Origin of the sequence: Rheinheimera faecalis, assembly GCF_021290965.1 — a bacterium.
GTDB classification, from domain to species: Bacteria; Pseudomonadota; Gammaproteobacteria; order Enterobacterales; family Alteromonadaceae; genus Pararheinheimera; species Pararheinheimera faecalis.
Genome location: NZ_JAJOYT010000006.1, coordinates 57,672 through 173,014, shown reverse-complemented (window position 1 = coordinate 173,014; position 115,343 = coordinate 57,672). Strand labels below are relative to the sequence as shown.

General features: G+C 45.9%; 110 protein-coding genes and 4 tRNA genes (1 of these 114 only partly in view). 47 read left to right on the top strand and 67 right to left on the bottom strand.

Going from position 1 to position 115,343, the window contains the following annotated elements:
- From tolR to LSG34_RS12770, 9 genes are all read right to left on the bottom strand, one after another.
- On the bottom strand, positions 1–344 hold the 5' portion of the coding sequence (gene tolR / locus LSG34_RS12810) for a protein TolR (RefSeq protein WP_233009495.1). 88 nt of this gene lie to the left of the window's left edge; only the first 344 of its 432 coding nucleotides appear in the window; the start codon lies at positions 342–344; the stop codon falls past the left edge of the window.
- Positions 344–964 carry a protein TolQ gene (tolQ, locus tag LSG34_RS12805; RefSeq protein WP_269822887.1) on the bottom strand — a complete coding sequence of 207 codons (621 nt, stop codon included), beginning with the start codon at positions 962–964 and terminating at the stop codon, positions 344–346. The genes tolR and tolQ overlap by 1 nt, the downstream gene beginning before the upstream one ends.
- A 37-nt stretch (positions 965–1,001) precedes the next feature.
- Positions 1,002–1,427 carry a tol-pal system-associated acyl-CoA thioesterase gene (ybgC, locus tag LSG34_RS12800; protein ID WP_324078994.1) on the bottom strand — a complete coding sequence of 142 codons (426 nt, stop codon included), beginning with the start codon at positions 1,425–1,427 and terminating at the stop codon, positions 1,002–1,004.
- A 715-nt stretch (positions 1,428–2,142) separates the two neighbouring features.
- Entirely contained in the window at positions 2,143–3,153 is a 1,011-nt protein-coding gene (ruvB, locus tag LSG34_RS12795) for a Holliday junction branch migration DNA helicase RuvB (protein WP_233009493.1), read from the bottom strand.
- 23 nt (positions 3,154–3,176) lie between these two features.
- Positions 3,177–3,800, bottom strand: coding sequence for a Holliday junction branch migration protein RuvA (ruvA, locus tag LSG34_RS12790; protein ID WP_127024496.1), 624 nt, complete (start codon positions 3,798–3,800; stop codon positions 3,177–3,179).
- A 27-nt stretch (positions 3,801–3,827) separates the two neighbouring features.
- Positions 3,828–4,349, bottom strand: coding sequence for a crossover junction endodeoxyribonuclease RuvC (ruvC, locus tag LSG34_RS12785; RefSeq protein WP_046520634.1), 522 nt, complete (start codon positions 4,347–4,349; stop codon positions 3,828–3,830).
- Positions 4,349–5,089 (bottom strand): YebC/PmpR family DNA-binding transcriptional regulator, encoded by a 741-nt coding sequence (locus LSG34_RS12780; RefSeq protein ID WP_233009492.1) that lies wholly within the window; start codon positions 5,087–5,089, stop codon positions 4,349–4,351. Before LSG34_RS12780 ends, ruvC begins: the two co-directional genes overlap by 1 nt.
- A 103-nt stretch (positions 5,090–5,192) precedes the next feature.
- Entirely contained in the window at positions 5,193–6,968 is a 1,776-nt protein-coding gene (gene aspS, locus LSG34_RS12775) for an aspartate--tRNA ligase (protein ID WP_233009491.1), read from the bottom strand.
- A 152-nt stretch (positions 6,969–7,120) separates the two neighbouring features.
- Entirely contained in the window at positions 7,121–9,940 is a 2,820-nt protein-coding gene (locus LSG34_RS12770; protein WP_233009490.1) for a transporter substrate-binding domain-containing protein, read from the bottom strand.
- Positions 9,941–10,036: 96 nt separating this feature from the next.
- On the opposite strand from LSG34_RS12770, the gene LSG34_RS12765 reads away from it, so the two are divergent.
- From LSG34_RS12765 to LSG34_RS12730, 8 genes are all read left to right on the top strand, one after another.
- Positions 10,037–10,876, top strand: coding sequence for a DUF72 domain-containing protein (locus LSG34_RS12765; RefSeq protein ID WP_233009489.1), 840 nt, complete (start codon positions 10,037–10,039; stop codon positions 10,874–10,876).
- Positions 10,877–10,940: 64 nt separating this feature from the next.
- Positions 10,941–11,681: a carboxy-S-adenosyl-L-methionine synthase CmoA gene (gene cmoA, locus LSG34_RS12760; protein WP_233009488.1), complete on the top strand. Its 741-nt coding sequence runs from the start codon at positions 10,941–10,943 to the stop codon at positions 11,679–11,681.
- Entirely contained in the window at positions 11,678–12,643 is a 966-nt protein-coding gene (cmoB, locus tag LSG34_RS12755) for a tRNA 5-methoxyuridine(34)/uridine 5-oxyacetic acid(34) synthase CmoB (protein ID WP_233009487.1), read from the top strand. The genes cmoA and cmoB overlap by 4 nt, the downstream gene beginning before the upstream one ends.
- A gap of 15 nt (positions 12,644–12,658) precedes the next feature.
- Positions 12,659–13,549 carry a LysR family transcriptional regulator gene (locus tag LSG34_RS12750; RefSeq protein WP_233009486.1) on the top strand — a complete coding sequence of 297 codons (891 nt, stop codon included), beginning with the start codon at positions 12,659–12,661 and terminating at the stop codon, positions 13,547–13,549.
- 15 nt (positions 13,550–13,564) lie between these two features.
- Entirely contained in the window at positions 13,565–13,972 is a 408-nt protein-coding gene (locus LSG34_RS12745) for a hypothetical protein (RefSeq protein WP_233009485.1), read from the top strand.
- Positions 13,973–14,103: 131 nt separating this feature from the next.
- The gene (gene purM / locus LSG34_RS12740) at positions 14,104–15,147 is read left to right on the top strand and encodes a phosphoribosylformylglycinamidine cyclo-ligase (RefSeq protein WP_233009484.1); all 1,044 of its coding nucleotides are present in this window, start codon (positions 14,104–14,106) and stop codon (positions 15,145–15,147) included.
- 8 nt (positions 15,148–15,155) lie between these two features.
- Positions 15,156–15,806: a phosphoribosylglycinamide formyltransferase gene (gene purN / locus LSG34_RS12735; protein WP_233009483.1), complete on the top strand. Its 651-nt coding sequence runs from the start codon at positions 15,156–15,158 to the stop codon at positions 15,804–15,806.
- The gene (locus LSG34_RS12730) at positions 15,787–16,524 is read left to right on the top strand and encodes a DUF3108 domain-containing protein (protein WP_233009482.1); all 738 of its coding nucleotides are present in this window, start codon (positions 15,787–15,789) and stop codon (positions 16,522–16,524) included. The genes purN and LSG34_RS12730 overlap by 20 nt, the downstream gene beginning before the upstream one ends.
- Positions 16,525–16,552: 28 nt before the next feature.
- Here LSG34_RS12730 and LSG34_RS12725 read toward each other — a convergent pair whose 3' ends face one another.
- Positions 16,553–17,317 (bottom strand): class II glutamine amidotransferase, encoded by a 765-nt coding sequence (locus LSG34_RS12725; RefSeq protein ID WP_233009481.1) that lies wholly within the window; start codon positions 17,315–17,317, stop codon positions 16,553–16,555.
- A 160-nt stretch (positions 17,318–17,477) separates the two neighbouring features.
- Between LSG34_RS12725 and fadE the strand changes: the two genes are divergently transcribed.
- Positions 17,478–19,940 (top strand): acyl-CoA dehydrogenase FadE, encoded by a 2,463-nt coding sequence (gene fadE, locus LSG34_RS12720; protein ID WP_233009480.1) that lies wholly within the window; start codon positions 17,478–17,480, stop codon positions 19,938–19,940.
- 223 nt (positions 19,941–20,163) lie between these two features.
- On the opposite strand, the gene LSG34_RS12715 is transcribed toward fadE, so the two are convergent.
- From LSG34_RS12715 to LSG34_RS12700, 4 genes are all read right to left on the bottom strand, one after another.
- Positions 20,164–20,240 (bottom strand) — tRNA-Pro (locus LSG34_RS12715).
- A gap of 20 nt (positions 20,241–20,260) precedes the next feature.
- Positions 20,261–20,336: transfer RNA gene (locus LSG34_RS12710), tRNA-His, on the bottom strand.
- 27 nt (positions 20,337–20,363) lie between these two features.
- Positions 20,364–20,440: transfer RNA gene (locus tag LSG34_RS12705), tRNA-Arg, on the bottom strand.
- Positions 20,441–20,469: 29 nt separating this feature from the next.
- Positions 20,470–20,546: transfer RNA gene (locus LSG34_RS12700), tRNA-Pro, on the bottom strand.
- Positions 20,547–20,789: 243 nt separating this feature from the next.
- Here LSG34_RS12700 and folD point away from each other — a divergent pair.
- Positions 20,790–21,647 (top strand): bifunctional methylenetetrahydrofolate dehydrogenase/methenyltetrahydrofolate cyclohydrolase FolD, encoded by an 858-nt coding sequence (folD, locus tag LSG34_RS12695; protein WP_233009479.1) that lies wholly within the window; start codon positions 20,790–20,792, stop codon positions 21,645–21,647.
- A 109-nt stretch (positions 21,648–21,756) separates the two neighbouring features.
- On the opposite strand, the gene cysS is transcribed toward folD, so the two are convergent.
- Positions 21,757–23,136, bottom strand: a complete 1,380-nt coding sequence (cysS, locus tag LSG34_RS12690; RefSeq protein WP_233009478.1) for a cysteine--tRNA ligase — start codon at positions 23,134–23,136, stop codon at positions 21,757–21,759.
- A 139-nt stretch (positions 23,137–23,275) separates the two neighbouring features.
- On the opposite strand from cysS, the gene LSG34_RS12685 reads away from it, so the two are divergent.
- The 4 genes from LSG34_RS12685 to LSG34_RS12670 all read left to right on the top strand — a co-directional run bounded on the left by LSG34_RS12685 (position 23,276) and on the right by LSG34_RS12670 (position 26,063).
- Positions 23,276–23,770, top strand: a complete 495-nt coding sequence (locus LSG34_RS12685; RefSeq protein ID WP_233009477.1) for a peptidylprolyl isomerase — start codon at positions 23,276–23,278, stop codon at positions 23,768–23,770.
- Entirely contained in the window at positions 23,763–24,506 is a 744-nt protein-coding gene (gene lpxH / locus LSG34_RS12680) for a UDP-2,3-diacylglucosamine diphosphatase (RefSeq protein WP_233009476.1), read from the top strand. Before LSG34_RS12685 ends, lpxH begins: the two co-directional genes overlap by 8 nt.
- 13 nt (positions 24,507–24,519) lie before the next feature.
- A complete protein-coding gene (miaE, locus tag LSG34_RS12675) occupies positions 24,520–25,287 on the top strand; it encodes a tRNA isopentenyl-2-thiomethyl-A-37 hydroxylase MiaE (RefSeq protein WP_233009475.1) in 768 nt (255 codons plus the stop codon).
- Positions 25,288–25,463: 176 nt separating this feature from the next.
- Positions 25,464–26,063 (top strand): Yip1 family protein, encoded by a 600-nt coding sequence (locus LSG34_RS12670; RefSeq protein WP_233009474.1) that lies wholly within the window; start codon positions 25,464–25,466, stop codon positions 26,061–26,063.
- Positions 26,064–26,151: 88 nt separating this feature from the next.
- Here the strand turns inward: LSG34_RS12670 and purF are convergent, their stop codons facing one another.
- The 10 genes from purF to fabB all read right to left on the bottom strand — a co-directional run bounded on the left by purF (position 26,152) and on the right by fabB (position 38,863).
- Entirely contained in the window at positions 26,152–27,666 is a 1,515-nt protein-coding gene (gene purF / locus LSG34_RS12665) for an amidophosphoribosyltransferase (RefSeq protein WP_233009473.1), read from the bottom strand.
- 20 nt (positions 27,667–27,686) lie between these two features.
- Entirely contained in the window at positions 27,687–28,175 is a 489-nt protein-coding gene (locus tag LSG34_RS12660) for a CvpA family protein (RefSeq protein ID WP_233009472.1), read from the bottom strand.
- 59 nt (positions 28,176–28,234) lie between these two features.
- Positions 28,235–28,966 carry an SPOR domain-containing protein gene (locus tag LSG34_RS12655; protein ID WP_233009471.1) on the bottom strand — a complete coding sequence of 244 codons (732 nt, stop codon included), beginning with the start codon at positions 28,964–28,966 and terminating at the stop codon, positions 28,235–28,237.
- Complete coding sequence (folC, locus tag LSG34_RS12650; RefSeq protein ID WP_233009470.1) at positions 28,963–30,243, bottom strand: bifunctional tetrahydrofolate synthase/dihydrofolate synthase; 1,281 nt, start codon at positions 30,241–30,243, stop codon at positions 28,963–28,965. The genes LSG34_RS12655 and folC overlap by 4 nt, the downstream gene beginning before the upstream one ends.
- A 9-nt stretch (positions 30,244–30,252) precedes the next feature.
- Positions 30,253–31,125 carry an acetyl-CoA carboxylase, carboxyltransferase subunit beta gene (gene accD / locus LSG34_RS12645; RefSeq protein WP_233009469.1) on the bottom strand — a complete coding sequence of 291 codons (873 nt, stop codon included), beginning with the start codon at positions 31,123–31,125 and terminating at the stop codon, positions 30,253–30,255.
- A gap of 135 nt (positions 31,126–31,260) precedes the next feature.
- Entirely contained in the window at positions 31,261–32,055 is a 795-nt protein-coding gene (gene truA, locus LSG34_RS12640; RefSeq protein WP_233009468.1) for a tRNA pseudouridine(38-40) synthase TruA, read from the bottom strand.
- A gap of 180 nt (positions 32,056–32,235) precedes the next feature.
- Complete coding sequence (locus LSG34_RS12635) at positions 32,236–35,133, bottom strand: FimV/HubP family polar landmark protein (protein ID WP_233009467.1); 2,898 nt, start codon at positions 35,131–35,133, stop codon at positions 32,236–32,238.
- 204 nt (positions 35,134–35,337) lie between these two features.
- Complete coding sequence (locus LSG34_RS12630; protein WP_233009466.1) at positions 35,338–36,357, bottom strand: aspartate-semialdehyde dehydrogenase; 1,020 nt, start codon at positions 36,355–36,357, stop codon at positions 35,338–35,340.
- 20 nt (positions 36,358–36,377) lie between these two features.
- A complete protein-coding gene (locus LSG34_RS12625) occupies positions 36,378–37,520 on the bottom strand; it encodes a 4-phosphoerythronate dehydrogenase (protein ID WP_233009465.1) in 1,143 nt (380 codons plus the stop codon).
- Positions 37,521–37,648: 128 nt separating this feature from the next.
- Complete coding sequence (gene fabB / locus LSG34_RS12620) at positions 37,649–38,863, bottom strand: beta-ketoacyl-ACP synthase I (protein WP_233009464.1); 1,215 nt, start codon at positions 38,861–38,863, stop codon at positions 37,649–37,651.
- A gap of 164 nt (positions 38,864–39,027) precedes the next feature.
- Between fabB and mnmC the strand changes: the two genes are divergently transcribed.
- From mnmC to LSG34_RS12605, 3 genes are read left to right on the top strand one after another with little or no spacing between them, the layout of a single operon-like run.
- The gene (mnmC, locus tag LSG34_RS12615; RefSeq protein WP_233009463.1) at positions 39,028–40,881 is read left to right on the top strand and encodes a bifunctional tRNA (5-methylaminomethyl-2-thiouridine)(34)-methyltransferase MnmD/FAD-dependent 5-carboxymethylaminomethyl-2-thiouridine(34) oxidoreductase MnmC; all 1,854 of its coding nucleotides are present in this window, start codon (positions 39,028–39,030) and stop codon (positions 40,879–40,881) included.
- Positions 40,878–41,492 (top strand): Hpt domain-containing response regulator, encoded by a 615-nt coding sequence (locus LSG34_RS12610; RefSeq protein WP_233009462.1) that lies wholly within the window; start codon positions 40,878–40,880, stop codon positions 41,490–41,492. Before mnmC ends, LSG34_RS12610 begins: the two co-directional genes overlap by 4 nt.
- On the top strand, positions 41,477–41,914 hold the full coding sequence (locus tag LSG34_RS12605) for a response regulator (protein WP_233009461.1): 438 nt from the start codon (positions 41,477–41,479) through the stop codon (positions 41,912–41,914). Before LSG34_RS12610 ends, LSG34_RS12605 begins: the two co-directional genes overlap by 16 nt.
- A gap of 26 nt (positions 41,915–41,940) precedes the next feature.
- On the opposite strand, the gene LSG34_RS12600 is transcribed toward LSG34_RS12605, so the two are convergent.
- A complete protein-coding gene (locus tag LSG34_RS12600; protein ID WP_233009460.1) occupies positions 41,941–42,807 on the bottom strand; it encodes an OmpA family protein in 867 nt (288 codons plus the stop codon).
- Between the two features lie 129 nt (positions 42,808–42,936).
- Here LSG34_RS12600 and rnt point away from each other — a divergent pair, with 129 nt between their 5' ends.
- Positions 42,937–43,614: a ribonuclease T gene (rnt, locus tag LSG34_RS12595; RefSeq protein WP_233009459.1), complete on the top strand. Its 678-nt coding sequence runs from the start codon at positions 42,937–42,939 to the stop codon at positions 43,612–43,614.
- A 75-nt stretch (positions 43,615–43,689) separates the two neighbouring features.
- Here the strand turns inward: rnt and LSG34_RS12590 are convergent, their stop codons facing one another.
- A complete protein-coding gene (locus LSG34_RS12590) occupies positions 43,690–44,028 on the bottom strand; it encodes a Grx4 family monothiol glutaredoxin (RefSeq protein WP_233009458.1) in 339 nt (112 codons plus the stop codon).
- A gap of 225 nt (positions 44,029–44,253) precedes the next feature.
- Between LSG34_RS12590 and LSG34_RS12585 the strand changes: the two genes are divergently transcribed.
- From LSG34_RS12585 to LSG34_RS12570, 4 genes are all read left to right on the top strand, one after another.
- Positions 44,254–44,838 (top strand): Fe-Mn family superoxide dismutase, encoded by a 585-nt coding sequence (locus LSG34_RS12585; protein WP_233009457.1) that lies wholly within the window; start codon positions 44,254–44,256, stop codon positions 44,836–44,838.
- Between the two features lie 231 nt (positions 44,839–45,069).
- Positions 45,070–46,992 carry a PrkA family serine protein kinase gene (locus LSG34_RS12580; RefSeq protein ID WP_233009456.1) on the top strand — a complete coding sequence of 641 codons (1,923 nt, stop codon included), beginning with the start codon at positions 45,070–45,072 and terminating at the stop codon, positions 46,990–46,992.
- Between the two features lie 21 nt (positions 46,993–47,013).
- Positions 47,014–48,282, top strand: a complete 1,269-nt coding sequence (locus LSG34_RS12575) for a YeaH/YhbH family protein (protein WP_233009455.1) — start codon at positions 47,014–47,016, stop codon at positions 48,280–48,282.
- Between the two features lie 23 nt (positions 48,283–48,305).
- Entirely contained in the window at positions 48,306–49,808 is a 1,503-nt protein-coding gene (locus LSG34_RS12570; RefSeq protein ID WP_233009454.1) for a SpoVR family protein, read from the top strand.
- Between the two features lie 16 nt (positions 49,809–49,824).
- Here the strand turns inward: LSG34_RS12570 and LSG34_RS12565 are convergent, their stop codons facing one another.
- On the bottom strand, positions 49,825–50,787 hold the full coding sequence (locus tag LSG34_RS12565) for a sensor domain-containing diguanylate cyclase (protein ID WP_233009453.1): 963 nt from the start codon (positions 50,785–50,787) through the stop codon (positions 49,825–49,827).
- Positions 50,788–51,819 carry a response regulator gene (locus LSG34_RS12560; RefSeq protein ID WP_233009452.1) on the bottom strand — a complete coding sequence of 344 codons (1,032 nt, stop codon included), beginning with the start codon at positions 51,817–51,819 and terminating at the stop codon, positions 50,788–50,790.
- A gap of 145 nt (positions 51,820–51,964) precedes the next feature.
- Here LSG34_RS12560 and tpx point away from each other — a divergent pair, with 145 nt between their 5' ends.
- Complete coding sequence (gene tpx / locus LSG34_RS12555; RefSeq protein ID WP_233009451.1) at positions 51,965–52,573, top strand: thiol peroxidase; 609 nt, start codon at positions 51,965–51,967, stop codon at positions 52,571–52,573.
- Positions 52,574–52,705: 132 nt separating this feature from the next.
- Positions 52,706–53,188, top strand: a complete 483-nt coding sequence (locus tag LSG34_RS12550) for an Hsp20 family protein (RefSeq protein WP_233009450.1) — start codon at positions 52,706–52,708, stop codon at positions 53,186–53,188.
- 2 nt (positions 53,189–53,190) lie between these two features.
- Here LSG34_RS12550 and LSG34_RS12545 read toward each other — a convergent pair whose 3' ends face one another.
- The 14 genes from LSG34_RS12545 to LSG34_RS12480 form a co-directional block, all read right to left on the bottom strand.
- Complete coding sequence (locus LSG34_RS12545) at positions 53,191–53,958, bottom strand: alpha/beta fold hydrolase (protein ID WP_233009449.1); 768 nt, start codon at positions 53,956–53,958, stop codon at positions 53,191–53,193.
- Between the two features lie 3 nt (positions 53,959–53,961).
- Positions 53,962–54,342 carry an MAPEG family protein gene (locus LSG34_RS12540; protein WP_233009448.1) on the bottom strand — a complete coding sequence of 127 codons (381 nt, stop codon included), beginning with the start codon at positions 54,340–54,342 and terminating at the stop codon, positions 53,962–53,964.
- 148 nt (positions 54,343–54,490) lie between these two features.
- Positions 54,491–55,135 carry an adenylate kinase gene (gene adk / locus LSG34_RS12535; protein WP_233009447.1) on the bottom strand — a complete coding sequence of 215 codons (645 nt, stop codon included), beginning with the start codon at positions 55,133–55,135 and terminating at the stop codon, positions 54,491–54,493.
- Between the two features lie 465 nt (positions 55,136–55,600).
- Positions 55,601–56,311: a DUF3379 family protein gene (locus LSG34_RS12530; RefSeq protein WP_233009446.1), complete on the bottom strand. Its 711-nt coding sequence runs from the start codon at positions 56,309–56,311 to the stop codon at positions 55,601–55,603.
- On the bottom strand, positions 56,304–56,864 hold the full coding sequence (locus LSG34_RS12525) for a sigma-70 family RNA polymerase sigma factor (protein WP_233009445.1): 561 nt from the start codon (positions 56,862–56,864) through the stop codon (positions 56,304–56,306). The genes LSG34_RS12530 and LSG34_RS12525 overlap by 8 nt, the downstream gene beginning before the upstream one ends.
- Before the next feature lie 89 nt (positions 56,865–56,953).
- Positions 56,954–57,595, bottom strand: a complete 642-nt coding sequence (locus LSG34_RS12520) for an HvfX family Cu-binding RiPP maturation protein (protein ID WP_233009444.1) — start codon at positions 57,593–57,595, stop codon at positions 56,954–56,956.
- 195 nt (positions 57,596–57,790) lie between these two features.
- On the bottom strand, positions 57,791–59,722 hold the full coding sequence (gene htpG, locus LSG34_RS12515; RefSeq protein ID WP_233009443.1) for a molecular chaperone HtpG: 1,932 nt from the start codon (positions 59,720–59,722) through the stop codon (positions 57,791–57,793).
- Positions 59,723–60,154: 432 nt separating this feature from the next.
- On the bottom strand, positions 60,155–60,757 hold the full coding sequence (recR, locus tag LSG34_RS12510) for a recombination mediator RecR (protein WP_233009442.1): 603 nt from the start codon (positions 60,755–60,757) through the stop codon (positions 60,155–60,157).
- Positions 60,758–60,775: 18 nt separating this feature from the next.
- Positions 60,776–61,111 (bottom strand): YbaB/EbfC family nucleoid-associated protein, encoded by a 336-nt coding sequence (locus tag LSG34_RS12505; RefSeq protein ID WP_233009441.1) that lies wholly within the window; start codon positions 61,109–61,111, stop codon positions 60,776–60,778.
- Positions 61,112–61,187: 76 nt separating this feature from the next.
- Entirely contained in the window at positions 61,188–63,389 is a 2,202-nt protein-coding gene (gene dnaX, locus LSG34_RS12500; protein ID WP_233009440.1) for a DNA polymerase III subunit gamma/tau, read from the bottom strand.
- Positions 63,390–63,410: 21 nt separating this feature from the next.
- Positions 63,411–63,959 (bottom strand): adenine phosphoribosyltransferase, encoded by a 549-nt coding sequence (apt, locus tag LSG34_RS12495; RefSeq protein WP_233009439.1) that lies wholly within the window; start codon positions 63,957–63,959, stop codon positions 63,411–63,413.
- 272 nt (positions 63,960–64,231) lie between these two features.
- Entirely contained in the window at positions 64,232–64,969 is a 738-nt protein-coding gene (locus LSG34_RS12490) for an HvfC family RiPP maturation protein (RefSeq protein ID WP_233009438.1), read from the bottom strand.
- 1 nt (position 64,970) lies between these two features.
- Entirely contained in the window at positions 64,971–65,813 is an 843-nt protein-coding gene (locus tag LSG34_RS12485; RefSeq protein ID WP_233009437.1) for an HvfB family MNIO-type RiPP peptide maturase, read from the bottom strand.
- A gap of 53 nt (positions 65,814–65,866) precedes the next feature.
- On the bottom strand, positions 65,867–66,184 hold the full coding sequence (locus LSG34_RS12480; RefSeq protein ID WP_233009436.1) for an HvfA family oxazolone/thioamide-modified RiPP metallophore: 318 nt from the start codon (positions 66,182–66,184) through the stop codon (positions 65,867–65,869).
- A 147-nt stretch (positions 66,185–66,331) separates the two neighbouring features.
- Here LSG34_RS12480 and LSG34_RS12475 point away from each other — a divergent pair, with 147 nt between their 5' ends.
- A complete protein-coding gene (locus LSG34_RS12475; protein ID WP_233009435.1) occupies positions 66,332–66,703 on the top strand; it encodes a hypothetical protein in 372 nt (123 codons plus the stop codon).
- Here LSG34_RS12475 and LSG34_RS12470 read toward each other — a convergent pair.
- Complete coding sequence (locus tag LSG34_RS12470) at positions 66,700–67,662, bottom strand: class I SAM-dependent methyltransferase (protein WP_233009434.1); 963 nt, start codon at positions 67,660–67,662, stop codon at positions 66,700–66,702. The genes LSG34_RS12475 and LSG34_RS12470 overlap by 4 nt on opposite strands.
- 84 nt (positions 67,663–67,746) lie before the next feature.
- Entirely contained in the window at positions 67,747–70,347 is a 2,601-nt protein-coding gene (locus tag LSG34_RS12465) for a TonB-dependent receptor plug domain-containing protein (RefSeq protein ID WP_233009433.1), read from the bottom strand.
- A 486-nt stretch (positions 70,348–70,833) separates the two neighbouring features.
- On the opposite strand from LSG34_RS12465, the gene dinG reads away from it, so the two are divergent.
- Genes dinG through LSG34_RS12445 form a run of 4 tightly spaced genes read left to right on the top strand, consistent with a single transcriptional unit; the run spans position 70,834 to position 75,186 of the window.
- Positions 70,834–72,885, top strand: coding sequence for an ATP-dependent DNA helicase DinG (gene dinG / locus LSG34_RS12460; protein ID WP_233009432.1), 2,052 nt, complete (start codon positions 70,834–70,836; stop codon positions 72,883–72,885).
- Between the two features lie 2 nt (positions 72,886–72,887).
- On the top strand, positions 72,888–73,667 hold the full coding sequence (locus LSG34_RS12455; protein ID WP_233009431.1) for a sulfite exporter TauE/SafE family protein: 780 nt from the start codon (positions 72,888–72,890) through the stop codon (positions 73,665–73,667).
- A complete protein-coding gene (priC, locus tag LSG34_RS12450; RefSeq protein WP_233009430.1) occupies positions 73,664–74,254 on the top strand; it encodes a primosomal replication protein PriC in 591 nt (196 codons plus the stop codon). Before LSG34_RS12455 ends, priC begins: the two co-directional genes overlap by 4 nt.
- Positions 74,227–75,186 carry a histone deacetylase family protein gene (locus LSG34_RS12445; protein ID WP_233009429.1) on the top strand — a complete coding sequence of 320 codons (960 nt, stop codon included), beginning with the start codon at positions 74,227–74,229 and terminating at the stop codon, positions 75,184–75,186. Before priC ends, LSG34_RS12445 begins: the two co-directional genes overlap by 28 nt.
- Before the next feature lie 101 nt (positions 75,187–75,287).
- Here LSG34_RS12445 and LSG34_RS12440 read toward each other — a convergent pair whose 3' ends face one another.
- The gene (locus LSG34_RS12440) at positions 75,288–76,391 is read right to left on the bottom strand and encodes a tryptophan 2,3-dioxygenase family protein (RefSeq protein WP_233009428.1); all 1,104 of its coding nucleotides are present in this window, start codon (positions 76,389–76,391) and stop codon (positions 75,288–75,290) included.
- A 172-nt stretch (positions 76,392–76,563) separates the two neighbouring features.
- Here LSG34_RS12440 and LSG34_RS12435 point away from each other — a divergent pair, with 172 nt between their 5' ends.
- From LSG34_RS12435 to LSG34_RS12420, 4 genes are all read left to right on the top strand, one after another.
- Positions 76,564–76,833: a late competence development ComFB family protein gene (locus LSG34_RS12435; RefSeq protein ID WP_233009427.1), complete on the top strand. Its 270-nt coding sequence runs from the start codon at positions 76,564–76,566 to the stop codon at positions 76,831–76,833.
- On the top strand, positions 76,820–76,999 hold the full coding sequence (locus tag LSG34_RS12430) for a DUF2496 domain-containing protein (protein ID WP_233009426.1): 180 nt from the start codon (positions 76,820–76,822) through the stop codon (positions 76,997–76,999). Before LSG34_RS12435 ends, LSG34_RS12430 begins: the two co-directional genes overlap by 14 nt.
- A 23-nt stretch (positions 77,000–77,022) precedes the next feature.
- Positions 77,023–77,928, top strand: coding sequence for a DMT family transporter (locus LSG34_RS12425; protein WP_233009425.1), 906 nt, complete (start codon positions 77,023–77,025; stop codon positions 77,926–77,928).
- 82 nt (positions 77,929–78,010) lie between these two features.
- Positions 78,011–78,796, top strand: a complete 786-nt coding sequence (locus tag LSG34_RS12420) for a substrate-binding periplasmic protein (RefSeq protein ID WP_233009424.1) — start codon at positions 78,011–78,013, stop codon at positions 78,794–78,796.
- 153 nt (positions 78,797–78,949) lie between these two features.
- Here LSG34_RS12420 and LSG34_RS12415 read toward each other — a convergent pair whose 3' ends face one another.
- The 3 genes from LSG34_RS12415 to LSG34_RS12405 form a co-directional block, all read right to left on the bottom strand.
- Positions 78,950–79,459 (bottom strand): DUF1993 domain-containing protein, encoded by a 510-nt coding sequence (locus tag LSG34_RS12415; RefSeq protein ID WP_233009423.1) that lies wholly within the window; start codon positions 79,457–79,459, stop codon positions 78,950–78,952.
- Positions 79,460–79,531: 72 nt separating this feature from the next.
- On the bottom strand, positions 79,532–79,975 hold the full coding sequence (locus LSG34_RS12410; protein ID WP_233009422.1) for a MarR family winged helix-turn-helix transcriptional regulator: 444 nt from the start codon (positions 79,973–79,975) through the stop codon (positions 79,532–79,534).
- Between the two features lie 69 nt (positions 79,976–80,044).
- Entirely contained in the window at positions 80,045–80,434 is a 390-nt protein-coding gene (locus tag LSG34_RS12405) for a cytochrome b562 (protein WP_233009421.1), read from the bottom strand.
- 109 nt (positions 80,435–80,543) lie between these two features.
- On the opposite strand from LSG34_RS12405, the gene LSG34_RS12400 reads away from it, so the two are divergent.
- Positions 80,544–81,332: a PhzF family phenazine biosynthesis protein gene (locus LSG34_RS12400; RefSeq protein ID WP_233009420.1), complete on the top strand. Its 789-nt coding sequence runs from the start codon at positions 80,544–80,546 to the stop codon at positions 81,330–81,332.
- 59 nt (positions 81,333–81,391) lie between these two features.
- Here the strand turns inward: LSG34_RS12400 and LSG34_RS12395 are convergent, their stop codons facing one another.
- A complete protein-coding gene (locus tag LSG34_RS12395; protein ID WP_233009419.1) occupies positions 81,392–82,105 on the bottom strand; it encodes a DUF445 domain-containing protein in 714 nt (237 codons plus the stop codon).
- Between the two features lie 339 nt (positions 82,106–82,444).
- Positions 82,445–83,890, bottom strand: coding sequence for a MocR-like pyridoxine biosynthesis transcription factor PdxR (gene pdxR, locus LSG34_RS12390; protein WP_233009418.1), 1,446 nt, complete (start codon positions 83,888–83,890; stop codon positions 82,445–82,447).
- 90 nt (positions 83,891–83,980) lie between these two features.
- On the opposite strand from pdxR, the gene LSG34_RS12385 reads away from it, so the two are divergent.
- From LSG34_RS12385 to LSG34_RS12375, 3 genes are all read left to right on the top strand, one after another.
- The gene (locus LSG34_RS12385) at positions 83,981–84,376 is read left to right on the top strand and encodes a GNAT family N-acetyltransferase (protein WP_233009417.1); all 396 of its coding nucleotides are present in this window, start codon (positions 83,981–83,983) and stop codon (positions 84,374–84,376) included.
- 6 nt (positions 84,377–84,382) lie between these two features.
- Positions 84,383–84,979: an FMN-binding negative transcriptional regulator gene (locus LSG34_RS12380; RefSeq protein WP_233009416.1), complete on the top strand. Its 597-nt coding sequence runs from the start codon at positions 84,383–84,385 to the stop codon at positions 84,977–84,979.
- 114 nt (positions 84,980–85,093) lie between these two features.
- Entirely contained in the window at positions 85,094–86,359 is a 1,266-nt protein-coding gene (locus LSG34_RS12375) for an MDR family MFS transporter (protein WP_233009415.1), read from the top strand.
- A 54-nt stretch (positions 86,360–86,413) separates the two neighbouring features.
- Here LSG34_RS12375 and LSG34_RS12370 read toward each other — a convergent pair whose 3' ends face one another.
- On the bottom strand, positions 86,414–86,602 hold the full coding sequence (locus tag LSG34_RS12370; protein ID WP_233009414.1) for a hypothetical protein: 189 nt from the start codon (positions 86,600–86,602) through the stop codon (positions 86,414–86,416).
- A gap of 263 nt (positions 86,603–86,865) precedes the next feature.
- On the opposite strand from LSG34_RS12370, the gene LSG34_RS12365 reads away from it, so the two are divergent.
- Positions 86,866–87,294, top strand: coding sequence for a hypothetical protein (locus LSG34_RS12365; RefSeq protein ID WP_233009413.1), 429 nt, complete (start codon positions 86,866–86,868; stop codon positions 87,292–87,294).
- A gap of 65 nt (positions 87,295–87,359) precedes the next feature.
- Here the strand turns inward: LSG34_RS12365 and LSG34_RS12360 are convergent, their stop codons facing one another.
- From LSG34_RS12360 to LSG34_RS12340, 5 genes are all read right to left on the bottom strand, one after another.
- Complete coding sequence (locus LSG34_RS12360; RefSeq protein ID WP_233009412.1) at positions 87,360–88,232, bottom strand: 3-keto-disaccharide hydrolase; 873 nt, start codon at positions 88,230–88,232, stop codon at positions 87,360–87,362.
- Positions 88,233–88,430: 198 nt separating this feature from the next.
- A complete protein-coding gene (locus tag LSG34_RS12355) occupies positions 88,431–91,670 on the bottom strand; it encodes a S41 family peptidase (RefSeq protein ID WP_233009411.1) in 3,240 nt (1,079 codons plus the stop codon).
- A gap of 110 nt (positions 91,671–91,780) precedes the next feature.
- Positions 91,781–92,857 (bottom strand): low-specificity L-threonine aldolase, encoded by a 1,077-nt coding sequence (gene ltaE / locus LSG34_RS12350; protein WP_233009410.1) that lies wholly within the window; start codon positions 92,855–92,857, stop codon positions 91,781–91,783.
- Between the two features lie 180 nt (positions 92,858–93,037).
- The gene (locus LSG34_RS12345; RefSeq protein WP_233009409.1) at positions 93,038–93,385 is read right to left on the bottom strand and encodes a membrane lipoprotein lipid attachment site-containing protein; all 348 of its coding nucleotides are present in this window, start codon (positions 93,383–93,385) and stop codon (positions 93,038–93,040) included.
- Positions 93,386–93,498: 113 nt separating this feature from the next.
- Complete coding sequence (locus LSG34_RS12340) at positions 93,499–94,095, bottom strand: LysE/ArgO family amino acid transporter (protein WP_233009408.1); 597 nt, start codon at positions 94,093–94,095, stop codon at positions 93,499–93,501.
- Positions 94,096–94,186: 91 nt separating this feature from the next.
- Between LSG34_RS12340 and LSG34_RS12335 the strand changes: the two genes are divergently transcribed.
- Positions 94,187–95,071, top strand: a complete 885-nt coding sequence (locus LSG34_RS12335) for a LysR family transcriptional regulator ArgP (protein WP_233009407.1) — start codon at positions 94,187–94,189, stop codon at positions 95,069–95,071.
- A 108-nt stretch (positions 95,072–95,179) separates the two neighbouring features.
- Here the strand turns inward: LSG34_RS12335 and LSG34_RS12330 are convergent, their stop codons facing one another.
- The gene (locus LSG34_RS12330) at positions 95,180–97,345 is read right to left on the bottom strand and encodes a prolyl oligopeptidase family serine peptidase (protein ID WP_233009406.1); all 2,166 of its coding nucleotides are present in this window, start codon (positions 97,343–97,345) and stop codon (positions 95,180–95,182) included.
- A 250-nt stretch (positions 97,346–97,595) separates the two neighbouring features.
- Here LSG34_RS12330 and LSG34_RS12325 point away from each other — a divergent pair, with 250 nt between their 5' ends.
- Positions 97,596–98,723 carry a dienelactone hydrolase family protein gene (locus tag LSG34_RS12325; protein WP_233009405.1) on the top strand — a complete coding sequence of 376 codons (1,128 nt, stop codon included), beginning with the start codon at positions 97,596–97,598 and terminating at the stop codon, positions 98,721–98,723.
- On the opposite strand, the gene LSG34_RS12320 is transcribed toward LSG34_RS12325, so the two are convergent.
- Positions 98,720–100,360, bottom strand: a complete 1,641-nt coding sequence (locus LSG34_RS12320) for a methyl-accepting chemotaxis protein (RefSeq protein ID WP_233009404.1) — start codon at positions 100,358–100,360, stop codon at positions 98,720–98,722. The genes LSG34_RS12325 and LSG34_RS12320 overlap by 4 nt on opposite strands.
- Positions 100,361–100,756: 396 nt before the next feature.
- Here LSG34_RS12320 and LSG34_RS12315 point away from each other — a divergent pair, with 396 nt between their 5' ends.
- On the top strand, positions 100,757–102,154 hold the full coding sequence (locus tag LSG34_RS12315; protein ID WP_233009403.1) for an alpha-amylase family protein: 1,398 nt from the start codon (positions 100,757–100,759) through the stop codon (positions 102,152–102,154).
- A 33-nt stretch (positions 102,155–102,187) separates the two neighbouring features.
- Here LSG34_RS12315 and LSG34_RS12310 read toward each other — a convergent pair whose 3' ends face one another.
- Entirely contained in the window at positions 102,188–103,090 is a 903-nt protein-coding gene (locus LSG34_RS12310; RefSeq protein WP_233009402.1) for an AraC family transcriptional regulator, read from the bottom strand.
- 230 nt (positions 103,091–103,320) lie between these two features.
- Between LSG34_RS12310 and LSG34_RS12305 the strand changes: the two genes are divergently transcribed.
- Complete coding sequence (locus LSG34_RS12305) at positions 103,321–104,859, top strand: S10 family peptidase (protein ID WP_233009401.1); 1,539 nt, start codon at positions 103,321–103,323, stop codon at positions 104,857–104,859.
- 84 nt (positions 104,860–104,943) lie between these two features.
- Here LSG34_RS12305 and LSG34_RS12300 read toward each other — a convergent pair whose 3' ends face one another.
- The 4 genes from LSG34_RS12300 to LSG34_RS12285 all read right to left on the bottom strand — a co-directional run bounded on the left by LSG34_RS12300 (position 104,944) and on the right by LSG34_RS12285 (position 107,124).
- The gene (locus tag LSG34_RS12300) at positions 104,944–105,360 is read right to left on the bottom strand and encodes a DUF4174 domain-containing protein (RefSeq protein WP_269822886.1); all 417 of its coding nucleotides are present in this window, start codon (positions 105,358–105,360) and stop codon (positions 104,944–104,946) included.
- Between the two features lie 45 nt (positions 105,361–105,405).
- Positions 105,406–105,822: a DUF1801 domain-containing protein gene (locus LSG34_RS12295; RefSeq protein WP_233009399.1), complete on the bottom strand. Its 417-nt coding sequence runs from the start codon at positions 105,820–105,822 to the stop codon at positions 105,406–105,408.
- 134 nt (positions 105,823–105,956) lie between these two features.
- Positions 105,957–106,361 (bottom strand): hypothetical protein, encoded by a 405-nt coding sequence (locus LSG34_RS12290; protein ID WP_233009398.1) that lies wholly within the window; start codon positions 106,359–106,361, stop codon positions 105,957–105,959.
- A gap of 34 nt (positions 106,362–106,395) precedes the next feature.
- Positions 106,396–107,124: a substrate-binding periplasmic protein gene (locus LSG34_RS12285; RefSeq protein ID WP_233009397.1), complete on the bottom strand. Its 729-nt coding sequence runs from the start codon at positions 107,122–107,124 to the stop codon at positions 106,396–106,398.
- Between the two features lie 215 nt (positions 107,125–107,339).
- On the opposite strand from LSG34_RS12285, the gene LSG34_RS12280 reads away from it, so the two are divergent.
- From LSG34_RS12280 to LSG34_RS12265, 4 genes are all read left to right on the top strand, one after another.
- Positions 107,340–109,679 carry a TonB-dependent receptor gene (locus LSG34_RS12280; RefSeq protein WP_233009396.1) on the top strand — a complete coding sequence of 780 codons (2,340 nt, stop codon included), beginning with the start codon at positions 107,340–107,342 and terminating at the stop codon, positions 109,677–109,679.
- Positions 109,680–109,940: 261 nt separating this feature from the next.
- On the top strand, positions 109,941–110,264 hold the full coding sequence (locus LSG34_RS12275) for a DUF883 C-terminal domain-containing protein (RefSeq protein ID WP_233009395.1): 324 nt from the start codon (positions 109,941–109,943) through the stop codon (positions 110,262–110,264).
- A 37-nt stretch (positions 110,265–110,301) separates the two neighbouring features.
- Positions 110,302–110,790: a hypothetical protein gene (locus LSG34_RS12270; protein WP_233009394.1), complete on the top strand. Its 489-nt coding sequence runs from the start codon at positions 110,302–110,304 to the stop codon at positions 110,788–110,790.
- Positions 110,768–111,022: a hypothetical protein gene (locus LSG34_RS12265; RefSeq protein ID WP_233009393.1), complete on the top strand. Its 255-nt coding sequence runs from the start codon at positions 110,768–110,770 to the stop codon at positions 111,020–111,022. The genes LSG34_RS12270 and LSG34_RS12265 overlap by 23 nt, the downstream gene beginning before the upstream one ends.
- A 22-nt stretch (positions 111,023–111,044) precedes the next feature.
- Here the strand turns inward: LSG34_RS12265 and LSG34_RS12260 are convergent, their stop codons facing one another.
- Positions 111,045–112,262: a glycerophosphodiester phosphodiesterase family protein gene (locus LSG34_RS12260; protein WP_233009392.1), complete on the bottom strand. Its 1,218-nt coding sequence runs from the start codon at positions 112,260–112,262 to the stop codon at positions 111,045–111,047.
- Between the two features lie 75 nt (positions 112,263–112,337).
- On the bottom strand, positions 112,338–113,216 hold the full coding sequence (locus LSG34_RS12255; RefSeq protein WP_269822885.1) for a DMT family transporter: 879 nt from the start codon (positions 113,214–113,216) through the stop codon (positions 112,338–112,340).
- Positions 113,217–113,494: 278 nt separating this feature from the next.
- On the opposite strand from LSG34_RS12255, the gene LSG34_RS12250 reads away from it, so the two are divergent.
- Complete coding sequence (locus LSG34_RS12250) at positions 113,495–114,457, top strand: glycosyltransferase family 2 protein (RefSeq protein WP_233009390.1); 963 nt, start codon at positions 113,495–113,497, stop codon at positions 114,455–114,457.
- 274 nt (positions 114,458–114,731) lie between these two features.
- Here the strand turns inward: LSG34_RS12250 and LSG34_RS12245 are convergent, their stop codons facing one another.
- Positions 114,732–115,223, bottom strand: coding sequence for a glutathione peroxidase (locus LSG34_RS12245; protein WP_233009389.1), 492 nt, complete (start codon positions 115,221–115,223; stop codon positions 114,732–114,734).
- Between the last annotated feature and the right edge of the window lie 120 nt (positions 115,224–115,343).

The following is a 115,343-nucleotide window of genomic DNA, read 5'->3' as shown; positions in this document are numbered from 1 at the left end:
TAGTTAACACGGCCATCACCTTTAATAATCACTTGAGTACCAGGCTCTAACTGCAGAGTACCCGCCACTTCCATTTGCATTTCCTGAGCATTAAAAGGGCCTTTATTCGAACCATCTTTCTCAAAATAATACAAACCACCTTCATCCACAGTTGCCACAAGCGGAGTTTTACCGTCTTTCATCTGCTCTATAGGTTCGGCATCTGATTTAGGTAATTCCACTTTAACGCCTTGCGTAATGATCGGCGTCGTGACCATAAAGATAATTAGCAGCACCAACATCACGTCGATATAAGGAACGACGTTGATCTCAGCCACCATACGGCGTTTTTTACGGACGTACATTAGTTGTTTTCTCCGCTGGCCATCGCCTGACGGTGCAGAATGTTAGCAAACTCTTCGACAAAGTTAGCGTACGCACTTTCCAGCATCTCTACTTTATGAGAAAACTTGTTGTACGCAATAACGGCCGGAATAGCAGCGAACAAACCTATAGCGGTCGCAATCAAAGCTTCTGCGATACCTGGCGCTACCATAGCTAAAGTCGCCTGTTGTACAGCACCTAAAGCGATAAAAGAATTCATGATCCCCCAGACTGTACCAAACAAACCGATATACGGGCTGATTGAGCCTACAGTGGCCAGAAATGGTAGATGAGTTTCCAGACGCTCCACTTCACGGGATAATCCAACACGCATAGCACGTTGAGTTCCTTCCATCACAGCACCTGACTGGCGACTACTTTTATGCAAGCGGGCAAATTCTTTGAACCCCGCCTTAAATAAAGCTTCCACACCTGTCACTGTCACTTTGGCGCTGACTTCGTTGTAAAGTTTTGACAGGTCAATGCCTGACCAAAACTTATCTTCAAACTGTTTGGTTTCTTCTACCGCTGTACTCAGCGCTTTATTGCGCTGAATGATCATGGCCCACGACATCACAGACATGCTCAGTAAAATCAGCATAACCAGCTGCACTACTACACTAGCGTGAAGAATTAAATCAAGAACTGATAGTCCGCCTGTCACCTGATAACACCCCTAAAACATCGCGAGGTATTGCACTCGCTTTCATTAATGATAGTTTTACGCAAGCAATACTAACCTGCGCTGAACAAAGCAATTGTGCATCTGCGTTGTAGATTTCCTGCCAAAATACCAGACTGGCCTTTTTTAGCTGCTTAATCTCACTTTTTACCAACAAAAGCTGGTTAAACCGTCCAGGCTTGTGGTTGTCCATCTGAACACTTTTCACCACAAAACCAATATCCTGACTTAACAATAGATCCTGCTCTATCCCTAAGCTTCGAAGCCATTCAGTCCTGGCTCTTTCAAAGAATTTCAGATAGTTAGCATAATATACTACGCCACCGGCATCAGTGTCTTCGTAATATACTCTGATTGGAAAATCAAATACCTGCGACATCATCTTATTTTGTCACCTAAATTGGCCGCTATGATATTGGAGGCCACAGCCGAACTCAACAGGGCGAACCTCGTCAGAGTTAAAAATATTTTGATTTCATGACATTCTGACGACTGCAAAAACCTATGGGTCAGATATTTATCAAAAGTTTCCTGTTCACGATAGAAGGGGAAAAATTAGCGATTAATGACCATTTTAACCAATCAGATAAATTTTGCTCAAAAAATAGTAATTCGGAGCAAATTTTAGCCCTGTTCAGCTACCCTTAATTTTCAAGGGTTAGCGATATATCAGTCACAAAACAAGATTAAAATTCACACAAAACCACTAATTATTCAGATTAAAAAAATTAATCTGAAATCTCAATTTTTCTAGTTTGAAGTAAATACACTAACTCCCTAAAATGCCCCCGTGTTCTGAGCTAGCGCAAAAGTTCCGGCCCTTGTGCCCTAACTTTAGTGATGAATACTGGTGATGTGATTATCTGTTCGAAGATGGTCATGTTGCTTCTCAACATGTTCCCTGGATTTTGAAGATTTACTTCAACTTGTTGCATTCGCCCGCTAATTTAGCGGGCTTTTTTTTATTCGCCACCATCCATGGCGCTCACCCTACGGGCCATCGTCGTTGCACTCCGATGTTCAAAAACGCTCCCAGCGTTTTTGTTAATCAGACCGTGGCATTTCTCGGGAAATGACTCAGCGCATCACACGGAACCTCAATTAGATTCAGGCAAATCAAAACCAAAGTGTTTGTAGGCTGCAGGGGAAACTATTCGGCCTCGTGGTGTGCGTTGGATAAAACCTTGCTGAATTAAAAAAGGCTCTATCACATCTTCGATAGTTTCTTTTTCTTCGCCTATAGCTGCAGCCAGGTTATCCAGCCCTACAGGACCACCTCCGAATTTCTCAATGATGCTCAGCATTAACTTGCGATCCATATAGTCAAAACCACTGGCGTCCACGTCGACCATATGCAAAGCGGCTGAGGCTATTTCCACAGGCACCAGACCACTGGATTTTACCTGGGCATAATCACGCACCCGTCTTAAAAGACGGTTAGCGATACGTGGCGTGCCACGGGAGCGGCGTGCGATCTCAGTCGCTGCAGGCAGCTCAAGCTCTAAATTCAGATAATGGGCAGAGCGTAAAATGATTTGCGCCAGCTCATCCACTTTATAAAACTCCAGACGCTGCACTATGCCAAAGCGATCACGCAGTGGTGAAGTTAAAGCACCCGCTCTGGTGGTGGCGCCTATTAAGGTAAAAGGCGGTAATTCAAGTTTGATAGAACGGGCGGCAGGCCCCTCACCTATCATGATATCCAGCTGATAGTCTTCCATAGCGGGATACAAAATCTCTTCCACTACTGGGCTTAAGCGGTGGATTTCATCGATAAAAAGCACATCATTGGGTTCGAGATTAGTAAGAAGCGCCGCTAAATCACCAGCTTTCTCCAGCACAGGGCCTGAGGTGTTTTTAATATTCACCCCCATTTCATTGGCGACCACCATAGCTAGCGTGGTTTTACCTAAACCCGGCGGGCCGAATATCAGTAAATGATCCAAAGGCTCGCCACGACCGCGGGCTGCTTCGATAAAAATCGCCATTTGCTCTTTGACATGAGACTGACCTGTGTAATCCGCCAGAGACTTAGGCCGGATGGCACGGTCAATCAGCTCGTCTTCACGACTGGCTTTGGTATCGATCAGACGATCGGCTTCTATCATGAGTATTCCTGCATAAATCTGGTTTAAATCATACTGCGCAGCGCGAGTTTGATCAGCTGCTCGCTGCTCATATCGGCTTGTTTAATTTTTTGCACTGCTTTGCTGGCTTGTAACTGACTATACCCCAAAGCCACTAACGCACTGATCGCATCCTGTTCGGCACTTTCTACCAATTCAAACGAATCCACTTCATCGCCGGCAAGCACTAAATGATCGGTGACAGGAGTGCTGATATTCAGCCCCCAGTCTTTTAAGCGGTCACGCATTTCAATCAGTAAACGCTCAGCCGTTTTTTTACCTACACCAGGCAATTTCACTAGCGTGCTAATATCGTCGTGTTGTACACAACGAACAAACTGCTGGGCTGACAGACCGGATAAGATAGTAAGAGCTAACTTAGGCCCTATGCCATTGGCTTTAATCAGTTGGCGAAACAAAGCCCGCTCTGTGCTGGTGTGAAAACCATATAAAAGCTGTGCATCTTCACGCACCACAAAGTGGGTATAGATCACAGCTTCTTTGCCAACCTCAGGCAATTTATAAAAACTGGTTAAAGGCAGCTGTACTTCGTACCCCACACCAGCCACATCAATGAGTAAATCCGGCGCCTGCTTTTCTAAAATAACACCACGTAATAATCCAATCATTGTATCGATGTCCGGAATAGAGAAAAATCAGCGCAGTCGACCACGCACTGTTTTGGTGGCCTGCCCTGCCATATGCAATAAACTTTGGTGAGTATGCCCGTGACACATAGCCACGGCAAGGGCATCGGCAGCATCGGCTTGCGGATTGCCAGGCAATTTCAGTAAGGTGCGGATCATATGCTGCACCTGAGTTTTGTCAGCAGCGCCTGTACCCACCACAGCCTGTTTAACCTGACGGGCTGAGTATTCAAACACTTCAAGACCCGCATTTTTTGCAGCCACTATAGCAGCGCCACGGGCTTGCCCGAGTTTTAAAGCAGAGTCTGGGTTTCGTGCCATAAACACCTGCTCTATTGCAAAGACATCGGGCTGGGTTTGCTGAATGATTTCGCTGACCCCATCAAAAATTTGTTTTAACCGATCAGGTATATCATTTAGCGTTAAGCGGATACAGCCACTGGCGATGTATTCGAATTTCTGCCCTGTCTGGCGTACCACCCCGTAACCCGTTAAACGGCTGCCGGGGTCAATACCAAGGATAATAGCCATTAAGGCACTAACGCCATCACGTCATCCGCAATGTCAGCATTGTGGTAGACGTTTTGCACATCGTCGAAATCTTCCAGCATGTCAATGAGTTTAAAAAACTTCACCACATGCTCTGCGTCCACCTCAGCTTTGACAGAAGGCACCATGGTAATTTCAGCGTCGTCCGCCACTAACTTTGCGGCCTCTAAGGCTTCACGTACATCGTTAAAACTATCTGGGCTGGTGATGACTTCAATGCTGCCATCCTCATGACTAACCACATCTTCAGCACCAGCTTCAAGGGCTATGTCCAGCACCTGATCTTCAGATAAACCAGGTGCAAAAGAGATGATGCCTTTTTTGCTGAATAAATAGCTGACAGAACCTGCAGTGCCCATATTGCCATATTTGGTGAAAGCGCTACGAACATCCGCCACTGTACGTTTATGGTTGTCGGTCAGGGTTTCTACCACTATAGCGACACCACAAGGGCCGTAGCCTTCATACACCAGCTCTTCATAATTGCTGCCATCCTGCTCACCGGCACCCCGTTTAATAGCACGGTCTATCGCATCCCGGGTCATATTATTCAGAAGTGCTTTGGCTACTGCTGTACGTAAACGTGGGTTGGCATCGACGTCAGGGCTGATACGGGCTGACACTGTCAGCTCACGAATAAGTTTGGTAAAAATCTTGACCCGCTTGGCATCCTGACGAGCCTTGCGGTGCTTCATGTTAGCCCATTTACTATGACCAGCCATGTGCATACTCCATGAAAAAAGAAGCGGCTAAAGCCGCTTCCTGATAGTTAAATATCATTAAAACACCAGAACACCGTTGCTTCGACAGTTCGAAACAGAGTTCTTACTGTTTTTTCACGACCTGAATACCCAGCTCGGCCAGTTGAGCCGGATTGGCTTCGCCTGGTGCATCAGTCAGAGGACAAGCTGCAGTGGCTGTTTTTGGGAATGCCATCACATCACGAATAGAAGTAGCCCCTGTCATCAACATCACCAGACGGTCTAAACCAAAAGCTAAACCTGCATGTGGCGGCGCGCCATAACGTAAGGCTTCCAGTAAGAAACCAAATTTCTCAGCGGCTTCTTCGTCACTGATCCCCAGTAACTGAAATACTTTGGCCTGCACATCCGGGGTGTGGATACGTACTGAACCACCACCTAACTCAGTACCATTGAGTACCATGTCGTAGGCGTTGGATAACAGCGCTCTGTGATCCAGTTTATCCATTTCGGTGGCCAAAAACTCAGCCGTGTCCAAAGGTGAGGTAAACGGATGGTGTACAGCAGAGAAACTGCCATCATCGTTTTCTTCAAACATTGGGAAGTCCACAACCCACAATGGTTTCCAGCCCTGCACTGTTAAGCCTAAATCTTCACCTAACTTCAGACGCAACGCGCCCATAGCTTCACAGACCACTTTGTAGCTGTCAGCACCAAAGAAAATTAAATCGCCTGTAGTGGCCTGAGTGCGGCTTAAAATTTCGCTGATAATTTCAGGTGTTAAAAACTTGGCAACAGGAGACTGAATGCCCTCAGCGCCGGCATTAATATCATTTACTTTTAACCAGGCCAGACCTTTAGCGCCGTAAATGCCAACAAAAGCTGTGTAATTGTCGATGTCTTTACGCGACACTTTTTCAGCAGCACCTGGTACTTTTAACGCAACAACACGGCCTTTGTTGTCGTTGGCAGGACCTGAGAATACTTTAAATTCTACGTCTTTTACTAAGTCAGCGACATCAACAAACTGCATTGGGTTACGCAGGTCTGGTTTGTCTGAGCCATATAAACGCATGGCTTCGTTATAAGTCATACGTGGCATTTTACCCAAATCGACATTCAAAAGCTCAAGGAACATCTGATGCACCATCTGCTCTGTGACTTCCATCACTTGCTCTGAGGTCATGAACGACGTTTCGATATCAATCTGAGTAAATTCCGGCTGGCGGTCAGCACGTAAATCTTCGTCACGGAAACATTTAACGATTTGGTAATAGCGGTCCAGGCCAGCCATCATCAGCAATTGTTTAAACAGCTGAGGTGATTGTGGCAAAGCGAAAAACTGACCTTTGTGTGTGCGGCTTGGCACTAAATAGTCACGGGCACCTTCTGGAGTGGCTTTGGTCAGAATCGGCGTTTCAACGTCTAAAAAGCCTTGACTGTCCATAAAGTTACGTACAAAGCTGGTCACTTTAGCGCGGAACTTTAAACGGTCGCTCATCAAAGGACGGCGTAAATCAATATAACGGTATTTTAAGCGTTGCTCTTCACTGTTGTTCTGGTTTGGATCCAGTGGAATAGGCGCTGATTTATTCAGGATCGTCAGGCTGGAGGCATAAACTTCCACTTCACCTGTAGCCATCTCGCTATTAATTTGAGATTCAGGACGGGCACGCACAGTACCAGTTAATTGCACACAATATTCATTGCGTAAATCGGCAGCCTGAGTGAATAAGTCAGTGAGTTCAGGATCAAAAAATACCTGAACCAGGCCTTCGCGGTCGCGCAGGTCAATAAAAATCAAACCACCTAAATCACGACGGCGGTTAACCCAACCACATAATGAAACCTGTTGACCAATGTTTTCTGCCTTTAATGAACCGCAATAATGGCTACGCATTAACTTATCCTTTCAGTCGAACTGTAATCTGCCTGCGAAAATGAGCGCTAATTATATAGAAAAGACGATTAATGTCACTGCCCTTAGAGCCTGTTGATGTTCCGATGTCGAATTTTATTTGCCGGAGCAGTGCGTTACTTGCCAAATGAGGACTAGCGACTGAACCTATATTGGCTTTTGCCTTGCTGTTTCACCTGATACATCAACTTGTCGGCAGACTTTAATAAAGTTGCCGCATCTGTACCATCATGCGGGTATATGGCAATACCTATACTGGCTCCAACTGTAGCCTGACAGGCAGACAACATCAGCGGTTCTTGCAGATAAAGTAAAATCTTTTCAGCCACTATGGCTGCATCATCTCTGTCGACCAACCCTGTTAATAAAATAACAAACTCGTCACCGCCAAAACGGGCCACAGTATCGGTTTTTCTGACACAATGACTTAACAAAGCCGACAACTTCACCAGCATTTCATCGCCCAGATCATGGCCATGTTGGTCATTCACCTGCTTAAAACCGTCTAAATCAATAAACATCAAGGCTAACATTTCGTTATGACGGGCGTGCTGATGCAATGCCGTTTGCAGACGTTCAATCAGCAAGCTGCGGTTTGGTAGCTGAGTTAAATCATCGTGCCCCGCCATAAATCGCATCTTTTCTTCCACTTTACGGCGCAGATTGACTTCACGACGCAACGAAAAGTTCCAGATCAAAAAGCCAATGATCACAACCAGAGACAAACCTGCGATTTGTAGCACCAGGGTAAAAACTCTATTCTGATCAAGCCCTTGTTTAATCTCCAGATTCAACCACTTATCCTGCAGGTTTTTCCTGTCAGTATCGTTAATGGTTTTGATGCCTTTATTGAGGATCACTAATAATTCCGGCAAATCTTTATGCACGCCAAAATAAGAGGGATACACAGGTAAATCTGTTGGTAAATAAGCACGCAAATTGACATAACGTGGGTCACGCATTGCTATACCTGAGGCCACCACAGTATCCAACACAAAGTCCGCCCTGCCAGCCACCACCATTTCCAGACCCTGGTTTAAGCTGTCGACTTCTATCACCTGGTGCTGCGGAAAATCTTTTTTTAACTGTTTTACAAACTGATATTCACGCATGATGGCAATACGCTGAGCTGGCATCAGAGCCACTTTGGCGGCAAATTCAGCATCATGTTTGCCTATCATAATCCACTGTAAAGTCCAGTAATCCAGACTAAAAAAACTGAAACTGCGTCGCTCTGGTAAGTCAGAAATATTTGCCACCATCTGCAACTTCCCGCTTTTATAATCTTGCAGCAGCAGATCCCAGTCGTTGTAAGGTGTCGGAACAAACTGTACATCTAATCGTTGATTCAACAATTTCAGTACGTCCGCGGTAATACCCTGAGCTTCACCTTTGTCATCCACAAACTCCACAGGACGCCAATCGCTCATGACGCCAACACGGATCTGCTGATGCTGATTTAACCACTGCCGCTCAGCTGTAGTTAATGGCACTTTGTCACGGAAGGTCTGAAAATAAGCCCCGGCCTCTTTACTTAGCCAACGGTTTTCAATCCTGACCATTTCATCCAGACTGATTTGAGAAAATCCTTGTTGGATATTTTGATACAAATCATCTTCGCCGGTGCGGATCAATGAATACACCGCCGATTCATAACGAATGCCGGGAAATAATTTAAAACTACCCTGACTACTGCTTTGCACCAAACGCTCCCGTGTGATGACATCGGAAGCTAAAAAACCAGTCAGCTGCTTTTTTAATACAGCTTCAATCATCTGGTCCACAGTAGCAAAAACTTTGATTTTTGCGTCCGGAAACTGCTGCTGTAACTGCGGACGGAAGCTGGCTGTGTGCAACAAGCCCAAAGTGGCATTTTTCAGTTGAGCTGGGTCTGTCAGGTCTGACGCGCTGTCATAGAACAGCGAGGAATAAATGTTATATAAATGATAAGCAGGCTTTAAACCTGCAAACTTTTCGGCGTTTTCGACCTGCGCCATTTGTACGTCAATACGGCCTTTGCGTAAATAAGCTAAGGAGTCTTCAGACTGATTAGGCACGAAGCTCACTGCTATGCCGGTTTTCTTCGACCATAAACGCCATAAATCAACAAAAATTCCCTGCACATCCCCAATAGAACTGACATGCATATAAGGCTGATTTCCGATCGAAACCCCAATTAATAAGGTATCAGGATCGGTATCTACACTAAGCCACTGCCGTTCCAACTGATCTCTGAAAGCCAGCTCAACCTCAGCTGTAGCTTTTACTAAGGCCTGTAACAGCAGCGGTTGATCCTTCCTGACAGCAAAAGTCAGTTCAATTTTCCGTACCGGCACTTTTTTATAGACCGGGTACATAGCCATCAGTTGTGAGTAGTCAGCGTAACGGGGAGGTAATCTGTCCAGTCCGGTAAAGGCCTTAATTTCGCCCCTTAATGCCGAGTCGTACATCTGCGAGACTGACGAATAGCGTTTTAGCACCAGGTCGGCTTGTTGCTGTGTCAGGCTATCAATATGGGTTGATCGCTCAACCACTCCCACCAGATGAGGCTTTAAGTCAGATAAATTATGTACTCCGGTTAAATCACGATGCACAAACACATTGCTGAAGATATCCAGATAGCTCTGGCCTAACAGATACTGCTGTTCACGATCAGCGGTACGGCCAAGGCCACCATGTAAATCGATGGCACCGGAATCCAGCATGCTTAACGTATCTGCCCAGTCTGCCGCAATAAATTCGACCTCCACACCTGCTTTTCTGGCAACTTCCCGCCAATAGTCCACGACCAGGCCGGAGGACTGTCCCTGCTCGTCAATGAACATATAAGGATAGGTATCGCTGGAGATGCCTATTTTAAGCGATGCAGGAAGGGGACTGACGGCTACAGAGTTTTGAGCCTGAGCAGTACAGCCTATAAGTAATACAAACAACAGAATCAGCTTTTTAATCATGTTCAGGACAGTGATCTTTACCTTGGGTTAAGATGTCGAATACAGCGATAATACGCAACTCATTTATAACAGTACTTTTGACAACGGAAATCGCAGATGCTTTATCTTGGCTGCCCGGTCTGGGCTAATCCTCAGTGGAAAAACCTGATATTTAACAGCAAACTGGAGCCTTCCGAGTTTCTTGCTAACTATAGTCGGTATTTCAACTCTGTAGAGGGTAATACCAGTTTTTATGCCGACCCATCGGCGCAAACTGTGGCACGTTGGGCGGAGCAAAGCAGCGAAAACTTTCGTTTTACCTTAAAAGTACCTAAGCGTTTAAGTCATCAATTCCAGCAGTTTCAAACGCAAGAACTTCAGCTTTGGCTTGATTTGATAGCACCACTTGCTGACAAACTCGCCCTGGTGCATTTGCAGTTGCCTGCCTTTTTTTCACCAGAGCATTTAAGCTGGCTGAAACAGATGCTTAACACTTTATGCTCATCCTTTGCTGTGGCTGTTGAAGTACGTCATCCGGTGTTTTTTGACAAAGCAGAGCATGAAATCACCTTAAACCGTTTATTACGTGACTTTGATGCAGAACGGGTGATATTTGACAGTAGGGCGTTATTTTCTGTGCCTGCCACTACTGCGGCTTTGCTGGATGCACAACGCAAGAAACCTTATTTACCTGTGCACGCCGTGGCTTTAACCAAGCAGCCTATGTTGCGTTTTGTCGGTACCGACGATATGGCCGTGAATCAGCATTATTATCAGCCCTGGTTGGGTAAAGTGAGGCAGTGGCTGGATGAAGGCAAAACCCCTTTTTGTTTTTTCCACAGCCCGGATAATTTAACTGCGCCCCAATTGGCCCGACAATTTGTGATGGATTTGGGTATTGAACACCCTATCCTTGCACCATGGCCACAAGATCAGACGCAACTGAGCTTGCTTTGATTTCGTCTTAAAGTTGAAATACGTTAAACTATCCGCCAATTACAGGTATGAAGTTGTTCCGCTGATGCAAAAAGATCATATTTACGCCGACCCTCTGGGCCATATTCAGGATTTTTGTTTTGACTCTGCCGTGGTGGATGTCTTTCCGGACATGATCCAACGCTCTGTGCCTGGCTATCAAACTATCATTCAAACCATAGGTAAACTGACCAGCCGTTTTCAGCAGGCCAACAGCAATTATTACGATTTGGGCTGCTCTTTGGGCGCCGCCAGTTTAGCCATGCGCCGCCAGATCACAGGACCAGGTTGTCAGTTGATTGGCGTCGACAACAGTGCCGCTATGGTGGAACGATGCACCAGCCACTTGCAGGCGTTTCGCTCTGATGTGCCAGCCACAGTATTACTGGCAGATATCCGTGATATTCCTATGGAAAACGCCGCTGTGGTGGTCAGTAATTTCACGTTGCAGTTTTTGGCTAAAGAAGACAGAGCCCGCCTGATTGAACGTATTTATAAAGCACTCAAGCCTGGTGGTATTTTTGTATTGTCAGAAAAAATTATCGAAACAGATGCCACAACCCATGAATTGCTGATTGATTTACACCATGACTTCAAACGCGCTAATGGCTATAGCGAGCTGGAGATCAGTCAAAAACGCACGGCTCTTGAAAATGTGATGCGCCCTGACAGCCTGGCCGAACATAAAGCCCGACTGTCCGCCGCAGGTTTTGAACATATCAGTTTATGGTTTCAGTGCTTTAACTTCTGCTCTATGGTGGCCATTAAAGCAGAGGCGCAGCGATGAGCCGTTTTCAGAATTTTTATCAGCAAATAGCAGGCAATAAACTAATGCACTGGCTGGAAACCCTACCCGCTCAATTAAAAAGCTGGGAGCAGGACGCTTTGCATGGTGACTTTAAGCAGTGGCAAAAAGTACTGGATCACTTACCTGTTGCAGCCAAAAGCTGTGTCGAATTAAAAACTAAAGTCGAATTTGGCCAGCCTGAAGACTTAAACCATGGTCAAAAACAACGGCTTGAAGTCTTGTTACGCCAGTTAATGCCATGGCGCAAAGGCCCTTTTACGTTACATGGGTTAAACATAGATACCGAATGGCGCTCAGACTGGAAATGGGACAGAGTTCTGCCTCATATCAGCCCGCTTAAACACAGAACAGTGCTGGATGTCGGCTGTGGCAGCGGTTATCACTTATGGCGCATGAAAGGCGAAGGCGCAGAATTTGTTGTAGGCATAGACCCTTCACAGCTGTTTTATTGCCAGTTTGAAGCTATTAAACATTTTAATCCTGATCCGACAGTGCATTTATTGCCGATCGGCATAGACGATATGCCGGAGCTAAAAGCTTTTGATACAGTGTTTTCTATGGGCGTGTTGTATCACCGTCGCTCCCCCATCGACTTTTTAGCTCAATTAAAACAACAACTGCGCCCTGGCGGCGAGCTGGTGTTGGAAACTTTGGTGATTGAAGGCGATGAGCAAACCGTATTAGTGCCTACTGATCGCTATGCAAAAATGCGTAATGTCTGGTTTATCCCAAGCACAGCAGCTTTGTTACTCTGGTTACAGCGGGTTGGCTTTAAAGACGCCAAAGTAGTGGATTTATCGGTGACCAGTCTGGATGAACAACGTAAAACCAGCTGGATGGAAAACGAAAGTCTGATTGATTTTCTTGACCCAACTGATCATAGTAAAACCATTGAAGGCTATCCGGCACCACTGCGTGCAGTGATAGTAGCTCAGGCTTAACATAAAGGAATCTTGATGCCGTACCGCCCTAAATCAACCATGGAACAATGGCGCATACTGCAAGCTGTGGTTGATGCGGGGGGCTATGCGCAGGCAGCCGACTTACTGAATAAAAGTCAGTCATCATTAAATCATGCGGTGGCAAAACTGCAATATCAGTTGGGTGTGGAGCTGCTGGAGGTCAAAGGCCGCAAAGCATTTTTAACCTCAGCAGGCGAAGTGATGTTACGCCGCTCCCGCTTATTAACCCAACAAATTGAGGATCTGGAACTACTAGCCTCTAATATTAATGTAGGCTGGGAGCCGGAAATTCGCATCGCGGTAGAGCTGGTCTATCCAAAGCAAATACTTTACCGCGCTTTGGCAAAATTTCATCCTATCTCCCGTGGCAGCCGCATTCAGATTATTGATACAGTGATCACCGGCTCTACCGAGATGATACTGGAACATAAAGCAGATTTAGTGATTGCGGCCTCTCCGAGTGTACCTAAGGGTTATATTGGTGAACCTTTGGCCGTGATTCAAATGATACCAGTCGTAGGAAAAGATCATCTGTTAGCACAGCAGCCACAGCTGGATTTAAATGAGCTCAGCCAGCATTTGCAAATTGTGATCCGTGATACCGCCAGCAAACCTAAAGATGTAGGCTGGTTGCGCGCCGAACAACGCTGGACTGTGAATAACTTTTTTGAAGCCGTAGATATTCTGAAAAACGGTATTGGTTTTTGCTGGCTGCCTGAGTTTTTGATCTGCGATCTGATCAAGAGCGGCACCTTGGCGCAACTTCAGATTGCACAAAGTTCAGCGCGGGCCGTACCTTTGGCCTTAGTGACACCAAAAGAAGAAACATTAGGACCTGGCAGCCGTCAATTACGTGAGTTGCTGCTAGCCGAACATAAAGTTTAATAGCCGGGGAATAATATGAATAACCAAGAATTAACCGAATTAATGAAAGTCACTGCACAGGATGCTGTTGTGTATTCAGCTGAAGAGCATCAGGTTCTGCTGGATTTTAGTCTGGACAGTTTGACGAAAGTGGATGAAATACTCAGCGAGCTGTTTTTACGCCAGCAGGAACAACGTCATGCCGATGAGGTGTTGTTTACTTTGTCCAATGTCTTTGGCGCTTACACAGGTGAGGTTTTTATTCACCATGTAGGTGGTCAGTGGTATCACGATGAGTCCACACCAGACGCGCCTTACATTTGCGTGCGTTACAACGGCAAGGAGTTTCCTTTTGCTTCTTTGGTTTATCATCAGATTGCCAAAACACCAAGTGCCAGCTTACGTAATTATGTGGCTCAGGCCATGAATAATGCGATGCAATAATACTGTTTTGTAACAAGGCGCAAGCAAGCATTCATAAATGCGAAGCAGTAAATCCTTTTGTCTGGCGGCGTTACAAGGTAAAATGCCGCCAATTTTTTTGGACCTTCACTTTTTAGTCATTGGGGATTGCCGTGAGCGAGCAAAAAACGTCGTTAAGTTACAAAGACGCTGGTGTTGATATTGATGCCGGTGAGGCCTTGGTTGACCGTATTAAAGGTGCGGTAAAACGTACAACCCGCAAAGAAGTGATGGGCGGTTTAGGCGGCTTTGGTGCTTTGTGTCAAATCCCTGCTGGCTATAAAGAGCCGGTACTCGTATCAGGCACTGACGGTGTAGGTACCAAACTGCGTCTGGCTATGGATTTAAAACGCCATGACAGCGTAGGTATCGACTTAGTGGCTATGTGTGTCAATGACATTGTCGTATCAGGTGCAGAGCCTCTGTTTTTCCTTGATTACTACGCCACAGGCAAGTTGGACGTTAATACTGCAGCTACTGTAGTTGAAGGCATTGCTAAAGGCTGTGAGCTGGCAGGTTGCGCTCTGGTGGGTGGTGAAACCGCTGAAATGCCAGGTATGTACCACGGCGAAGACTACGATATCGCAGGTTTTAGCGTCGGTGTGGTTGAGAAGTCTGAAATTATTGATGGCAGCAAAGTGAAAGCTGGCGATCAACTCATTGCATTAGCGGCCTCAGGTCCTCATTCCAACGGCTTTTCGCTCATTCGTAAAGTACTGGAAGTTAGCGGTCAGGATCCTCAGACTATGCTGGAAGGCAAAACTATTGCCGATCATCTGTTAGAGCCAACCCGTATTTATGTAAAAAACCTGCTGGCTTTAATTAAATCCATGCCGGTCCATGCCTTATGTCATATCACTGGCGGCGGTTTTTGGGAAAATATTCCTCGGGTACTGCCGGAAAATACTCAGGCAAATATCATAGAAAGCAGCTGGCAGTGGCCTGCTATTTTCAGCTGGTTACAACAGCAAGGTAATGTAGAGCGCCACGAAATGTACCGCACCTTCAACTGTGGTGTTGGCATGATTGTGGTAGTTCCTGCAACTCACCTCGATGCTGCTTTAGCCCAGTTAAAAGCAGCTGGCGAAAATGCCTGGCATTTAGGTGAAATCAATCAGGTTGCGGCAAACGAACCTCAAGTTGTGATCCAAGGCTAAACCCATAGATGAAATCTATTGTTGTATTGATTTCAGGCAGTGGTTCCAATCTGCAGGCGATTTTAGATGCCTGCAGTGCTGGTTTTATTGCTGGTAAAGTCACAGCTGTCCTGTCGAATAAAGCCAAAGCTTATGGTTTGGAGCGGGCTAAAAAAGCCGGCGCACACGCTATAGTGCTGGATCACAAAGCCTATGCCGACCGTGCGGCTTATGATCAGGATTTGATTGCAACTATCGATCAGCATCAACCTGATTTGGTGGTGCTGGCTGGTTTTATGCGTATTTTAACGCCTGAATTTGTGCAGCATTATCAAGGCCGTTTACTGAATATCCATCCTTCGTTATTGCCAAAATATCAGGGGCTGAATACCCATCAACGCGCTATTGATGCTGGTGATACAGAACACGGCTGTTCAGTGCATTTTGTGACAGCGGAACTGGACGGCGGGCCTGTGATTTTGCAAGCCAAAGTGCCGGTTTTTCCTGGTGATGACGCGGACACTGTCGCAGAGCGTGTACACGAACAGGAACACCGTATTTATCCATTGGTTGTACGCTGGTTTTGTCAGAACCGTTTACAACAGCAGTCAGATAAGGCATTGTTAGATGGCCTTTTATTGTCTGACCATGGATATGCAAATGACCAGGATGATGAATAAATGGCGCCTTAGTGCGTCATTTTTTTTACTCTTTTCAAGCCTCTTATCAGCTGAAGAACCTACAGCTGCCCCTTCTGTTCAATTCTCAGCTTTTGAAGCCAGCTACAATGTGCTGCGCTCAGGCAAAAAACACGGTGAAGCCAAACGTTATCTGAAAACGACAGAACAGGGTTATGAACTGGGTTACAGCAGCGATATCAGCTGGCTGATTTTTGAAGATAAACGCTCAGAACAATCCTTTTTTACTATTAAAGAAGGCCGTATTCAGCCCAACCGTTATGTGATGCAGCGCACAGGTTCAGGCCCAAACCGTTATTACGAGCTGAATCTGAACTGGGACAGCAAAGAATTACGGGTCGAAAAATCAAAGAAAATTAAAGCAATTCAATGGAATGAACAATGGTTGGATCCCCTGAGTTATCACAACCAGCTGGCTTTGGATTTAAAAGCTGGTAAAACTGAATTTGTGTATCAGGTGCTGAATCGCCATGGTGATGAGCGTAAGTACAGTTACAAAGTGGCCGGCGAAGAATGGTTATCCCTGCCCTACGGTAAAGTAAAAACCATACGGATTGAACGCACTGGCACTGGTGCAGATAAAGAAGTTCTGGCCTGGGTAGCACCAGAGCTGGATTATTTATTGGTGCGGTTATGGCAGGCTGAAGATAAAGTAGAACAATTCGATATTCAGCTGGCGACTTTCAAACCTTCCAATTAAAGCTTTAAAACATCCATGAAAGAGCCGCTTATTGCGGCTCTCCTGCTTTAAATAACTGCGCCTGACCACTTTCCATGACCTGCCATTGCTCGTTACAAGTCAGCGGCAAAGTAGCAATAATAGTCACCACATCCTTCTCAGTGGTTTCTTTTGAAAAATCAATGTCTACATCCATATCCGACAGCAAAGCCACACCAAAAGGTGCTCTTCTGGTGATCCAATGCAATTTGGTGCTGCAATACGCCAGCAGATAATCACCGTCAGACAGCAGCAGGTTAAACACTCCAAGCTGCTGCAAAGCAGGACACAAGGTTGCCAGGTAATCAAAGGCCAGTTTCATATTCGAAGGAGCAACAGGAAACTGTTGTTCGAGCGCATTCAACAAATAACAAAACGCATGTTCGCTGTCAGTTTGGCCCACTACATGATGTTGCCCGACCGGTAAAGTTTCGAAACCCTGTAACTGACCATTGTGGGCATAAGTCCAGTAGCGCCCCCATAAAGTGCGGGTAAAGGGATGAGTGTTTTCAAGCCCTACTCCACCACTGTTGGCCTGACGGATATGCGCCACCACAGCTGTACTTTTAATGGGGTAATCACTGATAAGCCGGGCGATTTCAGATTGATAACTCGGATCAGCATCTTTAAAGGTGCTCACTCCTTTGCCCTGATAAAAAGCCACACCCCAGCCATCTTTATGCGGACCAGTTTTGCCACCACGTTCTCTTAAGCCTTTAAAACTAAAGCAGATGTCGGTAGGCACATTGGCGGACATCCCTAATAACTCACACATAAATCAGATAGCTTCCTATACTTGATGACCTGACGCACTGAAGCTGCAACAAAAGTTGACAGTAAACCAGAGTGCAAAGTAAGGAATTACTTGCATCTTTGCAACAGGCACACTACTCTAAGCCCACAGTGGTCTGACCTCTAGTTCTCAGGAGTAAATTATGGATGTGTTGATTTTTTGGGTAGCCTTGCTTGGCACAGTCGCCGTGCTCGCCTACCACAGAGCAAGTTTAACTATGTTTACAGCGTTGATTGCTGCTTTATTAGCAGTTGCAACTTTTACCGATACAGTGGGTGTGATTAGCTGGATCCTGTTTTTGGTTGTGGCTGTACCTCTGAATGTAGCCAGCATACGTCAACAGTATTTAACCAAACCTTTGTTAAAACTGTACCGCAAAATCATGCCGGAAATGTCGACCACAGAAAAAGAAGCCATTGATGCAGGCACCACCTGGTGGGAAGGCGATTTATTCCGTGGCACTCCGGATTGGCATAAGCTGCACAATTATCCAAAACCACGTTTAAGTGCTGAAGAGCAGGCGTTTTTAGATGGCCCTTGTGAAGAGTTATTGGCCATAGTAGACGACTGGCACACCACACACGAACGTGCTGACTTATCACCAGAAGTGTACCAGTACTTAAAAGACCACGGCTTCTTTGCGATGATCATCAAAAAGCAATACGGTGGTCTGGAATTCTCTGCTTATGCCCAGTCTTGTGTACTGCAAAAATTAACCAGCAAAAGTATGGTGTTATCCAGCGTCGTTGGTGTACCTAACTCGTTAGGCCCAGGCGAGCTGTTACAACATTATGGTACCAAAGAGCAGCAGGACCACTACCTGCCCCGTTTGGCCAAAGGTTTAGAAATTCCTTGTTTTGCCTTAACCAGCCCTGAAGCTGGTTCTGATGCCGGCGCTATCCCGGACGTGGGTATAGTCTGTAAAGGCGAATGGGAAGGCCAGGAAATTATCGGTATGCGCCTGACCTGGAACAAGCGTTATATCACGCTGGCTCCTATCGCTACTGTATTGGGTTTAGCATTTAAGATGCAGGATCCGGACGGTTTATTAGGCGATAAAAAAGATTTAGGCATCACTTGTGCTTTAATCCCTGTCTCTACACCAGGCGTAAAAATTGGTCGTCGTCACTTCCCGCTGAACGTACCATTCCAGAATGGTCCTACTCAGGGTGAAGAGGTATTTGTGCCGCTGGATTACATTATTGGTGGTCCGAAGATGGCTGGTCAGGGCTGGCGTATGCTGGTGGAATGTTTGTCTGTAGGCCGTGCTATCACTCTGCCTTCAAACAGCACTGGTGGTATCAAAGCTGCTGCGTTGTTAACTGGTGCTTATGCCCGTATCCGTCGCCAGTTCAAACTGCCTATAGGTAAAATGGAAGGTATTGAAGAAGCCTTAGCCCGTATTGGCGGTTATGCCTATATGGCTGAAGCCTCGACTACTATGTCGGTAGGTTCTATCGACTTAGGCGAAAAGCCATCTGTTATTTCGGCTATCACTAAATACCATATGACAGAGCGTATGCGTCAGGTCACTATTGATGCGATGGATATTCACGGTGGTAAAGGCATCTGTATGGGTCCGAACAACTATTTGGCCCGTGGTTATCAGGGTGCTCCGGTTGCTATCACAGTAGAAGGTGCAAACATACTGACCCGTAATATGATTATTTATGGTCAGGGTGCAATTCGTTGCCATCCATTTGTATTGGCTGAATTACAGGCTGCAGGTTTAGAAGACGAACGCGCTGCTGTGACTGCCTTTGACCGTGCTTTATTTGGCCATATAGGTTTTAGCATCAGCAACTTCTTCCGTGCTTTATGGTTAGGCTTAAGCAATTCAGCCTTCTCTGCCAGCCCGTATGCAGATGCAACAGCTAAGTACTATAAACAAATGAACAGATACAGCGCTGCGTTGGCGTTAATGTCTGATGTTGCTATGGGTACCATGGGCGGTGACTTAAAACGCCGTGAACGTATCTCTGCCCGTTTAGGCGATATGTTATCCATGTTGTATCTGACCTCTTCTGTACTGAAGCGTTTTAACGACGACGGTCGTCCGGCGCAGGATTTACCTTTAGTGCAATGGGCTTGTGAAGACAATATGTACAAAGCTCAGGTGGCTTTGGATGAAATGTTAGATAACTTCCCGAATCGTATCGTAGGTTCAGTCTTAGGTAAGCTGTTGTTCCCTTGGGGTCGTACTTTACGTAAGCCTTCGGATCAGCTGGATCATCAGGTGTCGCGCATTATGCAAACACCTTGTGAAGCCCGCAGCCGCTTAGCAACGAACGTCTATCTGACGCTGGAACCAAACAACCAGATCGGTTTAATTGAAAAAGCCCTGACGGATATTCTGGCCGCTGAACCCATCTTCGACAAAGTGGTGCATGCAGCGAATAAACGCCTGCCATTCTTCCGCTTACACGAAGTGGCTGCTTTAGGCTTAGAGCTGGGTGTGATCACCGAAGCTGAAGCAGAGAAGCTGCGAGTGGCTGAACAAGGCCGTCTGCACACCATTAACGTGGATGATTTTGACCCACTGGAGCTGGCTGCAGATAAGTCACTGTTTGATAAAAAGCCAAAAGCTAAGTCTGTTGCCGCTTAAGCTGCAATAGATCATTAAGAAGCCTGCCCTGTGCAGGCTTTTTTATTGCCTGCAAAAATTCATAGATAAGAGCGTTGAATAAGGGAAAGCGTAACAGACCAGAAGGATTATTTAACCGGAAGCAGAGGTGCGGATTTTGTGTGTTGTTTTTGGTGTCGCAGCTTTTCAGAACGCCAGAAAGCAAAAAACAGCATTGCTGCTGTTATTGTTTTGACCGGGAGAATGGTCGGTGATGCAAGATTCGAACTTGCGACCCCTTGGACCCAAACCAAGTGCGCTACCAAGCTGCGCTAATCACCGACATATAAACCAGTCTAAAATGGGGTGGCTGATGGGGCTCGAACCCACGACAACCGGAATCACAATCCGGGACTCTACCAACTGAGCTACAGCCACCACGGTAGAACTTTACTAATGTTGCAATGGCGCGCCCGATAGGACTCGAACCTATGACCCACGGCTTAGAAGGCCGTTGCTCTATCCAGCTGAGCTACGGGCGCCAAATTCGAGGCCCTTAGGCTCTCTTAAATGGTCGGTGATGCAAGATTCGAACTTGCGACCCCTTGGACCCAAACCAAGTGCGCTACCAAGCTGCGCTAATCACCGACTTCGCTACACTACTGCAACGGGGCGGAATATTACAGCCCAAGCCCTGGAGCGTCAAACCTTTTTTGCAGCTAAAAAACTGATTGCTTAATATTTGAACCCATTTGTCATAAAAGCGACCAATACGGTGAAAATATGCTGATTTTTTAACTTTTTACGCTACTTAAACTGATCTGCTTGGCCTCTTTGGCGTAGCTGTGCGAAAATACAAATCCTCAGATTTCAGGTCAACAGAGCAGTTTTATGGCAGCACAAATCATAGATGGCAAAGCGGTAGCTCAATCTACCCGTCAACAGGTCGCATTAAGGGTTCAGCAACGCCTTGCAGCAGGAAAAAGAGCCCCGGGCCTTGCGGTAGTACTGGTAGGTATGGATGCTGCGTCTCAGGTCTATGTAGGCAGTAAACGTAAAGCTTGTGAAGAAGTAGGCTTTGAATCCTTCTCTTACGATTTGCCATCAGGCACGACTCAACAAGAGTTATTTGATTTAATCGATACTTTAAATGCGGATAGCAAAGTAGACGGTATTCTGGTGCAATTGCCTTTGCCCGCAGGTTTAGACGCTTCGGCCATTCTGGAGCGTATCAATCCACTGAAAGATGTAGATGGTTTCCACCCTTACAATATTGGCCGTTTAGCTCAGCGTATGCCCGCCCTTCGCCCTTGCACACCAAAAGGCATCATTAAACTGTTGCAAAGCACTGGTATTCAAATCCGTGGCATGGATGCAGTAGTTGTCGGCGCTTCCAACATTGTAGGCCGCCCTATGGCGCTGGAGCTGTTGTTAGCAGGTTGCACTACCACTGTCTGTCATAAGTTCACCAAACAGCTTGAGCAGCATGTACGCCGCGCTGATTTAGTGGTGGTGGCCGTAGGTAAGCCAGAATTTATTCCAGGCGACTGGATTAAGCCTGGTGCGCTGGTGATTGATGTGGGTATTAACCGTTTGGAGTCCGGCAAACTGGTCGGTGACGTTGAATTTGATAAAGCCAAAGAGCATGCGCGCTTTATTACGCCAGTGCCTGGTGGTGTAGGCCCAATGACAGTAGCCTGCCTGATTGAAAATACCTTAGAAGCGTGCGAGCAATTCCACGATCAGTAATTTTATTTCGGGTCAGAGCCTTGGCTCTGACCCATATATCGAATTTATCTTAGAAGCAGATTAAATTAAGTTTCGAACTGAAGTGTCAGAGCCTAAGCTCTGACACTGTTTAACCCCGACGCCAGGTGGTAACACCTGCTTTATCTTCCAGAATAATACCCTTAGCCACCAAAGCGTCACGGGCAGCATCAGCCGCAGCCCAGTCTTTGTTAGCACGCGCAGTATTACGCTGTGTAATTAAAGCTTCAATTTCAGCCACATCATCTGAATCTGTACCCGACTGTAAAAAGCTCTCTGCATCGCCCTGCAAAATACCCATCACACTACCAAGTTTAATCAGCAAGCCTGCCAGTTGTGAAGCTTTAGCTGGATCTGTAGCTTTTTCTTTGTTGATATCACGCGCCAGTTCAAATAACACAGGCAAAGCCAGGGCTGTATTGAAGTCGTCATCCATAGCAGCACGGAAGGTTTTGACGTAATCGTTATTCATATCGACGTCTGTCGCAGCTTTTACTTCACGCAAAGCTGTATACAAACGGCCTAAAGCTGAATGCGCCTGCAGTAAGTTTTCAGCCGAGTAGTTCAGCTGGCTGCGGTAATGGCTGGAAATCAGGAAATAACGCACAGCTTCAGCGTTGTAATCTGCCAGCACATCTTTCACAGTAAAGAAGTTGCCTAAGGATTTAGACATCTTTTCTTTATCCACCTGCACCATACCTGTATGGATCCAGGTATTGACGTACGGAGTGTCATGAGCGCAGCAGGACTGAGCAATTTCGTTTTCATGGTGCGGGAACTGTAAATCTGAACCACCACCGTGAATATCAAAATGCTTGCCTAAATGTTTTGCACTCATGGCCGAACATTCGATATGCCAGCCTGGACGGCCTTCGCCCCATGGCGATGACCAGCTTGGCTCATTTGGCTTGGCCATTTTCCACAATACAAAATCCAGTGGATCGTCTTTGGCCTGATCAATCTCTACACGGGCGCCAGATTGCAACATGTCCAGATTCTGCTGACTAAGCTGTCCATAAGCTTCATATTTACTGACATCAAAGAGTACGTCACCGTCAGAGGCTATATAGGCATAACCTTTCGCCACTAAAGTTTCAATCAGCTCAATGATTTCGGCCATATGAGTCGTGACGCGAGGTTCAATATCGGCAGGCATTAACCCCAGCGCGTTAAAGTCATCATGCATAGCAACAGTATAACGGGCCGTTAAAGCGTCACAGCTTTCGCCGTTTTCATTGGCACGTTTGATAATTTTGTCGTCTACATCTGTGATGTTACGCACATAAGTGACGTCATAACCGCTGAAACGTAAGTAACGGTTCATTACATCAAAAGCCACATAAGTACGGGCGTGGCCAACATGACAGAAATCATAAATAGTGATGCCGCAGACATACATAGAAACTTTGCCAGGCACTAAAGGCACAAAGGACTCTTTTTTACGGGTCAGGGTGTTAAAAATCTGTAGCATGGGCTCCTCGGGAAATCATCAAAACGGCAATCACAAAGCGTAACAGTGTAACATCAGCAAATGCCTTGAGCTATCCTCGCTTTGTTATCTACCACAGCTGCGGTACACTATCGCCGTTTTTAAGCCATAGGAGATGATCATGGTTAGCTTACATACCAATTTTGGTGTTATTAAACTGGCATTATTTGCCGACAAAGCCCCTGCAACAGTAGAAAACTTTCTGAACTACGTAAAAGAAGGTTTTTATGACAACACCATTTTTCACCGTGTGATCAATGGCTTTATGATCCAGGGCGGTGGTTTCACTCCTGAAATGGAACAAAAAGACCCGGGCAAACCGATCAAAAACGAAGCAAATAACAAAGTGGCTAACAAAGCCGGCACTGTAGCTATGGCCCGCACCAGCGATCCACATTCTGCGACCTGCCAGTTCTTTATTAACGTAGCCAATAACGACTTTTTAGATTTCAGCTCAGAAACTTCTCAGGGCTGGGGTTATTGTGTATTTGGTGAAGTAGTCGAAGGCATGGATGTGATTAACAAAATCAAAACTGTGTCTACAGGACGCAAGTTTGGCCATGCTGATGTACCAAACGATGCCGTGATCATCGAAAAAGCAGAAATCCATGGCTAAAGGCCACTGCCTTTTTATTGCCGATCTGCATTTAAGCGAACAACGCCCGGATATTACCGCGGCGTTTTTGCTTTTTTTACAGCAAAAGGCAGCCAATGCTGATGCGCTTTATATTCTGGGCGATTTGTTTGAAGTCTGGATTGGTGATGATAACCCCTCGCCTTTACTGACCGAAGTTGCAACAGCCATCAAAGCCTTAACAGCTCAGGCTGTGCCGGTTTATTTTTGTCATGGCAACCGCGACTTTTTACTCGGAAAAAAATTTGCTAAGCGCTCTGGCATGCAGTTGCTGGCGCCTCTGACCGTAGTCGATTTATACGGCACTCCCACTTTATTGATGCATGGTGATTCACTTTGCACTCTGGACATTGGTTATCAGAAGTTTCGCGCCTGGTGGGATCAAAAATGGTGGCAAAAGCTCATATTATCGTTACCGCTATGGTACCGGCAACATCTGGCTCGCAAAGCCCGTCGGGTCAGCGCTATGGACAAAAAAGGCAAAACATCTGACATTATGGATGTTACGCCAGATGAAGTACCTAAAGTGATGAGCCAGTATCAGGTGCAGCATTTAATTCATGGTCATACCCACAGACCTGCAGTGCACCCATTACAACTTGCCGATGGCAGCGCAGCACAACGTTATGTGTTAGGTGACTGGTACAGTCAGAGTTCTTATCTGGATGTGTCAGCGGACGGCTGGCAACTACACTTCAACCCCTTGTCCCAGGCTTAATGCTGAGATCTTTATGAGCTTTACCGAATTACTTCAGCCCATTCATCAGTTTTTACAGTGTGAAACCCCGGACAGCTGGATAGTCGAAGCGCAGAAACCAGAGCGGTTGGCGGTTTTATTACAGGACCACTTAATCTGCGAATTAAAAGCGGCGCAAACAGCCATGTATCTGCTGCGTCGTTATGCCTGTGATAAAGACAGCTCTTTAACCTTACTGAACTGGCTGAAACCTTTTGAAGACTTCGCCTATCGGTTTGATGGTGATATTCAGGGCTTGAAGCAGGCTGAAAAACTGAATAAAAGCATTATTGGCCGTTCTGATTTTGCGCACTCCGATCGTATTATCGACCGCATGGTATTGTTAATACGCGAAGAGCTGCACCATTTTTGTCAGGTGCTGGAGATTATGCAAAGCCGCGGTATTCCTTACGAAAATATCAGTGCCAGCCGTTATGCCAAAACGCTTATCCAAAACTGCAAAACCCATGAGCCACAAATTCTGATCGATAAACTGATTTGTGGTGCTTATATCGAAGCCCGCTCCTGTGAGCGTTTCGCCAAACTCGCTGAATGTGTTGATCCGGAGTTAGCCAGCTTTTACACCTCCTTGTTACGCTCAGAAGCACGGCATTTTGCCGACTATCTGGAACTGGCGCAGGTGATTTCCAAATCAGATATCACAGAGCGGGTCCGCTTTTTTGGCAAACTCGAAGCAGAGCTGATTTCAAACCCGGATCCGGACTTTAAATTCCATAGCGGAGCTCCTGCTCCGGCTATTTAAAACTGCTATTTTCTGTTCTTTAAACGCATGTGTCAGTTAACCCGATACATGCCGTTCTTCTTCGCTGCAGATTTTCCGCTCCAAACTTGACGAACACGCATCTATTAGCCATAACAAAGGTAAGGGTTTGTTGTGTGGCCCTGTAATGAACAACGTAGTAGCCAAGGATAACAACTATGATTCTAAATCACTTATGGGGGCTGTATGCCCATCCCAAAGAAGAATGGCATACGATAGACGCACGTCACGAAAGTTTCAGATACAGTTTAATTCATATCCTGCTGGTCGCCTTAATACCTTCTCTCTGTGCTTATTATTCGGCAGTGCATATAGGCTGGAGCATTGGTGTGGGTGAACCTATACGTTTAACTGCTGAAAGCGCCATGATGCTTTCTGTCGCTATGTATATTGCTTTAATAGGTGGGGTTTTCGCTCTAGCTTATTTAGCACATTGGATGGCTCATACCTTTGGCTCTGAACCTACATATACCCAAACACTGGAATTGGCCTCTTATACTTCGACGCCACTTTTTATGGTGGGTTTTGCCGCCTTATTTCCTGAACTTTGGTTTGTCATGCTGGTGGGATTAGCTGGACTGACTTATTCAGTGTATTTGTTGTATGTGGGTGTGCCGATTCTGATGCATATTCCTGAGGAACGTGGCTTTATTTATGCCAGCTCAGTGGTCACCACAGGCCTCATTCTGCTGGTTTGTGTAATGACTGCTACCGCTATTTTATGGAGCTCCGGTTTCGGCCCTGCCTTTACGCATTAGCTTGCTTTGCAGATACCCATTTTACAAAAACAAAAGGGGCCAGTTAAAAACTGACCCCTTTTTAATTCACAAGTCTGGCTCAGACCAATCAGTTGCCTTCGTTATGCAAATCTAAACTTGCAGATAACTCAGCTTCTTTTTTGCGTTTGGAAGCTTCATTACGTTGTGCATCCAGACGGTTCAGGTAAGCCTGATCAATGTCGTTAGTCACATAAACACCATCAAACACAGAGGTCTCGAAACGCTTCAGTTCCGGATTTTGTGAACGTACTGCATCCACTAAATCTTCCAGTGACTGGAAAATCAAACCATCAGCACCAATGATTTTGCAGATGCTTTCCACATCGTGACCATGAGCAATCAGCTCATTAGCCGATGGCATATCAATACCGTATACGTTCGGGAAACGAATTTCCGGAGCAGCAGAGGCGAAATACACTTTCTTTGCACCCGCTTCACGCGCCATATCAATGATTTGTTCTGAGGTGGTACCGCGAACTATGGAGTCATCTACCAGCAACACATTTTTGCCTTTGAATTCCTGCCAAATAGCGTTTAGTTTACGTTTGACTGACTTTTTACGCTCCCCTTGACCCGGCATAATAAAAGTACGGCCAATGTAACGGTTTTTCACATACCCCTGACGGTATGGCAGACCTAACTCATGCGCAATTTGCAAAGCCGCATCGTTACTGGTTTCAGGAATTGGAATGACCACATCAATATCTAAATGCGCCCATTCTTTTTTGATTTTTTCGCCCAGCTTTTTACCCATAGCCACGCGGGATGCATACACAGACACATTGTCTATGGTGGAGTCCGGGCGGGCAAAATACACATATTCAAAAATACATGGGGCATAACTTGGGTTTTCGGCACATTGCTGGCTGAACAGCTCACCGTCTTCTGTGATATACACAGCTTCACCAGGCGCCACATCACGCAGCACAGTAAAACCGTCCGCATCCAAGGCCACGCTTTCAGAAGCGACCATATACTCAGTGCCAAGCGCAGTTTCACGTTTACCCATCACTAAAGGACGGATACCGTTTGGATCACGAAATGCAACTAAACCATGGCCAATGACGACTGCCACCACCGCATAACCACCACGGATTTTACGGTGTAAATTAGTGACAGCACCAAAAATATGGTCAGGGTTAACATGCATATCAGCATGAATATCCAGCTCGTGGGCAAAAGCGTTTAACAGAGCTTCTGAGTCTGAGTTGGTATTGACATGACGACGGGCAGTGCGGAATAACTCGTCTTTTAATTCTTCAGAGTTTGTCAGGTTACCGTTGTGCGCCAGAGCTATACCAAAAGGGCTATTGGTATAAAACGGCTGAGCTTCGGCCGTACTGGCAGAACCCGCTGTTGGGTAACGCACATGGCCTATGCCCATATTGCCAGACAAACGCTGCATATGGCGGGCTTCAAATACGTCTTTCACTAAGCCATTAGCTTTGCGTAAGCGTAAGGTTTTGTTGTCTACTGTCACTATGCCGGCGGCATCCTGACCACGGTGCTGCAACACAGTTAAACCGTCGTACAACGCCTGATTGACCGGATACTTACCTACGATTCCAACAATACCACACATCGATTATTTCCTCGCCACGCTTAGGGTCGCTGCATAAAACTGGAATGGGCTTTGATGTACTCAAAAAACCATTCAATGATAAAACCAAATTCGGGTATTAGTTTGGACGCTTGCCACCAGTCAGTTTGATCCGCACTGGTAAAAGCATCCAGGAAAAATAACAACGCACTGACCACCAGCACACCACGCAGGGCGCCAAAGATCAGGCCAAGTAATCGGTCGGTGCCGGATAAACCTGTCGATTCAACCAAACGGCCAATCAGGTAATTAATTAAGGCACCAAGAATAAGAGTGGAGATAAACAGAACGGCAATAGAGACTGCATTGCGCACCAGCGCGTCTTGCAATTCAGTGAAATAGGTTGCCAGATAGGGGTAGTAATAACTGGCAACAAAAAAGGCCAGTATCCAGATAATCAGAGAAACCGCTTCTTTGGCAAATCCCCTGACCAGACTGATCACAGTCGAAAGGGAGATAATTGCCAGAATGGCATAATCAATCCAAACCATTTGCTACCAAAGGACGCTTAAGGACGGCGCGCATTCTACCAAAACACGCGCCCGAACACCTAATTATTTTCGATAGGCTTAAAAGCTGTCAGCTTCAGACCCGTTATTCCGGTCAATTGCTGCAGTTGAGGCAGTTTTTGTTCCAGACGCTCTTTTTTCAGTTCGGGCCCAACCACGACACTGACCATGGACTGGCCTTGTGCATTGGTGGTTGAACGGGTAAAGGTAGTAAAACCCGCTTCTTTTAATTTAGCCACTAAAGCGGTCGCGTTTTCTACTTTACCAAAACTACCTACCCTGACTATCCAGGCCGTCTCATTTAACGCTGGATTACCTTTGAGTTCAGCAGCTTTATCTGTAACTGGAGGTGTTGCTGCCTGAGCTGTCGTATCAACAACAGGCACCGGAGCTAAAGGGTTTTCGGTTGGTACTGGAATTGGATCTGTGTCTGCACCTTCAGCGGGCTGCGCCACCATAGTTGCACTATCTGCCGCAGCTTCACTGCCAGGAGCTCCTGCTGTGACTTGTGCAAAACTATTATCAGGTAAAGCCGCATCAGCAGCAGGATCATTCACTGGCGTCGCCAGTAATTCCTGCTGTTTTTCCGCTAATTGCTGTTTAGTAAATACCTGTTCCTGTTGCACTGTGGCAAATTCCGGACGCTCTGGAATAGCTTTAAATTCATCTTTTACCACCTGTTTTTGCCCATCCAGCAAATCAGGTAAAAAAACGATGGCAGCAATAATTAAAATGCTGCTGCCAATTAAGCGATTTTTAAAGGCGCTGGTCATACATCTCTCTCCTTTTGCAGCGCTAGAACTGCCGACACTGTAACAAAAGAGCCGAAAATCACCAATAAATCATTAGCCTGCATGGATAACAGCGCTTGTTGGTAACCCGACTCTAAATCTGAATAACATGAATAACTGCTTTGCGCTGGTAACTGCTGCAACAGCAAACGAGCTTCTGCGCCACGAGCGCCCGGTAAATCCACCAGATGCCAGTGATCGGCAAGCTGATGAAAAGGAGCCAGACTGTGCTCAATGTCTTTATCTTTTAACATACCCACCAGCAGATGAACCCGAGCATAACCTGCTTTAATGAACTGAAGCTGAGCCGCCAAATAACCAGCCGACTGCGGGTTATGCGCCACATCCAGTAGTATACCCGGAGTTTTACTCAGCCATTGCATCCGTCCAGGCAGACTTAAGGCAGATAACACCTCTTTGGTCTGTTGCTGTGAAGGTAATAAAGCCAAAGCTTCAAGTGCAGTCAGAGCTGTCGCTATATTCTGCAGCGGCACTGCAGTCAAAGGTAAAGCCTCTAAACGACTATGCACACCTTGCCAGCTAAAGCTCGCTTCTGTGACGCTATAGTGATAATCCTTATTGATGCAAAGCAGTTGGGCTTTGATATCCTGACTGTACTTCAGTACCGACTGTGGAATATCTGTCTCGCCTATCACAGCTGGCTTGTCGGCGCGGAACACTCCGGCTTTTTCGCGGCCAATACTTTCTCTATCTGGCCCTAAATAATCCTGATGGTCTAAATCGACAGTGGTCAGAATACTTAAATCCGGCTCAATGATATTAGTAGCGTCCAGACGACCGCCTAAACCCACTTCAATCAGGCAGAGATCGGGTTGCTGTTGTTTCAACAGATAAAATGACGCCAGTGTGGTGAACTCAAAATAGGTCAGTTCAATATCACCACGTAGCTGCTCGATAAAGGCAAAAGCTTCACACCAAAGATTGTCGGCTACATCTTCGCCATTGATACGTAAGCGCTCGTTAAACTGCAGTAAATGAGGAGAGCTATACACACCGACAGACAAGCCCTGCACAGCGCAAAGCTGTTCCAGCGTGCGGGCTGTAGTGCCTTTGCCGTTGGTGCCGGCGATCAGAATTTTTTTACCAGGCAGCAGATGCAAATCAGCACGCTGAGCGATGTTAAGCACCCGGCTCAATCCCAATTCAATCTGATGTTGCGGATGTTTTTGTTCTATATAACAAAGCCAATCCGTCAGGGTCTGACAGGATTGGCTTGCAGGCGATAAAAGATTGGTCATAACACCTTATTAGGCGACGCGGTGTTCCTTGGCAGGAGCTGGCCATCGCATGAATTTAGCCACAAGTCGCGCAATTGTATCGCGCATTTGGCGGCGGTCAACAATCATGTCGATAGCACCGTGTTCCAGCAGGAATTCACTGCGCTGGAAACCTTCAGGTAATTTTTCACGCACTGTCTGCTCGATAACACGGGGACCGGCAAAACCGATCAGAGCTTTTGGCTCACCAATGTTTAAATCGCCCAGCATCGCCAGACTGGCAGACACACCACCCATAGTCGGGTCGGTCAGCACAGAGATATAAGGTAAACCGGCTTCACTCAGCTTAGCTAAAGCAGCGCTGGTTTTTGCCATTTGCATTAAAGACAATAAAGCTTCTTGCATACGGGCGCCACCACTGGCAGAGAAACAGATAAAAGGCACTTTGTTTTCAATAGCGTATTCAACACCTTTGACAAACTTGGCACCTACTACAGACGCCATAGAGCCGCCCATAAATGCAAATTCAAATGAAGCCACAACCACTGGCATGCCCAATAAAGTACCGCGCATCACGACCATGGCGTCTTTTTCATTGGTTTCTTTTTGTGCAGCAATAATACGATCTTTGTATTTTTTACTGTCTTTAAATTTCAACAGATCCTGAGGTTCCAGCTCTGCAGCCAGTTCAACCATACCACCGGTATCAAGGAAATTGTTGATGCGGTCTCTGGCACTGATACGCATATGGTTGTCGCATTTAGGACAAACACCTAAGTTCCGATCCAGTTCTGCCTTGTACAACACAGCGTCACAAGAGGTACATTTAGTCCAGACCCCTTCAGGAATATTACGACGGGATGAAGACGAAGTTCTGGGCAGAATTTTTTCTAACCAACTCATAGTTGTTCCTTGGTATCGCAGCAGGGCTTGAGCCCAAACTTAGTTTATTGTGTAAAAAAGCGCCGATCATGCGGCTAACGGCGCTTATTAAAGCACAAAGCCATGATAGAACCTATAGCTAACTGGTCGTAGTAGTTAGCAAAAACTGTCTGGCAGAAACAGTGGACCCAGTGGCATTTTCGGGATACCAAAGTGTTCCGGGTAATCCACATCCACCAGATACAAGCCTTCGGCTTTGGCCGTCGCTGCTGCTAAAGTTCTATCTTTGGCCGCCAGCAACTCTGCAATCCATTCTGGTTCTTTTAAGCCCATGCCTACTTGTAACAAGCTGCCAGTAATATTACGCACCATATGGTGTAAAAAAGCATTGGCCTTAATATCCAGTACAATAAACTGCCCGACCCGACTTAAATGCAGATGCATCAGATTACGGAAGGGGCTGTGCGACTGGCACTGGATAGCACGAAATGACGTAAAATCATTTTCACCCAGCAAATGGACAGCAGCCTGCTGCATCAGTTCAATATTCAATTCCTGATGATAATGGCTTAAACCTGCGCCCAAAATGGCAGGCCTGAATTTATTGTTGTAAATGACATAACGGTAACGTCGGGCTGTTGCAGAAAAACGGGCATGAAAATCATCTGAAACTTCTTTTGCCCAGCGCACGGCTATGCCATCCGGTAGATTGGAGTTGGCACCCATGATCCAGGCCCGCATATCACGGTTGGCATCAGTATCGAAATGCACGACCTGGCCTGTCGCATGGACGCCAGCGTCAGTGCGGCCAGCGCAGGATAATTCAATAGTTGCATTAGCAACCTTGGATAACGCAGCTTCCAGATGACCTTGCACACTTGGCACTTCGCGTTGCCTTTGCCAGCCAAATAAACCTACACCGTTGTATTCGATACCTAACGCAATTCGCATTCTGACTCCCATCACTTAGGGGCAGAAGTATAACTCAGGCATGGAGGGAAACTCACGAGTTTTAAAGGCAATAGCCTATTCTCACGGCAAGAACTGGAGCATGATTTAGTTTTTTGCTGATGGGTACATGAACAGAATTCAAGAACTGAAGGGTCAGAGTCAAGGCTCTGACCCTTCAGTTTAAAGTTGGTCTTTTAAGCTCTGAGCTTCTTGTTTGATATGCTCTGGCGCAGCAGAACTTAGTACTTTGTCAATCAGGTGCTCTGCGCCGTCCTGCTCACCAATTTCAATGTAAGCACGGATTAAATCCAGATCGGCGGCAAAACCCTGCTCGGCAGGATCCAGCTCTGGTTCGTGCTGTGCGGCAATAAAATCCTGATAATCCTCTAATCCAACATCAATAGTGCGTACAGGATTTGCAGTGTGCTGCGGCTCATCTTCTGAGTCATCCAGCAACTTATCCAGCGCCAGCAATGAGAATTCCAGATCATCGGGCTGCTCCTGTTTCACGGCCAAAGGCGGTTCCGCTTCTGTCGCTTGTGCTAATCCATCTACAGGTTCTGGATTTAACTCAGATAACACAACGTCAGCTATCTGTTCATCAGCAAGTCGCGCTTCTGTATCTGTTTGTGCATAATCTGCCAGCAAAGCATCAAAGTCAGTTCCATCTAAAGCATCCAATTCAGCGGCTATATCTTCGTTTGCCTGCCTGGTTTGTTCTGCGTTATCTGTTGCTTCATCCAAAACCACAAGAGCGTCATCTTCCAAATCATCTTCGGGGTCATCAACCAGCGCAGCTTCATCTGAAAACTCAAGATCCGGATATTCTTCCAAAACCTTACTAGGATTCTCAACAGACAAGGTTGCGGCAGAGACGCGGCTTACGCTTGGATCTTCCTGCGACTCCAGATCCAAGTCCGGAACTGATTCACTTAACTCAGGTTCAACCGCCTGGTCGGCTAGTTCCTGCCAGGCTTCGTTTGACTCAACTTCATAGGATTCTTCTTCGCTTACCTCTGAGCCGGACTCTGCTGACAAGCCTGCTTGCTGATCCACTCCGCACATCAATTCCGCTAACTCAGCATGATCGGCATGGAAATGAGTAGGCATTTCACTGTCTTGCTCTTGTTTTGGTTCGTCCGACAATAGCAAAGCAACATCATCCGGGCTAAGCGGGTAATCATCTTCGTCAAATTCGAGACTGATAGCAGACGCTGGCGCAACTTCAGCAGTCACACCCAAGTCCTCAGGCACATTAAATTCGTCCTGTTCAAGCTCACTTAAAGCATCAGGTTTTTTAGTATCTGGCCAATTCGCGGTGCCATCCAGTAGTGCATCAATATCGATATCCCCTTCGTCTTCAACAGACAAAGGTTCTGATCCGGACAATTCCTCATCGGCCAGCGATTCGGCAAACTCGTCAAGTTCAGAGCTGTCAAAATGAGGCTGTTCAGGTTTCAAATCAACCAGATCTTCAGCTTCCTCTGTTGGATTGTCGAATGCACCGTTCAGCGAGCTATCTAGTGAACTGTCTGCTACCAACTCTGCTTCAGGAGCGTTCTCTGTGACCACCAATTCATCAAGCAGTGAATCAAAGTCGACTTCTTCAACTTCTTCTATTTCATCCAGACTAAACTCATCCGTTTCAGCTGAAACAGGGCTGTCCAGATCAACACTATCGATATCCGGCTCATCCAGCTCAATTTCTTCAATCAGCTCGTCCTGTTCATCATCAGTCTGTTTGGATTGATTTTGTTTTTGTTCTTCTGCTAATTGCTCGGCGACAGCCTGAGCAAATATGTCGTCGGCATCATCCAACTCTGGCTCTTCATCAAATAAGGCTGATAAATCTGAGCCGGATAAAATATTGTTTGGATCGAAGTCTTTGTCTGCTTTTATCGGCTGATCAAGCAAGTCATCAAGTAGCTCGTCGTCCATGGAGCTGGCGTCAAGTAAATCTCTGCTGTCCAGCAGGTCATCGTCATTCATCAGAATGTCATCAAACTCGTCGGCTCTGGTATCCAGCAACATATCATCGTGTAAATCGATAGGCTCATCGTCCAGACGTATGCCTTTGCTGCCAGAATCCAGCAAAGACTCATCCAGCGTCATCAGACTGCTTTCGTCAAAATCGAGACTTTCGTCCAAAGGAGGTAAAGGTGAGCGATAACCAGACTCTTGCTGTGGTACAGCTGTAGCAGCACTGATAATTTGCTCAGATTTTCTGGTGCGCCGCTTAATCCAGCTCAATACCGCAAACAACACAAACAAGGTGGGTAAGGAAGCCAACAACACCCAGGTCAGGCTGCTGGAGGAAATATTTTGCCACAGCTCGGCAAAATTTGTCCCTTGTTGCTCGCGTTCAATCTGAGCCTTTTGTTGCGCCAGCATCTCGGCTTGCTGTGCGACCAATAATTGCAACTGCTGCTGAATTTCACTGTCTTTGTCCACCTGAGACTTCATCAGCAACATCTGATCAGCCAGTTGATCCAGCTTCTCTTTCAGCGCAGTATTATCCGCCAGGACAGCTTCAACCGTAACTTTTGATTCCGCCAGTTTTTCTTGCAGGTCAAGAAGCTGTCCCTGTTGCTGTCCTTCAACACGGCTCAACTCCTGTTTGATTTCCTGCTTGGCTTTATCCACATCCTTTTGCTGAGCGGCATTCACCCCTTGTTTAACTTTGGCTGCAGCTGCTGCACGCACTCGATCAGCCCAGATTCGGTCATCTTCTTCTGATTTGCGCTGGGCATCCACAGCATCGACCAACAGAATCTCATCTACATTGGGAATAGCTAAAAATGAGCCAATATTCAGATGGTTGAAGTTGTCATCAAGAAAAGACTGTGGGTTTTTCAGATAAATGGCATACATCACCTGATAGATATTTAAACCAGGATGAGGCCGCACTTCTTCGGCAATACGCCATAAGGTATCGTTTGGAGTTAAAGGACCCACTCTGCTTCGGTCCGGATTTTCGATGCTTTTAGGGCCTTTAAGACGCACAGTGGTTTCTGCAGTGGCGTTAACACTGCAGATCTGCAACAAAATACTGAAAATGAGAAGCCCAACTAAACGCATCGATGATCCCTTAAGGCCGGAGATTATTTTTTCTGACACAAAAACACTGCAAGCATCGTTCCATACCCGAATAGTAAACCAGAAGAATGCCACTGGCTACGCTTATAGAAAATCTGCATATCTTTGCATATCGGCTGCAGAATCAATTGCTTTAGAAACAACAAAGGCCCCATCAGGAGCCTTTGTTTAGTTTTTCATCTTGTTTTACAGATAGTCGCGGATTAAATGCTCAGCGATCTGAATACTGTTGGTCGCAGCACCTTTACGGATGTTGTCAGCAACAAGCCATAAATTAATGCCATTTTCGTGTGAAAAATCCTGACGAATACGGCCAACAAATACATCATCCTGACCAGCGGCATTGCCCACCTGAGTCGGATAATCTGCATTATCTTCCATCAGCGTGACACCTGGTGCATTGGCTAGCAGAGCTTTTACCTGCTCAACACTGATTGGCATACGGGTTTCCAAATGCACAGCTTCGGCATGACCATAAAACACCGGAACACGAACCGCAGTAGCATTTACGGAAATGCTGGCATCACCCATAATTTTTTGGGTTTCCCAGTGCATTTTCATTTCTTCTTTGGTGTAACCGTTATCCAAAAATACATCAATTTGTGGAATACAGTTAAAAGCGATCTGACGGGCAAACTTGCCACCTTCTTCTAAAGGGCGACCATTGAGTAACTGGGCCGTTTCTTTAGCTAAAGCTTCAACACCTTGTTGACCAGCACCAGCAACCGACTGATAGGTGGCCACATTAATACGGCTAATGCCTACAGCATCATGAATAGGCTTTAATGCCACCAGCATCTGAATAGTGGAGCAGTTTGGGTTGGCTATGATATTGCGGTTACGGAACTCAGCAATAGCGTGCGCATTCACTTCCGGTACCACCAATGGAATATCGGCTTCGTAGCGGAAATGTGAGGTATTGTCGATCACCACACAACCAGCATCGGCAGCACGAGGTGCATAAGTTGCAGACACGCTGCCACCTGCAGAGAACAAACCAATCTGTACCTTAGTCCAGTCAAAGGTCTCAGCATCCAGTACTTCGATTTGTTTACCCTTAAAGGTGATAAAGCCACCGGCAGAGCGGCTGCTGGCTAAAGGATAAAGTTTATTTACCGGAAAATCGCGCTGTTCTAAAATTTCAATTAAATGCTGGCCTACTAAACCTGTAGCACCTAACACAGCGACGTCGTATTGCTGAGCCATGGTTATTCCCCTTTCATTTGTTACTGGCTGCTAAAACCTAATGTTGTTAAAAACTCAGGCACTTCTTGTCCTGTCAGCCGCACCGAGCTGTATTCACGCCGCGGTGGGTATGACTTTCTAAGCCAGTCAAAACCTTGTGTTTTATTGTCTTGCATCATATAGAAACGAAACAAAGCATCGTCCCGGCGCACATCATATAACAGCCGGGTTAAATTTTGGACATCTAAAAGTCCAAAATTTGAATTTATTTTCAGCTCTGAAATTTGTGGCTCCGGTAATACCTGCGCCAGAGTCTTTGTCGGGCTGAACCCCAACTGCTGACAAAAAGCCTGGTACAGCATTTCTGTACCACGGGCTTTGCCTTCAATACTGTGTCCTGCAATATGAGCGCTGGCTATATCTGTATAAGGAATCAGCCTTAGATCAGGTTCTGGTTCATTAGCCCAGACATCCAGCACCAGCGCTCTTTTGCGGCCAGACTGAACCTCTGTGAATTGAGCCTCCGTCAATAAAGCGTCGTTATTAGTCACTTCACCGCGGCAGGCATTGATTACTGCACAATCAGGTTTAAGTAACTTCAAAGTACGGCTGTTGAGCAAATCCACTGTCGCATCAGACCCGGTTTTCACCAAAGGCACATGAAAGCTGACGATATCAAGCTGGGGTAATAATTCTTCAAACGGAATATGCGGAAAATCATCCTCTGTGGCGGCACGCTGTGGATCGCAGCATAAAACCTTGATGGACAAGGCCTCTAGTGCGTTCACCAGTACACGACCTATATTACCTACCCCTACTACACCGACCGTTTTTTTCTGCAAATTCCATTGGTATTTTTCAGCCAGCACAAAGATGCTACTCAATACATACTCCACCACAGACTGAGCATTACAACCAGGCGCACTGCTAAAACCAATACCCCTTTGTTGTAGATACTGCTGATCGATATGATCGGTGCCGATAGTCGCAGTGCCTACAAATTTTAGCTGTGGGCTTTTTGATAACAGCTGCTGATTGACCTTGGTGACAGAGCGCACCAGCAGCACATCTGCATCACTAATCTGATCTGCAGTTAAAGTGCGGCCATTGACCATCGTTACTTCGCCTAATTCGGCAAAGAAGTCTTTGACGTACGGCATATTTTCGTCGGCGTATATCTTCATCTGTATCAGTCCACAGCCAGAATGGCGGTATTGTAACGACGCTCTATCCTTTGGGCTATCTGATTTGTTAATTTTTGACTCGCCAATAAAAAACGCTGCACTAGGCAGCGTTTTTTTCAAAGGAAAAATTAGCCCTGGTATTTTTGCATCACTAAAGTGGCGTTGGTACCACCAAAACCGAAGCTGTTTGACATCACAGTCGTCAGTTTAGCTTCAGTGGCTTTAGTTACGATATTTAAACCCGCAGCAGCTTCATCCAGGTTGCCGATATTGATTGAAGGGGCAATAAAGTTATGCTCCATCATCAACAGTGAATAAATAGCTTCATGCACACCGGCAGCCCCTAAGGCGTGACCTGTCATCGCTTTGGTTGCGCTGATAGCAGGAGATTTACCGCCAAAGACTTGTTGGATAGCGCCTAATTCTTTCACATCGCCAACCGGAGTACTGGTACCGTGGGTATTGACGTAGTCGATTGGACCTTTGACGTCTTTCATCGCCATTTCCATACAACGTACTGCACCTTCACCACTTGGAGCTACCATGTCGTAGCCATCTGAAGTTGCGCCGTAGCCGACGATTTCAGCATAAATTTTAGCGCCACGTGCCAGCGCGTGCTCCAGCTCTTCAACCACTAAAATACCGCCACCACCGCTGATGACAAAACCATCACGGTCAGCGTCATAAGTACGGGACGCCAGTTCAGGCGTTTCGTTGTATTTAGTCGATAAAGCGCCCATAGCGTCGAATTCCATCGCTAAAGTCCAGTGCACTTCTTCACCGCCACCGGCAAAAATAATGTCCTGTTTGCCCAACTGAATAAGCTCTACCGCATGGCCAATACAATGGGCACTGGTCGCACAAGCAGAACTAATAGAGTAGTTCACACCTTTGATTTCAAAAGGAGTAGCTAAACAAGCTGAACAGGTGCTCGACATGGTTTTTGGCACTGCATAAGGGCCAACACGTTTCACGCCTTTTTCACGTAAGGTATCTGCAGCTTCAATCTGAGTTTTAGACGAAGCACCACCAGACCCCACCACTAAACCAGTGCGGAAATTCGACACTTGCTCTGGCGTTAAAGCTGCATCTTCAATGGCTTGTTGCATAGAAATATAAGCATAAGCTGCTGCATCGCCCATAAAACGTAAAGCTTTGCGGTCGATTAATGCGGCGGTATCAATTTCAATCTGGCCCCAGACCTGTGATCTCAGGCCCATGTCGGCAAATTCCTGTGACGCTTTAATACCTGAGCGTCCGGTTTTTAACGATTCCAGCACTTGCTGCTTATCGTTACCAATGCTGGATACTATGCCTAACCCTGTGATCACTGCTCTTTTCATGCTTGCTCCAAACAAAAAATCGGATGTCTTTTAGTAATTGCGCCACATTGTACGGAGTTTCTTTTCGAAACTGGTCCGCTTTCAGCGCACAGTTGTACACTATTATCTATTTATATTGCGGCTAAGTTACAATACCTGATTCTTTTTCGATAGGGTTTGATTCCTTGCAACAGGCTCAAGTTCACTACAACGACGCTGGTACACCGGTTTCCGATCTGTTTGGCGATATTTATTTTTCCGACAATGGTGGCCTCGACGAAACCGATTATGTGTTTTTGCATAAAAATCAGCTACCTGAACGTTGGTTTACTCATTCGCGCCCTTTTTTCCATATCGCAGAAACTGGTTTTGGCACTGGTTTAAACTTTCTGCTGACCTGGTTGCGGTTTCGTCAGTACAAAGCCTGCGCCACCACTTGTCAGCGTCTGTACTTCAGTAGCTTTGAAAAATATCCCTTCAGTAAAGCAGACTTAACCAAAGCCTTAGCCGCCTGGCCCCAACTGGCTGAACTGACCACTTTATTAGCGCAGAGCTACCCTGTTGCTTTGCCTGGTCCACATCGCATGACCTTTGACGACGGTTCTGTAGTGCTGGATTTATGGCTGGGTGATGTCAATGAATTGCTGCCGCAAGTACCGGAGCACAATAAAGTTGATGCCTGGTTTTTAGATGGTTTTGCCCCCAGTAAAAACCCGGATATGTGGCAACAAAATTTGTTTAACCAGATGTTCAGGCTCAGCCACAGCGGCACTACGGCTTCTACCTTTACCTGTGCAGGTTTTGTTCGTCGTGGCTTAAATGACGCCGGTTTTTTTGCCAGAAAAACCAAAGGCCATGGCCAGAAACGTGAAATGTTGATTGCAACTGCTGAGCAGGCCGCCGAATTGACTGCAGATCAGCCTGACCAAATCACTGTGGTAGGGGCTGGTGTCGCAGGTATCAACGCTGCTTTTGCATTATGGCAAAAAGGATTAAAAGTCCAACTGCTCTGTGCTGACGAGCAAGCAGGTATGGGCGCATCCCACAACCGTCAGGGCGCTGTGTACCCTAACTTGCATGCGACTTACGATCTGATGTCATCTTTAAGTTGCCAGAGCTTTTTATATGCCAGACAGTTTTATGCAAGCTGGCTAGAAAAATTAGCAGTAGCGGCAGATTGGTGCGGCGTATTAACCCTTGCCTGCAACGACAATCTTGCTAAACGCCAACATAAAATCCAGCAGCAAGCTTTTGCCTTAAGTGGCTTGTTTAGTCCTGTCACCAAAGAGCAAGCTTCAGAGATCGCAGGTCTGGTTTTACCTTATGATGGATTGTTTTTCCCAACAGCAGGCTGGTTATGTCCTCAAGACTATTGTCAGCAAATGGCGAATTGGCTTAGCAGCCAAGGCCTAGAGATTATCTACAATGCCCAGGTGCATCAAATCACAGAGCGCGAGCACTATTGTGAACTGGAAACATCTGCCGGAACTTTGCATGCGACAACAGTAGTGCTGGCAACAGGTGCACAATTAAATGCCCTTGCGCAGCAGGAGTCCTTTCCACTTCGACAAATTCGTGGTCAGGTCAGTCATCTGCAAAGCCAGAGGATGACACCACTAAAAACTGTGGTGTGCCATCAGGGTTATATCACCCCTGCTTATCAGCAGCTTCATTGTGTTGGAGCCACCTTTGATCGCCGCAGCGGACACAGTGAAGTTCTGGCAGAAGACAATCAACAAAATCTCGATTTAGTAAATCAAACATTGGGGCAACCTGATTGGTTTGAGGATGTTGAAGTGATGTCTGCCAAAGCAGGTTTACGTGCGACTGTACCTGATCATATGCCTGTGCTTGGTCAGCAAAAGCAGCTTTGGCGTTTTGGCGCTTTAGGCGCACGAGGTTTAACCTGGGCGCCATTATTAGCTGAGGTTTTGGCTTGTAGGATTACGAAAGAGCCGCTACCTTTAACGACATTACAAATGGATGGCATTGATATACAAAGGTATCTTCGCCACAGCGCAGCGGAACAATCCAATTGAACTTACTTTTTGCTGAAGATGATGCACTACTGGCTCAGCTGTTTCAGTTACAAGCTGAAAGTGCGGGCTATCAGGTAGTTTGGGCGGAAAATGGCGATATTGCGGTGCAGCAAGCTTTAAGTTACCAGTTTGACCTGATTTTTATGGATATTCAGATGCCTGTGCTCGATGGGATCAGTGCGATGCAAATGCTTCGTCAACTTGGATACGACCGACCTATTATTGCTATGTCAGCAGAAAACGTCGCAGAGGAAGGCTTTGATTTGATGCTAAAAAAGCCCCTACACTGGGAGCAAGTCCAAGATAAACTTGCGCAATTTGACGTTATCCCTCAGCTAACTTTGCAAGTGCCGCATGAACTAAGAAGTGCTTACGCAGCTCATGTTGAAGAATCGCTGCATCAACTACAGATGCTGGCAGATTCAGCTAAATGGGCTGATTTCTCGGCTATTGTGCATCAATTAAAAGGCAGTGCAGGCAGCTTTGGTTTTGAAGATATAAGCAAGCTCGCTGACAAGTTGCAACAGACTTGGGCCACGCTTTCAGACGAACAAAAACAGGCGAGAGCAAGCTATTTTCTGGAGCAGTGCAAGGCATGCAAAATAAAGTGAAAATACGCGATCAGAAGATTTTGTTGGTGGATGATCTGGATTACAACAGACAGTTATTAAGACACAATCTAACAGCCTTGTTTTCTCAGCACAGTTTAAAGCACAAAGCCTTTAGTTATTTTCAGGCTCATAATGCTTCATCCGCTTTAATGACATTTAGCCTGCAACAGCCAGACCTGGTTTTTCTGGATATTGAATTACCGGACGGTTCAGGAATTGAACTGCTAAAACGTTTTAAACAGCAAAAACCAGATTGTTTTGTCGTGATGGTCAGCGGAGTCAGCACTTTGGACAACGTAAAAGCCAGCATAGCTTCGGGTGCAGCGTCTTTTATTGTTAAACCTTTTACCGCAGATAAAATCCTGGCGGTATTAAAACAATTTGACCGCTATTACGACAAACTACTAAAAACAGCAGGTTAAATTAGTTGAAAAGAAGCCCTGAATAATCAGGGCTTTTCCATTTGAATCACTACACGACGGTTTTTGGCGCGGCCTAATGAGCTTTCATTCGAAGCCACATGACGTTTTTCACCCAAACCTTCAGTGCGTATTCTGGTTTCTTCCAGACCAAAACTGACCAGTTTGGTTTTGATGGCTTCAGCGCGTTTGATCGACAACTGCTCATTCATCCAACGACCGCCAAAAGAGTCACTGTAGGCCTGAATATCAATACTCTCGATGCTCTGATCATGTTTTAAATACTGAGCTATTTGTTCTAAACGCTTTTTAGAGGCTTTAGTCAGCTCATCACCACCCGATTCATAGGTCAATACGGTAAAGGCAATATCATCAAAGGTATAGGGCAACAAGGCGCTGACACACTGGGTAAACTGATCCATAGCTTCAATAAAATGCACAGGATTCAGTGATACGCTGACCTTGTCATAAGGGCTATACCAATCTGAGAAATAAAAGGTTGGGCTATAACCCTGCTCCAGCTCCGTCAGCATAATCCAGCTTTCAGCTTTACCTAAATCACCATCAAACTGTTTTAGCATTTTCATGCTGCTGATGGCTTTAGCCTGCTCGCCCGGACGCCAGACCGGTGGTACAGACAGCACTTCAGCCAAAGCATAGTGATCCGGCAAACGCAGCATATTCAATTCAAACTGCATATTCAGTTCTTTCCCGGCCATACTTCTGAAAAACGCTTCACCAAAATGAGGAACAGGATGACTGAGCTCACAGACTAAAGGCGAATTTTGCTTTAAAGCCCAGGTGGACTGGTCCAATGTAGCCGAATACTGACGTAATCCAGCTTCCGCTTGCGTAGCAGAAAGCAAAAACAGCACCAGCCAAAGCTTATATCGCATAGGTTTCCCTTTTTTCATCTCAACACCCGTTGTTTTTCAACTTCAACCAGGACAAACAAGGTACTCAAACAAGACGCTTCGCAATTTATTTGGCATAATACCTGCCAATCTTATCAGGACACAGGTCTTATGACTCAAGCTTTACATCCGTTAGCACAACGTTTTCGTGGCTACTTCCCTGTTGTTATCGACGTAGAAACCGCAGGCTTTAATGCAAAAACAGATGCATTGTTAGAAATCGCTGCAACTTTGTTGACTATAGACGAAAAAGGCATGCTTGTTCCAAGCCAGACTTTGCATTTTCATATTGAACCTTTTGAGGGTGCCAACATGGAAGCAAGCTCCCTGGCTTTTAATGGTATAGACCCCTACAACCCGCTTCGTGGCGCGGTTTCAGAGCGGGAAGCCCTGACTGAAATTTGCCGCGCTGTGCGTAAAGCTCAGAAGGATGCCGACTGCCAACGTGCTGTAGTCGTCGCTCATAATGCTGCTTTTGATCAGGGCTTTTTAAATGCAGCTATTGATCGAATTAAATTAAAACGATCACCTTTTCACGCTTTTGTGTCTTTTGATACCACCACTTTATCAGCATTGGCTTTAGGCCAGACCGTTTTGGCAAAAGCCTGTAAACAAGCTGGTATTGATTTTGACAACAAAGAAGCCCACAGCGCTTTGTATGACACAGAACGCACGGCTGAACTGTTTTGCTACATAGTCAATCGTTGGCATCAACTCGGCGGCTGGCCGCCACCTATGCTGATGGATGATTGTGAAACACAAGAAAGTACGGAATCCGATCCAGCTTAATCGACCCGACTTTATGAATACAGATCTGGAAATACAAAAGGCAGCCTGGGCTGCCTTTTTGTTTCAACCGCAAAGTTACTCTGCGCTTTCGCTGTTGTGCTTAGCAGCCGTCTCATTAATTAACGGCTGCAATTCACCACGCTGGAACATTTCCAGAATAATGTCACAACCACCAATCAGCTCACCTTCAACCCATAACTGCGGGAAAGTTGGCCAGTTGGCATATTTTGGTAATTCAGCACGGATATCCGGGTTTTGCAGAATGTCGACAAACGCAAAAGGTTGGCCACATGCAATCAGGGCTTGAGAAGCCTGAGCTGAAAAACCGCAACTCGGTAATTTCGGCGAACCTTTCATATAAAGAATGATTGGGTTATCAGCCAACTGTTGTTCAATTTTCTCAATGGTTTCCATCTTCAGCCTCTGGCACTACTGGGTTTAAAAATTTATCTCATTTTACGCTGAGTTCGTTCATTTCGCACTTGAGATTTTACAAAGTGCCCCAAGAATATGGGGAGCAGACACTTGCATTGCAATAAGCTCAGGCTGTGAAATTTACGACTAAAACTTGAGTAATTTAGTCGGGTTTTGTAGTCTACGCGATGCAGACCCCATAAACAACGCCTACGGAGAACTACAATGGCTTTCGAATTACCAGCATTACCTTTCGCAAAAGACGCATTATTACCTCACATCTCTCCTGAAACTCTGGATTATCACCATGGCAAACACCATAACGCCTATGTGGTGAAGCTGAATTCATTAGTTGAAGGCACTGAATTTGCCGGTAAGTCTTTAGAAGATATCATCCGTACTTCTCAGGGTCCGGTATTTAACAACGCAGCCCAGATTTGGAACCACACCTTTTACTGGAACTGCTTATCACCAAATGGTGGCGGTGAACCAACAGGCGCTTTAGCTGCTGCAATTACTGCACAGTGGGGCTCTTTTGCTGCATTCCAGACTGCTTTTAATGACAAAGCCGTCAACAACTTCGGTTCAAGCTGGACCTGGTTAGTGAAAAAAGCAGACGGTTCTTTAGATATCGTCAACACCAGCAACGCTGGCACGCCACTGACTGATAGCTCAGTGACTGCACTGATGACAGTGGATCTGTGGGAACATGCGTACTACATTGATTTCCGCAATGCACGTCCAACTTACTTAAATGCCTTCTGGGCATTAATCAACTGGGAATTTGCTGCGAAAAACTTCGCTGCTTAATTTGCTGTTGCTGTAAATTCTTAAGCTCGGTTCGCCGGGCTTTTTCTTTTGTCCCTAATTAAAACCCAGACTCTAATCAGAGTCCCACCTTACTGTTCTGTTCACTCATCGCTACAAAAAAATTCATATTTTTCTGTGAATTAGTTGAGCGAAGCGCTTTTTTACTGTCTAACCTTACATCAGTGGCTTTATTTGCATTCAGTTCCCACAGACCAGTTTCGGAGGTGCACTATGGGCATTTTTGAGCACTACAAATCTAGATACGAAGCATCCAAAGAAGAGGAATACAGCATTCAGGAATATCTGGAGCTGTGTAAAAAAGACAAAAGTTGTTATGCAAGCGCTGCCGAGCGTTTGTTAATGGCGATTGGTCAGCCTGAGCTGATTGATACAGCACAGGACTCTAAACTAAGCCGCTTATTCTCCAACCGCGTCATTGGCCGTTATCCGGCTTTTGCCGAGTTTTATGGCATGGAAGATGCGATAGAACAAATTGTCTCCTACCTGAAGCACTCAGCCCAGGGACTGGAAGAGCGCAAACAAATTTTGTATCTGCTAGGCCCTGTCGGTGGTGGTAAATCATCTTTGGCCGAAAAGTTAAAATCGCTGATGCAGCAGGTTCCTGTCTATTACATCAAAGGCTCACCTGTTTACGACAGCCCTTTGTGTCTGTTTGACGTCAACGAAGATGGCAATATTCTGGAGCAGGAATACGGCATTCCCAAACGTTACCTGAAAACCATTATGTCGCCATGGGCCAGTAAACGCCTGCATGAATTCAACGGCGATATCAGCCAGTTTAAAGTGGTAAAAAAATACCCTTCGATTCTGGATCAAATCTGTATTGCCAAAACTGAGCCTGGTGATGAAAACAATCAGGACATAGCGTCTTTAGTAGGTAAAGTCGATATCCGTCAGTTGGAACATTTTGCCCAAAACGATCCGGATGCCTACAGCTACTCAGGCGCTTTATGCCGTGCCAATCAGGGCCTGATGGAATTTGTTGAGATGTTTAAAGCCCCTATTAAGGTGCTGCATCCACTGTTAACTGCCACTCAGGAAGGCAATTACAACGGCACCGAAGGCCTCGCCGCCCTGCCCTTTGAAGGCATTATTCTGGCGCACAGCAACGAGTCGGAATGGCAGACTTTTCGCAACAACAAAAACAACGAAGCCTTTTTAGACAGGGTTTATATTGTCAAAGTGCCTTATTGCCTGCGGGTGTCTGAAGAAGTCAAAATTTACGAAAAACTGCTGGAGCATAGTGAATTAAAAGTCGCTCCTTGCTCTCCTGCGACTTTAACCTCTCTGGCACAGTTTGCCGTATTGTCGCGTTTAAAAGCGCCGGAAAATTCCAGCTTGTATTCCAAAATGCGGGTTTATGATGGCGAAAGCTTAAAAGACACAGACCCTAAAGCGAAGTCTTATCAGGAGTACCGCGATTATGCGGGCGTGGATGAAGGCATGTCGGGTTTATCCACCCGTTTTGCTTTCAAAATTTTATCCCGTGTCTTTAACTTTGACTCGACCGAAGTAGCCGCTAACCCTGTGCATTTGTTTTATGTGCTGGAGCAGCAGATAGAGCGGGAGCAATTCCCGTCCGATGTGTCAGAGCGTTATCTGGAGCATTTAAAAGGCTACTTAATCCCAAAATACATCGAGTTTATCGGCAAAGAAATTCAAACCGCTTATTTGGAGTCTTACTCTGAATATGGCCAGAATATTTTTGACCGTTATGTCATTTATGCTGATTTTTGGATCCAGGATCAGGAATACCGTGATCCTGAAACCGGTCAGCTCTTTGACAGAGCTGCACTGAATGCTGAGCTTGAGAAAATTGAAAAACCAGCAGGCATTAGTAATCCAAAAGATTTCCGCAATGAAATCGTCAATTTTGTGCTGCGGGCCAAAGCCAAAAATAATGGCAAAAACCCAACCTGGACCAGCTATGAAAAACTTCGCACTGTGATAGAGAAAAAGATGTTCTCCAGCACCGAAGAGCTGTTGCCTGTGATTTCCTTTAACGCCAAAACCTCCACCGACGATCAGAAAAAACATGATGATTTTGTCGACCGTATGATGGAGAAAGGCTACACCCGTAAACAAGTGCGCTTACTCAGCGAGTGGTATTTACGGGTTCGCAAATCGCAGTAAGGTCAGAGCCTTGGAGGTTGTATGGCGCATTTTATTGACCGACGCTTAAATGGCAAAAACAAAAGTGCTGTCAACCGACAGCGCTTTATTCGCCGCTATAAGCAGCAAATTAAACAAGCTGTATCCGATGCCATCAGCAAACGTAGTGTCACTGATATCAACAACGGTGAAAAAGTCTCTATTCCCGGCAAAGACATTACGGAGCCTTTTTTCCATCAGGGTCAGGGTGGTCACAGAGAACGTGTACACCCGGGCAATGACCAGTTCAGCCCTGGCGATAAAATCAAACGGCCTCAAGGTGGACAAGGTGCTGGCTCAGGTCAGGGCGATGCCAGTGCAGATGGTGAAGGCGAAGACGAATTTGTATTCTCGATTTCTAAAGACGAATACCTGGATTTGTTATTTGAAGATTTAGAACTGCCGAATCTGAAAAAAAATCAGTTGGATAAGCTGGTGCAATACAAAAATGTACGGGCTGGTTTTCGCTCTGAAGGCGTGCCCACCAATATTGATATAGTGCGATCACTACAAGGTTCTTTAGCCCGCCGTGTCGCAATGACGGTTGGGAAAAAACGTGAACTGCATGAACTGGAGGCCAAATTAGCCTTAGTCGAAGCAGAGCCAGTGCCGGATCAGCATCAACTAATGGCACTGCGGGAGCAAATTGAGCTGCTTGAAAAACGCATAGGCGCAGTACCTTTTATCGACAGCTTTGATTTACGCTTTCGCAATTTCCAGAAACGCCCTGAACCCACCAGCAAAGCCGTCATGTTTTGCCTGATGGATGTGTCGGGTTCTATGGATCAGGCGACCAAGGACATGGCCAAACGTTTTTATATTCTGCTCTATATGTTTTTAAGCCGCAGCTATAAAAATGTCGAAGTAGTCTATATCCGCCACCATACACAAGCGAAGGAAGTGGACGAACAAGAGTTTTTTTACTCACAAGAAACAGGCGGCACTATAGTGTCCAGCGCGCTAAAAATGATGGCCGATATTGTCAAAGACAGATATAACCCGGCTGAGTGGAATATCTACGCAGCGCAAGCCTCAGACGGTGATAACTGGGCCGATGACAGCCCGCAATGTGCAGATTTGCTGGCACAGCAGATTTTGCCTTTTGTGCGCTATTACGCCTATATCGAAATTACCCCACGGCCCCATCAAAGCCTGTGGCTGGAGTACGAAAAATTGCAGCAGAGTTTTGATAACTTTGCCATTCAGCCGATACGGCAAGTAGCGGACATCTATCCTGTATTTCGTGAGCTCTTCAAAAAACAGGCTGCTTAGCTACTGACTTCAGGGAGTTGCTTATGTCTTCTGTTGAACAAAAACAACCTTTATCCGACGGCCCGGACTGGAGCTTTGAATTATTAGGCCAGTATCAGGCAGAAATTGAACGGGTCGCCAAACTCTATAAACTGGACACCTACCCTAATCAGATTGAGGTGATTACGGCCGAACAAATGATGGACGCTTATTCCAGTGTTGGCATGCCCATTGGCTATAACCACTGGTCCTATGGCAAAAAGTTTATCCAGACAGAGCAAAACTACAAAAGGGGTTTTATGGGGCTGGCGTACGAGATTGTGATTAACTCCAATCCCTGTATTGCTTATCTGATGGAAGAAAACACCATGACCATGCAGGCGCTGGTGATGGCGCATGCCTGCTATGGTCATAACTCATTTTTTAAAAACAATTACTTATTTCGAACCTGGACTGATGCGTCATCCATTATCGATTACCTGGTGTTTGCCAAACAGTATTTAAGTCACTGTGAAGAGAAATACGGTATCAGTGAAGTGGAAGATATGCTGGACTCCTGCCATGCGCTGATGAATTACGGTGTCGACAGATACAAAAGACCACAAAAAATCTCGATGGACGAAGAGCAAAAACGTCAGAAAGACCGTGAAGCTTACCTGCAGTCTCAGGTCAATCAACTGTGGAAAACCATTCCGAATAAAGGTGATTTATCTGCAGAGCATGAGTACCGTTTTCCATCTGAACCTCAGGAAAACATTTTGTATTTTATTGAAAAAAATGCGCCGCTGCTCAAACCCTGGCAACGTGAAGTAGTGCGTATAGTACGGAAAATTTCGCAGTATTTTTACCCGCAAAAACAAACCCAAGTGATGAATGAAGGCTGGGCAACCTTCTGGCACTACACCATATTGCAACATCTGTATCAGGAGAACTTAGTCACCGACAAGTTTATTCTGGAAGTACTGCATAACCATACCAATGTAGTGTTTCAGCCTGAATACCACAGCAAATATTATTCAGGTATTAACCCTTATGCTTTGGGGTATGCCATGTTTACCGACTTGCGCCGCATTTGCGAGCACCCAACCGAAGAAGACAAAGAGTGGTTTCCGGATATTGCAGGCTCGGACTGGCTGGAAACTTTGCATTTTGCCATGCAAAACTTTAAAGATGAGAGTTTTATCAGCCAGTATTTATCGCCAAAAATTATCCGGGACTTTCATTTATTCGCCATCACAGACGATGACAAAGAAAGCACTTTGGAAGTGGTCGCTATTCATAACGCTGAAGGTTACCAGCAAATCCGCCAGACTTTGTCAGCTCAGTACAACTTAAGCAATATTGAACCTAATATTCAGGTGTATAGCGCGGATATCACAGGAGATCGCAGCCTAACCTTAAGATTTATTCCTAACAAACGTATTCCGCTGTCAGACAATTTCCAGCAGGTGCTGAAACATGTACACCGGCTTTGGGGTTTTAATGTGCAACTGGAGCAACTAAACGAAGATGGTAGCGTGAAACTATTAGGGAGTTGCCCACTGTAGCAGCGTGTCAGAGCCTTTACTCTGACACTGCTTTAGTAATGCAGTTACGCCCTGCCGCCTTGGATTGATACAAAGCCTTATCCGCGGCTTCCAGCCAGTCTCGATACTCGCCCATGTCTTCGCGGTATTCAGCCACACCTATACTGACGGTCACCCGCAATATTTGCTGATTATATTCCACCGCCATAGCTTCAACATTTTTGCGCAGACGTTCCGCAAAAAACATCGCCTGCTCTACTGTGGTATCGAGCAGTAACACAGCAAACTCTTCACCACCATAACGGCCTGCCACATCAGTGCTACGCAGATTTTTTTTCACAGCAGCAGCAACCTGTTGGATCACCGCATCACCAGCAGCATGACCAAAGGTATCGTTCACCCGCTTAAAGTGGTCAATGTCACACATCAACAAAGTGCTGTGATGGCCGCTGCGTTTTATGCGTTTGTATTCATTGATCAGCGCTTCTTCCCAGGAGCCTCTGTTATTTAAGCTGGTCAGGAAGTCGGTTTTGGACAAAGTGCGTAGCTGTCCATTCATCGACTCCAACTCTAGCCTGCTGACAGCGACGTCCGTCACATCATAAATAATCAGACAAAGGTGGGTCACTCTGCCCATAGTATCGGTCAGCGGGAATATAGTGCTGTTTTGATACATATATTCCGCCGAGCCTGTAATAGGCCGGTAGTTACGAAACTTGAAAATATAAGGCCGCTGCTCCCAAATGGTAAAAGCACGGTTCTTTAATAAAATCACCGGATCGCATTTGCGTCGCAACCAGTCTTCATCAATTTCAGAGAATAAATCAAATAGGTATCTGTCGCGCACCTGACGGGGCGTCAGACCGCTATGGTTTTCCATAAAGCCGTTCCACACTTGAATGCGGTAATCAGCAGATAACACCACCAGGCCAACGTCAACCGTCTGGAACATGTCCATCAACCAGTGGATTTCGGATACATCTACGTTGTTTTGTGACATTTAATCTTCCAGCAGGAATTCGACTTTATAGTTCAGGGTTTTAATACTGTCTTCGGTAAACAACAGTAATAAATCGCAGCTGATATTATAGTTTTCAATACCATAGCTGATTTCTATCGCTAAAGTTCGACGCCATCGTCTGGCATTGGCTTTAATCAGTTCACTGACAGGTGCATGCTGTCCTAACACCACAGGGTGGCCTTGACTAAAGGTCATATCAATTTGTTCAGCCAGCCCTTTTAGTACAGCACCAATCAGAATATTGGCAATGTCCATCAATAGCTCCAGCTCCACTTTGGTGGTCAGCTCGCCGTTGTATTGCATCAACCGGGCTATATCAACAAAACTGGAGTCATTGAGTATCAGCAGCGCTTCACCTGCGACACCACCACCTATAAAGCCCTGGCAAACAGCTGAGGTGTTTTCTTTTTGCTCTACTGAGGCGATCGCCATATGAAGTTCGCTAACTTCAATGACATTGACGTTAGGAATAGGCAGTTTGACAAAGACCTTCAGCAGGCGCGCCAATAAATCACCGGCCTGCCCCATAGCTACATTACTCAGCTCCTGGAACACATCACGTAAATCGTTGGATAATACAAAAGAGCCGGTGTTTTTTACTGCTGCGACTTTGGGTTCGGTTTTAGCTTGTGCTTGTTGCTGAATGGTTTTTTGTTCAACCAGACCCAGCACATGATTTAGCTTTTGTTGGTCGACAGGCTTTTTAATAAAATCCAACGCGCCATAAGATAAAACCCGTTCACGGGCTTCCGGCTGAATATCACCTGATACCACTATAGTTTTGACGGACAGCTGTTGTTGCTGAATAGCTGCAAGCACCTGATAACCATCCAGGATCGGCATATTTAAATCAAGGAAAAGTAAGTCGATTGGCTGGCGCTGTAAAATATCCAAAGCTTCCCCACCATGACCCGCAAACTGGATATTTTGCTGCCACTCTGCAGGTAAAGCTCTTGCCATTTGTTTACGTGCAAGGTTGGAATCGTCACATATCAAAACTGCTGCTACCATTTACGGCTCACTTCACGTATTGTTATTTTCCAGTGTAGTCAGAAAGGTGGCTCTGCGCTAACCCTGTGTAGTATCTGACAAAAAATAAGCAACACCTACTATTTTTTTCACTTTCAGCCGTATTACCAATCTGGGAGACATTTGAATGTCGTCAAATCTGATAAAAACCATCATTGTTAGTTTAGCCTTAAGTCCCGCAGCCTGGGCCGTTGATTTAAATGCACAGTTGCCAAGTCGATTATCCGAAGTTAAAGCCGGTAATAAGGCCGTTGAATTACAAGGCCATCAGGTGCAGTTACAACAACAGGCACCTGATTTTCAGGTGGTGGACGAGAAGTTTAAAACCATCAAATTAAGCGACTTTAAAGGTAAAACAGTATTGATCAGTGTAGTGCCTAGTGTCGATACCGGCATTTGCTCGCTGCAAACCAAAAGATTTAACCAGGAAGTGAGCAAAGTGTCTGACGATGTGGTGATGATGACCATCTCTACCGACCTCCCCTTTGCGCAAAAACGCTATTGTGCTCAGGAAAAAGTCGATCAGTTACTGGTGTTATCTGATGCTGTCTGGCGTGATTTTGGCAGTAATTACGGCCTATTAATTAAAGATATGGGCATTCTGGCTCGCGCCGTTTTAATTATTGATGCAAAAGGGAATTTGGCCTATCAGCAGTTGGTTCCAGCGCTGGCGCAGGAACCGGATTACGCTCATAGCATGGCTGCTCTTGCGCAAATAACCGGCAAAAAATCTTAAATATTTGCTCGCCCCTCTCTTGAAAATTATCTAAGCGAACATATTAAAACAGCAGGTGGCCATCCGGCACCTGCTTACATTGCTCGTTCATTTGAAGAGCAGAATAGATTATTTGCCTTAGAGGATTTGATTATGAACACTTTAGATTTCACCCCATTCTACCGCTCATTTATTGGTTTTGATCATTTAGCTAACCTGATGGATGCTGCAGCCCGCAATGAAAAGCAGCCCGCTTATCCACCGTACAATATTGAAGTGACAGGTGAGGATCAATACCGTATTACCATGGCTATTGCCGGCTTTGATGAAAACGAGTTGTCGATTGAAACTGAACACAACAACTTAGTGGTACGAGGTCAGAAGGCCGATAAAACCGAAGGCCGCCGCTTCCTGCATCAGGGCATAGCAGAGCGTAACTTTGAGCGGAAGTTCCAGTTGTCGGATTATATTAAAGTGACGGGCGCTCAGATGAGCCATGGCCTGTTGCATATTGAGCTGGTACGTGAAGTACCGGAAGCGTTAAAACCACGCAAAATCAGCATTAATCAGCAGTCGACGGTCAAAGTCGAACCTGCGCTGCTGAATGAACATTTAGCCCAGGTTAGTAATGGATAAACTTAGTAATGGCTAGGCTTAGTAACGGCTAAACGCTGAATAAACTCAAGCAGAACAGCATTCACCAGTTCTGCATCTGTAACGGGCCCCATGTGGCCCGTTTTTACTGTCTGGAACTCGACGCAAGGCAAAACACCTGCCAGCATTGTTGCCAAACGTTGTGCTGATAACTGGCTTTGCTCGCCACTTAACAGCAACACAGGACAGTGGATAGCAGTGGCGTAATCGGTAAATGTTGCGGGCTCTTCACTTAAAGCTTCAAAATCAGCAGCCACTTTCCCTACTTGCGTTGTGAGTTTTTGCTGCATGACATCCGGCAAATGATGGAAATAACCTTCACCTTGCCAATAATCAATAAAAAGCGCTGCTGCGTCTTTTGGGCTTACATTCAGCATCTGCTGGCTTAACTGCTGTACCTGCTGATACAAAGCAGGCTCTGTCGTTTTAAATAAATGAAAAGCCACAGGTTCAAACACTAACACGGCTTTAAATAGTTCAGGCCTGGTCCTGGCCATATGCAAAGCGACTGCACCACCAAAAGAGTGTCCAATCAAAATCACTGAAGCTGCAGGATGTCCTTCCAGCAAAGGCCACAGCTGGCTGGCCTCATCAGCCAGTTGCATAGGCCGGGGGTAACTGGCTGTATTACTGCCATAACCCAGCAGATCAGGATTCAGCACTTGATAGTCGGCTTTCAGAGCCAGTTTCAAACCCTGCCATTGGCGTCCACTGGAAAGTGAACTGTGCAGCATCAGAACCGTAGTTTGCATCTGTTACTTCGCCAGTAAAAACACTGCACCTACAATAAGTGCAGCGAAAGTCGAAATCATACCTAAAAAACGAGGCACCGACGTGCCGCTGCTGCGCCACAAACCTATGGCATGCAGTACTCGTCCAGCTAAAGTTAAACCAGCCACCAGATGCAATTGCCAGGCAGGGCCTTGTTGTAACTCCAGTAGCGCAACAAGAATAAGCAAAAACGGCACATATTCAGAAAAATTGCCGTGCATCCGTACCGTTTGTAACAACTGCGGATCTTTCCCTGTTCCCAGACCAACGCGAAACTTAAAACGCTGACGCACAACTAAACAAGCCAATACGACATACAACAGTGCCAGAATCGCCGCGTAAAAAGAGGTAATAGCTAAAGTCACATTGATGCCCTTAAAGTTGTTGCAGAACTATCGACTGAAATAGTCTGCGGATGAGACTGAAGCTCATTGAATCCTTAGACCCACAGAAATCGCTACAGGATCCAATAAAAAGCCCACTCTAGGTGGGCTTCGATGAAACTGGCAGGGGTTAACCTAATAACGCCTCGAGTTTTGCACTGACTTGTTCAACTGGCAAGGTCCCAACCATATAGTGGTACTGAGTGCGGCCCTGTTCAGCTTCTTTACGGTAATAACCGACCAGCAGTTCAGTCTGCTCGTGATAAATACCTAAACGCTTACGTACAGTTTCTTCTTTGTCGTCTTCACGGATCACTAAATCTTCGCCGGTCAGATCATCTTTACCATCCACTTTTGGTGGATTGTAACTGACATGATAAACACGTCCTGAAGCAGGGTGCACACGACGACCGCTCATACGCTCTACAATCACATCATCCGGCACATCAAACTCAATGACGTGATCAACCACCACGCCATTGGCTTTCATCGCGTCAGCTTGTGGAATAGTGCGCGGGAAACCATCCAATAAGAAGCCTTTAGCACAATCTTCTTTGCTGATCCGCTCTTTCACTAAACCAATAATTAAGTCATCAGACACGAGCTGGCCTGCATCCATCACTTGCTTAGCTGCCAGACCTAAAGCAGTGCCCTCTTTGATGGCAGCACGCAGCATGTCACCAGTCGAAATTTGTGGGATCCCATACTTGTTCATCAGAAACTGCGCCTGAGTTCCTTTACCAGCACCCGGGGCACCCAACAAAATAATACGCATACAAAGATCCTCAATTAACCTGGGATTGATCCATTTGTTATAGGGGATGAATCTTTACATAATGTGCTTCATCAGACAAGGAATTTGTCTGCTTGTCTTACCTGATCGGCCCAAGTCAAGCCTACTTTGGTAGGATAACTTACTACAACAGTCGATTGGGCCATCTATAGAGGGGAAATACGGCTAAAAGAAAAAAAAGTTGAATAAAGACAGTATGCTATTCGACTAAAGTGGTGCATTTTCACTGCGTTGCAGAGCAACCCCTACAACAAGGCTGCTGAGGTCAAATTGTGTAACTGCCGAAATAACAACCAAAACACGCACATTATAAACTGTTGATTTATATAACTTAAAATTGAAACGACATCTAATGCAATCGACCTAAATTGATTGAGATCAATAAAACCAGGAATTTTATAAAGAAAAGCTTCGGAAGTACATAAAGTACTCCGAAGCCCATTTTTATCAGGCTTTAAATTGCAGGTTATTTAGCAGTTGCTGTTCACCTTGTCGTAGCACTTCAGCTTTATCACTGACCATCACCAGAATAGCTTTGTGGCTATTGATACTACGTCCCTGGTATTTGTCATCATGAAACTCTGCTTCATAATCCAATGAGTTCTCTTTTGGTACCACAAAGACTGTCATCAATCCTTGTTCTGTCTCCACGACCAGATGCAACGATCGGGTGCCACGGAAATTACAGAAGTTCGCGTAGACTACAGCATGGCCGTTTTCAACCAGGCTGGCATCAAACTCAGCCAATTTGGCGTTCACATCGGACAGAGACAAAGCCGTCGTCATATGCTGGATATAAGGCTCTTCATGGTAGACATGAGCCAGCGAATTTTCGCCGAGGCTTTGCGAGCCATACAGAAAAAACGACCAGTTCAGCGCAAAACCTGCTAAAAACGCCACAGAAGCGGCTAACGCAATCAGATTCTGATAAAAGCGTTTCTGCTGTTGTTGCTTGTGTTTGTGCTGTTGCAACAACAACGCATTTTCCAGCGCTTTTGGCACGGGTGGACTTAACAGCTGTTTAATCTGCTGATCCAGCTCCAGTACATCCTGATGAAACTGCTGACTATCCGGGTCCTGCTGCAACTGCTGTAGTTGTTCAGGGGTCAAATGATAGGGGTCAGTCAGCAAACGACGGCGAACTTCTAACTCATCCATTTTTTTGCTCCCTGACGGTTTCATGGCTTAACAAATCCCGTAATTGCTTACGGGCGCGGAATAAACGGGTATTCACTGTATTAAGATTCAGAGACAACAATTGTGCTATTTCGTCTCCACTAAAACCGCCGATAATTTGCAGGATCAACGGCTCACTGTATTCAGGCTCCAGACTCTCAATTTGCTTTAGTAACTGCTGCTGTGAGTACAATTGCTCAGGACTCACCTGATGTTCGTCCAGCAGCAACTCCTGCTCTACTTCCTGATACTGAAACTGTTTACGTTCAAAACGTCGGGCATTTTCATTGCGCAAAATAGTAAACAACCAGGCTTTGGCAGAGGCTTCGTTTTGAAGCAAATCAATACTTTTCCAGGCTCGTAAATAAGTATCCTGCACTAAATCTTCCGCAATATCAGCGCTTCGACAAATCCAGCAGCTATAGCGGTATAAATCCGCATGATATAAACGTACCAGTTGCATATAGCTGTGCTGACGCTGCTCTTTTTCCGGCGTCTGTTTTTTTGCAGTCGCTTTATTCGTTGACCACCACATCACATTCGTTGTCCTTGTAGGCAAGAGCGCCGTATCCGGTTTGGTTTCCGGTTGTGGCTGCTCACTATAGGACATAGACCTAAGAAAACTCAAGCTACAGTCTCCTGTGTTGTTACCGCTGCGGCCGCTTTGCGACTCAACCAATAGTCCAGACTTAACCAAGGCCCTGCCCCATAAACAACTAACAGCAACAGCATGACAAAATAAGTCGCAGCAAATTCAATACCGTTATTTAACACCACCAATTTGCCGCTGGAGATAAGCCAGTTGTAATCCGGTTGTTGCTGCAAGATTTCATTGGCTTTGGCCAGTTTATCGGGAGCTGCCATCACAGCTTCATTACTGAAAATAGTGCCATCAGCCAGCCAGCTTGACGCATCCGCTATCGCCAGCCAGCCATTTTTCGCATGCACTGTCAGCATAGCCACCAGCATGGTCATACTTAATCCCAAAGCGGTCAGTCGGGTGAATAAACCCAATAGCAAAGCTAAACCACCACCAAGTTCCAACAGAATCACTAAAGACAACATCAGCGCAGGCACAGGTAAAGCTAAACCCCAGTCCGGATCAGCGAACCAGCTCAAGGTACTGTCAAAGTTTTGCAGCTTAGTCCAGCCAGCCTGCATCATCACAGAGGTCAGGTACAGCCGCAGCAATAACAAAGAAATAAAGTCCAGTTGCTGTAGCTTGGTCACTAGTTTTTGATAAAAGAGGATACTTTGTTGTATCACAATCAGGCTCCGCATCATGCTGTTGTGATAAGAGACAGGGGAAGAGCTGAAAATCTTTCCTGAGACACAAAATTGTCTGGATCAATTTTGAACATCGAAGAGCAGCGACGATGGCCCGAAGAGTGCTGTGCAGGACTGCACAGCATATAAAAAAGCCCCTGCGCTTGCAGAGGCTTTTTAAACTCAGAGTAAAACTTATGCTTTTTTCGATAAATCCAGCAGCAGCGCGTTTAAGCGGCTGACAAAAGTTGCAGGATTTTTCAGGCTACCACGTTCAGCTAATAAGGCCTGATCAAACAAGACTTCAGCCCACTGTTTAAACTGCGTTTCGTCCTGCACATCGGCAATATGTTTCACCAACGCATGATCCGGGTTCAGTTCAAAAATAGGTTTCACGTCCGGTACTTTCTGACCCACAGATTCCATCAGCTTCATCATCTGCGTGCTCATATCAAACTCGTCAGTGACAATACAAGCTGGGCTGTCGGTTAAGCGATGACTGGTTTTCACTGATTTGACCTGATCACCTAAAGCTGTTTTAAAACGTTCAGTCACAGCAGCAAATTGCTTTTCCGTTTCTTCCTGAGCTTTTTTGGTTTCTTCGTCATCCAGCTTGCTGATATCCAGGCCACCTTTGGCGATAGAGCGCAGTTTTTTGCCTTCAAAGTCAGTCAGGTGCTGCATTAACCACTCGTCAACGCGGTCGGATAACAGCAGAACTTCGATGCCTTTTTTACGCAACACTTCTAAGTGCGGACTGTGTTTGGCCGCCTCAAAGCTGTCGGCAACGATAAAATAAATTTCGTCCTGACCTTCTTTCATCCGGCTGACATAAGCTTCTAAGCTGACCGTCTGATCGGCATTGTCGTTGTGAGTCGAAGCAAAACGCAGCAACTTAGCGATAGTTTCTTTGTTAGCGAAATCCTCTGCCGGGCCTTCTTTCATCACCTGGCCAAACTCAGTCCAGAAAGTCTGGTACTCGGTTTGATCCTCAGCTTTGGCCATTTTCTCCAGCATTTTTAATACGCGGGATGTACAGCCTTTACGCAGGCTTTGTGTCACTTTAGTATCCTGCAAAATTTCGCGGGAGACGTTCAGAGGTAAATCGCTGGAGTCCAACACACCTTTGATAAAACGCAGGTAACTTGGCATAAACTGTTCAGCGTCATCCATAATAAACACGCGCTGTACATAGAGTTTTAAACCATGACGGGCTTCACGGTTCCACATATCAAAAGGTGCTTTTTTCGGCACATACAATAAGCTGGTGTAGTTGGTATTGCCTTCTACTTTGTTATGACTCCAGCTTAATGGCTCAGTCCAGTCGTGCGAAATATGTTTGTAGAATTCCTGATACTCCGTGTCAGTCACTTCAGATTTATCACGCATCCAAAGCGCTGTGGCTTTGTTGACTGCTTTCCAGAACCCTTCAGTGGCAGGGATTTTTTCGCCCTCTTCACCGTCTTGCTCTGGTGTACCTTCCTGATACATTTCCACCGGAATGCTGATATGGTCAGAATATTTAGTCACAATAGACTCGACTTTCCACTGATTTAAAAATTCAGTTTCTTCGTCACGTAAATGCAGAATAATTTCTGTACCACGGCTTGCTTTGACGATAGGAGTAATAGTGTATTCCCCCTCGCCTGTCGATTCCCACTCAACAGCAGAATCAGCTGGCGCACCGGCTTTACGGGTTTTGACTGTCACTTTGTCAGCCACAATAAAAGCAGAGTAGAAACCTACACCAAACTGACCAATCAGTTGAGAATCTTTGCTTTGATCGCCTGAGAGCTGACCGAAAAATTCCTTGGTGCCGGATTTCGCGATAGTGCCTAAATGGCTAATCACTTCATCCTGCGTCATACCAATACCGTTGTCGCTGATGCTAATGGTTTTAGCTGCTTCATCCAGGCTGATCCGAACCCGTAACTCGCCGTCATTGTCATACAGGCTGCTGTCTGACAAAGCTAAAAAGCGCAGTTTATCGGCCGCGTCTGAGGCGTTGGATACCAGTTCGCGCAGGAAAATTTCTTTATTGGAATACAGCGAATGGATCATCAGCTGCAGAAGTTGTTTGACCTCGGCCTGAAAGCCGTGCTTTTGTTTTTGTACTGTTTCAGTCATATACAGCTCCTTATCTTTCGTGGAATGACTTTAATGCAAAAGCGCCTATGCAAGGGCGTAGCGCCTTTCGAATTGTGCTGGCAAGGATATGGGTTTAATACCCACAAATATCAAGGGGGCAATAGCGGCAAAACTCAGAACAAAATGGAGGATCAGGCAATTGGATAAAGAATAGACAGTGGCTACGGCTCTGACCAAAAGCATTGGAGTTGTAGCAAGGCTGCAAGTGAAAGAGTCCCAACATACATAGGCCACTATGTGATTGGGGCGAGAGGCGCAGCCAACAAAGCTATAGTATCAAGGACGAAGGTACTGAGCAAAGGCATTGGAGCTAGAGCGCGGCGGCAAGCAAGCGAGTCCCCCTGAGCATAGCTTACTATGCGATTGGGGCGAGAGGCGCAGCCAACAAAGCTATAGCTTCAATGACGAAGCTCAGATAGGTTTGCGGCCACTAAAGGCGTGCGACAAGGTAGTCCCATCCACATACTCTAAATCCCCCCCCACAGGCACACCATGCGCAATACGGGAGACATTGACCTGATACTTTTTACACTGCTCGGCAATGTAATAAGCTGTGGCATCCCCTTCCACTGTTGGGTTGGTTGCCAATATCACTTCCTGCACTGAACCTGTACCCAGCTGCTTTTGCAGTAAATCCAGGCCCAATTCAGAAGGACCTATGCCATCAAGTGGCGACAACTGGCCCTGCAAGACAAAATAACGGCCTTTAAACTGACCTGTTTGCTCTATAGCAAACTGATCAGAAGACGAGGCGACAATACAAAGGCTTTGACTGTCGCTTCGCCTCGGGTCTGAGCAAATCGCACATAAATCAGTTTCGCAAAAAGTACGGCACTGCTGGCAATGCCCTACTTTCTCCATAGCCACAGCCAAGGCTTTCGACAACTGCACAGCGCCTGAACGGTTGCGTTCCAGCAACTGCAGGGCAATACGTTGTGCCGACTTTGGACCTACGCCCGGCAATATACGCAAGGCGTCGATCAACTGCTGCAACAATGGGCTAAATTTGCTCATAGTGGATCAGATAACCACTTAAAACGGCATCTTAAAACCAGGAGGTAATTGCATACCACCCGTTACAGCAGCCATTTTCGCTTTGTTATTTTCTTCAACACGGCGTACCGCATCGTTAATAGCTGCAGCAACTAAATCTTCAACCATTTCTTTGTCATCCTGCATCAGACTGTCGTCGATGCTGACACGGCGTACATTGTGGTTGCCTGTCATGGTGACTTTCACCAGACCTGCACCCGACTCGCCTATGACTTCCAGATTAGCCAATTCCTGCTGGGCCTTTTGCATTTTATCCTGCATGGCTTGCGCCTGCTTCATGATATTGCCTAAACCGCCACCACCACCTTTGAACATAACTGTACTCTCTTTAAAAATGACTCGATTAAACTGGCGACAAGATAATGACTTGAGCCCCAAAATACAAGACGAATTAGTTGACGATAATACTATCGGCGACTATTTCCGCCCCAAAGTCTTTTTGCAGCTGTACCACCCATGGGTCCTGTTGCAGCAACTGCTCTACATAAACCAGACGTTCCTGCTCAATACGCTGCTGAATAGCCACAGGGCAAGTCTCTACCCAAGGCTGATACTGAATGTCCAGCTGAACCGTTTTATGAAAAGCCTGACTCAGCTCTTTGACAATTTCAGCACGGAATTTTTCTTTATCCAGATGTTGCTGGCTTTGACAAACCAGCAACTGCACAGTGTTCCCTACCCAACTGATGCAACTGTGCAGCAGATACAAACGTAATAATCCGCCTAAATTCAGGCTATCCACTAAAGCAGCCCACTCATCGACCTGAGCGGCAAGTCGCACTGAAAAGTTTTCGGCTGTGATCACACCATCAAACCTATACTGTGCCTTAGCTTCTGGCGCCGCTGCAACTGGCTGTGATTCTGGCACAGGTTCAGATTGATGTTGCTGCTGAAATTCCTGCCAGGCCCAGTCGGCTGCAAAATCTGCATCCTCTGTCGGTATATCTGACATATCAGATTCATCCGGATAAGCGGACATTGCCGCTTCTGGCTGTTCAGGCACAGCAGCAGGCATAACCGGGCTGTGCTGAATAACAGCTGGAGCCGTCCGAGACGGCTGATTCACAGGGGCTTGCTGCTCTAACACAGCCTGCTGTTGTAATACGGGCTGCTCGACTGCCGCTGGAGCAGCTTGTGCTCTTGGTATAGCAGCAGGCTCTGCAGCCTTGGCTACAGCAGGAGCTGGTTCAGACTTTTTTTCGCTCTGAGTCTCCACAGCTCTATCAGCGCTAACAGCATCAGCTTTAATACCACGGCGCGCCAAAATAGAAGCAGCAATACCTGCAGCAGCTGGTTGCGCAACAGCAGTCACAACTTCTGTTGCAACATGCTGCTCCGGAGGCATTTCAACTACAGCTTCGGGCTTTGACTGCAATGACTCTGCCATAGCAAGCGCAGGTTCGGGCTCTTTAGCCGGAGCAGTAGTTTCGGGTAAATTAAATTTAGCTTTGAGTTCAGCGGCATGTGATACAGGAAGCGACGCGCGCATCGCAGGAGAAGTATCAGCAGCTCCTGGCACAAAAGCCACAGCTCGTAATAACGCCATCTCCAGACCAATACGTGGCTCTGGTGCAAAGGCCAATTCTTTTTTACCGGAAATCAGTAACTGATAAAACAGCTGTAACTGCTCAGGGCTTTGCTGCTCCGCTAATTGCTGGACAAAAGCGCTGTGATCTGTGACCAAATCAGCAGCCTGCCAGTTAAACTGACTTAAGGCCGCTAAATGCAGTAAGGCCAGCATATCATCCAGCACATGGGCAAAATGACTGTGCTGCTGCACTAATTGATCCAGATGCTGTTTCAGCGCAGCTAAATCCCGGTTAATGACAGCAGCTAGTAAAAGCTCAGCCCACTGCTGCTCCAGATACCCCAACATATCGCGCACCAGAGGCACTGTGATGTTGGAATTACTCTGGGCTATAGCTTGGTCAGTCAAGCTTAATGAATCGCGTAAACTGCCTTTGGCAGCTCGGGCTAATAAAGCTAACGCATCTTCTGCTGCCGGAATGCCTTCCTGCGCCAATACATAAGATAAGTGCTGTTTAATTTGTTCCGGGCTTAACGCCTTTAAGCTGAACTGCAAACAACGGGATAACACTGTGACAGGCAGCTTTTGTGGATCAGTAGTCGCCAGCAGAAACTTCACATGAGGTGGTGGTTCTTCCAGAGTTTTCAAAAGTGCGTTAAAGCTGTGACGCGAAAGCATATGCACTTCGTCGATTAAGTAGACTTTATAACGGCCGCGGCTTGGCGCGTATTGCACGTTATCAAGTAAATCGCGAGTATCTTCCACTTTAGTGCGGGAGGCAGCGTCAATTTCTAACAGATCAACGAAAAAACCCTGATCAATTTCAACACAAGCGCTGCAGACTCCACAAGGCGTAGAGGTAACGCCAGTTTCGCAGTTTAAACTTTTGGCAAAAATACGGGCTATGGTGGTTTTACCGACACCACGGGTGCCGGTAAACAAATAGGCATGATGTAATCTGTTGTGATTCAGCGCATTGGTCAGCGCTGTTTTCACATGATCCTGGCCGACCAATTGACCAAAATGTTGCGGTCGCCATTTTCTTGCCAGTACTTGATAACTCATGCCACCTGCCTGTTGTTGGAATTAATCGCCTGCAAATTCAACCAGACTGTAAAGGTTCAAACCCAGCTTTTCTAAACGGGCTTGTCCGCCCAAATCCGGCAGATTTACCACAAAGGCGGCGTCTGTGGCTTTGCCACCTAAGCGCTCGACTAAACTGGTTGTTGCAGCAATAGTACCACCTGTAGCCAATAAGTCATCCACTAACAGCACCTTATCTCCGGCCGCTATAGCGTCCTTATGAATTTCCAGCGTGTCTTCACCGTATTCAAGCTGATAAGACTGAGCAATACGTTCACGTGGCAATTTTCCCGGTTTACGCACTGGCACAAAAGGTAATCCCATCGCATAAGCTAAAGGTGCACCAAAAATAAAACCACGGGATTCAGTACCAACAATCTTAGTAAAACCTTTGCCCTGATACTGCTGTTTGAAGGCATCAATCACCTTCGCAAACGCATCAGCGTCCAGCATCAGACTGGTGACGTCACGAAATAAAATACCTGGCTTTGGATAGTCAGGCACAGCTTTAATCACCTGACTTAATAAAGCGGAAAGAGATTCTGTAGTCATTCTCAGAGCCTTGTTCTTAAAACAAAAAACAAAGTCGGGCAAAAACAGCACGACTTAAAATAGATAAAAAAACCGCCACAAGGCGGTTTTTTTATCACTCGCAACACTTTAGCTGAAAAAGCGAACCCAGCTGATAATTGGAGGAAGGCATAAGCACGCCAGAAAAGCGACAATCAGTAAAACTAACTGGCCTATGCCAAAAGATTCTTTAAAATTTTCGTCTGCCATAATGCGAACTCATTCACTAAAAAGGTGGAACATGGTAATGAATTTTAGTCAGCTTGAAAAGCATGCACTATGCCTTTCTCTGCAAAATTTAGCAGTATTTGCTCTGCACCCGACAATAACTGAGTAGAATCCAGTTGTGGCACGTAAGGCGATAACTGCCCCACCAGTTCAGTCAGGGTCAAACCAGGCTGTTGTGCCAATACCTGTAACAGCAAAGTGGTCAGTTGATTTAACGCGATAAATTTTACTTCGTCATCAGAATTGCGATGGATCAGTAAAAAACTGGCTTCGGCTTCTGTGGGCTGAAACTCAACACAAATTTTATGCACCGGATACTGATAGGCCTGTACTGATGCCAGTTCAGACAACTGCAGCGACTGCTGTTTTAGATCCGTCACTGCAAACCCGACTTGTGCCTTGCGGGTTGCCAATTCCAGTTCAAGCCACTCGTAATGCGCCAGTTCCAGCATAAAGACAGGGTCATCGCCCTGGAGCTCGTAGTGGTCCTGTAAAAAATCTAAGAAACTCATGGCTATGGATAAGAAGAATGGGCTCTCGCAGCGATAGCTTGCAAAAAATAGCTGTAACCGCTGTTGCCATGCCTGCTCTGTATACAAAGATTTCAGCACAGGAAAAGCACTGCTGACAAAACCTGACACATTGTTAAACAATAACTCCCGATAAACATCCAGGCGTTCCTGATCGACATCTGCGGGCTTTTCGCTTTGATCAGGAGAACGTAAATAAGCAACGAATTGATGCTGAACCTGCTGAAATTTCATATCAGGCCCTTAACTTCATAGAGTCAGTTGGCTGCAGGCGACGAATATGCTCCAACTCAAGTTGCAGTTGCTGCATATCCGGAATATTAAAATCCCGCTCCAGCAAAGTCGGAAACAGACCATGATGCTGATAAGCTTCAGATAATAAAACCCAGACCGGATCAGAGACATCAGCACCGTGGGTATCAATCAGTAAGCTGTCATGTTGGCGGTAATGCCCTGCGACATGACCATAGGCAATACGTTTTGTTGGCAGGCCTTTTAAGAAAGCCAGAGCATCATAACTGTGATTGACTGAATTAACGTAAATATTATTCACATCTAATAGCAGCTTACAGTCAGCCAGCTCTAACACTGCATTGGTAAATTCAAGCTCAGTCAACTCCTGACCAGGCGCTGCATAATAAGAAACGTTTTCGACGACTAATGGCTGCTCAAGAATATCCTGCACCATACGGATACGGTCAGCCACATAAACAGCGGCTTCTTCGGTAAAAGGAATAGGTAATAAATCGTACAGATGCCCAGCCGCAGAGCAGTAACTCAAATGCTCGCTGTAGAGCTTAATCTGATGTTCTTTTAAAAAAGTTTTGATTTGACGGACAAAATCCAAATCTAATGGATCAGGACTTCCTAAAGATAAGGATAAACCATGACAAATAAAGGCATAACGCTCTGTTAACTGGCGAAATTTTTTCTGGTAAGTACCGCCATAAGGTAACCAGTTTTCTGGCGCCACTTCAAAAAAGTCGATGCCAGGTTGTGGCTGATCCAACACAGAACTCAGCATTTCACGTCTCAGGCCTAAGCCAACGTGAGAAGTCGCTAAACCAAAATCAGACATAACGTCTCCTTAAAAACAGTCAGCCTGCGAGTGCAGGCTGACTATTGGTGGTATTACGCATCGCCACCGCACTTGCCTTCACCACATTTAGCTTCTTTGGTTTTTTCTTTGTCTTTAGCGTCTTTTTTATCGCCGCCACATTTACCTTCACCACATTTGGCTTCTTTGTCTTTCGCTTTGTCTTCACCGCACTTGGCTTCTTTATCTTTGGCTTTGTCAGCACCACAAGAAGCTTCAGCAGAAGCTAACTGGTAGCCCGCATTCAGCTGTTCAGCAGAAAACGGATTCGCATTTGCGCTTAAGCTCAGAGTAGCTAAAGAACCCAGTACTAAAGCACTGACGGCAACAGCAGTAGTTTTATTTGATTTCATAACGATGTTCCTTGTGGTTGCATTAAGTTGCATTGAGTAGACCTGCCCGGGTACAAAAAAATTTCAGCACTTCGCTTTTTATTGATATAAATCAGGATAAGCAAAGACTCGCTGCTGCAGACTATAGTAATAAACGGGGAGTCGCAGATGCAAACTAAAGATCAGAAACCGCTGAAAATCAAACTGGAGGCTGAACTTGCTCAACTAAGCAATGACATCATGACGGTCGTCACTGCGTCAACTCAGGATGATTACAGCCAATTACAGCTTTTATTGCAGACTCAGCCTCAAAGCCTTTGGCCTGAGCTTTTGGAAGGAAAAAGTTCAGGTGTTCTCAAACAAAAACAGCAAAGACTGGAGCAAGTACTGGCTGCTTTAGGTCAGTTTCAAATGGGGTTATTTGGCCTCTGCGCTCAATGCGACAGCCCCATCAGCCCTGAAGCATTGAATCATGATCCAGCTACTTTGCTTTGTGATCTATGCCAGAGTCAAAAAAAAGCCGGCGCTAAAAGCAGCTAACTTGCTTTTGTTATACTCAAAGCCCAACCATACAAACCTTCTGATGTATAAAATGGTTCGATCTGAACCTGCTGCCATTCTAATGCCGACAACTGAGCTTTAAGTTGTTGTACTTGTGATTCAGACCAGCGGCAGTCTTTTTGTTCTGCTAATCTGAGCCTGTAGCTCACTAATGACTGCTCCAAAGCTGTCATTTTTAATAAAGCACCTGGCTGTAAGTTAGTGAGCAATGGAATAAAATCGGCAGCAAAAGCATTAAACCAGGCTTCATTGTTGCTGTTTATACAGTGTTGATAGAACTGCTGCACTTTTGCAATCAACTGCTGATTCAAAGCAGAAAAATGCGCATCTGTTTTTAGCATCACAGCTTGTTTTATTTTTTGCTCAGCATACTCAAGTACTGAACAAGCGTCCTGAGTTAAAGTCAGCTGCACTAACACCATATCCAACAACTTGAGGCTGTTATCTGTATCTTCAGATATAAAAGAGTTTGCATGATGCACTATGGCCTGAAAACACCCGCCAGGTTTTAGTACCCGAAAAACTTGCTGAAATGCAGTCATAACCTGAGCATACTCAAAACCGAATTGGCTTACTGCTAAGCTAAAATAATCCGCTAAAAAAGGTAGTTGTTCAGTCTGAACTTTTGGATAAAAATTTATTTTTTGAAGAAGAGCAACCAATTCAGGCTGAGATGAAAAATGCCTGACCGGATTTATATCTGCTGCATCCGTAGCCCATACTTCGCCTTGCAAACCATGCAAATCCAGATAGCGCTGCGCTGCAACGGCTAAAGAACCATTACCTGTTGCAATATCAAGAATTTTACCCGCTGAATAACACTGGCTAAAACAGGATAGCCAAAACTGCTCTACCTCATCTTTGTAACCCGTGCTGTGGTGGTCAACAAAACTATTCAGACTATGTGTGGTTTGCCAATACAGATCCCAATGGTGCATCGAGTTCATCCTCGTTGAGCTTTTGCCAAATCTTAGTTAAAAAAAAAGCGGAACCTAAGTTCCGCTTTTTATCAACTTAACTTATTAGAAGTTTTGTTGGAACTTCACGTATGCAATGCGACCGTAAGCATCGTATAAGTTGAAGTTGTAGCTACGACCATCGAATGGGATCAACTCAGGCTCTTTTTCGAACACGTTCTGAGCACCGATAGAGATTTTAGTACCAGTGCTGAATGTGTAACCAGCTTGTACATCATGAGTAACCCATGTAGGAACGTGGCCTGACTTGTCAAAACCACCTGAACCATTAGGTTCTACATCGATGTACTGATCACCGATTAAGTTCAGGTTCCATGCAAAATCAAAGTCGTTCAGTGAGTAAGTGTGGTTCAGAGTCGCACGACGCTGAGGTTCACCCATATCTTTTACTGTGTTACGACCACCATCGATCACGCTGTCAATACGGTGAGTAACCTGTAACGCCTGGTTAATACGACCATAAGCACCGAAATCAAAGTTAGTGTTTACGTTTAAGTCAACACCACTGATAGCCCATTCACCTTCGTTCGCATAACCCTGAGTGATCAGGTCGATGCCGCCGTTAGCTAAACGAGTTACACCTAAACCAGCTGGGATTGGGTCACCAGTTTGTTCACGTGTTAACAGAGTTTCAGCACCAAAGAAACGGATCAGGTTTTTGATTTTGATATCGTAGTAGTCAACAGAGAAGTTTAACCAATCTGTTGGCTGGTAAGCAGCACCGATAGATAACTGCTCAGACTCTTCTGAACTGATAGCAGGGTTTGCCATAGTGATAGCGCTAACCTGAACGTCACAACCTGCAGCTAAACCAAAGTTGATACAAGTTGGGTCATCGCTTACTGATGGGTTATCAGAAGCTGGCTTCTGAGTCAGGATATCCAAAGTTGGAGCACGGAAACCTTCACCATAAGAAGCACGTAATACTAAGTCTTCCATCGCATCCCAACGGAAAGATACTTTTGGAGAGAAGTCATTACCGTAGTCTGAGTATTTGTCGTAACGACCAGCAACAGTCATCTCCAGACCTTCCAGTAATGGAACTAAAGTCTCAAGGTAAGCTGATTTTAAGTTACGGTCGCCACCAGCTGAGTTACCAGAAGAACCACCTACTACACCAGCTTCTGACAAGGCGTCATATAAGTCAGCGTAAGTTTCTTTACGGTATTCACCACCTACTACAGCCTGAATAGTACCAGCAGACAGTTCAACTACGTCAAATGCAGCAGAAGCAAAAGCTTCTTCCTGATCAAACTTACCGATACGGCTGGTTGTTACGTTAAAGCCACTTAACATTTTCGCGTAGGCTTCACGGTCAGCATCTGTAGTGAAACGCTCACCAAACGGGTCGTTCACCATGTAGTCACCGCTGTCGATTGCAGCACGAGCAGCTGAACCTAACAGGTAACCACGACCAATTTCATAAGTTTTAGATTGGTTTTTACGTACACCAAAATCTACATCAACTTCACCAACAGTACCAGCAGCACCAACTAAGAAGTCAGTAGTCCAGTTATCAACTTCGTTGTCACGGTTGCCGATAGCAGCAAAACGGTGACGGAACTGAACTTCTTCATTAGGACCATTTGCCGCATCGTAGAATGGGCTTAATGGGTTAGTTGGGTTGTTTGGACTATCAGCTGACATAAATGCAGCTTCGCCAGCATCGTTTAATGATGGAGCATAACGACCAAATGATTTTGTTTTAGCAACCAAAGTATGAGAGAAAATTTTCCAGTCATCATTGATTTGGTATTCAGCTTTTACGAAACCTGAAGTGTTGCTTGTAGAAGCTTCGTTCGCGTTAGTTGCGTTGAAGTTATAAGCACACAGACCACTTGGTAAAGAGTAAAAGTTTTCGATGCCATTACATTCAGCTTCAGAAACAATAGAAGTAAAACCATCTGGTGATAACCAGTTATTTGCGAAGCTTGAAGCGCCTGGCTGAACCCATTTGTAATCACGTTCAAAAATGATGTCACGGCTGTTCCATGATACACCACCGATTACAGAAGCTTTATCGCTGGTAGAACCGAATACTGCAGAACCTTCTTCACGATCACCGCCATCATCTGGCAGGCTGACAGTTGAAGCGCCCATACGGAATTCAGCACCGTTGAAATCTTTACGAGTGATGATGTTGATAACACCACCGATAGCGTCAGAACCGTATACAGCTGATGCACCATCAGACAGAACTTCGATACGCTCTACCGCAGCCATAGGGATAGAGTTTAAGTCCTGAGAGTTACCAGTTGATGGTGATTTTGGTAAACGACGACCGTCAACTAAGATCAGTGAACGTTCAGCGCCTAAACCACGTAAGTCAACCTGAGAAATACCCTGAGCTGAGCTACCTGATTGTGGGCGGAAAGAACCTGATGAGTTAAATGTAGTATTACGCAGTAAGTCAGATACAGAAGTTTGACCTGAGAAATCGATAGCAGCGCGGTCGATTACAGTTACAGGTACAGCACCTTCTAAATCAGTACGTTTGATACGAGAACCAGTAACTTCAATACGTTCTACGTCTTTTGCTTCTTCAGCGTCCTGTGCGTTAACAGCACCAGTGAAAACGGCTGCAGAGGCTGCACCAAAAGCAACTGCTAAACGAACTGCTTTTGACAATTTATTATTTGTAAACATGTTTTTTCTCCCTGGACCACTATCTAGTGATTCTATTTTTACGATGACCAACCTTTGCGGCGATTGGAACTCCGAACTTTTCGCAATCGAGGTGGACCCCGAAAACAACGACCCGATAATAAACGCAATTTTTCAGCGTGGTCAACAGCTTTTACGGAACAAATTTGATCTGCTGTTGTCAACGAGTCCGTCACTCCCCTATTTTTAGGCCGCAAAACAGGTAACGACCTGATACATTTTTAGGTTTTGTTCCTTTTAAGCACCATAAAAACTGATTTTCCGTTCGATTTCTGGTTATTTTTCAAGCGTAATCGGCTTTTCCCTAAAATCCTTATAATTTTTTGTAAACTTTACTCTACAAGGTATAAGTCAATTTTTTTCATTTATTCGTTGTGTAAAGACTGAAATTTCATCGGCAATATCAATATTGCGCTTGAGTTGTAGCTGACTTATTATGAACCCCTGTTTTTTTATCCAGATGTTTTAATGCTTACTGATGCTTTAAAAAACCAAATTCGTGAAATTCATCAGCAGCTAAAAAGCAATCTGACGAATTACCAACCCCGCCCTGGTCAGAATAAAATGGTGGCTGAAATAGCCAATACTTTGGCTGGTAGCTACCACAGCTATGACAGGACGCTATTAGTAGAAGCTGGCACTGGCACTGGGAAATCTTTGGCCTATTTAATGGCGGCTATTCCTTTTGCATTAAAGCAAAAGAAAACACTGGTGATAGCAACAGCAACCGTAGCTTTGCAAGAACAGCTGGTGCAAAAAGATTTACCCTTTTTCCTGAAATACAGCGGCTTGAAGTTTGAATTCTGTTTAGTCAAAGGCAGGCAAAGGTATGCCTGTGTCGAAAAAATTCGCCAGCAATTACAACAGCCTGATTTATTACCTTTATTCCAAAGTACGGCGCCAGCTTCTTTATTACAGCAATTACTTAATAACTGGCAACAACGTCATTGGCTAGGTGACAGAGACAGCTTAAAAGAGCCAATAGCTGATGAACATTGGTATGCCATTGCTTCTGATCCTGCTCATTGCAGCAAAGCCAACCCAGTGCATCATCAATGCCCTTTTCATTTAGCCCGCGCTGAGATAGAAGGCAGTACTGTATTAGTGGTGAATCATGCCTTGTTACTGGCTGATTTGGATGCAGGCTCGCAAATATTGCCACAACCCGCTGATTGTATTTATGTGATAGACGAAGCTCATCACTTACCCGACAGTGGTCGTGATTTCTTTTCAGCCCATGCCCCGCTGAGTTTTCCGGCCCAGTATCTGGAAAAGCTAAAAAAGACCACGCAGCAGCTGGCCGGTATATTACCGCAGCATGGCGCTATGACCGAAGTATTAAAACTTGATGAGCTGGCAAGCGACTTTTTAAAACAGCTAAAACCTGTGCAACACCAGATTGAACTGAACCAAAGCCACTGGTTTGCTAAAGAGCCATATTACCGTTTTGCTGATGCAGTACTGCCGGAAACTTTTGCCTCCAATGCAGACCAACTGGCCGAGCTCAGCGGTAAAGCTTTGTCTGCTATAGAGAAGTTGCAACAGTTTTTATCCGAAGCTGCGACTGAACATAAAGTAGCGACTAAGCTGGTACTGCCGCTGCAATTTGAATTGACGGCTATAGAACACAGATTTGAGCAGCAATCAGAACTGTGGCGACTGTATTCAGTCCCACAGCAAAAACATGTCAATCAGGCGCGTTGGGTCACACAAGATCCAAAAGAGCATCAACAAAGCAGCGCTTATGCCAGCCCTTTGTCGGTGAGTTTTTTACTGGACGATTTATTATTTAGTCAGGCCTTTGCCACCATACTTTGTTCTGCAACCTTAACCACCCTGAATAGTTTTGACTATATCAAACAGGAGTTGGGGCTTTCTCAGCACCCGGGTTTGCAAACACTCAAAGTCGATTCCCCCTTTGATTACCAAAACAAAGCCAGTTTGCTGTTACCAAAAATGCAGACTGACCCAAGCAGTGACGCCTTTACCGATGAGCTGATTGCAAGATTGCCGCAGTATCTGGAGAAAAAGGCCGGTAACCTGTTGCTGTTTGCTTCGTATTGGCAGATGCAAAAAGTCGTAGAAGCATTGCGGGTTAAAGGCTGGTCTTTTTTAGTGCAAGGCGAAGCATCCCGACAGTCCCTACTCGAACTTCATGCCCTGAAAGTAAAAGCAGGCGAAGGTAGTATTTTATGTGGTACCCAGAGTTTTTCTGAAGGTTTGGATTTACCGGGGGCTTTGCTGACGAATCTGGTGATCACTAAATTACCTTTTGCTGTGCCCTCTTCTCCTTTAGAAGAAGCTTTATCTGAAGCTATTACCAAACGTGGCGGCAATCCATTTTTGCAAATGACAGTACCAGCTACAGCACGAAAACTGGTGCAAGCCTGTGGTAGACTGCTGCGCCAGGAGATGGATCATGGCCGTATTGTTATTTTAGACAGACGCTTAGTGACCAAAACTTATGGCAAGGCCATGCTCAAAGCTTTGCCTCCCTTTTCACAAACTATTGAAGACTAAAAATGGAATTAGGTTTAGAACTCTGGGTAGTCGCCGCTTTATGCGCAGTAGCTTTAGTTGCGGGATTTATTGATGCTGTGGCCGGAGGCGGTGGTTTATTGACTGTCCCTGCACTACTGACCGCTGGTTTACCGCCACATCTGGTATTAGGCACCAACAAACTGGCTGCGACTTTTGGTTCCATTACCGCTTCGGTCACTTATTACAGACGCCAACTTTTTGATCCACAGTTTTGGCGTACGGCTTTGATATTCACTGCTATTGGTGCCATTTGTGGCACTTTAGTAGTGGATTTAATCAGCAAAGAATGGCTGGAACGTATTATTCCGTTTTTTATTGTGATCGCAGCTTTATATAGTTTGGTAGTAAAAATGCAGCCAGACGATCAATTAACTTTACCAGAGCAGACGCCTAAACATTTTTGGCAACAAAGAGCTCAGGGTTTTACTTTAGGTTTTTATGATGGCCTGGCAGGCCCTGGCACAGGTTCGTTTTGGATGGTGTCGACTATGGCACTGTATAAAATCAACTTGCTGTTGACCAGCGGCGTAGCGCGTTCGATGAACTGCGTCAGTAATATCTTTGCACTGGTGACTTTTGCCTGGCTTGGTCATATTTATTGGGCTTTGGGTTTAGCTATGGGCGCTTGTTTAATGCTCGGTTCTTATTTTGGTGCCCGTTCAGCCATTCGTTTTGGTAGTAAGTTTATCAGGCCACTTTTTTTAACTATGGTATTAGCTATTACCGCCCGCTTGTTATGGCAAGCCTGGAGCAATGGATGAAAGACTTATTGGCTGCGTTGGAGCAACAACTTAAACAGCTGACTCAACAAGCCAAGGCCATTGACGGTAAACAAAGCAGCTGGCAACAAAAAGCCTGGTTTGACAGTGACTTATTTCAGTCCCACTCGCCTTTTTTAACCGACTATGTGCTGGAAGCTGAAGCTATGCTTAAACGCCTGAAAGCGAGCACAGAACAGCGCACCAGCTCAGCTCAGGCATTAGCGGCTAAACTTAGCTCCCAAATTCAGGCGTTAAGCCGCGCTTTTCAAACCAAAGACTTACGTTATTTACCCGGCAAAGGTAAAAAGCGCCCAACGTCGCCAAATGCGTCAGAACAAGCACAAGCTATGGTAGGTCAATTACGTCGCTCCACTCAGGAGTTGTATCAACAGCTCTCTGAATATCAGGGCTTTGAAAGGCGGTTATTGGATATGCTGGAACTGGAACAACGCCAGCTGTCAGGTGGTTCTGCAGATACCAGTGCCGACAGAGTACTGGCCATTCACGCCCGTTTAGGTCGTTGTCGCAAAGCCTTAAGCGAATTAGAGGTAGAAATTCAGTGGTCCGAACAAAACCGCCGGGGTTGATCTATCACCCGATTTACAGTCAGCTCGAACTGCCCTATAAACACCGCTATCCGATAGGTAAATATCAGGCTTTATATCAGGCCTTATTAGAGCTGGGTGTGCCTGCCGATCAATTCACTAGCTCTCAAATTGCCAGCTCCGAACACTTGCTTTCAGTGCATCAGGCTTGCTACGCCGAGCTGCTAATATCCGGTCAGCTCGATAATAAAGCCATGCGCCGTATAGGTTTTCCCTGGTCAGAACAATTGGTGACCCGTTCTTTAACTTCGGTCGGCGGCACGGTGCAAACAGTTCAGCTTGCTTTGCAGCAAGGTTTAGCTTTGCATTTAAGTGGCGGTTATCACCATGCTTTTGCTGCTGAAGGCAGTGGCTTTTGTTTATTTAACGATTTAGCAGTGGCTGCACGCTATGCCCTCACTCAGGGCGTGGATAAAGTGCTGATTTTTGATTGTGATGTGCATCAGGGCGATGGCACCGCCGCTATCTTTTCTGATGAGCCCGCTATTATTACCGCCTCTTTGCATGGCGAAAAAAATTTCCCGGTCCGCAAACAGCAATCAAGCTGGGATTTAGGTTTACCCACAGCCTGCGCCGACGCCGAGTATCTGGCAGCAGTGCAACAAAGTCTGGATTATTTACTCCGTATTCATCAGCCGGATTTAGTGATTTATGATGCAGGCATCGACATTCATCAGCAGGATGATTTAGGGCTTTTGCATATCAGCACAGCGGGAGTGGCAGAACGGGACTGGTATGTATTAAGCGAATGTCACAAACGGGGAATTCCAGTGGCAGCGGTTATTGGAGGGGGTTATCAACGTGACCTGTCCGCTTTAACTCAAATTCATCTGCAGCTGTTTTATGCAGCCTTTAAAATCAGCGGTTTGTCGTTACCAAATACAAACCGCTGGTTTCATGCCCTTCGTACTTGAATTGAAAAACGGGCGGGTTGTAGGGGCCGCGGCTCGTCCCGGCCCGTCAACGGGCACCGCGGTATCCATAGACGGGCGGGTACAAGACCCGCCCCTACAATTTAAACCTGCTGAGCACCTGCGAAATAAAACCCTAGTTGTTTACGCACAGCCAAAGGCAGTTCAGGTAAATCCGATTTTGGCAGTAAGAAAGTAGCCATATGGAATAAATCAGTAAAAATACGGTTTTTCTCAGTGGTGCGTTTTAAATAATCATGACCTGATGATCCGCCGGTACCAATCTTAGTTCCCAGCATACGCTGCACCATCATGGCGTGTTTGTAGCGCCAAATCGTCATATTTTCATCGATTTCAGTCAGGCAGGTTAATACCTGAAATGGCAGGTTAAACACAGGTTCTTCCTGATACAGGGTAATAAACAAAGCGGCTAACATAGCGCGTTGGCTTAAGCGGAAACTACCTTGTTGTTGCAGTTCTGCGTATTTGTCTTTATCCAGCAAAGCGGCAAACTTGGCTCTGGTATTGATGATTTCTTTCAGCTGCATTTCACGTTCATGTTCAGCAATTTGCTCTATGGACAGCACTGTGCTTTCATCTTCGTTCAGCATTTTTTCTGTCGCGTTCTGGTACATTTGCCAGAAGCTGAAATCGCCAAATTGCAAAAATGGCATACGTTCCAGCCATTTTTCCACTTGCTCAAATAAACTCGGCTGGGTTTCCAGTCCTTCTAAAAAAATCCGATCTTTTTCATTTAAGCGGCTGTAAAAAGAGTTTTTATCAAAGTCGATACGGTATTCGCTTTTTAGACCCAGACCAATTTCCAGCATTTTAAATTGCACGCTCTGAAAACCAGAAGCCGGCACTAAATAGTCGCGAAACGACATAAAGTCCTGAGGAGTCATGGTTTCCATCACGCCAATTTGCTGGTTCATCAGTTGCTGGATGGTAATAACCCGCTTGAGCTTATGTACCACACCTGTCAGTTGCTGATCTTTGACTTCATCTGCGGCAAACACAGCAAGCACAGCTTTAAGCTCATGCAGTACTTGTTTAAACCACAATTCGTACACCTGATGTACCACAATAAACAAGGTTTCATCATGGGCTTCATTGGCATACTTTGCACTTTCAGGCGCCTGGGCAGTTAAAATTTTGTCCAGTTGCAGATAGTCACCGTAGTAACAAGGGGTTGTATTCTTTTGCATTTTTTTAATCTTAGGCCATAGCCTGTTGTTTTGACCGCGCTATTCTATCAGCACGACCTGAAGTTAACATCTGCTGGTAGCGTTTTATAACTGAACTGATTATGCTTAGGCTCAGTTTCAGTAACCTATTAAGCAGCCTGAGCATAAAGCTCAGGCACACAAGGAGTAACAGATGAAGTTAGATGACGATATCCATAACTATTACGAAAAACTTCTGCTGGACCATTTAGTTGAGTTACGTTTGGATGAAGAATATGACACCGAATATCTGGCGGATTTATGCTGCATAGTGCTCAATCAGTTACCTCCAAAATATATTCGTTATGAAGTGGATATGGCGTTTTATCTGCCTCAGACAGAACGTTTCGAAATGGTGATGAAAGTGCGTGAAGCTGTCGCCAAAGCCAAAGGTTTCTTAGACACCCAACGTGACAAAAACTAAAGCTCCGGTTTTATCTGATGCCCCCCTTGAGGTGCAGCTGGCTGTGGAACTGATCCTGTTGCTGGAACAACAGGATTTGCCAACAGAAGCAGTGCTGGCAGCCCTTGCCATAGTACAACGCGATTTCCAGAAGAAATTGACAACTTCTGCTTCGCAAACCAATTAAATACCTATGTATCCTGAGGCATTATGCTGACCCATTCCATTACCTTGTATCTGGCCACTGTATTGATTTGGGGCTCGACTTTTTATGCTATTAAATTTCAACTCGGCGATGTGCCGGAAATGTGGTCTATTACCTACCGTTTTGGTTTAGCTGCTTTGTTACTGTGGTTTTGGTGTCTGTGGCGTAAATTGCCATTGCGGTTTAGTCGTCACCAGCATGGCTGGATGGCGCTGCAAGGTCTGTTTTTATTTTGCTTAAATTACCTGCTGATTTATCTGGCCACCTCAAATTTAACCAGCGGTCTGATTGCAGTAGTGTTCTCCAGTATAGTGTTGATGAACATCCTCAACGGCGCCTTGTTTTTTGGCCGTCCCATTGAAATCAAAACCCTGCTGGGCGCTTTATTGGGCATCCTGGGTATAGCTTTTGTATTCTGGCCTGAACTGGCAGGATTAGAGAGCAACGGCTCTGCATTTTGGGGTTTAGTGCTAAGTATTGCCGGTACCTACATCGCCTCTCTTGGCAATATGTTGTCCTCTAAAAACCAGCAACAGCAGTTGCCTGTCATTCAGAGTAATGTGTTTGGTATGACCTATGGTGCTGGGATGATGGCCATATTGGCCTTAGTGCAAGGTATCATGCCGGTATTTGATAGCAGCCTTAGTTTTAATTTGTCCCTGTTGTATCTGTCATTATTTGGCTCAGTACTGGCCTTTGGCGCCTACCTGACGTTGGTTGGTCGTATTGGTCCGGCCAAAGCGGCCTACACCATGGTGTTATTCCCTATAGTCGCTTTAGGGATATCCACAGTGTTTGAAAATTACCACTGGAGCTGGTCAGCACTTATTGGCGTTTGTATCGTCGCTTTGGGCAATTTAATTATTTTATTACCTGCAGAGAAACTTAAGCGTCTTGTCAGACTTTCTTAAACGGTAACAATACTTTGTGTTGTCAGAGCTATTAAAGCTGGCTATACCTAAGGCAGTGTTTCTTTATCAGAGAACGCAAAACATGCGATGGATTGTCAGTCTTTTTTTATTCTGTGTCAGTTTTGCGCTTCAAAGCCAAACCTTGCGGATCATCACTGTGGTCGAACCTCCGGCCGCCTATTTGGATAGTCATGGTCAACTGACAGGTTTTTCTGTCGAAGTGGTGCAGGCTATTCAGCGTAGTCTGGATGACAAAACTGTGATTGAAGTGTTGCCTGAAGCCCGTGCTATTCATATTGCCCGTACTGAACCTAATGTGATTTTGTTCAGTTTTTCCAGAACACCAAAAAGAGAAGACGAGTTTTATTGGCTTGGGCAGCTGAGCGTCAAAGCCTGGTCTGTATATGCTCTGAGCTCAAATTCTGTGCACATTGAATCGCTGGAACAATTACGGAAGGTGAAGGCTATAGGCGTGGTGCGGGGTGATATCAGAGAAGAATGGCTGCTTGAACAAGGTTTTAGTAACTTACATCCTTCTGTAAATCATCAGCAAAACATCCACAGGTTACGCTCTGGCCGGTTGGATTTAATAGCTTATGAAAGTCAGGGTATTCAGCATTTATTATGGGAAGAAGGGCTGCAGACATCAGATGTGAAATCTGTTTTTAACTTAAAAACTTCCGATGTGTATCTGCTGATGTCCAAATCAGGTACTGATCCAAAGCTGATGCAAGTCTGGAAGACTGCGGCTGAAAAATTCAGACGTAGTGGCCAACAGCAGTTTATTGCTGAAAAATGGCAGATGATTTTAAAGCACTATCACAATATCAACACTGAAGCTGTTGAGGGTATTTTGTATTTCGAATAACCGCATCCCCGTCGTACTTGAAGCTGCAGCTTTGTTGACTTCACGCCTTCGCCCCAGTCACATAGGTGAACTATGCTCCTGGGGTCTCAGTCACTTGTCGCCTCCCTGCAACATCAAGTACTTAGGGTATGTAAAACTATATTGAGTTCACAATTACATCTGACCCATGTAGTCTTTTTTACCTACTTCCACACCGTTATGACGCAGTAAAGCATAACTGGTGGTGACGTGGAAATAAAACTGTGGCAACCCATACTGAGCTAAATACTGCGAACCAGTAAAACGTTTCTCTTTTGGAGTGCCGGGGCGTAATACAATTTCTTTGTCTGCTGCGTTGGCAAATTGCTCTGCGGTTAAGGTGTCCAGAAAAGCCAGGGTTTTATCCAGACGTTGCTGCAATTCGGCAAAAGTCTGTTCGTTGTCTTCATAACCCGGAACATCCACACCAGCTAAACGAGCGGATACACTTTTGGCAAAATCAGCAGCAATTTGCACCTGACGCGCCAGTGGAAACATATCCGGATATAAACGCGATTGCAGCAACACAGCATCAGCCAGCTCTTTCTGCTGGCTGAATTTTTCAGCCTTGACTAACAAGTCTTTTAAGCTGGTAAGAAACTGTTTAAATACCGGAACTGATGCGCTGTAAAAAGATAAACTCATGCTCTTTGCCTCATTCAAGCCATCTTGCCCTTTGCAAGAATCTGCTCTTTGAGATGGGGATGCGTAAGGGGATTACAAGGCTTCAAGCTGCTGAAACAATAAATCACAGCTGTGTTTTAACTGCAGTAACTGATCTAAAGGCAAACCTGACTGCTGAAAAATCGCCATCGGAATATGGCTGGCTTGAGTTTTTAACGCCTTGCCTTGTTCAGTCAGTCGAATTTGCACTACACGCTCATCCTGCGCACTGCGGGTCCGGCTGACCAAGCCTTTGCTTTCCAGCCGTTTTAATAAAGGCGTTAAAGTACCGGAATCCAGATACAGCTTTTCGCCTAACTCTTTAACATTAAGCTCTGGTTGCTGCCACAGCACCAGCATCGCCAGATACTGAGGATAGGTTAAATCCAAAGGTTCCAACAGCAGCCGATAACTGCGCACCAGCTTGTGGCTCGCGCTGTACAATGAAAAACACAGCTGCTTTTCCAGTACTAAATAATCTTCGTTGTCTGCACTCATAGCTTTGCCGGACTCAATTGAATTGTGTGCAATATACTTGAGTTGAACTTTAAAATCGAGCCTGTGGATTTAACCAAAAATTAGTTGCCAGAAACTTGGCTTACGGTGTTTATGGTATTTTTTCCGCAGTTCATCCATGTTCACCAGTTGTTGCCGCGCCCCGGCTAAGTCATTTTTCTCTAACAACAATTGAGTTTTATCGACCTCAACAGCCAGTTCTTTTAATCCCTGTTGAAACAATTCGGCTTTTTCAGGCTGAAATTTACCTTGTTGTGCCTGCAGCAACTGCCCCTCAAAACCAGCTAAGGCAGCTGTCATTTGCTCGACGGATTGAGCTTCATTCGCTTGCTTAAAACTCAGCGCCATCTGCTTCATGGTTTTTTCCATATCCACATCATTTGCCGACACAGAAGTACAGACCAACAAACTACTTAGCAGCACAGACATTACAACTTTCATCAGAAATCCTCTTAAAAATTCAGGCCTATTATAAGCAAGTTCAACCCTTATGCTGTGCATTTCTGAGCTATGATGCTGCAACTTAAGGTCAGACAGAGGAAAAACGCCGATGAGACTGCCGATCTATCAGGTCGATGCTTTTACCGATCAGCTTTTTAAAGGCAACTATGCGGCTGTGGTGCCAGTGCCACACGCCATCAGTCCTGAGCTGATGCAACAGATAGCGACAGAAAACAACCTGTCAGAAACCGCTTTTGTACTGGAGCTTGGGAAAGATCATTATCAGATCCGCTGGTTTTCTCCTGTCACTGAAATTGATTTTTGTGGTCACGCCACCTTAGCAGCAGCTTTTGTATTATTTAGCCAAAGCGATAGTAAGGAGCTTCGCTTTACTACTCTGGAAGTAGGTGATTTAGTCGTCAGTAAACAAGCGAATAACTGGATCCAAATGGATTTCCCAAAACGCCCGGCCAGTTCTGTCCCCACGCCAGCAGCACTGCTTGCGGGGTTATCCTTAGCTCCGGCTAAGGTGCTTAGAAGTGCTCAGGCTTATTTTGCGATTTATGAAAATGAGCAACAGGTGAAAGAGTTAACGACAGAGAGCGAGCAGCTCAAAAAGCTGGCGCCTTATGATGTAGTGGCAACAGCACCAGGCACAAACTATGACTTTGTTTCCCGTTATTTCTGGCCAGCCAATGGCGGAGATGAAGACCCGGTGACAGGTTCTATTCACGCGGGTTTAGTGCCGTACTGGGCAGAGCAATTGGGGAGAAACCAGTTGATGGCTTATCAGGCGTCCAGCAGAGGCGGCGTATTACGCTGTGAATTAACAGAAGACAGAGTACTGGTGTCAGGTCAGGCGAAGTTGTACCTGCGGGGTGAAATTTACCTGCCGTAACAAGGTTTACACTACATAGAAACAGCAGGACAGAAGCTCCTGTCCTGCTGATCTGCACTTTAAATGGCTGGCAAAATACTGCTTGATAAACCTATCAAAGCACCAAAGACACCACCCCACACCACCAGCCAGCCTAAATGCTGACGGATCATCTGTTGCACTATGTCTTTTACCATCTCTGGGGTCAATTCGGCTAAACGCCCTTCGACTACCGCAGCAATTTTAGGTTGTAACAAATCAATGGTATCGCCCTGATGCAACTGATTTCTAATTTGCTGTTGCACTTCAGGACTATCGGCAAGTTCAATTAAAGAACGGCTCAGGTTTTCAATAAAAGGTTCTTTCAGTGGTACTAACATCTGAGCTCCGCCAAACATCGCCAGCATGCCACCCAAGGAGGATTTTTGTACTGTCTCAAGCAAGGCATCAAAGGCAGGTGATAAGTCGATCGCTTCAATGACCGGAGCCAGTTTTAAGCCAACTGCATCCTGCTCATGTTGCTCTGCAAGCAAACGTTGCAGGTTTTCTTTACTGAAGAACTGCCCCATGATCAGATCATAAATACCTTGTTTAAATTCGCTAAAACGCGCAGGAATAACGCCTGATCCATAAAGCAAAGGCACTTTTTCAAACAGCATATGAATAGCAAGCCAGTTGGTCACGGCGCCGGAAAAAGCAAACAAGCCCATAGCCCACAACCAGGGGAGTGCGAAAAACCAGCCACAGGCCATCACAATCAAAGACAACAGATTGGTCAAAAGACTTTTATTCATCAGAACTCCAAACAAATAGCGGAAATGGCGCCGATTGTAATCAGTGTACAGGAGAACAACAAGAGCAGGCTTTTATTGCAGGAAAGTATAAAGCGATGCATCTATAAGTCGTTTATTCGTCAGCACACCCAAACATTTCAGCTTGGGATCACAGCAATACTCTCCAGTAGCAATACAAGGGCACCTGCTAAAACAACGATAAGTCCAAGCCATTGCCGGACTGTTTTAATGGGTCTGTGTGGCGTTTTTTGCGATTTAGGTTCTATCATCAGGTTTGAACAGAGGTCAGTGAGAACAACCTAGATGATAATAATTCCTATTTGCAAAATTAACAATATTTTATGCTTCATTGCCCTTTTTAAACAACTGCAATAGCCGCGCAATTAACTGTACACCCACTAGCAGTTGCTGTTCTGTGGTATTGGCTAAACCTATCACCAAACCAGTGCGCTTTGCGCCTGAAAATACATAACGGCTTAACGGCTGCACTCTGTAGCCTTGCTTTAACAATTCTGCGGTTAGTTGTTGATCAGCTACTTCATAAGGAAACTCAATGCTGATATGCAATCCTGCATAACGGGCATGTAACTTCGCCTCTGGCAAAAACTCTGCAATAAGCTGCAGACAATACTGCTGTTTTTGCTGATACAGTTGCCGCATTTTACGTAAATGCCGGCCAAAGTGACCCTCCAGCATAAAATCTGCTGTGACTGCCTGAGGCAATAAAGCTACATCACCATACACTGCCTGCAATAAAGCGGCAGCTTTGGGCATCCACTGTTTCGGCAGTACCAGATAGCCTAAACGCAATGCAGGAAACAGCGTTTTACTAAAGGATCCAACGTAAATCACGCCCTGCCCTTGCGCTAAGCCCTGCAAACTGGCGATGGGTCTGTGTTTAAACTGAAACTCGCTGTCGTAATCATCTTCCACCAAAATACAGTGCTGCTGCCGTGCCCATTCCAATAAATGCAGCCGCTCTGACAGCGGCATAATGCCACCCATAGGGTATTGATGGGCAGGGGTCACAAACAAAGCTCTACAACCATTCAGTTGATTGAGTTCTGAAGTCGCAAGACCATGATCTGCACTGGCATCAATATAATGGATTTCTGCTTCAGCCAGTTGCAAGGCCTGACGTAAACGCGGATAACCCGGCGATTCCATAGCAACCTTATCGCCAGCTCTACTTGCCAGCTTTGCCGCGATAAATAAAGCGGCCTGAGCACCGGGAGTGATCAGAATACAGTCCTCATCACAGACTACCTGACGGGACTGACGTAAATAGTCTTTCAACGCTAAACGCAGTGGTAAATACCCCAGAGCATCAGCCATACCAGCCAAAGCGGCTCTGCCACTATGGCGCTGAGTCAATTTTTGCCATAAAGCGAATGGAAAGACGGATAAATCTGGCACGCCGGTTTGCAGTAGCCCCGAAACAGGTCCGGATTTTACGGTAATGTCATAGTCAAACAGCACCATTTCTGTTTGAGCAGCAACTGTAGTCTCTGTACTGGCCTGAAAAAACTGATCAGGTGCAGTGGAGATAATCTGGTAACCGCGCCCACGCTGCCCCAGCAGATATCCTTCAGCCACTAACTGCTGTAATACCTGATTAATGGTATTGCGGCTTAGTTTCAGATCCATAGCTAATTGTCTGCTGGACGGAAGTAACGCATCAGTTGGCCATTGCGCAGTTAATAGCTTTTCGCGCAGCGCCTGATACAACTGCTGTTGCAAAGTCCCCTGACCGGACAGAAAAAAACTTCCAAGCTCAATACGCAAACTGGATCTCTCACTTTGACAAAACTGGCACTTTAAATAGAACCAGTTTAACGATAAAACAGCAGCAGAAACAAGCACTGAGGAGTGTATATGCTGAGTTATCAAGTGGAATCCGGTTTTGATTTAGAAGAAATGCTGGCTTTGTATAAAGCCTCAGGCATTAACAGACCCATAGAAGACAAAAGCCGGATGGCAACCCTGCTCGCCAGCGCTAATTTACTGGTAACAGCACGGCAAAATGGCAAGCTGGTTGGCCTGGCGCGCTGCATGACAGACAAAGCCTGGGTGGTGTATATTTGCGATTTGCTGGTGGATAAAAACCTGCAACAACAAGGCATTGGTAAAGAGCTGTTGCATCAGGTGCAGCGAATCACGGGCCCTGAAGTACAGCAGTTGTTGCACAGCGCTGAAAGTGCGATGGGCTACTACCCAAAAGTGGGTTATCAGTTATGCCACAATGCCTTTGTGGTCAAAAGAGAACGCTAAACAACTATGTATTTACCTAAACATTTTCAAAGCGAAGATCCAGAGCAGATCCGTGCTTTTTTACAGCAGAATTATTTTGGTTTACTGCTAAGCAACAGCCCGGATTTGTTTTATACCCCTTTGCCTTTTTTGTTTGACTGGCAGGAAGGCCAATTGAATGCACACTGTCATATAGCCCGTAATAATCCGCAGTTAAAGCAGCTCAATGAACAGCAGGTGCAAATTGTCATTATGGGGCCTCACGCTTTTGTAGCAGGCGACTGTTATGGTGAAGAGCAGGCTGTTTCAACCTGGAACTACAGTCTGGTTGAGCTCAAAGGCACGGCCTTTACGCTAAACACTGAGCAAACTCTGGCCTTAGCGCGTCGGCAAGAAAGCTTTTCTGCACCTGATATGCAGCAATCTGCCGGCTATCAGCAAAAGCTGGTCAATGGGATTTGCGGGGTACGGATAGAAATCAGTAGTTGGCTTGGCAAAATGAAACTGTCGCAAAACAAATCAGCGGCGCAACGACAAAAAGTAGGAGACTACTTGCAGTCGACAGAACAACCGCAAAAAGTCTGGCAACTGATGCAACAGCTAGGCCTTTATCAGAGCAATTAAAACAGCTTTTTAAGCAACCCTGTGTTTCCCAAAACGCACTAATTTTTTATAAAACTCAGACGCTTAGTTTCAGTTTTTCAGATAGGATAGCTACTGATTTTGGGAGTGGTGGTGATGTCCGATCTGGTCAGTTGGTCCCGTATAAAAAATTTGCCCGGTCCCGCCTGGGTATTGTTGCTGGGCAACTTTTTTGTTCGCGGCAGCTATTTTATGGTCTGGCCTTTTATCTCTGTGTTGCTCTATCAAAAGTTTAAGCTCAGTGCGACAGAAATAGGCCTCTGGTTAACCAGTGCGGCTTTGCTTGCGGTAGTGCTTGGCTTTTATGCAGGTTATTTATCTGACCGTTTTGGCCGTTATCCGTTATTGCTGGCCGCAGCGGTACTGGGCACCTTCGCATTTAGCTGTTTTGCTTTAGTCCAAAGCAAAGAAGGTTTTATCTGCTGTATTTTCTTATCTACTTTACCACGGGCTTTATGGGATGCTCCAAGCAAAGCCTGGCTGGGCGATTCATTACCCGACCCCAAAGATCGTGAGCTGGCGTTGCAAGGCCTGTATTTTATGGTGAATGCCGGAGCAGCCATTGGCCCCTTATTAGGTCTTTCGGCTGGTATGACAGGCAATCCACTGACCTTTTTTATTACCGCTTTCTCTTATTTTGCTTTAGGTATAGCTGTATTATTTTTCCGCCAAAAACCTAAACAGTCACTGCAAAGCTACAATCCAATGCGGTTTGGCCAAACCTTGTTTTTACTAAAAAAAGACCAGCTGTTTTTACTGGTGATAGTCGCCAACATTTTAGTAACCTTTATCTATGCACATTGTGACTCCAGCCTTATTCAATACCTGACACGGGCAGAAGTTCCAGAATTGGTGGCACTTATATCAGCGATGATTATTCTGAATTCGACCGTGATAGTACTATTCCAGTTTCCATTACTGCGTCTGATGGCAGGCTGGCCTGTGGTATCACGCATTTATGCGGGGTTGTTGTTACTGGCGGTATCACAACTTGGTTTTGCGCTGAACCCACCAGAATGGTTTTGGGGCTGGATAGCGGCTGTTTTTGTGTTAAGTCTTGGCGAAGCTATTTTGTTTGCCAATATGAATGTGCATTTGGACCAGTTGGCTCCGGCCTCTTTACGTGGCAGCTACTTTGGCGCCGCCAGTTTATATGCGATAGGCTATTCGTTGTCACCCGTATTAGGTGGTGTGATATTGGACTTATGGGGAGGCCCTGCACTTTTTGCAATAAGCTTTAGCTTATGTCTGGCGGTATTTATCAGCTATCGATACAGCGGTAAGCTTAAGCGCCCTGACTTCATTCAGCTCGAACAGGAATGGCAAGAACAGGCAAAACAAGGGACAATTGCGGGTTCATAGTTACCCCTTGTTCTGCCTGAGTACTAACAGATAAAGGTCAGCCCTTTTATAAAATCAGTTGTAACCCAGTTCAGCACAATGATCGGTTATAGGGTCAAAGCGTTTTGCTTTAACAGGCTCGCAGTCATCGTCACGCCAGATCAAGCTCAGTGCCCTGCGTTCTTGCTGGGTTAAATCGTCGTTTCTATTACTGGCGCGGTATCCAAAGGGTTGCGCACTTTGCTGTTGTTTGATTGCACTCATAAGATGCACTCCTGTCTTCTTTTGGTTGACACTGCCGGGTAAGAATCGGACTTCCCAACAGCAGGCGAATCTGAAGCTTAACCCGCTAAAGATGAGCGCTAGCTGAACTGAATGCTCATTTTTCAACCAGCCAGTATTAGTCTGATCTCCACTCAAAATGCTTTTAAGCAGCAGTAAGCTGCCATTCAGTTAATAAAGCTAAACTGCCGCCTTTACGTCGCCGGATAACATCCGGTGTAGGTTTTAAAAGAGGGATCACAACAATGAAAATTAAATTAACTCTGGCCACATTCGTATTGGCAGGCACAGTGGCAACAAGCTTTGCTCAAGCAGGTGAATTTGTCCCTGCCGCAGGTTTTGGTTCTCAGTACGGCGATTTAGGCGGTAAGTTTATGTACCGTGAAGATAATATGGCCGTTTATGTCGGGGCTGGTGTAGGTGGTGCTGCTGTTGGTTTTCATATAGCACCGTCAGCAGGTAGTCAGCATGTATTTGGTGCCCAGTATGCGTCTGCATCCGATGTATTTGATGGCGATGGTTTAATACTGGCAACTTATGATTACCACTTTAGCGGTTTTAGCGGCCGTGGCTGGACTTTAGGTGGTGGTTTAGGCACTGCAGATTACGACGGTGGTCGTCGTGATGGCGAAAGCAAAACTGTGGCAGTATTTAACGCCGGTTATAAATTCTGATTTATTGTTCGACTAGCGTACTTGTCACTAAGAAAGGCTGCCCATGGCAGCCTTTCTTAATCATGCTATAAAAACAACCTGGTGTATTCGGCTGGCATTTGCTGCAAAGCTTTGATTTTCACGTCTTTATAAAAGACTTCAGCCGCTTCACTTTGCAACTGAATTTTGCCTTCCACTAAAGGTTCGGTTTTGCCTTCAGGTGTGACATATCTTGAATTGCGTAACACCATCACCACATGACCGTTGACTATATGCAGGCTCTGGCCTTCAAAGCTAATCAGCTCCACTGTATTCCACTGTCCTGCTGGTTTTTCATGATTGTCTTTACGCAGTACAAAACCCTGCAACTCTTCCCCTTTGCCTACTTTAAGGAAAGGCTGACTCTCATCGGCTACAGCATTCATAATGGACTCAGGCATAAAAGCACGGATATCAATGGCCGAACCCGCTTGTTGCCAGTAGTCGCCGTTATGGCCTTCCATGATCTGGAATTCCTGCGACATCATCCAGGACCGGAAATACTCCTGCCCATGTTCCCCAATGGCGTGATACAAAATGCCGCTGTCTTTGAGTTTATTCAGCCGAGGTGGCCACTTTTTGTCGCCCCAGCGAAATTGCAGTTTTAAGTGGTAGTTTTTGTAAGAGTTTTTACTGGTGACAGCACCATAGATTTCACCGCTGACCCGAAGTACAGGTTCGTTGTTTTCTTGCTGCATCGTAAAAACTTTGTATTTGTCGTTGCCGGTATTTAAGCCTATGGGCGCTATCGGTTTACCCTGTTCGTCTTTTGGTACAGTACCGTCATAAGACTCTTTATGTTTATAACTTAAGTAGGTATCCCACTGACTCAGATTTTTATCCAGCAAAGGCTGCCATTCAGCTGCCAACGCTGAATAACTACAAAAGGCGATAGAAAAACACAGCAGTTTAAGTTTCATTGCTTTTATCCAATAATGAATGATTTCAATTGGATACCAGTTTAAATCAGAATTGTAAAGCGCTTACATCTAAATCCGGGGCAAAGCATATTACGTTTTTTCGTACAGGGTCAGAGTCTCGACTCTGACCCTAAATTAAAAGTAAGTCACTCAGCGCGACATCGACTTCATTCATATAGTCCAACCCTGGGGTCAGAGTTAATCACTCTGACCCCTTACGTCTTTAGCCATCCCGGGTTTTAAAGGTTCAGCTTTCAGTTCAGGTACAGCTTTTTCCTGCAACTGCTTTTGCAACAGGCTGATGGCATAAGATAACTGTGCATCCTGACCGCTAAAACTGGCGTACGGCAAATTATCGACCAGCACGTCCGGGCTTACCCCACGGCCTTCGATGATCCAGCGCCCTTCTTTATCAAACTGCGCCGTTTCAGCCACACGAGCCACGCCCATATCAGCCAATAAATTACGGCCAGATAACCAGACTCCGGCACCAGCGGTTTGCTGTCCAATCACAGGGCCTAAACCTAAACTTTTCACACCAGCAGCAAAAGTTTCGCCATCTGAATAGGTCAGTGGGTCGGTCAATACCACCAACTGGCCACGGAAGCTTTGTTGCATATTGCCATAAGCTTTGCCCTGAGTCGGTTGCCAGAAGGCCCAAACCCGGCGTAACAGCTTTTCAATTACCCAACTGTCGATATTGCCGCCTCTGTTACGGCGCACATCAATAATCAAGCCGGGTTTATCCACGTTGGCATAAAACTCACGGGCAAAGTTACTGATATCATTTGGCGTCATGGCATACAAATGCAAGTAGCCCAGTTGTTGCTTACCTTGCATCTCTACCTGATGCTTCTTCTGCTGCACCCAGTGCTGATACCTTAAGGTTTGTTCTTGCTGTGGACTAACAGGCACCACTACTTTTTTAAAGGCTTTGCCGTCGCGCTCTAACTGCAACAGTACTTGCTGGCCTTGTTGTTGCTGTAAAACCTGATGTAAATCCAGCACTGATGCAACAGCTTTGCCGTTGACCGCCAGCAAGCTATCGCCCACTTTAAGCTCCACGCCGGCGCTATTCAGTGGACTGGCTAAAGAAGGTAAATCCGGATCTGTCTGATAAATAGCCTGCAACACCAGTTTGCCATTGCGGCGGATAAATTCTCCGCCCAGACTGGCTGCTTTGCTGCTTTCGCTGGCTTTAGCATAGTCGCCACCCCGTACTTGCGAGTGCAACACAGACAACTCGCCAATCAATTGCGCCAGCAAATCATCCAGCTCAAATCTGTCTGTCACTCTGTCGAGCAAAGGCTGATAGCGCCTTTTGGTACTGCCCCAGTCCACACCACGCATGGCAGGGTCAAATAAAAACTCGCGGTGCATCAGCCAGGCGTCATGGAACATTTGTTGCCATTCAGCTTTGGGTGTCACTGTCAGACTAATCTTATCAATAGCCCAGGGCTCAGCCTCTTCCCCCTCCGGCGCTTTAGCTGTGGCAGAACCTAAGAAAAAGCGATACTTGCCAGGTTCAGTTTCATACTGCAGATACAATGACTTACCATCAGCACTGCTTTGTAAGTTACGAACCTTGCCAGCAAAACTGAGTAACTTTTTATTTTCTGGCTCAATTTTTAGCGCTCTTACTGCTGCTGCATCACCACTGTATTCAAATTCCTGCAAATACAGGTAATCGGCTCCCGCCTGCAGCTTTTGATAATTTCCGGCTGCAACAGGCACTTGCCATAACTGACCAGGTAAATCTTTCAGTGCAGCCGCCTTAGGTTGCCCTTCTAAACCAGCTGTTAGTTCTGTTTCGGCAGCAAAAGGAAATTGAGCTGAGCTATCCAGCGCATAAGCAAAGACCTGCGCCCTTTTATCAAAAGCAGGTCCCATATTGCGATCCCCCCATGGGCCGCCTGGGGTTGGTTTTAATTCGCGTTGTGACAAAAAATACAACCAGTCACCATCAGGGTGAAATGCCGGGCTGAACGAATTGTATTTATCTGTAGTGAGCAATTTGGCTTGTTGCTCTTTGACCGAATACAGGCCAATTTGCTGACGGCCCACACCATCTTTTTCTGTGGTAAACGCCAGCAAGCTGCTGTTTTTATTCCAGCTCAGGTCACTGTATGGGCTTAAACCTGAACCACTTTTATACACCAGCTGATTGCTGCCGCTTTTTACATCCAATAGCCACAACTGGCCTTGTTTATCGTCATGCGCCAAATAACGCCCATCGGGTGATAGGGTTAAATTCCAGCGAAAACCGCGACCATCTTTGGTCAGCTGTTTGCCTTGATCTGAACCATCGGCAGCGTATTGCCAAATTTCAGGCTCACCGGACTGGTCAGAAATTAAATACACCCATTTACCATCCTGACTGACCACTGCACTTCGGGCACGGGCAGTTTCAGGCACCGCCAATTCGACAATACGTTGCGGCGCACGGGACAATACCTGCACTTTGCTGCGAAGGGTCAAAGCCAACTTTTCTTTAGAGAATCCAACGGCGCTTGAGGTTAAATACTTCAGAGGTTCAGTTAATAAACGCTGACGCTGTTGGGGTGAGTCTGTGATTAATACTGGCGCCTGGATGTTGCTTTGGCCTGAGGCTAAATCCAGTAATTTGATATCAGCGCCCGACTGGTAAATCACTTTGCCCTGATCCATACGGGCAGAACGCACTGCAAAATCCTGTTGATTAGTCAACTCTTTCAGTTGAGCCGATACAGGATCGTAAGACCATAAATTCGCATTGCCGCCAGCATCACTGACTAACACCAGCTGGCCTTGCCAAATCATAGGGTTACGTAAAGATCCCTGATGGTCTGCCAATAAACGCTCTGCTTCAAGCTCTGAGCCCAGTTTCCAGCGCCAGAGCTGACCTTTAGCTCCGCCCTGATACTGACGGGCATTATCCCCCGTTAACTGCAAGCCATAACGGATAAAGTAGACATAGCCATTTTGTTCATCCAGCACAGCTTCTACGGCATCCAAAAGCGGTAAAGTTTCAGTGTGCTGAGTTTCCAGATCCAGTAGTTTCAGCACCCAGCTGTTCACAGGCCCTGTCATTGCATCTGTGCTATACAGCAATTTGCCGTCCAGACTCCAGCCTTGCAGCTTCACTTTCGCATTTAAGGCCGTTAAACGTTTAGGTGCACCGCCCGCTAAAGCCAAATAATAAATATCAGGGGTATCGTCATAAGCTGCGACATAAACCACAGCTTTGCCATCAGGCGTAAACAGCGCCTGGCTTTCTTCAGCGGCGTGAGTGGTCAGGCGTTTTGCTTCACTGCCATTAACGGAGCTTAGCCATAAATCACCTTCGGCAGTAAAGACCAGTTGGTTTTGTTGTATCGAAGGCGAGCGGTAATAGGCTGCATCAGCATAACTGCTGGCAAATAGAGCTGCAGTCAGACAAGCGACTAAAGTGAGTTTCATGGTAGCCCCGGATGTTTTTTCTTTTATGTAGTTTTATCTGTTTTTACATTAACAGCTCCACCAAAGAAAAACAGAGGGTACCGCCTCAGAAATCAGGCGGTTAGTCCCACTCAAACATTAAATTTTTGCACTGCCAGAAGTGCATGCTGAATATCCTTAGCACTGATATCCAGATGTGTTACCCAACGCACTCTTTTGTAGTGCTGATCGGCTTTATTGTAATTACTGCTGGTTAATTTAATACCCTGCTCCGAGAGATAAGCCAATAAAGGCTCTGCTACATCAAGAGCTATATCAGTAAATAAAATATTGGTATGGACGGACACCAGCTCCAGCTTGCCTTTGAGCAGCGGGTGTTCAACCGCTATACGTTGTAAGCCTTCGGCCAGTTGCTGTGCATGCTGATGATCCTCTGCCAGGCGTTCTATATGATGTTGCAGCGCATATAAACCAGCAGCCGCCAACACCCCGCTCTGGCGCATACCGCCACCCAGCATTTTACGCAGTCGTCTTGCCTGCTGAATAAAAGCATGGCTACCCAGCAGTAAAGAGCCAACAGGGGCGCCTAAACCTTTGGATAAACACAAAGACACTGAATCAAAACCAGCACAGAGCTGCCTGGCTTTTTGAATTGGATCTGAACCATCCGCTGTCGCTAAAGCCACAGCGGCATTCATCAGTCTGGCGCCATCAATATGGCAATTTAACTTAAGCTCTTTGGCCAAAGCCGCCACTGAATTCATATAAGACAAAGGCAACACCTTACCGCCTGTGGTGTTTTCCATCACAATCAACTTAGTGCGGGCAAAATGTGGGTCGTCCGGCTTTACCGCGGCACGAATATGCTCAAGCGCCAGAGTACCATCTGGCTGGTGTTCTATAGGTTGCGGCTGAATAGAACCTAACACCGCCATACCACCGCCTTCCCAGCGGTAGGTATGCCATTGCTGTCCTACTATGGCTTCATCACCACGCTGGCAATGCGCCATCAGCGCTATTAAGTTGGTTTGGGTGCCACTGGGCGCAAATAACGCCGCTTCAAAACCTAAAAGTTCTGCTGCATAACGTTGTAACTCATTGACCGTCGGGTCGTCCTGAAATACATCATCCCCCAAAGGTGCGGCCAGCATAGCGGCTTTCATTGCTGCTGTAGGTTGAGTGACCGTGTCACTGCGAAAATCTGTCATCTATAGTCTCCATTGAAGTTAATCTCATCAGAGCGCATAAGCGAATTCTGTTCAAGTACAAAACGACAGTTTGGATTGGAACTGCGAAATAAAACACAATGAGCCAACTCATAAAGCAGCCGCAACAAAAAGCCCGGTAAAAACCGGGCTTTTTGCTAACAAATGGCGTCAGACATTCCTTTATTCAACCGCCTGTTCACGGTGAATAGGTGATAAACCTCTGGCGCGATAATCTACAGAATCATCCAGTTCAAAACCTGTAGCCACCCAGTTTTTCGCTTCATCAGCACTGAATTTCTGTGCTGACCACTCTGTTGCAGACTCCAGGTTAAAACCCGCGGTTTTCCAAAGGCCTGCAGCTTCTGAATTAAAACCACTGGCTTTCCACTGCTGAGCGACTTCTGCTGTAAAACCACTGGCTTGCCAGCTTTGTATTTCGGTTTGGGTCATATTGCTCCAATCATCCGGCACAGAGCTACAACCTGCCAGCGCAAAACCTAACACAGCCACTAACAACAACTTCTTCATGCCATTTCCCCTTGTATCCGCCAATGCCACAATTGAGCCTGCAACTGCCCCTGTAAAAGCGCCACATAGTAATGCATGACTAAAGTTTTGCCCAGTAGATCACCATCTGAAATTTAAAGGGCCAGCTTCAGTGCAATGCCAGACAATACCAAAGCAACCAGGCCATCAAACAGTCGCCAGCGCAGCGGCGAGCTCAGCCAGATTTTAAGCTTCGGGGCTAAACCAGTTAACGCACTAAACCAGCAGAAGGAGGCCAGACAAGCGCCAACAGTAAACCAGAAAGGCTCTGCCTGCACAGAACCAACGCTACCAATCAGTACCACTGTATCTAAATAAACATGAGGGTTTAATAAGGTAATAGCCAAAGCGGTCAGCGCTGTTTTTTGCCAGCTTTGTACCTGCACCACAGAGCTTGAATGCAAAGCACCTTGCCCACGCCATGCACGTTGTGCAGCACCAAAGGCTAACCACAACAACATCGCCACTCCGGCCCAGGTCAGCACAGGTACCAAAGGAGGTAACCAAAGTTGAATAAGCTGCACACTGTAGACGCCAGTCACAATTAAAGCCGTATCACATAAGATACAGACCAGAGCTATCACCAACCTGTTCGCGCCAGCCATACTTTGACTGAGTACCCAGATATTCTGCGCGCCAATTGCCACTATTAAACTTAAACCCACGGTAAAACCGGTTAAAAACGACAACATGAGATTCGCCCTAAAAGAAACAAGTAGTACAAGTTTAACGAAGCGGTTTATTATGAATCCAACAAATAAATTTTCTGTGTCATGAGAAAAAATGATGATTGATTACCGCTTATTGCAGGCACTGTCTGCTGTGGTTGAACAAGGAGGCTTTGAAAGGGCTGCTCTGGTATTGCATTTAACTCAGTCAGCCATCAGCCGTCGTATTAAACAACTGGAGTCTGTGTTGGGTCAGCCGGTGTTATTACGCAGCAGCCCACCTACGCCAACAACTGCTGGACAACGTTTGTTAAACCATTTGCAGCAAGTAAAGCAAATGGAAACGGCTTTAGGACTAACAGACGATCCACAAGATTTGGTGGTGCGTCTGGCGACCAATGCGGATTCTTTGGCCACCTGGTTACCAGAGGCTTTAGTCTTACCAGAGCAGCAGGCGGTGCGTTTTGATCTGGTAGTGGAAGATCAGTCCGTTGGTTTAAAACGTATGAAACAAGGCGATGTGATGGCCTGTATCTGTGCCAGCCCTCAACCGGTCAATGGCGGTGCTGTGATGGCATTGGGCGCACTGCGATACCGGGCTGTGGCAAGTCCGGCTTTTATTCAGCGTTATCAATTACATCAGCAGTTTAAACAAAAGATCAGCCAAGCGCCTTGCCTGGTGTTTAATCAGGACGATCAGTTGCAACATCAATACCTGCAACACGTAGCGCAAGCCGTGCCTCAACGTTTTCATTTGTGCCCTTCGTCAGAAGGTTTTTTAAAAGCCACATTGGCCGGATTAGGTTTTGGTTTATTGCCGGAATTACAAATGCAGCCGCAGCTGGAAAGCGGTGAGCTGGTGGATTTAAGCCCTGGTTATGCGCTGGATACCCAGTTGTACTGGCACTATTGGCAAAGCGAAAGCCCGCTGATGTATCAGTTACGACAAAATGTATTGCAGGTGGCAAAACGGTTTTTATATCAAGCGGTTGGAAAGTAATTCAGATTAGTTTGTAGGGGCAGGGTTTATCCCTGCCCGTCTCACACAAAACTTTCTAAGAGCGAGCAGCGCTGTCAACAACGCTGCAGCTTCAAGAACCAAGGGTATTTACTGCTTAGGTAACTCTTTGACACCCATATTAAACAACGTAAAACCAAAGATATCCGCAGCTAATTCAATTTGCTTGGATACCGGCACACCAGCACCATGACCTGCATTGGTTTCAATGCGGATCATTTGTGGGTTAGGGCCTGTTGCTTTGGCTTGTAGTTCAGCGGCAAACTTAAAGGAATGTGCTGGTACTACGCGGTCATCGTGATCGCCTGTGGTGACAAGCGTCGCCGGATAAGCCACGCCTTCTTTGACGTTATGCACTGGTGAGTAGCCTTTGATGTAGTCGTACATCTCTTTGCTTTGCTCAGAAGTGCCATAGTCGTAGGCCCAACCTGCACCAGCAGTGAAGGTGTGGTAACGCAACATATCCAGTACACCGACCTGAGGGATAGCCACTTTCATCAGATCAGGTCTTTGGGTCATCACAGCGCCCACTAACAAACCACCGTTAGAGCCACCACGAATAGCCAGTTTGTCGCTTGAGGTGTATTTCTGGGCAATCAGGTATTCACCTGCAGCAATAAAATCATCAAACACATTTTGTTTTTTCAGCTGAATACCAGCGTCATGCCAGGCTTTACCATATTCGCCACCACCACGCAGGTTAGGCACAGCGTACACGCCGCCCATTTCCATCCACACCAGGTTGGCCACACTAAAAGCAGGAGTCAGGCTGACGTTAAAACCACCATAACCGTACAGCATGGTTGGGTTAGAGCCATCCAGTTTGATGCCTTTTTTGTGGGTGATGATCATCGGCACTTTAGTACCGTCTTTAGAGGTATAAAACACCTGCTCAGACTGATAATCGTCGCTGTTAAACTTCACAGCAGCTTTGTAATACGTGCTGGTTTCGCCGGATTTTGGCTCAAACGCAAAAGTACTAGGTGCTGTGTTGTAGTTAGTGAAGCTGTAGTACAAGGTGCTGTCTTTGGTTTTGCCGCCAAAACCAGACACAGTGCCTAAGCCCGGCAGTGCCACATCACGCACCAGCTTACCGTCGTAATCGTATTGCTTAATCTGAGAAATCGCATCCACCATGTAATGGGCGAATAAGAAACCCGCACCTTTGTTCACATCCAGTACGTTTGCCGTTTCCGGGATCACATCTGCCCACTTATCAGCAGCAGGCGCTGTGGCGTCAATTTTGATCAGCTTTTTATTAGGTGCATTTAAGTTGGTGACAAAATACAAGGCGTTGTCACGGTTGTCGACAAACTCGAAGTCGGCATTGCCTTCAGCGTATAAAGTCACAAAAGCGCTGTCGGCTTTGGTTAAATCTTTCAGGAAGACTTTGTTGCCAGAAGTTGCGTTGGCAGCAGAGACTATCAGGTATTTACCATCGTCTGTGACACCACCACCTACATAACGGTGTTTCTCCGCATCAACACCACCAAACACCACTGGATCGTCTTTTTGTGCTGTGCCTAACTTATGGTAATACAGCTTGTGCTGATCGGTTTTAGCCGACAGCTCACTGCCTTCTGGCTTGTCATAGCTGGAGTAATAGAAACCTTCGTTACCTTTCCACGAGACACCGCTGAACTTGACGTCCACCAGGGTTTCTTCAATAGGTTTTTTGGTTTCTACATCGATAATGATAATTTTGCGCCAATCGCTGCCACCTTCAGAGATGGAATAGGCCAGAGTTTTGCCGTCATCAGAGAAAGACACATCAGCTAAAGAAGTGGTTGCATCGCTGCTAAAGGTATTTGGGTCTAAAAAGACTTCAGCTTCGCCTTCGCCTTTTTTGCGGTATAACACGGACTGGTTTTGTAAGCCGTCGTTTTTAAAGAAATAGGTGTATTCACCTTCAATAAAAGGCGCTCCTACTTTTTCATAGTTCCACAGCGCTTCTAAACGTTGTTTGATTTGGTCACGGTAACCAATTTGGTCAAGATAAGAAAAAGTGACTTTGTTTTGTTCTTTGACCCAGTTCCCCGTTTCAACGCTGCGGTCATCTTCCAGCCAGCGGTAAGGGTCTGCCACTTTGCTTTCAAAATAAGTATCTACCACATCGCCTTTAGCGGTCACAGGGTAAGTAAAAGGATGAGCGGCCTGAGTTTCTGTCATAAGGGTTTCTTGTGGTTTGCTGGTGTCACTTGGTTGGCCACAGGCTGTTAATAAAGCCAAAGCCACGGCGCTTAATGCGTATTTCATCTATCCTGTTCCCCGGATTTTGTACCCCTTCACTACTGAAATTCTTGCTTCAGTTGAGAGTAGGTAAGTGTTAATAAAATTCGATGCCGAGCATAACAAAACTGTCCGCTCAAAGCACCCTTTACGATTAACGGTCACATAGATGCGCTAAATAACTCAGCCTGTTCGTTTTATGGAATTTTCAGTCCTAAGTTCAACCTGAAATTTGGCTGTGTTATATGCTAAACAAAATGCAGTTGAGATAAAGACTATGAGCAGATTATGTGGGGTTTTGTGGCTGGGTTTAAGCTGTCTTTTGGCTGAAGCCTCAACCACTTTACCAGTATCACCAGCGTCCACCTATTCAGGTAGCTGGCAGGAACAACAACCAGCAGCATCATGGCAACAGCAGCAACGCCATTTTTATTTAGATGCCCTGCTCGCTCCTGTAGCAGCGACGCTAGCGCCAGCAGAGTTGCTGCGACAAGAAGACCGAGGCAGTTACAAAGCAGAACTGTGGCAAATCCCGCTAAGCGGGATCAGCCATAGCAAAGCCATAGTACTGATACCCAAAAATCAGCCGATCAAAGCTGCGGTTTTATTACTACATGACCACGGTGCTTATTTTGTTATTGGCAAAGAGAAAATGATCCGGCCTTTTGCAGATTCAGCATTTAAAAAAGCAGCCAAAGACTGGGTGGATAAATACTACGGTGGCCAGTTTATAGGTGATGAACTGGCGGCTCAGGGTTATCTGGTGCTGGCCGCTGATACCCCAGGTTTTGGTGAACGTGGGCCCATTCAGTACGAACAGCAACAGCAGCTGGCCGCTAATTTGCTGGCAACAGGACATTCGCTCTCAGGCTTGTCGGCTTACGAAGATATGCAGTTAGCTCAATTTTTAGCAAAACGGCCCGATGTACCTAAAGGAAAAATTGCCGCCATAGGGTTTTCGATGGGCGCTTACCGCGCCTGGCAAGTGGCAGCTTTGTCTGAACATATTCAAGCCGCCGCCGCTATTTGCTGGTTTAATACCTACCAACAGCTGTTGCAACCCAATGCCAATTTAACCAAAGGCCAGTCGTCCTTTTATATGCTGCACCCAGGCTTGGCCCGTCAGTTGGATATACCGGATCAGGTCAGTTTAATGGCACCTAAAGCTTTGTATTTAATCAATGGTGGACAAGACCCATTAATGCCAGCGCAAGGTGTTATCCAAGGTCAACAACAACTGAAAAAAGTCTGGAGGGCGTTTGGCGCAGAAGCAGCACTGCGCACCGAGATTTGGACTGAAGCACGCCACGAATTTAACCAGCAACAGCAACAACAAGTCTGGAGCTGGTTAGATCAATGGCGTTTAGCACCGTCAAATGAAAAGCGTGTTCCGCAGAGCCATTAAGCTGGTAAACGGAAATAAGCAATTTGCTGTTTCAGCTGCACAGACAACTGCTGCAGCTCTTCCGCTGATGCCAATACAGTCACAGCAGCCGCTGAGCTTTGTTCTGCACCAGAGTGAATAAAGCTGACATTTTTATTGATATCTTCAGCCACCACACTTTGCTGCTCTGCGGCGCTGGCGATTTCTGAACTCATATCCCAGACCAAATGAGCGCTTTGGTTAATTTGCTGCAATCTGTCGCTGGACTGATTGACCAATTCCACCACCTGTTGCACTTCATCACGGCTTTTTTCCATCGACTGCAGCGATACATCCACACCACTTAACAAAGTACCGATAATTTGCTGAATAGCCTGCGTTGATTGTTGAGTGCGGCTGGCCAGGGTACGAACCTCATCTGCTACTACAGCAAAACCACGGCCTTGCTCACCTGCTCTGGCCGCTTCAATAGCAGCATTAAGTGCCAATAAGTTGGTTTGATCCGCAATACCACGAATCACTTCAATCACCTGACTGATTTGCTTACTTTCAGCCGAGAGGCTTTGCACGGTTTGAGTGGAATGTAGAATATTTTGCTGCAACTGATGCATAGCACTCAGCGCCTGGTTCATCACCTTGCCGCTGCTGACACTTTCCTGACTGGCAAATTCGGCCTTTAACGAAGCCTGACGGGCATTTTGAGCAACAGAGGCTACAGTAGTGGTCATTTCGTTCATTGCAGCACTGACCGACATCACTTCATTTTTTTGCTGACTCAGCTGAGCTGAAGCCTGATGGCTGTTTTTCTCCAGCGCCACTGAGTTCTGATTGACTAAGTCGCCCGCCTGCTGCACTTGTTTTAATACACGGATCAACTGATCAACCATTTGTTTTAATGAAAACAACAAGCTCTGTTCATCGGCTTTTTGTAAATTAATATTTAGATCCAAACGCCCTGCCGCAATTTCTTTGACCAGCTCAACCGCATACAAAGGTTCTGCCCCTAACTGACGCAAAATACGCTGAGTCACGATGTAACCCGCTATCGCACTGCCGGCAAAAGCCAGCAGAGTAATAATCCATATGCCCCACACTTCTGAGTCATACAAAGCCGAAGCTTCTTTGTCTATTACTGCGGATTGATCCAACTGGTACTGAATTAAGGCTGAAATCTGGTTACTGATAGGATCTATGGTTTGGTACAAAGGCCCATCCATACTATCCAGTTGTCGTATTACTGAACCTTGTTTAGATGAAATTAGTTCAATAGCGGCAATAATCTGCTGATCGGCAGCGCTGAACAATTGCTGGGTTTGGCTGATCAGTAGCTGCTCGTCGGCCTGCATTGAATGGGACTGGTAAATCGCCCATTGCTCTTTAATGATTTGCTGGGCTTTTTCCAGCTCCTGCACAGCCTGTTCAGCAGTAAACACACCGGCATTGGCCTTGTTCACCGCGTCTATCACGTTCACCGCATAAGCGTCTGCTATCAGTTTCAGTTCGGTTAAAGGCACGATACGGTCATCATACAAGGTGTCGATATGTTGATGCATAGCCCGTACTGAAAAGTAACTTTGGCTGCCCAAAATGACTAACAACAGCAATGGAACCGCAAAAGCCAGAATCAAACGCAGACTGATAGTTGTAGATTTAAACATGGACGTTTAACACCTGATGTAAAAGGGGTAAGACTGCAGAAAAACTGCAGTGATAAAGCTGACGTCAGCTTTTTGTGATGGCGATTATGGCACAGCGCTGTTGCATTTTATTGATCTGGATTACAAAGAGTAACAAAGTTCCGTTTAAAAATTGTTCTGCTGCTTTGTTCTGATAAAAACCCTTCATCTGGCAACATTTCCCACTGAATACGTATGCATTTTATAAACAACAGCGTCATTTTATTTACAAGATGACGAACTGCTCATAAGTTTTATTTGTCACCGGTGTACACAACAAAGCAGCCATCTTCACAACAGCGCCAACTCTTTTTCCAGGAGTGCTTTTGTCAGGATGAGCATGACTATAAAAATGACGACAATGACAGGGTAAAACGAATGAAATTATCACTACAAACACTGTTGGTGGGTGCCAGCCTGCTATCAGCAAGCCCGGCTTATGCCGATGTAATTTTGCATGCTTTTAACTGGAACTACAGCGAGATCACCGCCAAAGCGACTGAAATTCAGCAGGCCGGTTATAAGAAAGTGCTGATAGCCCCGCCAATGAAATCCAGCGGCGAACAATGGTGGGCCCGTTATCAGCCACAGGATTTACGCTTAATTGACCATCCACGCGGCAACAAACAACAACTGCAAAGCTTGATCCAAACCATGACCAGCAAAGGCATTGAGGTATACGCCGATGTGGTGCTGAATCATATGGCCAATGAAAGCGCTCAACGCAGCGACTTAAACTACCCAGGCACCGCAGTACTGAACAGTTATCAGGCGAACTGGACTTATGCCAATAATCAGAAGTTGTATGGCGATTTAACGCAAAACTTCTTGTCCGGTTCAGACTTCCATGCTCCGGGTTGTATCAGCAATTATCTGGATGTCTGGCAAGTGCAGTATTACCGGCTTTGTGGCGGTGGTGGCGATACAGGCTTGCCAGATCTGGACAACAACAACTGGGTCGTCAGCCAACAGCAAGCTTATTTGCAGGCCTTAAAGAATATGGGAATTAAAGGCTTCCGGGTCGATGCGGTCAAACATATGAGCAATGCCCATATCAACGCCGTTTTCACTCCGGCTTTAATCAGCGGCATGCATGTATTTGGTGAAGTCATTACCTCAGGCGGTTCAGGTAATCAGGAATATGAGCTGTTTTTAAAACCTTATCTGGATAATACCAGCCACAGCGCGTACGACTTCCCTTTGTTTGCTTCTATCCGCAACGCCTTTAGTTTTGGCGGTTCAATGAATGTGCTGGTCGACCCTGGTGCTTATGGTCAGGCCTTGGCCTGGAACAAAGCAGTCACCTTCGCCATCACCCACGATATTCCAACCAACGACGGTTTTCGTTATCAGATCATGAACAGCACAGATGAAACGCTGGCGCATGCTTATATACTGGGTCGAAACGGCGGTACCCCGATGATTTATTCAGATCATGGCGAAACAGCCAATTTAGACGGCTACCGCTGGCAGGATTTTTATAAAAGAGCTGATATAAAAAACATGATCCGTTTTCACAACAGCACACAAGGCAGCGGCATGCAGGTGCTCGGCAGCACCCAGTGTATTCTGTTGTTTAAGCGTGACAAAAAAGGTGTAGTCGGTATTAACAAATGCGACACGCCACAAAACTTTTGGGTGGATACCTACGCTAATGAGCTGAACTGGTATGTGAATTACACCGATGTGATCAGCGGTAATAGCTTTCAGGTCAATACACAGTGGTTAAACATCACTATTCCGGCCCGCAGCGCCAGAATGTGGTTACAGCAATAACCTAATTCGGGTCAGAGCCAAGGCTCTGACCCGTTAGCTGCCCTGCAAACGCACTCTTTCTATATCAGCTTTAGGCGGTGCGCCAAATAAACGGCTGTACTCACGACTAAACTGCGATGGGCTTTCGTAACCTACTTTATAACTGGCTGTGGCCGCTTCTATGCCTTCATGCAACATAATACGGCGCGCTTCGTTCAAACGTAATTTCTTCTGATACTGTAAAGGGGACATACCTGTCACCGCCTTAAAAGCCTGAAATAAAGCTGACTCACTTAAATGCACTTCGTCAGCCAGATCTTTAATCCGCAGCGGTTCATTGTATTTTTTCCGCAGTACTTCAATGACCTTACTAATACGGTGACTCTGACTGTCCAGCAGCATAAAATCACGCAACTGACTGCCTAAATCGCCCAATAATAAGCGGTATAAAATTTCACGTTTAAGCAGTGGATAAAGCACGGGGATATCGGAAGGTTTATCCAGCAACTGCAACAGACGGGCTATGGCGGACAATAATCCCTCATCCACCCGTCCAACAGATATAGCCTTCACCTGCTCCTTGCTACGCTCTACTCTGCCCCCCAAATCAATGACTAAATCAGCCAATTCTTTTAAATCTATGGTTAATCGAAGTGCAAGATAAGGCGTTTTTGGACTAGCTTTGGTTACTTTACCACTAGCAGGCACTGTCACTGGCACCAGCAAGTAACTTAAGGGGTCATAGACAATTCGGTCATTGCTAAGATAAACCTCTTTTTCACCCTGCAGCATAATGCATAAAGAAGGTTCATAAATAACAGGAGTGATCTCAGTCGTCACTTCACTGCGGTACAAAACCAGATCCGGAAGAATGCTGTCCATGCTGCCAAAGGCTGGCATATGAGGCATAAGTTGGGCTTTTAGCTGTTCAAGTTGCTGCTCGATTAAATTGCTCACACTTCACTCCTCTACACATTCTCAAACGCAGTATAAAAGCAGATTACAGCACCTGCATGAGCCGCACTACTCAAATGGACTTTTAGGCAAGAAGTGCGGAGCAACAGACAAAGCCATCTTTCCTTTTAACCTGAATCTTTGTTATTAGTCTCAAGCCCGGTGGTTATTTTGCTACTTGTGAGTTAAACAATAGGCTGAACTAAAACAACAAGACTATGATCAGGAAATCTATGAAAATCAGTCCACTTCTGTTGCTCAGCTTATGTCTGAGTGCAACCAGTTTAAGCCTTGCAGTTCAGGCCGAAGACGCCAAAGCCGCAAAAAGCACCACAGTACAAATAGACGCCGATTCAGTCGTTGTGACAGAACATGAAACAACAGTGCTGGATAATGACTTCAGTTACAAAGCCTACACCGGCACTCAGCCTGTCTGGAATGAACAAGGCGAGCCTACAGCCGCTATTTTTTATACCTATTACGAACGTCAGGATGTAAAAGACAGAAAAAGCCGCCCTCTGCTGATTTCTTTTAATGGCGGCCCGGGTTCTGCTTCAGTCTGGATGCAAATTGCTTACACTGGCCCTAAAGCGCTGAATGTAGATAGCGAAGGCTACCCACTGCAACCTTATGGCGTAAAACAAAACCCTTATTCAGTGCTGGACACAGCCGACATCGTTTTTGTAAACCCTGTGAACACAGCCTATTCCCGCGTATTACCTGGTAAAGATGGCAAAATGCCAAGCCAGGATCAGCAACAAAAAATGTTTTTTGGTGTCAACGCGGATATCAAATACCTGGCCGAGTGGGTGAATACCTTTGTCAGCCGCTACAACAGATGGGAATCCCCTAAGTACCTGATAGGCGAAAGCTACGGCACAACACGAGTGTCGGGTTTAGCTTTAGCGCTGCAAAACCAGCAGTGGATGTACTTAAACGGCGTAGTGCTGGTATCTCCTACAGAGATAGGTATTAAACGTGATGGCCCAGTTGATGTTGCAAACCGCCTGCCGTACTTTGCTGCCACAGCCTGGTATCACAAGGCGCTCAGTAGCGATTTACAGCAAAAAGACTTAACCGACTATCTGCCAGAAGTAGAAGAGTTTACGCTCAATACCTACCTGCCGGCTTTAGCTAAAGGCAACTCTTTACCTCAAGCTGAAAAACAACAAATTGCCGAGCAAGTTGCGAAGTATTCAGGTTTATCTGTCAAAGCTGTGCTGCAAAATAATCTGGATATTAATACCGACTTTTTCTGGAAAGAATTGCTGCGTGAGCGTGGCCAGACCGTCGGCCGTTTAGATTCACGTTATTTGGGTATCGACAAAAAAGATGCAGGCTCAGAGCCGGATTACAACGCCGAGCTGACCTCATGGCTGCACTCTTTTACTCCAGCTATTAATAACTACCTGAAAAACGAGCTGAATTACAAAACCGACGTGAAATACAATATGTTCGGTAACGTGCACCCGTGGGACAGAAGCAATGACAATACAGGCGAAAACCTGCGTCAGGCCATGGCTCAAAACCCCTACCTGCATGTGATGACTCAGTCAGGTTATTACGACGGCGCCACCAACTATTTTGATGCCAAATACAATATGTGGCAGCTGGACCCAAGTGGCAAAATGAAAGACAGATTAAGCTTCAAGGGCTACCGTAGCGGTCATATGATGTACCTGCGTTACGACGACTTACGTCAGTCAAACCAGGACTTACGTGACTTTATCAAAGCCACTTTACCTAAGCCGGATCAAAGCGCTAAGTATTGATTTGAAATTATTTAAAAAAGGACCTTCGGGTCCTTTTTTAATGTCAGGCCGTACATCAAAGCGTTCAACCACCTGTTGCCACACTTAATGCACCATCTCGTTTTGCCGCATCGGCATAGCGTCAATTTCTGTAAATATCGCCTCTAAATCCATACGGTCGAGCAAAAACTTCAGGCCACCATCTTTACCAATCAGCATGATTTTTCCGGGCTCAAGCTGGTAGCTGTTTCTGGTTTTGGCGATAAAATCGTCTGACAACGCGCCCTGATAATTGGTGTGGGCTTCATCCCCAGAAAACACAAACCAGATAATATCCCGCTCATTGATTTCTTTTTTGTTTTGCTCAAAAAGAGCCAACACGGCATCTTGGTTATGAAGGTTATTCACCAGGATAATCCGGTTTTTCCACTGCAAAAGACGAAGATCAGAAAGCTTGGAAGGCTCAGTGCTGTGGGCGGAGAGACTAAAGCAAAGCAAAAGAATTTTAGTGAAGTAATTCATCCTGACTCCATAACAGTAAGAGCAGCTTTGGGGTCATTGCTCATGTTAGCCGTAACGCTGCCTTAACTCATTGATTGAACCCGCAATCAGCTGTTCAAGCACAGAGCTATCAAGATCAGCCAACTGCTTAAAGTACAGGCAAGACTTACCCATTTTGTGCTTGCCCAGTCTGGTCAATAAAGCCTGTTGTTCCTCACTATCCACCGACAGATAAAGCACCAGATCCCGGCCACGAATGGCAAATCCAGTTAAAGGAGCTTCTCCGCTGCGCCCACTGTCGTAGATGTAGCGGTAGGAACCATAACCCACTATGCTCGGTCCCCACATATTTGCAGACTGCCCTGTCAGTTGTTCAAGCAAAGCCATCAAAGCATGACAATCGTTGCCTTGTTGCGCTTGGGCTCTTGAAGCTATGTAATCACTGATACTGGCGTCTGTGGCTTTGGTTTTGTTTTCAGTCATACAAATAATCCGTGATGGTGAATGATCAGGGCTGTAACCCTAGTCAGAATAGCTGGCCATCAACACTATGAAAACTCATCAACTTCATTAAAACAATCCAGGGGCGCTGGCTAGCACCTGAGCACAGATTTTAATCAGCCGCGGCAATAGCCTTCTCCAACCTTAACGACCAGGCAGTTTGACTTGTCCATCAACCACTTCATACCTGTATCTGGTCCAGATCCCGGCGTTATGCTTTCTGTGATGCCGTTACGTTGGAAACTGAGTCCGCTTTGAGTACTGACAGCATCAAAGGTACGGACAGTATCGAGATCACGGATCGCAACTTTGTATTTATCACCCTCTTCTAAAATTTCAAGATAAGTGCCTTCAGGCCCAGTCCACTTGCCAAGCCAAGCATCCGCTGCCCTCTTCTCGGTCACCGCAGAATTCGGCGCTGTGGTGTTTTCGGTCAGAGCTGCTGACGGCGTTTGAGCAGCTTTATCGCAGGCTGCGAGTAAACTTAGGGTGAAAAGTAAGGTAAGTGTTTGGCGGTGCATGGATGCTTCCTCATGTTATCAATATAAAATTCCCCTACTGATTCAACTCCGCAAAATACTTTAGCTGCAGTTGGCTAAATAGCTCCGATTGCTTCACTTCAGCCAGTGCCTGGTTAAAGCGTTCTGCGACTTCAGGGGTGCGGGCTAACATATGGTAGTGATTCACCTGAAAGAAGTTCAGGATCTTTAAACTATCGTCATTGGGGGCGGTTTGGCGGTAGTAATGCAAAAAGATATTTCTGTCCATCACCAATACATCCACCCTATTCTTTAACAGCAATGCCGGCAGTTGATGTTGATCCACCACTTCCAGATAACTGGCTGTTTTCGTGGTTGCTTCTACATAGTCAGGCGGTAAAAACTGGCGGGCATTTTGAAAAGCCATTACACGAAGGCCAATCAGATCAGTAAGACTTAACAACTCTTTATGCAGATCTTTGCGGACGATCACAATATTCTGGTAACTGATATAAGATTGGGTGGCAAAAAAGCCCTGTGGGGTGCTGCGCTGCAAAGACACTAAATCGGCCTGGCCGTCTTCAAATAAAGTAAATAACCTGCCGTTGGGTACATGGATAAACTGGCTATCAAAGCCCATACGTTTAACCACAGCACTGAGTAATTCCAGTTCGTAGCCAGTTTGAGTTGCCATTTTTATATAAGGAGGTTTTTCCACCCCAACTAAAAGCTGCAGCTGCTGCGCCTTTGCAGGAGCAGCCATGAAGGCAACACAGATCAATCCCAGATACAGCAGTTGTTGCATCGAACTCACCTTCTACAACCGAACTTCAGCATAGGCTAAACTCCTGTTCAAACTCCAGTTTTTTCTTTGTCCAGGCCATAAATCAGACAATTCTGTTTTCATAAAACTTACATCTGAATTACTTCATTTTGTCATCGACCTTTCACTGCAATGTCATCAGACCTCTCCAGAATAATGGCGTTTTCTTCAATTCAAACAACAAAATGGAGTTCCACGTGGCATTACATCACAAACATCTGCTCGCTTTGGCAGTGAGTTCAGCCTTAGGTTTATCGGCATCCGTTGTCGCAGAAGAAGCCGCAGTTGCTGCAGCTGAAGAGCAGGAAGTCGAAGTGTTGGCCATTACCGGCAAACGCATCAGTTATGCCAATAACAGTACAGACGAAGCCATTAAAAATACCAAAGCTCCAATAGGCAACGTGCTGGATTTAGTCAGCCAGTTACCTGGTATTAGCGTAGGCCAAGGCGACGCTTTTGGTGGTGACGACTGGTCAACAACCATCTCCATGCGCGGTTTTAACGTCAACCTGAACGAGCAACAACTGGGTATTACGGTAGACGGTTTACCTAATGGTGGCTCAGGTTATGGCGGTGGCAGTAAAGCCAACCGTTACCTGGACACAGAAAACACCGCTTATGTAGAAGTGGGCCAGGGCACATCTGACATAGCTTCAGCTTCATTAGATGCGCTGGGCGGAACCTTAAACTTTGTGTCTAATAACCCGTTGGCCGAAGAAAACCTGTCAGTAGGTGTAACAGGTGGCGATCATAATGCCCGCCGTTATTACACCCGTTTTGATACTGGCCAGATTGGTGGCAATACCACAGCCTATTTCAGCTTGTCTGATAGCTTTAACAACAGATGGATAGGTTCAGGTAGCAATGGTTTTACCGACCGTTTGCACGGTGAAGTCAAAACTGTGACTGAACTGGAAAATACTACTATTACAGCGCGTTTTTCATACGATGACGCTGAAGAAGACAACTACAACACCGTCTCTTTAGCTCAGTTTTTCGAAAATCCAGAGTGGGATCGTCTGACTAACGTCTGGACAGGTAACCCGGATATCGATCAAAACTTTGCTGAAGTTTGGTCTACCTTGCGCGAAAACAGCTTCACCTACGTCAAAATTGATACCGACCTATCCGACAGCCTGAACCTGACAGTGACGCCTTATGTGCATATGCAATCAGGTCGTGGTGACTGGATGCCTCCGTATCAGGTGTATGTGGAAGATGCCGCCGGTAACCGCGTCAGCCGTGGCACAGGCAACGGTACTTTAACGCCTTACCAGTATGTCAATGCCGCAGGTCAGCCTATTCTGGATCCTACTGCTGATTTAACAGGTGCGACCCGCGTATCTTCTTACCGCCATACCCACTATGAAAAAGACCGTTACGGCCTGACGTCAGAACTCAAATGGGCGATGGAAAACCATGAGCTGCGTTTAGGTGCCTGGCTGGAACAGCAGGACCGTGACGAAAGCCGCGACTGGCACAACGTGATTGACCCGAAACAGTATCACTATTTCGACAATCAGCCGTACTGGGTGCATTACGATCGTAGTTATGAAACTGACACACAGAAAATTTACCTGCAGGATCAAATCAACTGGAACGACTTAACAGTCACGTTAGGCGTGAAACAGTTTTATGTGGATGTAAGCCGCAAAGACAATATAGTTGCAGGTAACGAAGGCAAGCTCGACAGTGATTCAGATTTATTACCAAGCCTGGGTTTTGTCTATCGCTTAAACGAAAGCTACGAAGTATTTGGTGGTTATGCTGAAAACTTCAAAGCCATCAGCGATGCGATTTTAGAAACTGATCAGGATTTTGGCTCACTGGAAGCTGAAACTGCGGAAAACATCGACTTAGGTTTACGTTATTTTGGCGATGACTTAAGCCTGTCTTTCACCTATTACGACGTGCAGTTTGATAACCGTATCACCTTCCTGCAGCCTGGCGCGAATGGCGGTGGCCCGGATTACCTGAACGAGTTAGACGGTACTTATGTCAACGTAGGTGGCATTGAGTCGAACGGTTTAGAAGCCAGCTTAAACTGGGAATTTATGCAAGGTTGGAGCATCTACAGTGCCTTTACCAGCAATAACGCACAATACAGCCAGACCATTAACTCTCAAGTGCTGGATGAAGATGGCAATGTAGTATTAGGCCCGGACGGAAAGCCAGCGATAAACCCGGCTGCTATTTTCGAAGGTAATAAAGTAGCAGGCTCACCAGAAACTATGCTGAGCTTATCACTGCGTTATCAGGGTGACGCTTACCGTGCAGGTTTAACGGCCAAGCGCACTGACACTTACTTTGGCGCTGCTTTAGGGGGCAACAAAGATGAAATCCCAGCTTCTACAGTGATGGATTTCTACGTCGGTTACAGCAAAGATTTGTCGTCTAAAGACATGTTTAAAGGCATAGACCTTTCACTAGTGCTGAACAACCTGAACGACGAAGATTACTTAGCTGGCGGTCAGGAAGGCGCTTATTACTTAGGTGCTGAACGTACTGCGACTGTGACATTAAAACTGGATTTCTAAGTTAATTCAGAGTGACACAAGGCCGGGGCCCAAAATGCCCCGGCTTTTTTATTTTTTGCCGGATAAAGCCACTCTACCGGCATGTAAAAATTACCAGCAACGGGTAAGTTCTACAGTTTACCAGTGGCCGCGCCACGTATGAAAAATTGATAAACCACTGTTTTTGTTGATTTATATCAATTTGGCACAACCAGTGCTTTAATTAAGATGCAAAGTACAGCCTCTTGCTGTATTTCACAATGTTCACCAAGGAGATTTATTATGGCTACTTCACAAAGTGCAACAGAACAAGCGAAGACGAAAAGCAACAGCGCGTTAAATTCGCCAGTGACGGAAAAAGCTATTGAAGCGGCACATCATGCAGTGGATGCCGTCGCTATTAAAGCCGCTGTAGCAGAAGATACACTTCGCAAAACTGCAGCCAGCTCGCAGGAAACGCTGTCGCATAAGCAGGAAGAAATTAAACAGCAACTGCAAATGTCTTACAGTAAAACCCGTGAGTTTGCAGCACAGAACCCGCTTGCCACAGCTGGTATAGCCTTTGCTGCTGGTGTATTGCTGACTGCTTTACTGCGTCGTAACTAAGCTTTTAAATTAAGCACGACTCCAGCAAGGCGGATCTATGCAACATCGCGAAAGCTCTGAAGCTCCTGCGCAAAAACCAGGGCAGCCTGCACCGGCTGCCCTGAGTCAAAGCGCGGAACAGGCTTTGGATCAACTGGCACATCTGGCCGCTCTTGGTCATTCAGTCAAACAGGCTTACGCCGATCAGTTAAAACTGACAGGACAAATAGCTAAAGCAGAATGGCAACTTACCGGACGCAGCCTGACCATAGCTGCTGCTCTGGTGGTCTGTTTTGGCGCTGGTTTGATTTTGCTTTGGGGCAGTATTTTGTTGCTGCTGGGATATCTGTTATTTCAGTTAAGCAGCTCTGTGCTTATTACTGCTGCGGCTTTAGTGCTGTTGCAGTTTGGCTTATTGTTTTGGTGTTGGCGCAGCCTGGGTTATGTGTTGTCGCAAGTGGGCTTTTCAAATACCTTACAGCAATTACGTCTTTTGTTTTTTGCTGCCAAACCGGAGGACAAAAATGCTGATCCAACAGCTCATTAAAAAGCAGCAAGTAAAGCTGGCTGTCCTGACAGAACAAAGCCAGCTACAGCAACAGGAGCTGCTGCTCAGAAAACAGCAACTGTCGCAAAGTACGCTGGCATTTATAGGCTCTACACCCGGCTTGATATTGAGTTTTAGCGTGGGTTGTCTGTTTCAGCTGCGCCACAACAGCCTGGTCAAAACACTGCGCAGTGTGGTTGGCTTTCGCTGGATAGCTAAGCTGATAACTTAGACAGATAAAGCCCCTTGAAATCTTATGGCTTGCAGCTTTGCTGAAACAAAGCCCTGTTTTTTAAGGCTAAATCAGGGTAATCGGAAAACACGCCGTCTATGCCCTGTTTAAACAAAGCCTGCATTTCTTCGTCAAAGCTGAATGTAGTTTTGGCGTCTTTGGCCATTAAATAATTCGCTTCAGCCCTAAAGGTATAAGGGTGCACTTTTAAGCCCTGCTGCTGTGCAGCTTTGACAAATGGCTTTAAGGTCAGACTGTGTTTTTGATAAATACTGCTGCGCCATGGCCCTATACCAGCGGCGTAGCTGTGCACAAAACCAAGTCCTTTTTCATTCAGTAATGCGGAGTAATCCAGCGGTTTAGCTGCGGCAGATAAAAAGCCAGTGTCTTGCGGGTAAACCGCCTTTAAATCAGCACCTTGTTGCTGGTGATAAAACACATCATAAGGCACAGAGAAACTGTCTTTAGGTGGTAAATAGGCTTTGTCTGTATCACCTATCAGCTGAATAAGCGGAAACTTCAGGTTCAGCTTTGGCATCCACTGTTGTTTTAACTCCAGCAGATTTTGTACTTCAAACGACTGAATAAAAACCCGTGCCGGATCAGTAAAGTTTACTAGCTTTAATTCCTGGACCAGCTTTTTGCTGGTATCAAGCGCTATCGCTTTACCATCCAGAGTTTGGCCTTCATAACGAAAATAAGTCGGGTGTTTGGTTTCAATATAAAGCCCGACTTTACGGCCTGTATCGGCTTCAAACTGTTTTACCAGGCTGACAATCTCAGCCAAAGTAGCAATAGAGTATTGGTCGTTATGTTCAGCACCCTGAGGGCGCAGTGCTGGTAAAGGCTCACGGGCTTTCAGTTGTTTTATTTCAGCCAGAGTAAAGTCTTCGCTAAACCAGCCCGTAATAGGAATACCATCAATACGCTTGGTGGTTTTACGATCGGCAAACTGTGGTAATACTGCCACGTTGGTGGTATGAGTTAAGTCGTTTTCATGACGGCTGATAAGCACAGCATCTTTGGTCGGCACTAAATCCGGCTCGATAAAATCAGCGCCCATCCGCATCGCAAGTTGGTAAGCTTCCAGCGTGTGCTCAGGTAAGTGACCACTGGCTCCACGATGCGCTATTACTAGTGGTGGATTCAGACAGGCATCAGCTGCTATCGCAGCGAAAGGCAAAAAATTCAGAGCAAGAAGGCTCAGAGGCAGCAGAGAAAACCCTTTTTGTATCAGCATATTATTTATACCTTTTGCAAAAGTCTTATCCTAAGATGCCGCAATGACATTAGCATGACAATGGGTTCTGTTGTTTTACCAACGCCGCTCCTGTGCCCATAGATACAAACCACTGGCCATAATGACTCCGGCGCCAATCAGCAAAGATAAATCCGGATACAACTGCCACAACAAAATATCAAAACCTAAACCCCAAACCAGCGCCGTGTACTCAAAAGGTGCAATCACAGAAGCCGGAGCTAAACGAAAGGCTTCGGTAATAAACACCTGACCTATAGCACCACTTAACCCCATCAACGCAAATAACCACAGATGATCGGACGACAAGGCCACCCAGTCCGGATAAGCCAAAGCTCCGGCACCAACACCTATCATGGTCATCAGCCAAAACACCATATTGCCGCTATTGTCAGTACGGGATAACACCCGTACCGTAATAGCTGAGATGGCATAACAAAGCGCCGACACCAAAGCCGCCAGCGCGCCCAAACTCAGTAATTGATCGCCTTCAGGTTTGAGCATAAAGACTACCGCCAGCATGCCAATACCTATAGCCACCCATTGGCGTAATTGCACATGCTCCCCTAAAAACCAGACTGACATAGCGGTGATTAACAGTGGTGCAGCAAAAAAGATAGCGTAAGCGTCAGAGAGCGACAGGGTTTGAATGGCATAGACAAAAGCGGACAACATCACTATGCCAAGCACTGCCCTTAGCAGATGCAAAGACCAGCGTGAATTGAGTAAATGCTGCACTCTGTTGGTTGTTATTAACCAACACACTATTAATGGCCAGGCGAATAAAGCCCTCAAACTGGTAATTTGCATAGGGCCATAATGCTGCGTCAGCTGCTTCATGCAGGCATCCATAGCGCAAAACATGCCAACAGCCAGCAACATAAAGAGGATCCCTTTAGCGGGATGATCGGAAGCAGAGTGAGCAAGACTTTTCATAACCTTTAATAACAACCTGAACAGCAAAAAGAGGAGGCGTCAGTTTTTAGAAATCTTCAGGCTAAAGCAAGTGTAAAAGCAGTAAAAGTTAACACTGAAAAGGAAACTCTGAGATCTCAACGCTAGCATCAGATAAACAACGTCGATCTTTTCATCAAAAGCCCCTGAATGTAAGAAGTTTTAGGGCTTTAGTTACTAACTGTTACCCTTTCGTTTAAGACCCCTGCTGACTGATAAAATTGCGTTTTCTTTATCCCCGCTCAATGGGTATCCGGACTATGCAATCAGACACCCTATTATCTGTTATTGTCCCTTTCTACAATGTAGCTGGCTATTTACCGCAGTTACTCCACTCTATTGAAATGCAACTGATAGAAAGAGTGCAAGTGGTTTTAGTCTGTGACGGCGCATCCGACGGTAGCCTTGAACTTGCAAAGCAGCATATCGCAGCCTCTGCTATGCCACAACTCTACCTGCTGCTGAGCCAACAAAATGCCGGTGTCAGTGTGGCGAGAAACAACGGCATCAAGCATGCAACTGGCGACTATATTGGTTTTATTGATGCAGACGATTTAATGCTGCCGGGTTATATCCAGGCTGTATTGGAGGTTATTCACAAGCATCAGCCGGACCTGATTGAACTGGGTTATAAACGCTTTACTGATAGCTGTGTACTAAATGATGCCAAACCCCGTTATCTGCATCGCAGTTCAGGCTGGCTACAAAAAGACAAAGCAGTCGCAGAGGTCTTTAAAGTAAACCAGTGGTTTCCGTGGCTAAGAGTTTATCGCAAAAAAATGGTATCTGATTTCCAGTTCCCTGCTGGTATCGCCTTTTGTGAGGATGTGATGGCTATACCCGCTTTGTATCAGGCGGCGGAGCGCTTGTATCATTTGCGTTTACCACTTTATGGGTACCGTGAGCATCAGGCCAGTGCGTCTTTTAATGTCAAAGCTGAGCATCAGCAGCAATTACAACATTTTTTCACAGAGTTACAGCAACAACAGGCTTATCCTGCTTTGCGTCCATTGTGGCGGCATATCTTATTGTTCCATTTAGCCTATTTGCTTTTTAAATTGCAGCTGGATAATAAAGATCTACATAGTTTCCCATACAAGCTGGATCAGCACTTCAAAACACTTATCCGCAGATGCTGGTGGCTACCGCATTTTTCAGTACGAAAAAAATTACAGCTGGCTTTTGCGCCCTACTTTTTTAACAAAAGTAGGACTAAAAGCTAAAAAGTACAGTCATGATAAAGCCAGAAGAAGCTTTGCTTTTATTGTTTTAAATCAAGGCACAGCTGTTAGAACAAGCGCACACTTTGCTTCGTTCTCACAGTACGACGCACAGGTTGCAAAAAAGACAGGTCTTTGCGTAACCGATCCCAGCCTTGTGTACTTTGCGCCTGCAGGCTTTATGCCTGCGGGCTTTTTTTGAATGCTAAATGGGTTTAAACGCAAAAACGGACGACCATAAAGGTCGTCCCTACAATCTACCGTTCATTCACAGAGCTTATTTTTCCGCTAAAGCTTGTTGAATTTCAGTTTCTAAATCTTCAGGTTTGGTTAGTGGAGCTGCACGTAAAATCGCCTTACCGTCACGGCCGATCAGAAATTTAGTGAAGTTCCATTTGATAGATTCTGAGCCCAATAAACCTGGTTTTTGTTGTTTCAGGTTTTTAAATAAAGGCGAAGCATCCGGACCGTTAACATCAACTTTGGCGAACATTGGGAAAGACACACCATAGTTCAATTCACAAAACTCACTGATTTCGTTTTCATTGCCCTGCTCTTGCTTACCAAACTGGTTGCAAGGGAAACCTAAAATCTCCAGGCCCTGATCTTTGTACTTCTTATACAGCTCTTCTAGGCCTTTGTACTGCGGCGTAAAACCACATTTGCTGGCGGTATTCACAATCAGCAGCACTTTGCCCTGATAGTCTTTTAACTCGACCTGCTGGCCTTTGATGTTGGTGACTGCTAAATCAAAAATTGGGTTCAACATTGGATGTTCCTCTGTAGCGCCCTGATGTTCGGGCTACACTGTTCGACTGAAAGTGCAAACATAATGCCTAACAATTAAATTGCATGCAATTTAATTTTATCGATGTAGCTTATGCAAAAA

Excerpts from the sequence above, each read along its gene's own strand:
- tolQ (WP_269822887.1), bottom strand. The coding sequence starts at position 964 with ATGCTGATTTTACTGAGCATGTCTGTGATGTCGTGGGCCATGATCATT.
- ybgC (WP_324078994.1), bottom strand. The coding sequence starts at position 1,427 with ATGATGTCGCAGGTATTTGATTTTCCAATCAGAGTATATTACGAAGAC.
- ruvB (WP_233009493.1), bottom strand. The coding sequence starts at position 3,153 with ATGATAGAAGCCGATCGTCTGATCGATACCAAAGCCAGTCGTGAAGAC.
- ruvA (WP_127024496.1), bottom strand. The coding sequence starts at position 3,800 with ATGATTGGATTATTACGTGGTGTTATTTTAGAAAAGCAGGCGCCGGAT.
- ruvC (WP_046520634.1), bottom strand. The coding sequence starts at position 4,349 with ATGGCTATTATCCTTGGTATTGACCCCGGCAGCCGTTTAACGGGTTAC.
- LSG34_RS12780 (WP_233009492.1), bottom strand. The coding sequence starts at position 5,089 with ATGGCTGGTCATAGTAAATGGGCTAACATGAAGCACCGCAAGGCTCGT.
- aspS (WP_233009491.1), bottom strand. The coding sequence starts at position 6,968 with ATGCGTAGCCATTATTGCGGTTCATTAAAGGCAGAAAACATTGGTCAA.
- LSG34_RS12770 (WP_233009490.1), bottom strand. The coding sequence starts at position 9,940 with ATGATTAAAAAGCTGATTCTGTTGTTTGTATTACTTATAGGCTGTACT.
- LSG34_RS12765 (WP_233009489.1), top strand. The coding sequence starts at position 10,037 with ATGCTTTATCTTGGCTGCCCGGTCTGGGCTAATCCTCAGTGGAAAAAC.
- cmoA (WP_233009488.1), top strand. The coding sequence starts at position 10,941 with ATGCAAAAAGATCATATTTACGCCGACCCTCTGGGCCATATTCAGGAT.
- cmoB (WP_233009487.1), top strand. The coding sequence starts at position 11,678 with ATGAGCCGTTTTCAGAATTTTTATCAGCAAATAGCAGGCAATAAACTA.
- LSG34_RS12750 (WP_233009486.1), top strand. The coding sequence starts at position 12,659 with ATGCCGTACCGCCCTAAATCAACCATGGAACAATGGCGCATACTGCAA.
- LSG34_RS12745 (WP_233009485.1), top strand. The coding sequence starts at position 13,565 with ATGAATAACCAAGAATTAACCGAATTAATGAAAGTCACTGCACAGGAT.
- purN (WP_233009483.1), top strand. The coding sequence starts at position 15,156 with ATGAAATCTATTGTTGTATTGATTTCAGGCAGTGGTTCCAATCTGCAG.
- LSG34_RS12730 (WP_233009482.1), top strand. The coding sequence starts at position 15,787 with ATGACCAGGATGATGAATAAATGGCGCCTTAGTGCGTCATTTTTTTTA.
- LSG34_RS12725 (WP_233009481.1), bottom strand. The coding sequence starts at position 17,317 with ATGTGTGAGTTATTAGGGATGTCCGCCAATGTGCCTACCGACATCTGC.
- fadE (WP_233009480.1), top strand. The coding sequence starts at position 17,478 with ATGGATGTGTTGATTTTTTGGGTAGCCTTGCTTGGCACAGTCGCCGTG.
- folD (WP_233009479.1), top strand. The coding sequence starts at position 20,790 with ATGGCAGCACAAATCATAGATGGCAAAGCGGTAGCTCAATCTACCCGT.
- cysS (WP_233009478.1), bottom strand. The coding sequence starts at position 23,136 with ATGCTACAGATTTTTAACACCCTGACCCGTAAAAAAGAGTCCTTTGTG.
- LSG34_RS12685 (WP_233009477.1), top strand. The coding sequence starts at position 23,276 with ATGGTTAGCTTACATACCAATTTTGGTGTTATTAAACTGGCATTATTT.
- lpxH (WP_233009476.1), top strand. The coding sequence starts at position 23,763 with ATGGCTAAAGGCCACTGCCTTTTTATTGCCGATCTGCATTTAAGCGAA.
- miaE (WP_233009475.1), top strand. The coding sequence starts at position 24,520 with ATGAGCTTTACCGAATTACTTCAGCCCATTCATCAGTTTTTACAGTGT.
- LSG34_RS12670 (WP_233009474.1), top strand. The coding sequence starts at position 25,464 with ATGATTCTAAATCACTTATGGGGGCTGTATGCCCATCCCAAAGAAGAA.
- purF (WP_233009473.1), bottom strand. The coding sequence starts at position 27,666 with ATGTGTGGTATTGTTGGAATCGTAGGTAAGTATCCGGTCAATCAGGCG.
- LSG34_RS12660 (WP_233009472.1), bottom strand. The coding sequence starts at position 28,175 with ATGGTTTGGATTGATTATGCCATTCTGGCAATTATCTCCCTTTCGACT.
- LSG34_RS12655 (WP_233009471.1), bottom strand. The coding sequence starts at position 28,966 with ATGACCAGCGCCTTTAAAAATCGCTTAATTGGCAGCAGCATTTTAATT.
- folC (WP_233009470.1), bottom strand. The coding sequence starts at position 30,243 with ATGACCAATCTTTTATCGCCTGCAAGCCAATCCTGTCAGACCCTGACG.
- accD (WP_233009469.1), bottom strand. The coding sequence starts at position 31,125 with ATGAGTTGGTTAGAAAAAATTCTGCCCAGAACTTCGTCTTCATCCCGT.
- truA (WP_233009468.1), bottom strand. The coding sequence starts at position 32,055 with ATGCGAATTGCGTTAGGTATCGAATACAACGGTGTAGGTTTATTTGGC.
- LSG34_RS12635 (WP_233009467.1), bottom strand. The coding sequence starts at position 35,133 with ATGCGTTTAGTTGGGCTTCTCATTTTCAGTATTTTGTTGCAGATCTGC.
- LSG34_RS12630 (WP_233009466.1), bottom strand. The coding sequence starts at position 36,357 with ATGGCTCAGCAATACGACGTCGCTGTGTTAGGTGCTACAGGTTTAGTA.
- LSG34_RS12625 (WP_233009465.1), bottom strand. The coding sequence starts at position 37,520 with ATGAAGATATACGCCGACGAAAATATGCCGTACGTCAAAGACTTCTTT.
- fabB (WP_233009464.1), bottom strand. The coding sequence starts at position 38,863 with ATGAAAAGAGCAGTGATCACAGGGTTAGGCATAGTATCCAGCATTGGT.
- LSG34_RS12605 (WP_233009461.1), top strand. The coding sequence starts at position 41,477 with ATGCAAAATAAAGTGAAAATACGCGATCAGAAGATTTTGTTGGTGGAT.
- LSG34_RS12600 (WP_233009460.1), bottom strand. The coding sequence starts at position 42,807 with ATGCGATATAAGCTTTGGCTGGTGCTGTTTTTGCTTTCTGCTACGCAA.
- rnt (WP_233009459.1), top strand. The coding sequence starts at position 42,937 with ATGACTCAAGCTTTACATCCGTTAGCACAACGTTTTCGTGGCTACTTC.
- LSG34_RS12590 (WP_233009458.1), bottom strand. The coding sequence starts at position 44,028 with ATGGAAACCATTGAGAAAATTGAACAACAGTTGGCTGATAACCCAATC.
- LSG34_RS12585 (WP_233009457.1), top strand. The coding sequence starts at position 44,254 with ATGGCTTTCGAATTACCAGCATTACCTTTCGCAAAAGACGCATTATTA.
- LSG34_RS12580 (WP_233009456.1), top strand. The coding sequence starts at position 45,070 with ATGGGCATTTTTGAGCACTACAAATCTAGATACGAAGCATCCAAAGAA.
- LSG34_RS12575 (WP_233009455.1), top strand. The coding sequence starts at position 47,014 with ATGGCGCATTTTATTGACCGACGCTTAAATGGCAAAAACAAAAGTGCT.
- LSG34_RS12570 (WP_233009454.1), top strand. The coding sequence starts at position 48,306 with ATGTCTTCTGTTGAACAAAAACAACCTTTATCCGACGGCCCGGACTGG.
- LSG34_RS12565 (WP_233009453.1), bottom strand. The coding sequence starts at position 50,787 with ATGTCACAAAACAACGTAGATGTATCCGAAATCCACTGGTTGATGGAC.
- LSG34_RS12560 (WP_233009452.1), bottom strand. The coding sequence starts at position 51,819 with ATGGTAGCAGCAGTTTTGATATGTGACGATTCCAACCTTGCACGTAAA.
- tpx (WP_233009451.1), top strand. The coding sequence starts at position 51,965 with ATGTCGTCAAATCTGATAAAAACCATCATTGTTAGTTTAGCCTTAAGT.
- LSG34_RS12550 (WP_233009450.1), top strand. The coding sequence starts at position 52,706 with ATGAACACTTTAGATTTCACCCCATTCTACCGCTCATTTATTGGTTTT.
- LSG34_RS12545 (WP_233009449.1), bottom strand. The coding sequence starts at position 53,958 with ATGCAAACTACGGTTCTGATGCTGCACAGTTCACTTTCCAGTGGACGC.
- adk (WP_233009447.1), bottom strand. The coding sequence starts at position 55,135 with ATGCGTATTATTTTGTTGGGTGCCCCGGGTGCTGGTAAAGGAACTCAG.
- LSG34_RS12530 (WP_233009446.1), bottom strand. The coding sequence starts at position 56,311 with ATGGATGAGTTAGAAGTTCGCCGTCGTTTGCTGACTGACCCCTATCAT.
- LSG34_RS12525 (WP_233009445.1), bottom strand. The coding sequence starts at position 56,864 with ATGTGGTGGTCAACGAATAAAGCGACTGCAAAAAAACAGACGCCGGAA.
- htpG (WP_233009443.1), bottom strand. The coding sequence starts at position 59,722 with ATGACTGAAACAGTACAAAAACAAAAGCACGGCTTTCAGGCCGAGGTC.
- recR (WP_233009442.1), bottom strand. The coding sequence starts at position 60,757 with ATGAGCAAATTTAGCCCATTGTTGCAGCAGTTGATCGACGCCTTGCGT.
- LSG34_RS12505 (WP_233009441.1), bottom strand. The coding sequence starts at position 61,111 with ATGTTCAAAGGTGGTGGTGGCGGTTTAGGCAATATCATGAAGCAGGCG.
- dnaX (WP_233009440.1), bottom strand. The coding sequence starts at position 63,389 with ATGAGTTATCAAGTACTGGCAAGAAAATGGCGACCGCAACATTTTGGT.
- apt (WP_233009439.1), bottom strand. The coding sequence starts at position 63,959 with ATGACTACAGAATCTCTTTCCGCTTTATTAAGTCAGGTGATTAAAGCT.
- LSG34_RS12490 (WP_233009438.1), bottom strand. The coding sequence starts at position 64,969 with ATGAAATTTCAGCAGGTTCAGCATCAATTCGTTGCTTATTTACGTTCT.
- LSG34_RS12485 (WP_233009437.1), bottom strand. The coding sequence starts at position 65,813 with ATGTCTGATTTTGGTTTAGCGACTTCTCACGTTGGCTTAGGCCTGAGA.
- LSG34_RS12480 (WP_233009436.1), bottom strand. The coding sequence starts at position 66,184 with ATGAAATCAAATAAAACTACTGCTGTTGCCGTCAGTGCTTTAGTACTG.
- LSG34_RS12475 (WP_233009435.1), top strand. The coding sequence starts at position 66,332 with ATGCAAACTAAAGATCAGAAACCGCTGAAAATCAAACTGGAGGCTGAA.
- LSG34_RS12470 (WP_233009434.1), bottom strand. The coding sequence starts at position 67,662 with ATGCACCATTGGGATCTGTATTGGCAAACCACACATAGTCTGAATAGT.
- LSG34_RS12465 (WP_233009433.1), bottom strand. The coding sequence starts at position 70,347 with ATGTTTACAAATAATAAATTGTCAAAAGCAGTTCGTTTAGCAGTTGCT.
- dinG (WP_233009432.1), top strand. The coding sequence starts at position 70,834 with ATGCTTACTGATGCTTTAAAAAACCAAATTCGTGAAATTCATCAGCAG.
- LSG34_RS12455 (WP_233009431.1), top strand. The coding sequence starts at position 72,888 with ATGGAATTAGGTTTAGAACTCTGGGTAGTCGCCGCTTTATGCGCAGTA.
- priC (WP_233009430.1), top strand. The coding sequence starts at position 73,664 with ATGAAAGACTTATTGGCTGCGTTGGAGCAACAACTTAAACAGCTGACT.
- LSG34_RS12440 (WP_233009428.1), bottom strand. The coding sequence starts at position 76,391 with ATGCAAAAGAATACAACCCCTTGTTACTACGGTGACTATCTGCAACTG.
- LSG34_RS12435 (WP_233009427.1), top strand. The coding sequence starts at position 76,564 with ATGAAGTTAGATGACGATATCCATAACTATTACGAAAAACTTCTGCTG.
- LSG34_RS12425 (WP_233009425.1), top strand. The coding sequence starts at position 77,023 with ATGCTGACCCATTCCATTACCTTGTATCTGGCCACTGTATTGATTTGG.
- LSG34_RS12420 (WP_233009424.1), top strand. The coding sequence starts at position 78,011 with ATGCGATGGATTGTCAGTCTTTTTTTATTCTGTGTCAGTTTTGCGCTT.
- LSG34_RS12415 (WP_233009423.1), bottom strand. The coding sequence starts at position 79,459 with ATGAGTTTATCTTTTTACAGCGCATCAGTTCCGGTATTTAAACAGTTT.
- LSG34_RS12410 (WP_233009422.1), bottom strand. The coding sequence starts at position 79,975 with ATGAGTGCAGACAACGAAGATTATTTAGTACTGGAAAAGCAGCTGTGT.
- LSG34_RS12405 (WP_233009421.1), bottom strand. The coding sequence starts at position 80,434 with ATGAAAGTTGTAATGTCTGTGCTGCTAAGTAGTTTGTTGGTCTGTACT.
- LSG34_RS12400 (WP_233009420.1), top strand. The coding sequence starts at position 80,544 with ATGAGACTGCCGATCTATCAGGTCGATGCTTTTACCGATCAGCTTTTT.
- LSG34_RS12395 (WP_233009419.1), bottom strand. The coding sequence starts at position 82,105 with ATGAATAAAAGTCTTTTGACCAATCTGTTGTCTTTGATTGTGATGGCC.
- LSG34_RS12385 (WP_233009417.1), top strand. The coding sequence starts at position 83,981 with ATGCTGAGTTATCAAGTGGAATCCGGTTTTGATTTAGAAGAAATGCTG.
- LSG34_RS12380 (WP_233009416.1), top strand. The coding sequence starts at position 84,383 with ATGTATTTACCTAAACATTTTCAAAGCGAAGATCCAGAGCAGATCCGT.
- LSG34_RS12375 (WP_233009415.1), top strand. The coding sequence starts at position 85,094 with ATGTCCGATCTGGTCAGTTGGTCCCGTATAAAAAATTTGCCCGGTCCC.
- LSG34_RS12370 (WP_233009414.1), bottom strand. The coding sequence starts at position 86,602 with ATGAGTGCAATCAAACAACAGCAAAGTGCGCAACCCTTTGGATACCGC.
- LSG34_RS12365 (WP_233009413.1), top strand. The coding sequence starts at position 86,866 with ATGAAAATTAAATTAACTCTGGCCACATTCGTATTGGCAGGCACAGTG.
- LSG34_RS12360 (WP_233009412.1), bottom strand. The coding sequence starts at position 88,232 with ATGAAACTTAAACTGCTGTGTTTTTCTATCGCCTTTTGTAGTTATTCA.
- LSG34_RS12355 (WP_233009411.1), bottom strand. The coding sequence starts at position 91,670 with ATGAAACTCACTTTAGTCGCTTGTCTGACTGCAGCTCTATTTGCCAGC.
- ltaE (WP_233009410.1), bottom strand. The coding sequence starts at position 92,857 with ATGACAGATTTTCGCAGTGACACGGTCACTCAACCTACAGCAGCAATG.
- LSG34_RS12345 (WP_233009409.1), bottom strand. The coding sequence starts at position 93,385 with ATGAAGAAGTTGTTGTTAGTGGCTGTGTTAGGTTTTGCGCTGGCAGGT.
- LSG34_RS12340 (WP_233009408.1), bottom strand. The coding sequence starts at position 94,095 with ATGTTGTCGTTTTTAACCGGTTTTACCGTGGGTTTAAGTTTAATAGTG.
- LSG34_RS12335 (WP_233009407.1), top strand. The coding sequence starts at position 94,187 with ATGATGATTGATTACCGCTTATTGCAGGCACTGTCTGCTGTGGTTGAA.
- LSG34_RS12330 (WP_233009406.1), bottom strand. The coding sequence starts at position 97,345 with ATGAAATACGCATTAAGCGCCGTGGCTTTGGCTTTATTAACAGCCTGT.
- LSG34_RS12325 (WP_233009405.1), top strand. The coding sequence starts at position 97,596 with ATGAGCAGATTATGTGGGGTTTTGTGGCTGGGTTTAAGCTGTCTTTTG.
- LSG34_RS12320 (WP_233009404.1), bottom strand. The coding sequence starts at position 100,360 with ATGTTTAAATCTACAACTATCAGTCTGCGTTTGATTCTGGCTTTTGCG.
- LSG34_RS12315 (WP_233009403.1), top strand. The coding sequence starts at position 100,757 with ATGAAATTATCACTACAAACACTGTTGGTGGGTGCCAGCCTGCTATCA.
- LSG34_RS12305 (WP_233009401.1), top strand. The coding sequence starts at position 103,321 with ATGAAAATCAGTCCACTTCTGTTGCTCAGCTTATGTCTGAGTGCAACC.
- LSG34_RS12300 (WP_269822886.1), bottom strand. The coding sequence starts at position 105,360 with ATGAATTACTTCACTAAAATTCTTTTGCTTTGCTTTAGTCTCTCCGCC.
- LSG34_RS12295 (WP_233009399.1), bottom strand. The coding sequence starts at position 105,822 with ATGACTGAAAACAAAACCAAAGCCACAGACGCCAGTATCAGTGATTAC.
- LSG34_RS12290 (WP_233009398.1), bottom strand. The coding sequence starts at position 106,361 with ATGCACCGCCAAACACTTACCTTACTTTTCACCCTAAGTTTACTCGCA.
- LSG34_RS12285 (WP_233009397.1), bottom strand. The coding sequence starts at position 107,124 with ATGCAACAACTGCTGTATCTGGGATTGATCTGTGTTGCCTTCATGGCT.
- LSG34_RS12275 (WP_233009395.1), top strand. The coding sequence starts at position 109,941 with ATGGCTACTTCACAAAGTGCAACAGAACAAGCGAAGACGAAAAGCAAC.
- LSG34_RS12270 (WP_233009394.1), top strand. The coding sequence starts at position 110,302 with ATGCAACATCGCGAAAGCTCTGAAGCTCCTGCGCAAAAACCAGGGCAG.
- LSG34_RS12265 (WP_233009393.1), top strand. The coding sequence starts at position 110,768 with ATGCTGATCCAACAGCTCATTAAAAAGCAGCAAGTAAAGCTGGCTGTC.
- LSG34_RS12260 (WP_233009392.1), bottom strand. The coding sequence starts at position 112,262 with ATGCTGATACAAAAAGGGTTTTCTCTGCTGCCTCTGAGCCTTCTTGCT.
- LSG34_RS12255 (WP_269822885.1), bottom strand. The coding sequence starts at position 113,216 with ATGAAAAGTCTTGCTCACTCTGCTTCCGATCATCCCGCTAAAGGGATC.
- LSG34_RS12250 (WP_233009390.1), top strand. The coding sequence starts at position 113,495 with ATGCAATCAGACACCCTATTATCTGTTATTGTCCCTTTCTACAATGTA.
- LSG34_RS12245 (WP_233009389.1), bottom strand. The coding sequence starts at position 115,223 with ATGTTGAACCCAATTTTTGATTTAGCAGTCACCAACATCAAAGGCCAG.